The sequence below is a fragment of the Fictibacillus iocasae genome, from assembly GCF_042665465.1.
GTDB lineage: Bacteria > Bacillota > Bacilli > Bacillales > Fictibacillaceae > Fictibacillus > Fictibacillus iocasae.
The window spans coordinates 228,144-317,614 of record NZ_JBHTCP010000002.1; the positions used below are offsets into that span (position 1 = coordinate 228,144).

91 protein-coding genes and 3 riboswitches (1 of these 94 only partly in view) are annotated in these 89,471 nt (G+C 43.7%); of the genes, 65 read left to right on the forward strand and 26 right to left on the reverse strand.

Annotated features, from left to right (window positions below; translation table 11 throughout):
• The 10 genes from ACFQPF_RS01055 to ACFQPF_RS01100 form a co-directional block, all read left to right on the forward strand.
• On the forward strand, positions 1 to 356 hold the 3' portion of the coding sequence (locus ACFQPF_RS01055; protein WP_379745199.1) for a GNAT family N-acetyltransferase. It extends 220 nt beyond the left edge of the window; the window shows 356 of its 576 coding nt (coding positions 221-576); the start codon falls outside the window, past its left edge; its stop codon occupies positions 354 to 356.
• A 50-nt stretch (positions 357 to 406) separates the two neighbouring features.
• Complete coding sequence (locus tag ACFQPF_RS01060; RefSeq protein WP_379745202.1) at positions 407 to 1,336, forward strand: manganese-dependent inorganic pyrophosphatase; 930 nt, start codon at positions 407 to 409, stop codon at positions 1,334 to 1,336.
• 136 nt (positions 1,337 to 1,472) lie between these two features.
• Positions 1,473 to 2,942, forward strand: a complete 1,470-nt coding sequence (locus ACFQPF_RS01065; RefSeq protein WP_379745205.1) for an aldehyde dehydrogenase family protein — start codon at positions 1,473 to 1,475, stop codon at positions 2,940 to 2,942.
• A 283-nt stretch (positions 2,943 to 3,225) separates the two neighbouring features.
• Positions 3,226 to 4,254 carry an ArsR/SmtB family transcription factor gene (locus ACFQPF_RS01070; protein ID WP_379745208.1) on the forward strand — a complete coding sequence of 343 codons (1,029 nt, stop codon included), beginning with the start codon at positions 3,226 to 3,228 and terminating at the stop codon, positions 4,252 to 4,254.
• Positions 4,254 to 5,063: an ABC transporter permease gene (locus ACFQPF_RS01075; RefSeq protein WP_379745211.1), complete on the forward strand. Its 810-nt coding sequence runs from the start codon at positions 4,254 to 4,256 to the stop codon at positions 5,061 to 5,063. Before ACFQPF_RS01070 ends, ACFQPF_RS01075 begins: the two co-directional genes overlap by 1 nt.
• 12 nt (positions 5,064 to 5,075) lie before the next feature.
• On the forward strand, positions 5,076 to 6,059 hold the full coding sequence (locus tag ACFQPF_RS01080; protein ID WP_379745215.1) for an ABC transporter ATP-binding protein: 984 nt from the start codon (positions 5,076 to 5,078) through the stop codon (positions 6,057 to 6,059).
• On the forward strand, positions 6,056 to 6,868 hold the full coding sequence (locus ACFQPF_RS01085; RefSeq protein WP_379745218.1) for an ABC transporter permease: 813 nt from the start codon (positions 6,056 to 6,058) through the stop codon (positions 6,866 to 6,868). Before ACFQPF_RS01080 ends, ACFQPF_RS01085 begins: the two co-directional genes overlap by 4 nt.
• Before the next feature lie 183 nt (positions 6,869 to 7,051).
• On the forward strand, positions 7,052 to 7,456 hold the full coding sequence (locus ACFQPF_RS01090) for a VOC family protein (RefSeq protein WP_379745221.1): 405 nt from the start codon (positions 7,052 to 7,054) through the stop codon (positions 7,454 to 7,456).
• 41 nt (positions 7,457 to 7,497) lie between these two features.
• Positions 7,498 to 7,800, forward strand: a complete 303-nt coding sequence (locus tag ACFQPF_RS01095) for a hypothetical protein (RefSeq protein WP_379745224.1) — start codon at positions 7,498 to 7,500, stop codon at positions 7,798 to 7,800.
• Between the two features lie 45 nt (positions 7,801 to 7,845).
• Positions 7,846 to 8,196, forward strand: a complete 351-nt coding sequence (locus tag ACFQPF_RS01100; RefSeq protein ID WP_379745227.1) for a hypothetical protein — start codon at positions 7,846 to 7,848, stop codon at positions 8,194 to 8,196.
• Between the two features lie 14 nt (positions 8,197 to 8,210).
• On the opposite strand, the gene ACFQPF_RS01105 is transcribed toward ACFQPF_RS01100, so the two are convergent.
• The 5 genes from ACFQPF_RS01105 to ACFQPF_RS01125 are packed head-to-tail and all read right to left on the reverse strand — an operon-like array spanning position 8,211 to position 11,800.
• On the reverse strand, positions 8,211 to 9,020 hold the full coding sequence (locus ACFQPF_RS01105) for a TatD family hydrolase (protein WP_379745230.1): 810 nt from the start codon (positions 9,018 to 9,020) through the stop codon (positions 8,211 to 8,213).
• Positions 9,017 to 9,766: an ABC transporter ATP-binding protein gene (locus ACFQPF_RS01110; RefSeq protein ID WP_379745233.1), complete on the reverse strand. Its 750-nt coding sequence runs from the start codon at positions 9,764 to 9,766 to the stop codon at positions 9,017 to 9,019. Before ACFQPF_RS01110 ends, ACFQPF_RS01105 begins: the two co-directional genes overlap by 4 nt.
• On the reverse strand, positions 9,766 to 10,515 hold the full coding sequence (locus tag ACFQPF_RS01115) for an ABC transporter permease (protein ID WP_379745236.1): 750 nt from the start codon (positions 10,513 to 10,515) through the stop codon (positions 9,766 to 9,768). Before ACFQPF_RS01115 ends, ACFQPF_RS01110 begins: the two co-directional genes overlap by 1 nt.
• A complete protein-coding gene (locus ACFQPF_RS01120; protein WP_379745239.1) occupies positions 10,512 to 10,802 on the reverse strand; it encodes an MTH1187 family thiamine-binding protein in 291 nt (96 codons plus the stop codon). The genes ACFQPF_RS01115 and ACFQPF_RS01120 overlap by 4 nt, the downstream gene beginning before the upstream one ends.
• 14 nt (positions 10,803 to 10,816) lie before the next feature.
• The gene (locus tag ACFQPF_RS01125) at positions 10,817 to 11,800 is read right to left on the reverse strand and encodes an ABC transporter substrate-binding protein (protein ID WP_379745242.1); all 984 of its coding nucleotides are present in this window, start codon (positions 11,798 to 11,800) and stop codon (positions 10,817 to 10,819) included.
• A gap of 83 nt (positions 11,801 to 11,883) precedes the next feature.
• Positions 11,884 to 11,994: riboswitch (TPP riboswitch) on the reverse strand.
• Positions 11,995 to 12,245: 251 nt separating this feature from the next.
• Between ACFQPF_RS01125 and ACFQPF_RS01130 the strand changes: the two genes are divergently transcribed.
• The 11 genes from ACFQPF_RS01130 to helD all read left to right on the forward strand — a co-directional run bounded on the left by ACFQPF_RS01130 (position 12,246) and on the right by helD (position 24,900).
• Positions 12,246 to 12,932 carry a DNA alkylation repair protein gene (locus ACFQPF_RS01130; protein ID WP_379745245.1) on the forward strand — a complete coding sequence of 229 codons (687 nt, stop codon included), beginning with the start codon at positions 12,246 to 12,248 and terminating at the stop codon, positions 12,930 to 12,932.
• Between the two features lie 275 nt (positions 12,933 to 13,207).
• Positions 13,208 to 15,658, forward strand: coding sequence for a DUF6359 domain-containing protein (locus tag ACFQPF_RS01135; protein ID WP_379745248.1), 2,451 nt, complete (start codon positions 13,208 to 13,210; stop codon positions 15,656 to 15,658).
• 185 nt (positions 15,659 to 15,843) lie between these two features.
• Positions 15,844 to 15,959: riboswitch (SAM riboswitch) on the forward strand.
• Positions 15,960 to 16,036: 77 nt separating this feature from the next.
• Complete coding sequence (locus ACFQPF_RS01140; RefSeq protein WP_379745251.1) at positions 16,037 to 16,846, forward strand: alpha/beta hydrolase; 810 nt, start codon at positions 16,037 to 16,039, stop codon at positions 16,844 to 16,846.
• Between the two features lie 60 nt (positions 16,847 to 16,906).
• Positions 16,907 to 17,022, forward strand: a riboswitch (SAM riboswitch).
• A gap of 202 nt (positions 17,023 to 17,224) precedes the next feature.
• Complete coding sequence (locus ACFQPF_RS01145) at positions 17,225 to 18,046, forward strand: MetQ/NlpA family ABC transporter substrate-binding protein (protein ID WP_379745254.1); 822 nt, start codon at positions 17,225 to 17,227, stop codon at positions 18,044 to 18,046.
• 12 nt (positions 18,047 to 18,058) lie between these two features.
• Complete coding sequence (locus ACFQPF_RS01150; protein ID WP_379745257.1) at positions 18,059 to 18,217, forward strand: hypothetical protein; 159 nt, start codon at positions 18,059 to 18,061, stop codon at positions 18,215 to 18,217.
• A 205-nt stretch (positions 18,218 to 18,422) separates the two neighbouring features.
• On the forward strand, positions 18,423 to 19,280 hold the full coding sequence (locus tag ACFQPF_RS01155) for a hypothetical protein (protein ID WP_379745260.1): 858 nt from the start codon (positions 18,423 to 18,425) through the stop codon (positions 19,278 to 19,280).
• A gap of 78 nt (positions 19,281 to 19,358) precedes the next feature.
• Complete coding sequence (locus ACFQPF_RS01160; RefSeq protein WP_379745263.1) at positions 19,359 to 20,045, forward strand: response regulator transcription factor; 687 nt, start codon at positions 19,359 to 19,361, stop codon at positions 20,043 to 20,045.
• The gene (locus tag ACFQPF_RS01165; protein WP_379745266.1) at positions 20,032 to 21,444 is read left to right on the forward strand and encodes a sensor histidine kinase; all 1,413 of its coding nucleotides are present in this window, start codon (positions 20,032 to 20,034) and stop codon (positions 21,442 to 21,444) included. Before ACFQPF_RS01160 ends, ACFQPF_RS01165 begins: the two co-directional genes overlap by 14 nt.
• Positions 21,445 to 21,525: 81 nt before the next feature.
• Positions 21,526 to 21,672 carry a hypothetical protein gene (locus tag ACFQPF_RS01170; protein WP_379745269.1) on the forward strand — a complete coding sequence of 49 codons (147 nt, stop codon included), beginning with the start codon at positions 21,526 to 21,528 and terminating at the stop codon, positions 21,670 to 21,672.
• 120 nt (positions 21,673 to 21,792) lie between these two features.
• Positions 21,793 to 22,278 carry an NUDIX hydrolase gene (locus ACFQPF_RS01175; protein WP_379745272.1) on the forward strand — a complete coding sequence of 162 codons (486 nt, stop codon included), beginning with the start codon at positions 21,793 to 21,795 and terminating at the stop codon, positions 22,276 to 22,278.
• Positions 22,279 to 22,569: 291 nt separating this feature from the next.
• Positions 22,570 to 24,900, forward strand: coding sequence for an RNA polymerase recycling motor HelD (gene helD, locus ACFQPF_RS01180; RefSeq protein ID WP_379745275.1), 2,331 nt, complete (start codon positions 22,570 to 22,572; stop codon positions 24,898 to 24,900).
• A gap of 64 nt (positions 24,901 to 24,964) precedes the next feature.
• Here the strand turns inward: helD and ACFQPF_RS01185 are convergent, their stop codons facing one another.
• Entirely contained in the window at positions 24,965 to 25,456 is a 492-nt protein-coding gene (locus ACFQPF_RS01185; protein ID WP_379745278.1) for a cupin domain-containing protein, read from the reverse strand.
• A gap of 679 nt (positions 25,457 to 26,135) precedes the next feature.
• Here ACFQPF_RS01185 and ACFQPF_RS01190 point away from each other — a divergent pair.
• Complete coding sequence (locus ACFQPF_RS01190) at positions 26,136 to 26,984, forward strand: STAS domain-containing protein (protein WP_379745281.1); 849 nt, start codon at positions 26,136 to 26,138, stop codon at positions 26,982 to 26,984.
• Positions 26,985 to 27,048: 64 nt separating this feature from the next.
• On the opposite strand, the gene ACFQPF_RS01195 is transcribed toward ACFQPF_RS01190, so the two are convergent.
• Entirely contained in the window at positions 27,049 to 28,317 is a 1,269-nt protein-coding gene (locus ACFQPF_RS01195) for a dicarboxylate/amino acid:cation symporter (protein WP_379745284.1), read from the reverse strand.
• 179 nt (positions 28,318 to 28,496) lie between these two features.
• Here ACFQPF_RS01195 and ACFQPF_RS01200 point away from each other — a divergent pair, with 179 nt between their 5' ends.
• The 5 genes from ACFQPF_RS01200 to ACFQPF_RS01220 all read left to right on the forward strand — a co-directional run bounded on the left by ACFQPF_RS01200 (position 28,497) and on the right by ACFQPF_RS01220 (position 32,262).
• A complete protein-coding gene (locus ACFQPF_RS01200) occupies positions 28,497 to 28,961 on the forward strand; it encodes a GNAT family N-acetyltransferase (RefSeq protein ID WP_379745287.1) in 465 nt (154 codons plus the stop codon).
• A complete protein-coding gene (locus ACFQPF_RS01205) occupies positions 28,962 to 29,768 on the forward strand; it encodes a phosphotransferase (protein WP_379745290.1) in 807 nt (268 codons plus the stop codon).
• Positions 29,769 to 29,770: 2 nt separating this feature from the next.
• The gene (locus ACFQPF_RS01210; RefSeq protein WP_379745293.1) at positions 29,771 to 30,553 is read left to right on the forward strand and encodes a Nif3-like dinuclear metal center hexameric protein; all 783 of its coding nucleotides are present in this window, start codon (positions 29,771 to 29,773) and stop codon (positions 30,551 to 30,553) included.
• Between the two features lie 129 nt (positions 30,554 to 30,682).
• Positions 30,683 to 31,579 (forward strand): hypothetical protein, encoded by an 897-nt coding sequence (locus ACFQPF_RS01215; protein ID WP_379745296.1) that lies wholly within the window; start codon positions 30,683 to 30,685, stop codon positions 31,577 to 31,579.
• 149 nt (positions 31,580 to 31,728) lie between these two features.
• Positions 31,729 to 32,262 carry a hypothetical protein gene (locus tag ACFQPF_RS01220; protein WP_379745299.1) on the forward strand — a complete coding sequence of 178 codons (534 nt, stop codon included), beginning with the start codon at positions 31,729 to 31,731 and terminating at the stop codon, positions 32,260 to 32,262.
• 252 nt (positions 32,263 to 32,514) lie between these two features.
• On the opposite strand, the gene ACFQPF_RS01225 is transcribed toward ACFQPF_RS01220, so the two are convergent.
• Positions 32,515 to 32,715 (reverse strand): cold-shock protein, encoded by a 201-nt coding sequence (locus ACFQPF_RS01225; RefSeq protein ID WP_094251418.1) that lies wholly within the window; start codon positions 32,713 to 32,715, stop codon positions 32,515 to 32,517.
• A 183-nt stretch (positions 32,716 to 32,898) separates the two neighbouring features.
• Positions 32,899 to 33,927: a DctP family TRAP transporter solute-binding subunit gene (locus ACFQPF_RS01230; RefSeq protein ID WP_379745302.1), complete on the reverse strand. Its 1,029-nt coding sequence runs from the start codon at positions 33,925 to 33,927 to the stop codon at positions 32,899 to 32,901.
• A gap of 89 nt (positions 33,928 to 34,016) precedes the next feature.
• Between ACFQPF_RS01230 and ACFQPF_RS01235 the strand changes: the two genes are divergently transcribed.
• From ACFQPF_RS01235 to ACFQPF_RS01250, 4 genes are all read left to right on the forward strand, one after another.
• Complete coding sequence (locus ACFQPF_RS01235; RefSeq protein WP_379745305.1) at positions 34,017 to 35,606, forward strand: ATP-binding protein; 1,590 nt, start codon at positions 34,017 to 34,019, stop codon at positions 35,604 to 35,606.
• A gap of 2 nt (positions 35,607 to 35,608) precedes the next feature.
• Positions 35,609 to 36,322 (forward strand): response regulator, encoded by a 714-nt coding sequence (locus ACFQPF_RS01240; protein ID WP_379745497.1) that lies wholly within the window; start codon positions 35,609 to 35,611, stop codon positions 36,320 to 36,322.
• An 89-nt stretch (positions 36,323 to 36,411) separates the two neighbouring features.
• The gene (locus tag ACFQPF_RS01245) at positions 36,412 to 36,882 is read left to right on the forward strand and encodes a DinB family protein (RefSeq protein WP_379745500.1); all 471 of its coding nucleotides are present in this window, start codon (positions 36,412 to 36,414) and stop codon (positions 36,880 to 36,882) included.
• Positions 36,883 to 37,077: 195 nt separating this feature from the next.
• A complete protein-coding gene (locus ACFQPF_RS01250) occupies positions 37,078 to 37,302 on the forward strand; it encodes a hypothetical protein (protein ID WP_379745308.1) in 225 nt (74 codons plus the stop codon).
• Between the two features lie 127 nt (positions 37,303 to 37,429).
• On the opposite strand, the gene cphA is transcribed toward ACFQPF_RS01250, so the two are convergent.
• Entirely contained in the window at positions 37,430 to 40,048 is a 2,619-nt protein-coding gene (cphA, locus tag ACFQPF_RS01255) for a cyanophycin synthetase (protein ID WP_379745311.1), read from the reverse strand.
• A gap of 16 nt (positions 40,049 to 40,064) precedes the next feature.
• Entirely contained in the window at positions 40,065 to 40,862 is a 798-nt protein-coding gene (locus ACFQPF_RS01260) for a cyanophycinase (protein ID WP_379745314.1), read from the reverse strand.
• A gap of 236 nt (positions 40,863 to 41,098) precedes the next feature.
• Between ACFQPF_RS01260 and ACFQPF_RS01265 the strand changes: the two genes are divergently transcribed.
• Positions 41,099 to 41,335, forward strand: coding sequence for a hypothetical protein (locus tag ACFQPF_RS01265; protein WP_379745317.1), 237 nt, complete (start codon positions 41,099 to 41,101; stop codon positions 41,333 to 41,335).
• A 102-nt stretch (positions 41,336 to 41,437) separates the two neighbouring features.
• Here ACFQPF_RS01265 and ACFQPF_RS01270 read toward each other — a convergent pair whose 3' ends face one another.
• Entirely contained in the window at positions 41,438 to 42,316 is an 879-nt protein-coding gene (locus ACFQPF_RS01270) for a phosphatidylinositol-specific phospholipase C/glycerophosphodiester phosphodiesterase family protein (protein ID WP_379745320.1), read from the reverse strand.
• Between the two features lie 303 nt (positions 42,317 to 42,619).
• On the opposite strand from ACFQPF_RS01270, the gene ACFQPF_RS01275 reads away from it, so the two are divergent.
• Together ACFQPF_RS01275 and ACFQPF_RS01280 are read left to right on the forward strand one after the other, a co-directional pair.
• Positions 42,620 to 44,149 (forward strand): FAD-dependent oxidoreductase, encoded by a 1,530-nt coding sequence (locus ACFQPF_RS01275; RefSeq protein ID WP_379745323.1) that lies wholly within the window; start codon positions 42,620 to 42,622, stop codon positions 44,147 to 44,149.
• A 170-nt stretch (positions 44,150 to 44,319) separates the two neighbouring features.
• Positions 44,320 to 44,805 (forward strand): STAS domain-containing protein, encoded by a 486-nt coding sequence (locus ACFQPF_RS01280; RefSeq protein WP_379745326.1) that lies wholly within the window; start codon positions 44,320 to 44,322, stop codon positions 44,803 to 44,805.
• A 43-nt stretch (positions 44,806 to 44,848) separates the two neighbouring features.
• Here ACFQPF_RS01280 and ACFQPF_RS01285 read toward each other — a convergent pair whose 3' ends face one another.
• The gene (locus tag ACFQPF_RS01285) at positions 44,849 to 45,082 is read right to left on the reverse strand and encodes a hypothetical protein (RefSeq protein ID WP_379745329.1); all 234 of its coding nucleotides are present in this window, start codon (positions 45,080 to 45,082) and stop codon (positions 44,849 to 44,851) included.
• Positions 45,083 to 45,444: 362 nt separating this feature from the next.
• Between ACFQPF_RS01285 and aceB the strand changes: the two genes are divergently transcribed.
• The 3 genes from aceB to ybaK all read left to right on the forward strand — a co-directional run bounded on the left by aceB (position 45,445) and on the right by ybaK (position 49,120).
• On the forward strand, positions 45,445 to 47,022 hold the full coding sequence (gene aceB / locus ACFQPF_RS01290; protein WP_379745332.1) for a malate synthase A: 1,578 nt from the start codon (positions 45,445 to 45,447) through the stop codon (positions 47,020 to 47,022).
• A 2-nt stretch (positions 47,023 to 47,024) separates the two neighbouring features.
• Positions 47,025 to 48,308: an isocitrate lyase gene (gene aceA, locus ACFQPF_RS01295; RefSeq protein ID WP_379745335.1), complete on the forward strand. Its 1,284-nt coding sequence runs from the start codon at positions 47,025 to 47,027 to the stop codon at positions 48,306 to 48,308.
• A gap of 329 nt (positions 48,309 to 48,637) precedes the next feature.
• Positions 48,638 to 49,120: a Cys-tRNA(Pro) deacylase gene (gene ybaK / locus ACFQPF_RS01300; protein WP_379745338.1), complete on the forward strand. Its 483-nt coding sequence runs from the start codon at positions 48,638 to 48,640 to the stop codon at positions 49,118 to 49,120.
• A gap of 791 nt (positions 49,121 to 49,911) precedes the next feature.
• Here the strand turns inward: ybaK and ACFQPF_RS01305 are convergent.
• Both ACFQPF_RS01305 and ACFQPF_RS01310 read right to left on the reverse strand, forming a co-directional pair.
• Positions 49,912 to 50,229: a hypothetical protein gene (locus ACFQPF_RS01305; RefSeq protein WP_379745341.1), complete on the reverse strand. Its 318-nt coding sequence runs from the start codon at positions 50,227 to 50,229 to the stop codon at positions 49,912 to 49,914.
• Positions 50,230 to 50,325: 96 nt separating this feature from the next.
• Positions 50,326 to 51,207 carry a GNAT family N-acetyltransferase gene (locus ACFQPF_RS01310; RefSeq protein ID WP_379745344.1) on the reverse strand — a complete coding sequence of 294 codons (882 nt, stop codon included), beginning with the start codon at positions 51,205 to 51,207 and terminating at the stop codon, positions 50,326 to 50,328.
• 199 nt (positions 51,208 to 51,406) lie between these two features.
• Between ACFQPF_RS01310 and ACFQPF_RS01315 the strand changes: the two genes are divergently transcribed.
• The 3 genes from ACFQPF_RS01315 to ACFQPF_RS01325 all read left to right on the forward strand — a co-directional run bounded on the left by ACFQPF_RS01315 (position 51,407) and on the right by ACFQPF_RS01325 (position 54,925).
• Positions 51,407 to 52,465, forward strand: a complete 1,059-nt coding sequence (locus ACFQPF_RS01315; RefSeq protein ID WP_379745347.1) for a bifunctional transcriptional activator/DNA repair enzyme AdaA — start codon at positions 51,407 to 51,409, stop codon at positions 52,463 to 52,465.
• Positions 52,466 to 52,749: 284 nt separating this feature from the next.
• On the forward strand, positions 52,750 to 54,279 hold the full coding sequence (locus ACFQPF_RS01320; RefSeq protein WP_379745350.1) for a serine hydrolase domain-containing protein: 1,530 nt from the start codon (positions 52,750 to 52,752) through the stop codon (positions 54,277 to 54,279).
• 112 nt (positions 54,280 to 54,391) lie between these two features.
• Positions 54,392 to 54,925 carry an SRPBCC family protein gene (locus ACFQPF_RS01325; protein WP_379745353.1) on the forward strand — a complete coding sequence of 178 codons (534 nt, stop codon included), beginning with the start codon at positions 54,392 to 54,394 and terminating at the stop codon, positions 54,923 to 54,925.
• Positions 54,926 to 54,965: 40 nt separating this feature from the next.
• Here ACFQPF_RS01325 and cyoE read toward each other — a convergent pair whose 3' ends face one another.
• A complete protein-coding gene (cyoE, locus tag ACFQPF_RS01330; protein WP_379745356.1) occupies positions 54,966 to 55,874 on the reverse strand; it encodes a heme o synthase in 909 nt (302 codons plus the stop codon).
• A 239-nt stretch (positions 55,875 to 56,113) separates the two neighbouring features.
• On the opposite strand from cyoE, the gene ACFQPF_RS01335 reads away from it, so the two are divergent.
• The 3 genes from ACFQPF_RS01335 to ACFQPF_RS01345 all read left to right on the forward strand — a co-directional run bounded on the left by ACFQPF_RS01335 (position 56,114) and on the right by ACFQPF_RS01345 (position 59,320).
• Complete coding sequence (locus ACFQPF_RS01335) at positions 56,114 to 57,010, forward strand: aminoglycoside 6-adenylyltransferase (RefSeq protein ID WP_379745359.1); 897 nt, start codon at positions 56,114 to 56,116, stop codon at positions 57,008 to 57,010.
• Between the two features lie 76 nt (positions 57,011 to 57,086).
• On the forward strand, positions 57,087 to 57,989 hold the full coding sequence (locus tag ACFQPF_RS01340; protein ID WP_379745362.1) for a DMT family transporter: 903 nt from the start codon (positions 57,087 to 57,089) through the stop codon (positions 57,987 to 57,989).
• Positions 57,990 to 58,060: 71 nt separating this feature from the next.
• Positions 58,061 to 59,320 (forward strand): aminopeptidase P family protein, encoded by a 1,260-nt coding sequence (locus ACFQPF_RS01345; RefSeq protein WP_379745365.1) that lies wholly within the window; start codon positions 58,061 to 58,063, stop codon positions 59,318 to 59,320.
• 45 nt (positions 59,321 to 59,365) lie between these two features.
• Here ACFQPF_RS01345 and ACFQPF_RS01350 read toward each other — a convergent pair whose 3' ends face one another.
• Positions 59,366 to 59,524, reverse strand: a complete 159-nt coding sequence (locus ACFQPF_RS01350; RefSeq protein WP_379745368.1) for a hypothetical protein — start codon at positions 59,522 to 59,524, stop codon at positions 59,366 to 59,368.
• Between the two features lie 278 nt (positions 59,525 to 59,802).
• Here ACFQPF_RS01350 and ACFQPF_RS01355 point away from each other — a divergent pair, with 278 nt between their 5' ends.
• The 3 genes from ACFQPF_RS01355 to tatC all read left to right on the forward strand — a co-directional run bounded on the left by ACFQPF_RS01355 (position 59,803) and on the right by tatC (position 62,440).
• Positions 59,803 to 61,440, forward strand: a complete 1,638-nt coding sequence (locus ACFQPF_RS01355; RefSeq protein WP_379745371.1) for a PhoX family protein — start codon at positions 59,803 to 59,805, stop codon at positions 61,438 to 61,440.
• Between the two features lie 11 nt (positions 61,441 to 61,451).
• Positions 61,452 to 61,616 carry a twin-arginine translocase TatA/TatE family subunit gene (locus tag ACFQPF_RS01360; RefSeq protein WP_379745374.1) on the forward strand — a complete coding sequence of 55 codons (165 nt, stop codon included), beginning with the start codon at positions 61,452 to 61,454 and terminating at the stop codon, positions 61,614 to 61,616.
• 77 nt (positions 61,617 to 61,693) lie between these two features.
• On the forward strand, positions 61,694 to 62,440 hold the full coding sequence (tatC, locus tag ACFQPF_RS01365) for a twin-arginine translocase subunit TatC (RefSeq protein WP_379745377.1): 747 nt from the start codon (positions 61,694 to 61,696) through the stop codon (positions 62,438 to 62,440).
• 25 nt (positions 62,441 to 62,465) lie between these two features.
• On the opposite strand, the gene ACFQPF_RS01370 is transcribed toward tatC, so the two are convergent.
• Together ACFQPF_RS01370 and ACFQPF_RS01375 are read right to left on the reverse strand one after the other, a co-directional pair.
• Complete coding sequence (locus ACFQPF_RS01370; protein ID WP_379745380.1) at positions 62,466 to 63,422, reverse strand: TIGR03943 family putative permease subunit; 957 nt, start codon at positions 63,420 to 63,422, stop codon at positions 62,466 to 62,468.
• Positions 63,423 to 63,438: 16 nt separating this feature from the next.
• Positions 63,439 to 64,470, reverse strand: a complete 1,032-nt coding sequence (locus ACFQPF_RS01375) for a permease (protein ID WP_379745383.1) — start codon at positions 64,468 to 64,470, stop codon at positions 63,439 to 63,441.
• 105 nt (positions 64,471 to 64,575) lie between these two features.
• Between ACFQPF_RS01375 and ACFQPF_RS01380 the strand changes: the two genes are divergently transcribed.
• On the forward strand, positions 64,576 to 65,508 hold the full coding sequence (locus ACFQPF_RS01380) for a CobW family GTP-binding protein (protein ID WP_379745386.1): 933 nt from the start codon (positions 64,576 to 64,578) through the stop codon (positions 65,506 to 65,508).
• Between the two features lie 191 nt (positions 65,509 to 65,699).
• Here the strand turns inward: ACFQPF_RS01380 and ACFQPF_RS01385 are convergent, their stop codons facing one another.
• Entirely contained in the window at positions 65,700 to 65,882 is a 183-nt protein-coding gene (locus ACFQPF_RS01385) for an alpha/beta-type small acid-soluble spore protein (RefSeq protein ID WP_379745389.1), read from the reverse strand.
• A gap of 155 nt (positions 65,883 to 66,037) precedes the next feature.
• Between ACFQPF_RS01385 and ACFQPF_RS01390 the strand changes: the two genes are divergently transcribed.
• Entirely contained in the window at positions 66,038 to 68,185 is a 2,148-nt protein-coding gene (locus tag ACFQPF_RS01390; protein ID WP_379745392.1) for a type IA DNA topoisomerase, read from the forward strand.
• A 34-nt stretch (positions 68,186 to 68,219) separates the two neighbouring features.
• Here ACFQPF_RS01390 and ACFQPF_RS01395 read toward each other — a convergent pair whose 3' ends face one another.
• Positions 68,220 to 69,800: an ATP-binding protein gene (locus ACFQPF_RS01395; protein ID WP_379745395.1), complete on the reverse strand. Its 1,581-nt coding sequence runs from the start codon at positions 69,798 to 69,800 to the stop codon at positions 68,220 to 68,222.
• A gap of 210 nt (positions 69,801 to 70,010) precedes the next feature.
• On the opposite strand from ACFQPF_RS01395, the gene ACFQPF_RS01400 reads away from it, so the two are divergent.
• Positions 70,011 to 70,568, forward strand: a complete 558-nt coding sequence (locus ACFQPF_RS01400; RefSeq protein WP_379745398.1) for a GNAT family N-acetyltransferase — start codon at positions 70,011 to 70,013, stop codon at positions 70,566 to 70,568.
• A 73-nt stretch (positions 70,569 to 70,641) separates the two neighbouring features.
• Here ACFQPF_RS01400 and ACFQPF_RS01405 read toward each other — a convergent pair whose 3' ends face one another.
• A complete protein-coding gene (locus ACFQPF_RS01405; RefSeq protein WP_379745503.1) occupies positions 70,642 to 71,034 on the reverse strand; it encodes a hypothetical protein in 393 nt (130 codons plus the stop codon).
• A 206-nt stretch (positions 71,035 to 71,240) separates the two neighbouring features.
• On the opposite strand from ACFQPF_RS01405, the gene ACFQPF_RS01410 reads away from it, so the two are divergent.
• From ACFQPF_RS01410 to ACFQPF_RS01425, 4 genes are all read left to right on the forward strand, one after another.
• On the forward strand, positions 71,241 to 72,053 hold the full coding sequence (locus ACFQPF_RS01410; RefSeq protein ID WP_379745401.1) for an ABC transporter ATP-binding protein: 813 nt from the start codon (positions 71,241 to 71,243) through the stop codon (positions 72,051 to 72,053).
• A gap of 68 nt (positions 72,054 to 72,121) precedes the next feature.
• Positions 72,122 to 73,063, forward strand: coding sequence for an iron-hydroxamate ABC transporter substrate-binding protein (locus ACFQPF_RS01415; RefSeq protein WP_379745404.1), 942 nt, complete (start codon positions 72,122 to 72,124; stop codon positions 73,061 to 73,063).
• Between the two features lie 30 nt (positions 73,064 to 73,093).
• On the forward strand, positions 73,094 to 74,137 hold the full coding sequence (locus ACFQPF_RS01420; RefSeq protein WP_379745407.1) for a FecCD family ABC transporter permease: 1,044 nt from the start codon (positions 73,094 to 73,096) through the stop codon (positions 74,135 to 74,137).
• Positions 74,134 to 75,141 carry a FecCD family ABC transporter permease gene (locus ACFQPF_RS01425; protein ID WP_379745410.1) on the forward strand — a complete coding sequence of 336 codons (1,008 nt, stop codon included), beginning with the start codon at positions 74,134 to 74,136 and terminating at the stop codon, positions 75,139 to 75,141. The genes ACFQPF_RS01420 and ACFQPF_RS01425 overlap by 4 nt, the downstream gene beginning before the upstream one ends.
• 53 nt (positions 75,142 to 75,194) lie before the next feature.
• Here the strand turns inward: ACFQPF_RS01425 and ACFQPF_RS01430 are convergent, their stop codons facing one another.
• Positions 75,195 to 76,244, reverse strand: a complete 1,050-nt coding sequence (locus tag ACFQPF_RS01430) for an NAD(P)/FAD-dependent oxidoreductase (RefSeq protein WP_379745413.1) — start codon at positions 76,242 to 76,244, stop codon at positions 75,195 to 75,197.
• Between the two features lie 275 nt (positions 76,245 to 76,519).
• Here ACFQPF_RS01430 and ACFQPF_RS01435 point away from each other — a divergent pair, with 275 nt between their 5' ends.
• From ACFQPF_RS01435 to ACFQPF_RS01445, 3 genes are all read left to right on the forward strand, one after another.
• Complete coding sequence (locus ACFQPF_RS01435) at positions 76,520 to 77,203, forward strand: HAD family hydrolase (protein WP_379745416.1); 684 nt, start codon at positions 76,520 to 76,522, stop codon at positions 77,201 to 77,203.
• A 37-nt stretch (positions 77,204 to 77,240) separates the two neighbouring features.
• On the forward strand, positions 77,241 to 77,900 hold the full coding sequence (locus ACFQPF_RS01440; RefSeq protein ID WP_379745419.1) for an NUDIX hydrolase: 660 nt from the start codon (positions 77,241 to 77,243) through the stop codon (positions 77,898 to 77,900).
• Between the two features lie 112 nt (positions 77,901 to 78,012).
• Positions 78,013 to 78,642 (forward strand): hypothetical protein, encoded by a 630-nt coding sequence (locus ACFQPF_RS01445; RefSeq protein WP_379745421.1) that lies wholly within the window; start codon positions 78,013 to 78,015, stop codon positions 78,640 to 78,642.
• A 75-nt stretch (positions 78,643 to 78,717) separates the two neighbouring features.
• On the opposite strand, the gene ACFQPF_RS01450 is transcribed toward ACFQPF_RS01445, so the two are convergent.
• Complete coding sequence (locus tag ACFQPF_RS01450) at positions 78,718 to 79,341, reverse strand: TetR/AcrR family transcriptional regulator (protein WP_379745424.1); 624 nt, start codon at positions 79,339 to 79,341, stop codon at positions 78,718 to 78,720.
• Between the two features lie 157 nt (positions 79,342 to 79,498).
• On the opposite strand from ACFQPF_RS01450, the gene ACFQPF_RS01455 reads away from it, so the two are divergent.
• Both ACFQPF_RS01455 and ACFQPF_RS01460 read left to right on the forward strand, forming a co-directional pair.
• On the forward strand, positions 79,499 to 80,689 hold the full coding sequence (locus ACFQPF_RS01455; protein WP_379745427.1) for an ABC transporter permease: 1,191 nt from the start codon (positions 79,499 to 79,501) through the stop codon (positions 80,687 to 80,689).
• Positions 80,690 to 80,844: 155 nt separating this feature from the next.
• Positions 80,845 to 81,786, forward strand: coding sequence for an FkbM family methyltransferase (locus tag ACFQPF_RS01460; RefSeq protein ID WP_379745430.1), 942 nt, complete (start codon positions 80,845 to 80,847; stop codon positions 81,784 to 81,786).
• 49 nt (positions 81,787 to 81,835) lie between these two features.
• Here the strand turns inward: ACFQPF_RS01460 and ACFQPF_RS01465 are convergent, their stop codons facing one another.
• On the reverse strand, positions 81,836 to 82,819 hold the full coding sequence (locus ACFQPF_RS01465; protein ID WP_379745432.1) for a Gfo/Idh/MocA family protein: 984 nt from the start codon (positions 82,817 to 82,819) through the stop codon (positions 81,836 to 81,838).
• Between the two features lie 146 nt (positions 82,820 to 82,965).
• On the opposite strand from ACFQPF_RS01465, the gene ACFQPF_RS01470 reads away from it, so the two are divergent.
• The 4 genes from ACFQPF_RS01470 (at position 82,966) to ACFQPF_RS01485 (ending at position 84,965) form a co-directional block, all read left to right on the forward strand.
• On the forward strand, positions 82,966 to 83,289 hold the full coding sequence (locus ACFQPF_RS01470) for a pyrophosphohydrolase domain-containing protein (RefSeq protein WP_379745434.1): 324 nt from the start codon (positions 82,966 to 82,968) through the stop codon (positions 83,287 to 83,289).
• 186 nt (positions 83,290 to 83,475) lie between these two features.
• Positions 83,476 to 83,985, forward strand: coding sequence for a competence protein ComK (locus ACFQPF_RS01475; protein WP_379745437.1), 510 nt, complete (start codon positions 83,476 to 83,478; stop codon positions 83,983 to 83,985).
• An 85-nt stretch (positions 83,986 to 84,070) separates the two neighbouring features.
• Entirely contained in the window at positions 84,071 to 84,565 is a 495-nt protein-coding gene (locus ACFQPF_RS01480; RefSeq protein ID WP_379745440.1) for a competence protein ComK, read from the forward strand.
• Between the two features lie 109 nt (positions 84,566 to 84,674).
• Positions 84,675 to 84,965, forward strand: a complete 291-nt coding sequence (locus ACFQPF_RS01485; RefSeq protein ID WP_379745443.1) for a hypothetical protein — start codon at positions 84,675 to 84,677, stop codon at positions 84,963 to 84,965.
• Positions 84,966 to 85,379: 414 nt separating this feature from the next.
• On the opposite strand, the gene ACFQPF_RS01490 is transcribed toward ACFQPF_RS01485, so the two are convergent.
• Positions 85,380 to 86,084, reverse strand: a complete 705-nt coding sequence (locus tag ACFQPF_RS01490) for an LbetaH domain-containing protein (protein ID WP_379745446.1) — start codon at positions 86,082 to 86,084, stop codon at positions 85,380 to 85,382.
• 510 nt (positions 86,085 to 86,594) lie between these two features.
• Here ACFQPF_RS01490 and ACFQPF_RS01495 point away from each other — a divergent pair.
• The 3 genes from ACFQPF_RS01495 to ACFQPF_RS01505 all read left to right on the forward strand — a co-directional run bounded on the left by ACFQPF_RS01495 (position 86,595) and on the right by ACFQPF_RS01505 (position 89,312).
• A complete protein-coding gene (locus tag ACFQPF_RS01495; RefSeq protein WP_379745449.1) occupies positions 86,595 to 87,299 on the forward strand; it encodes a class I SAM-dependent methyltransferase in 705 nt (234 codons plus the stop codon).
• 162 nt (positions 87,300 to 87,461) lie between these two features.
• Entirely contained in the window at positions 87,462 to 87,818 is a 357-nt protein-coding gene (locus ACFQPF_RS01500) for a YciI family protein (RefSeq protein ID WP_379745452.1), read from the forward strand.
• A gap of 147 nt (positions 87,819 to 87,965) precedes the next feature.
• Positions 87,966 to 89,312, forward strand: coding sequence for an FAD-binding oxidoreductase (locus ACFQPF_RS01505; protein WP_379745455.1), 1,347 nt, complete (start codon positions 87,966 to 87,968; stop codon positions 89,310 to 89,312).
• The last annotated feature ends 159 nt before the right edge of the window (positions 89,313 to 89,471 follow it).

Genomic DNA, 89,471 nt, shown 5'->3' on the forward strand with positions numbered 1-89,471 from the left:
AAGGCAAGATCGCAGGAGTGGCCGGATTTCAAAATATTTCATGGCTGAACCATACTGTATCGATCGGTTATTGGCTTGGAGAAGGCTTCCAGGGCAAGGGGCTCGTAACAAAAGCAGTCGAAGCACTCGTCACCCACGCGTTTAACGGCATGAAGCTGAACAGAGTGGAGATACGAGCAGCTGTTGAAAATGCAAAAAGCCGAGCCGTCCCCGAACGCTTAGGATTTACAGAAGAAGGGCGCATCCGCCAGTCTGAGTTTTTATACGATCATTATGTGGATCACATCGTGTACGGAATGCTCGCAGATGAGTGGCAAAAGCGGCGTGAAAACCTCGCCGCAGTTGTGGTAGAATAGATGATGGAAAATTGGCGTGAGAGCCAAATTTATACTCAAGGAGTCGAGTTATGGAAAAAGTATTGATTTTCGGACATAAAAACCCTGATACAGATACAATCTGCTCTGCCATCGCGTATGCAGATCTTAAAAGAGAACTAGGCATCGATGCTGAGCCTGTGCGCCTTGGTGAAGTGAGCGGCGAGACACAGTTCGCGCTGGATACATTTAAGACAGACAAGCCGCGTCTTGTTGAGACAGTTTCGAATGAAGTGAGTCACGTCATTCTTGTCGACCATAACGAGCGCCAGCAAAGCGCGAGCGACATCGACAAGGTGCGCGTGCTTGAAGTCATCGACCACCACCGCATCGCAAACTTTGAGACGAGCGATCCGTTGTACTACCGTGCAGAGCCGGTTGGCTGCACAGCAACGATCTTGCTGAAGATCTATAAAGAAAAAGGGATTCAAGTGAAAAAGGAAATCGCCGGTCTTATGCTGTCAGCGATCATCTCTGACTCTCTTCTTTTTAAATCGCCGACGTGTACGGACGAAGATGTACAAGCAGCCCGCGAACTTGCTGAAATCGCTGGTGTTGACGCAGAAAGCTATGGCCTTGAAATGCTGAAAGCTGGAGCGGACTTGAGCGGCAAGTCAGTAGAAGAACTGATCTCGCTTGACGCAAAAGAGTTTAACGTTGGCAGCACAAAGGTAGAAATTGCACAAGTGAACGCAGTGGACGTGAACGACATCCTCTCGCGCCAGAGCGACTTGGAAAGCAGCATTAATAAAGTGGTAGAAGAAAAGGGATTAGATTTGTTCCTTTTTGTTGTCACAGACATCCTGAACAGTGATTCTGTCGGCCTTGCACTTGGTGCAAAAGCAGACGCTGTAGAAAAAGCATACGATGTAAAGCTTGAAAACAACACAGCACTTCTAAAAGGCGTTGTGTCCCGCAAAAAGCAGATCGTGCCTGTATTGACAGATGTTCTAATTAAATGATGTTGAGAAAACCGCCTTTGGGCGGTTTTTTCTTATTTATAGCTGATTCTCATAATCCTGAGCACATTCGTTTACAATAGGTACGGACATGCAGTAAGGTCGTCAGTAATCTTTCTTGTTAAGGAGTGAGAAGCAAATGAACACGGATTTTTCAAACATCTATATTAACGGTGAATGGAAAAAGGGAAGCAGCGACCGGCAAATGGTCAATACAAACCCTTTCTCTGGAGAAGAGCTTGTCAAAACACAAGCTGGATCGAAAGAAGATTTGGATGAAGCGTATCGTGCAGCGAAAGCAGCTCAGACGGAGTGGGCGAAGGAACTTCCGCAAAATAAACGTGCTGTGATTGAAAAAGCGATTGCTGTCATCCAAGATAATGAGAAATTAATACTGGATTGGATCATACAAGAATCAGGCAGCACATACATGAAGGCTGTTTCGGAACTGCGTGCTTCACTTAACATTATGAAAGAGGCGGCCTCGTTTCCATATCGTATGGAAGGGAAGATTATGCCGTCGCAAACAGCCGGAAAAGAAAACCGGGTCTATCGCAATCCGCTCGGTGTGATCGGCATCGTCAGTCCGTGGAACTTTCCTTTCCACTTGACCGTCCGTTCCATCGCGCCGGCTCTGGCTACAGGAAATGCCGTCGTAATCAAGCCGGCAACTGATACACCGGTGACAGGGGGACTTTTGTTCGCGAGTATTTTTGAAGCAGCAGGTCTGCCAAAAGGCTTGCTGAACGTGGTTGTTGGCAAAGGATCTGAAATCGGCGATGAGATGGTTTCACATCCGATTCCCCGCCTCATATCATTTACAGGATCAACCGAAGTGGGCCGCCATATCGGGGAGATCGCCGGCAAGGGATTGAAGAAAACCGCACTCGAGCTTGGCGGGAACAATGTCTTTATCGCGTTAAAAGATGCGAACGTCGAACAAGCCGTAGACTCTGCGCTTTTCGGAAAGTATTATCATCAAGGTCAAATTTGCATGGCCATCAACCGTATTTTCGTTCATCAAGACAAATACGATGAGTTCGTGGAGTTGTTTGTGAAACGTACTGAACAATTGAAATACGGCAATCCGGCAGAAAAAGATACACACGTAGGACCGCTCATTAATAAAGATCAAGTGAACCGCATTTTAAAAGATATTGAAGAAAGTGTGGGACACGGAGCAACTGTCCGTATGGGTGGAAAAGCAGAAGGAAACGTACTTCAGCCAACGGTTCTGACAGGTGTGACAAATGAAATGCCGCTTGCCAAGAACGAAATCTTCGGGCCTGTGGCGATACTTATTCCGTTTAGCACTGATGAAGAAGTGATCGAGCTTGCGAACGCTTATCCGTTCGGTCTAAGCGGTGCTGTTCATTCGAGCGATATTCAGCATGCAACGGCAGTAGCGCAGGAAATCCATACGGGTATGATACACGTCAACGATCAATCCGTGAACGAAGAACCACACATGCCGTTTGGCGGAGAAAAAGAATCCGGGCTCGGGCGCTTTAACGGTGAGTGGGTGCTAGAAGAGTTCACCACATTAAAGTGGCTGTCCGTTCAGCATACACCAAGAAACTACGGACCATTTATCAACGATTTAAAATAGATAGAAATAGAAAAAGACGCCCCTCGGGGCGTCTTTTGTGCGTTTGCGGCGAGAGACAGCACTCCACATAGTGCCTTGCCTAAAAAGGCGCGTCAATCTCGTCTTATGCAATTAGCTCATCGCTAGAACAGTATATCACTGTTTATGTCAAAAGTGAAGCGAACAAGTACTGCCTGTCATACTTATAGTTGTTGACTTTCATGTTGTCGCTCTTTATAATACTGAATAATTTTGCCAAATGGTATAATTGATTCGTTAAAAAGCGAATCAAAGGGTGGTTATTGTGAATTTAAATAAATGGCTCCAAAAATCAGTAAAAGTGACCTACTCACCATTTCGTGAACTTATTTGCAGTCTGCATGTCTTAAGCTATCCCGATCACCACACAGCACGTCTAGATTGGAGCAGGAATATGCTGCAAGCCATGTCACCACGGTTAAAAGAACAATTGCAGCGATGGGGGGAAAATTCAAATCAATGGTTTTATCTATTAGATTATGTAGATGTCGTTCAGCTTGAAGAAAGCTTTGTTGAAGAAGCGATCGACCAGCTAAGGTATGTAAACACTGATGATTTCAGAAATTGTATGCTTGGTGCCAAGATTGAAGATCCGCTTGAAACGCTCACTGATTTGGAACAATCGATTATGACGGATGCGGAACGGCTGCAGAAAGAGCTCTCAGATTTGCTGTTTGAATACCATCAACACCATTTCTCGAGAGAACTCTACCGAATTGAACCATGGCTTATTAAAGCAAAGCACGAGCTCCTGGCGGATATGGAAGCAGGTTCATTATCTGCACTCCAAAGCATCCATCCCCGTTTTGAGCTGAACGAGAAAGAACTGGTCTTTTATAAATCGCAAACGTGGAGATTTCCGTACAGTGAACTAAATTCGATCACGATTTACCCGTCAACATTTATTGCACCGCACCTTTTAGTAGGAATTGATTCGCCGGATATAGCGGTCTATCAGCATGTCGATATACCAGGGATTGTCGAGCAAACATTAGGTGTGCCGGAGGACTTATTGCGGATGACGAAAGCGCTGGCAGATAAGAACCGGCTGCAGCTGCTGCAAATGCTGCTTTACCATCCATACTGCACACAGCAGCTAGAGGATATCACCGGGCTCGCGAAAGCAACGATTTCAAAGCATCTCAAGATCCTAAGTGAAGCACGCTTCGTTTACACCGAAAGAAGAGGGCATTATGTGTTTTATCACATCAACAAACATCAGATCGAAATGATCAAGGTAGATCTCGACCAATTCTTTGATCAGCCGATGATGGTAAAAAAGGGGGATTACTAATGTGGCTGCCTTTTAGTGCTACATTTCAACGCAACTTTATCGTTATGAAGAGAGCTTATCCGTGGTCGTTTTTCATCGGGCACATCTTAAGCGGTGCTTATATCGTCTTTTTTGCGTATTTAAGCTATACCTTCGTGTTTAAGAAAGACATGGATTCACGTTTTACAGCGTATGCCGGAACAAATGATTATTTATCTTATGTGATCCTTGGGGGCATCTTTTTTTCCTTTGCGGTTTCAATGCTCATGATTGTAAGCCGGTCCATCATTTCAGAACTCCGAGAAGGAACGTTGGAGGCGCTGCTCTTAACACCTTCATCGCGAAAGGGCTATTTTCTAGGAACGATGTCACAAGGGCTGACGCGGGCGGGTATCGAGCTGCTGTCCATCTTGGTGATTGGATTCTTTTTTGGGTTGCAGATGGCGATTCAGGATCCTATCGCCGTTATACTATTATTCATCATTCTTCTGTTCTCATTGTTCAGCCAGGCGCTCGTTCTTGGAGCCTTTATGCTTTATTTCCGCGATACATATATTACGCAAAATACTTTGTTTGTCATTATGGGACTTGTATGCGGAATAACCTTTCCGGCCGCGTACCTTCCCAATTCAGTGGAATGGCTGTCCTATTGCATGCCACTAACCTTTGGCATCGACGCTTTCCGGATGGTGTTGATTGAAGGAGAAACGCTAGCCAGCGTTCAGTCACAGCTATTGTACATGACGGCCGAGGGCATTCTTTATTTGGTGATGGGATCATTCGCCATTAAACGAATGGAATCCGTTGTACTTGAAAAACATTTTGGTTAAGGGGGAGTTACGATGATTGAGGCATTCAATGTATCCAAGCACTATACGTTAAAAGAAAAGAAAAGCTGGTTTCGTTATGAAACGAAGACATTAGAAGCAGTCAAAGAACTGAATCTTAGGATAGATAAAGGGGAAATTATCGGTCTTTTAGGGCTGAATGGCGCGGGAAAAACGACTACGATAAAAATGCTGTCCACCTTGCTCAAACCAACATCAGGAATGATCATTGTCGATGGTGTGGATATTGAAAGCAATCCGATGGAGGTCAAAAAGAAAGTCAACATGATCGCAGGGGGCGAGCGCATGCTGTATTGGAGATTAACGGGATTTGAGAATTTGATGTACTTCGGAAAGCTGTATGGCTTGACTGGGGTTATGCTAAAGAATCGTTGTGAAAATTTGCTAGAAAACATGGGGCTTGCCGATGCGGCTCACATTCCTGTCGAGCGCTATTCAAAAGGGATGAAGCAGCGCCTGCAGATCGCGAGAGGATTGATTAACGATCCCTCTTACTTGTTCCTAGATGAACCCACATTGGGACTTGATGCTCCGGTTGCAAAACATTTGCGAAAATCGGTTAAAGAATTGGCGCATCAACAAGGAAAAGGAATCCTCCTGACCTCACACTATCTAGAAGAAGTCGAAGAACTCTGCGACAAAGTGTACATCATTGACCAAGGCCGCTTGGTGCTTGAGGATACGCCTAGGAAAATCGTTGAGACGTTTGTAAAAGAATTTCGGGTAACAGTGGAAGTCCAGAATGCCAGCATCGCACAAATGGAGTTTGTCCAGCGGCGAATGCAAGACAAAGGAGCATCGTTCGTGAGTACAGAAGCTGCCGGAGGGTATGTATTTGAGGTCATTTCACCATTTGATGCTACTCCGCTTGCTGCATCTGCCTGCTTTGAAATGGGTCTTGAAGTACAACGATTAGAAACAAAGAAACCGAGGCTGGAGGATGCGATCATTCAAATGTCAGAGGGACTGTCGGCATGAAGATAGCAGGAATTATCTTGGCTGAAATCGGTAAAAGCCACCGTCACAATTTTCATAATCGAATGGTGTATTTTTCACTTTTAATCTGGCCGGCGCTGCTGTTTGTGACAGCTTATTATTCGTTTAAACCGTTTAACCTCGGATCATCAAGCCCTGTTTTTGACCATATTCAAACGGACAGCTTAATCTTATTTCTTTTAACAGGCTATCTAGGGTACATCTTTTTTTGGAGTCTTGTACAGTCGGCATGGCAAATGGCATACGAACGGCAGTCAGGTACGCTTGAAATTGTATTTTTGAGTCCTGTTTCAAGATACACGTTAATGTTCGGTCGTGCAGCAGGAAACCTCATCGAAGCGGTCTGGATGTTTACCGCATTCGCGGTTATAGCCATGGCCAGTGTTGCTGGAATTGAATCAGTCGCATGGTGGAACGTTCCGTTAGCCTTTTTCATTCTCGCTTTTTCGGCTATGATCTGGGGAGGCTTTTTAAACATCGTCTTTCTGTTCTCAAGAGATGCGGGAATTCTTTTTACTGTACTCGAAGAACCGATGCAATTCTTTTCAGGTGTAAGAATTCCTATCCTTGCCCTGCCATTATGGGGAAAAACGATCGCCTATCTGTTTCCACTGACGTATGTGCTCGAGATCATGAGAGCATTATTGTTAGAAGGAGCAAGTATGGCAGACCTGGGTACATCGCTCGGGCTTTTAGGAGCGGTCCTATTGGTGCTGTGTTCAGCGTCGTTCTTCATTTTGAGAAAAGCGGAGCAGCACGCTAGAACGACGGGAAATATGGTGTTGTTTTAATAGATTGCAAGACACTTTTCTTGATGTGGGAAAGTGTTTTTCTTTTTTATGAAAAAAGGAATTTCATAAGGATTAAGGAATTGTAATATAGTGGAAATTAAAAAGGTAGAGGTATGTTGATGGAATGAACGAAGGTTTGCCGGTTCTAGCTTAACATTTCATTAAAGTAAAGGTGGTAGAGAAATGATTTACGAGGTTACGTTTCAAGTGTGTGTTTCGGATTTTAATAAGGGCGTAGACTGGTATAAAGCATTGCTTCAACGAGAACCTGATTTCAAGGCGCATGAGGGGTTTGTGGAGTGGGAACTGCTGCTGGGAGCATGGCTGCAGGTTGCAGAAGGGACACCGGTTAAAGGGAACGGTCCTTTCCGTTTAGGCGTTTCGAGCATTGAAGAGGAACGGTACCGTATCTGCCGCGACCTTAATGTGGCAGAGTTTGATATTTTTTCTCGTGATGAGGTACCGGTCATGTGGGCAACTTTCACCGATCCGTGGGGCAACCGCATCGGTCTGTTCGAGTATCTCGACAAGAAAGAGATGCAGAAAAAGATTGGCCAAGTCAGCAGCGATTCTAGAAGTTTTGTTTAATGTTCATCTCCGTCACAAGACTACACTTGGAAGGAAAAAGAATGCTGCCGCTGTTCGTTTTTCATACCATCCGATCCATTATACAAGCGAAAAAAGCGAAAGGGATTCTGCATTCCTCTTATATTAGCGAAGGTTGGATTACTTACTGGACACTGACCGTTTGGGAAAGCGAGCAGCATATGAAGGAGTATCGGAACAAAGGGAGTCATCGCTCTGCGATGAAAAATTCGCGTAGGATTGCGGATGAGTTAGAGAAAGTGAACTATGTTGGATTGGACTTTCCGAGCTGGGAGACAGCGAAAAAAATAGTAAATGAGAGATATGGAAGGCAAGACGTCAACTAAGCGAGTGTTCTGAGTTCGTGCGTTCGAGGATGAGGGGGAGATTTATTGTTATTTTTAGTGATCAGTATACTTATATTATTTGGAGTAGGGTTGATTTTTAAAAGAGCAGGTATAGTAAGGCCCTATTCAAAAACATTGTTCATAGCTATTGCTATTGCTTTCCTGTCCGTGCTTGCTCTGTCACAAAATTACACCCAAAGCCTTATTCCAGAAGCCAATGATGGAATAGGAATTTCAAATTTTTTGGCATATTGGATTATTGGTGAGGCAAAATGGACACACGTTTTGTTTAAAACTTTCTACGACCAGTCCACCTATGTCGCTTTCTTCTTGGTCATTCTATACCCTATCGTTCTTGTGACGGAAACCAAATCAAAAAAGAAGATGCTTCATTAGAAAAAGGACCTGCTCTATAGGTCCTTTTTCTGTTGCTCATAGCAACTCTCAGAAACGCTGTAAAATCTCAAAGAGTTTTTATAGATTAATGAGTAGACGGATTCAATTGTGAGTTGCTTCACTTCAGCAATCGCTGATAGTGATTGATGAATCATGATTGAATGTGTCATTTGACCGGTAAACGGTCCCTCAAACGGCCATGGGCCATCTGTTTCTACCATCAGCTGCTGTATGGGATAAGATGCTGCTAGTTTTTGAATCTCCCTTTCATACAGGACATCTGGTGTGATGGAAACGTAATAGCCATTTCGAGCCATGCGTTCTGTTGTTACCGGGTCTCCTTTAAACCAGTGAAAATGAGCACGCGATATATTGTGTTTTTCGAGCAAATCACACACGAATGGAGCATCATCGTATACGGCATGCAGTACGATGGGCTTGTCCCACAACACCGCCGCTTTAATAAATTCCTCAAGAATCTCTGCATAGTGATCCCGATTCAGCTGTGGATTCTTTTGCCTAAGATAATAAGGAAGACCGACCTCGCCGACTGCCGTCATATCATCAAGGTGTCGGTGCATCCAATTTAGCAAATCCGCCATTTCCGAATCGGATGGCAGCGTCTGCTCGGGATGATAACCGAATGCACATTTCACAAGCGGAGAATACTTATGAGAAAGCTCCAGATTTCTTTTACACGAAGCAAGATTAAAGGACACCGAGATCATACCTTTCAGAGTAACTAAATCACGGCTGAAAAATTGGTGCAGTTCTTCATCGCTATATTGATCCAGATGAATGTGTGCATCAAAAATTGGAATCATGATTGTACCGCCAATCCCTGCTTCAGTGTGTAATAGATATCCTTTTTCACTTCTAAGAACTCTCGCGTGAGCAATATGTCTTCATTCCGAGGGCGAGGGAATGGGACGGTAAACTCTTTCACAATATGCGCAGGTTTTTGTGACAACACCACAATCCGGTCTGACAAAAACAGTGCCTCATCGATGTTATGAGTCACGAACAGAATGGTCTTTTGATGCTCCTGCCAGATGGAAAGGAGCCATTTTTGCATGTCTAAACGAGTCAGTTCATCGAGTGCTGAAAACGGTTCGTCAAGACAGATAACAGATTGCGGGCTGAGTAATGCGCGGATAAACGCGGCACGCTGCTTCATTCCGCCCGAAAGCTCGTGCGGATACGCTTTTTCATAATCACCGAGACCCGCTTTTTGCAGCATCATTCTGGCATACTCTGAATCTGCTATACCTGATAATTCTTGACCAAGCAGCACGTTGTCCAGAATGGTCCTCCACGGGAGAAGAGAAGGTGACTGGGGCATATAGCTAATATGACCTCGTTCACCAGTAATCTCATGGTTATTAAGCGAAATGTGTCCGTTATCCGGATGCAGCAGACCGCCGATTAAATGGAACAAAGTACTCTTGCCGCTGCCGGAAGGTCCGAGTATGGTGACAAACTCCCCATTGCTAACCTGCAGATCCACAGAATGAAGAATCTGCTTTTTACCGAACGAAACGGACACATTCCGAATTTTAAGCTGTGCCATTATCCCAGCTCCTTTCTCTGATGTGCAACCATTCTGCGTTCCAAGAGGACGATGATAAAAAAGAACAGCAAGCTAAGCATCATGATAGAAAATATCGCAACAAAGACGCGGTCGGTACGGAACGATGAGGAAGCGAGTGTCATGTACACACCGATTCCTCGCTCTGAGCCTAGCCATTCTGAAATCACGGCACCCATCACACTGTAGGTTGCCGCGATCTTTAATCCGGAGAAAATGGAAGGCAGGGAATGCGGCATTTCCAGCTTCCAAAACATCTGGCTTTTGGACGCACCACACATCGTAAAATAGTGCACCAGTTCTCTATCTGTCTGCTTGAATCCGTCTAGTGCTGCAATGGTTACGGGAAAAAAGCATACAAGTGTGATAACGATAATCTTAGGCAGCAGTCCGAATCCGAACCATATGACCAGCAGGGGGGCGAGCACAATGACGGGCACGTTCTGCGATAAGATGATGAAAGGATAAAGCGGCTGCCTTAAGGCGGGAACACGGTGAAGCAGGATGGCAGCGAGAAGTCCTGCCGTCGTACCTGTCAGAAATCCGACAAATGACAGTGAGGCTGTGGACAGCACGTGTACATAAAATCTGCTCCAATCTTCCAGTCCAGCTGAGAAAATTTTGAGCGGAGAGGGCAGGAGCCACGCAGGCACCTGAGTCCAGCGGCCAACAGCATCCCATACTATCAGAATGAAAAAGAGGAGCCAAAGTGCGCTCCATCTTTTTTTCATCGGTACTTCTCCGTAAGCACATCCATCGTGATGCCTTCTGGCTGATACAGCACCTTGATCTGTGAGATAACGTTCGGGCTACCGATCTCAATCATGCGCTCGTTCATTTTCTGAATGACCGCAAAAAGCTCTGTCAGGTCGCCTTCCATTGTCGTTTCAAGCGGATGAACCTCATATTTCACGCCGCTTTCATCAATGATTTTGATTGCTTCATCCACATAAGGGATGACATTTTCGCCATTCTTTGTTTTCGGGATGATCTGAATGCTGACTAATGAATTGCTCATCACAAGTGTCCTCCTTATTCCGGCAAATAGTCGTTCGTGAACGCTTTTTTCGCATCCAGCTTCTTTTCTAACAGCTTATGGTCGTACATCCAGTCGCTGTAGTTTTTCCAGACAGACAGCTTCTGCTCGCCCCAACGGTCGGCATCATCCTTGTATTTCGGAGAAAGCCACTGCTGAGATTTTTTCACCAGCTTCGAATTAAGGTCTGGCACTTCTTTTATTAAAATGTCAGCTGCTGCATCAGGCTTCTCAATCGCAAACTCATACCCTTTTGCCGCACCTTTCAAAAATGCTTTTACGGTTTCCGGATCTTTCGCGATCATCTTTTCATTGGTCGCGAGCACAGGTGTGTAATAGTCTAGCTTTTTGCTGTAGTCGGTGAGGTACTGCATGTTCAGCTTTTCACCGCGAAGCTCGGCTTCAATTCCAGTCCAGCCGTAAAAAATCCACGCGAAGTCAATGTCACGCTTCACAGCCGTGAAGAAATCGCTGTCTCCCATGTTTACGATTTTCAGCTTCTCTACATCAGCGTTTTCTTTATCCATTAGCGAAGAGAGTATCTGTTTCTCTACCGGAGAGCCCCAGCCGCCGTATGTTTTTCCTTCATAATCTTTTGGTGACGAGATGTTCTTGGCAACAGGCGAGGCGAAGCCGGACGTGTTATGCTGAATAACCGCTGCTATTGAGACAATCGGAACGTCCTGAATACGAGCCTGTGTGATTCCCTCCTGATAGCTCACGCCAAAATCAGCTTTTCCGGACGCAACAAGCTGATCGGCCCCGGCATCACCAGGCATGATAATGTCGACATCAAGTCCTTGTTCTTTAAAATAGCCTTTTTCCTTTGCCACATAAAGGCCTGTGTGGTTCGTGTTTGGCGTCCAATCTAAGACAACCTTCACTTTTTTCAGTTTGTCAGCTGTTTTCTCGCCGTCAGACGATGTGCCGCAGCCGGCGAGCAAAACGACGACGCTTAAAGCAGCGAGCCATTTCTTCATGTTGTTTCCCCCTTCAATTTACAAGACAACAAAAAAAGCACCCAGAGTTGATACCTCGGGTGCATACGGTTATATCGTAAGTTTACTAGTTTTCGTATGTTCCCTCCGCTGGTATCAACCAGATCAGGTTCAAAGGGTCAACGCTTCTACGAGCGAAATCTCAACCGGCAACACCGGTCCCCCCACATGCCTTGCTATTCATTTTTTTTGATAACGCGTTCATTATAGCACACCAGCCGGGGTACGGTACTACTTTTTACTGGTTGATCTTCTTTTAATAACAGTATTCGGGTCGATAGTGGAGGTATTCAGGTCAAAATCAGGATAATCGGGTCGTTCAGCAGATTTTACGGGTCTAAAATTTGCGGGTCTCACCTCACGAATTACTAAAAGGCATTTTAACAAAAGCATAGAATAGTAAGGTGAGAAGGAGTGAAGTGGCACAATGCTTGATTATACAAAGAAATTAAGAGACGAATTTTATAAGCATAAAGACGAAGAAAACGCAGCGCCTATGGAAGCTTATATGCGAAATCAGTTTCCTTTCGTCGGCATGAAGTCGCCTGTCAGGAAGGATGTATTTAAACAGTTCGTTAAGAAACACGGATATCCGGAGAAAGAACAGCTGCAAGAAGCCGTTAAAGAGCTATGGCGGATGCCGGAGCGAGAGCTGCATTATGCCGCTCTGGGACTGGTGGATGGCTTCTTAAAAAAGCTGGAAGAAAAAGATTACGAGTTGCTAGAATACATGATTGTGAACAAATCGTGGTGGGACACGATTGACCACATTGCCGCAAACCATGCGGGCAAGCTGTTCCGTCTTTATCCACACCTGTTAGAGACAGTCGGTATGAACTGGAGGCAATCGGACAACTTTTGGCTGAGGCGCACAATGATTTTGTATCAGCTCAAATACAAAGGTGATACTAATGTAGAGCTGTTAAAGGATATTGTTGAAGAGAACCTAGGTTCAAAAGAGTTTTTCATTAACAAAGCGATCGGATGGGCATTGCGTGAATATGCCAAGTCCGATCCAGAATGGGTCTTGAACGTGACAACGCAGCTGGCTCTTTCACCACTATCAAAGCGTGAAGCGTTAAAAAACGTATCGTCTAAAACGATTAAAGCTTAATAGGGATAAGAGAAGAGTGTTCCATTATAGGAGCACTCTTTATTGAGTTCACTTTAGATAAATCCCACCCGTTTATTCATTCATCTGATTAATATGTTTTAGAGGTCTTTTATCCTATTTTAAGATTGAATGTTAGGTTTTTGATACTATTAATGTAAATTTTATGTAAGTCTTTGGAAGTATTTTAACAAAAACCGAACAATAATACGTGTCGATATGTGTTATATTCTAGTTAAATTGACTTGTTTTACATTAAAAGTATAGGAGTGGTAAATGTGGCGTTAAACCATTTTCGTCATTTATCTAAACTGGTTCTCATCGTAACGATGGTAATCAGCTTGTTCGCACCAATCTCACAGCAGAAAGCGAATGCAGAAGGTGTTCTTAAAGTTACTGAGGCGATTGCGAACAATACAGGAACTGCTACTGTTGAGGGTTATATTGTTGGAACAGTTAAAGGTGGAACCGGATCGTCCATTTCATATCAGTTTGAAGGTCCCTTTACTCAAGATACAAACCTTGCTTTAGCTGATTCACCAAATGAAACAGATAAAACTAAAATCCTTGCAGTCCAGTTACCAGGTGGAGCGGTAAGAGAAGCCTTAAATCTCAAAGCACATTCTGAGAATTTAAAGAAAAAAATTCAAATAACAGGAGATTTACTTGTTTATTTTGGTGTTCCAGGTCACAAAAATGCAAAATCATTCTCATTTGTATCTGGGATCCCAGCAGAACCTCAAGCTGAAGTTGTAACCGCTTCAATTCCTCAAGGTGTTATTTCTAAAGGAACAACTGTAACACTTGAAACGAAAACTGAAGGTGCTGCAATTTATTACACACTTGATGGGACAGTACCGACGAAAGAGAGCAAAATGTATTCCGATCCTATTACAATTAACGAAGATACAACAATTAAGGCAATCGCAATAAAAGATAAAATGAAAGACAGTAGAGTATCAGAGTTTGTTTATAATGTTGCTATTTCAGGACTTCGCATCCATGACATTCAAGGTGAAAGTCATAATTCACCAGTGGACAAAAAGTATGTAGAAGGAGTAACAGGTATCGTGACATATGTCGCAGATGCTGACAATTTCTATCTTCAAGACACACAACCAGATGAAAATGAAAAAACTTCTGAAGGAATTCTTGTATATAAGAAAGGTCACGGCGTAGCAAAAGGTGACATCGTCACAGTGGCCGGTCAAGTAAAAGAATGGGTACTTGAAGGTTACAGCGACAAAATGAAAACAGATCTTGCTGTTACAGAAATCAACGCAACAAATACACTTATTAAACTTAATTCTTCAGGCAATGCTCTTCCTGAAGCGGTAACAATCGGCGAAGGCGGACGTCAGCAGCCGACTGAAATCATCGACAATGATAACTTTGGTCTTTTCGATCCGCAGCAAGACGGCATTGATTTTTACGAAAGCTTAGAAGGCATGTTAGTGAAAGTGGACAACCCTTCTGTCATCGCGCCGCAAAAAAATGGCGAGATCGTCGTGGTGCCTGATATTCATAAAAATAAAGAAATCAACGAAGCTGGCGGACTGAATATTACGGCTAACGACTTTAATCCAGAGCGACTATTTATTGATATGAATGATTATTCTTTTGTTGCTAAAACAGGAGACTATTTTGTAGGCTCTATTACTGGGGTCGTAAGCTACGGATATGGAAACTTTAAAGTACTGACAAATCGTGATGACCTTCCGCAATTTGTTGAGGGAACAACGGAACGTGAAACATCTGATTTCCATGAAAAACATAAAGAACTGACGATCGCGAGCTTTAATGTAGAGAACTTCTCTGCAGATGAAAATGGGACGAGTGATGAAAAAGTAACACGCATCGCAGGATCGATTGTTACAAACTTAAAATCTCCTGATATCGTTGGACTGGTAGAAATGCAGGACGGAAACGGTGCATTAAATAATGGAAACACTGATGCAAAAGAAAGTGCGGATCGCTTGATCGCTGAAATAGCAGCACAAGGCGGACCAAACTATGTTTACACAGATGTTGCTCCAGAAAACAATAAAGACGGCGGACAGCCAGGCGGGAACATCCGTGTCGGTTACATCTACAATCCAGAGCGTGTGAAGCTTGCAGAAGGTGTGAAAGGGACGGCGACTCAGGCTGTAACATTCAAGAATGGCAAGCTGACAGCAAACCCAGGACGTATTGATCCGACTAATGCTGCATTTGCAAGCAGCCGTAAGCCGCTTGCGGCACAGTTCGAGTTTAACGGCGAGACTGTCGTTGTTGTAGCAAACCACTTTAACTCAAAAGGCGGAGATCAGCCGCTGTTCGGAAAGAACCAGCCTCCATACCTAAAAAGTGAAGAACAGCGCCATCAAATTGCCGGTATCGTCAATAACTTTGTAAAAGAAGTAAAAGCGGACGATCCAAACGCGAAAGTTGTTCTGCTTGGAGACTTTAACGACTTCGAATTTTCAAAAACATTTGATATTCTCAAAGGCAGCGAGTTAACAAACATGATTGACGAAGTGCCATTTAAAGAACGCTTCACGTATTCTTATCAAGGAAACGCGCAAGTGCTTGACCACATCCTTGTGACAAACAACATGGCGAAAAAGACGAAAGTGGATATCGTCCACATTAACTCTCAATTCATGGAAGAGCACGGACGTGCGAGTGACCATGATCCAGTCATCGTTCAAATCAAGCTTGATAAAGTAAAAGACGTAAAAGTGAAGTAAACAGCTAGCAGCCGCTCGAGGATATTCCGAGCGGCTTTATTAGTAGGGTCCGGTACGTTTCTTTAAGCTGCAGCGCAGCAAATACGCCGCAGCTTAAAGAAACGTACCGGACCCCTTCACTGCATTGGACACTTGACACACCAACTTCAATTCATTACCATATACTTAATTTAATTGAACACAATCTCTTATTAAGAGCAGGCGGAGGGAATTAGCCCAATGAAGCCCGGCAACCATTCATGCTGAATGACCAGCGTGGAAACGGTGCTAAATCTAACAGCGAAAAGCTGAAAGATGAGAGGAACTCGGACGATCTACCAGATGCCCGCTTTCTCTCATGAGAGCGGGCATTTTTTTAATGAAAAAGGAGAATGAGTGATGGATATCGCAAAGTGTATACATTGGCGTGGACTGAAACTGAGAGCATCATTGCATTTCCCGGCCGCGTACAACACACATCCAAAGGGGATATTTCCTTTAATTATTATTTGTCACGGATTTACGAGCAGCCGTATTGGTGTAGACCGATTATTTGTTAAATCAGCTGTGCAGCTTGAGAGAGAAGGTAACATTGTTGTGCGATTTGATTATGCAGGTTGTGGTGAGAGCGAGGGTCAGTATGGCGAGAACTCATTTGATGACCTAATTGAACAAACTCAAACGGTAATCACCTTTGGAACGGAACTGCCGGGTGTAGACCGTAATCAAGTCACTTTGATTGGACACAGCCTGGGTGGTGCGGTAGCTGCTATTACTGCAGCAAAAGATCATAGAGTAAAGAATCTGGTTTTATGGTCTGCAGTAGGAAGACCGTATGATGACATTTCAGCTATCGTTGGACCGGCAGAATGTGACGAAATCGAAAAAAGCCGCTGTATTGATCATTTAGGTTACACTCTGACACCGAAATTTTTAGAGTCGCTGAAGCGTTTTAACCCTATCGAAAAAATAGCGAGATTTAACGGCCATGCACTGATTATTCACGGAACAGGGGACAAGGTAATTACATCAGAGTATGCCAAGCATTACGTTTATTCTTTAAAAGAAAAAGCCGAAAAGACGCTGATTCAAGGTGCGTGCCATACTTTTTCAACAGGACCTCATTTTGATCAGCTAATCAATAGAACGAAAAAGTGGATGCGATACAGAACAAGTAGCGAAGAACGCATGGCTAAAAAAACTTCATAAATAATGATTGACATTATTAACAGTATCATCCATAATACAAAGTAATTTGATAGGAATACACTCTTATTAAGAGCAGGCGGAGGGAATTAGCCCTATGAAGCCCGGCAACCATTCATGCTGAATAGCCAGCCATGAAAACGGTGCTAAATCTAACAGCAAAAGCTGAGAGATGAGAGGATAATCGGATGTCTACTGAAACCCTCTGTCTCTTAATGTAAAGACAGAGGGTTTTTGTCATGTTTTCCGCCTCTTAAAGAGTAATTGTCAAAAGTACAGGAGGGTGCAAAATTCCGGAGTGAAAAAGGTTCAGCCCGAAGTCACTTCAGAGCTAAAGGTTTGTCAGAAAAACCATTAAAGAGAATTTAGGGGGCAATAAAAATGAAAAAGATATTAAAAGGTTTGGCAATAGGGGCACTTGCACTAGGATTGACAGCTTGTTCTGATGCAACAAGTGGATCAGAAAAAACAACCAAACTTACTGTAGGAGCATCCAACGTACCGCATGCAGAAATTTTAGAAGAAGCAAAACCATTGCTAAAGGATAAGGGCATTGATTTGAAAATTGTTACTTTCCAAGACTACATCCTACCGAACAAGGCGCTTCACGAAAAAGAAATTGACGCCAACTATTTTCAGCATATTCCTTATTTAAATCAGCAGTTAAAGGAAAATGAAGAATATGACTTTGTAGATGCTGGCCCTGTACATATTGAACCAATGGGTGTGTACTCCCACAAATATAAGTCATTGAAGGAGCTTCCGGATGGAGCGCTGGTTATTCTTAGCAACTCAGTAGCGGAACATGGGCGCATCCTATCTATCTTCGAAAAAGAAGGGGGAATCAAACTAAAAGAAGGCAAAGGATATGAAGCGCAGCTTAGCGACATCACAGATAACCCAAAGAACCTGAAATTCAAAGCAGACATCGAACCAGGCCTTCTTACAAAAGCATTTGAATACAAAGAAGGCGACGCGGTCGTCATTAACACGAACTATGCTATTGACGCTGGTCTAAATCCAAAGAAAGATTCTATTGCTTTAGAAGGACCGGATTCACCGTTCGCAAACATCATCACAGTCAACAAAGGAGATGAGAAGAAGGAGGGAATCAAAACACTTGTAAAAGTGCTGCAGTCTGAAGATATTGCCGAATTCATCAACAAAGAATACAAAGGGTCCGTCTTGCCAGTCAGCAAATAAGGAGATAGAACATTGGATAAAGATCACCTTTCTTGGCAAAGAAAAGTTATGACAGAGGACGTTGAACTGAGTCCTTATTTAAAGAAGGTCATGGCAGATGCCGCTTCACAAGCTGCTAACCACAAAACCAAACGCAAACTCTATCAAAAAAGAGTGAGCAAGCGAATCTAACAAGAATTATTTCGGGGTCCGGTACCATCACAAAGAAAAGGGGCAATCACGCCGATTTTCTTCATTGGTACCGGACCCCGATTTTTTTGTTTTTAATATACTTAATTTTTCTTCTGACATCGACCTGACATATTGGTGGGATACATTATTAATGCGGGACGAACTATTGCCTGTAAAATTCACCATATAACAGGAGGAATGAAAGATGTTTAAATCAAAAAAATCAACATATGTCGCAGCGGGCATGCTTTCACTCGGTTTAATTGGAGCGGTGCCGGTACTTGCGGCAACGGACCATGATAATTCAAAAAAAGACATTAGAGAAAATGCAGCTGAACACTTCAATAAAAAACGGCATCACCATAGCGGGCATGGTTATAAATTGGATCCAGCCATCATTAAAGCAAAAGCAAAGATGCTAGGTATCAGTACTTCAGGTAAAGAAACAGAAGAAATTTCTCGAGAGGTTCGAGAAACGGAACTGAAGAAGCGGGCAAAAGAAAATAACGTCACGATTGATGGAAAAAGCTTCCGAGAAATATCGAGAGAAATTATACAAGCCGAATTGAAAAAGGAAGCTCAAAAGCTTGGTGTGAGCATTGATGACAAAAATTTCCGCCAATTAGCGGAAGATGTAAGGACTGCCACAATGAAAAGTGAAGCCAAGAAGCTGAACATTAAAACAGAAGGAAAAGAAATAAGAGTGCTTGCTAAAGAGGTCCGCGAAGCAAAGATCTCAAAAAAAGCAAAGGAACTCGGCATCTCTTCATCGAATAAAGAAACGCACGAAATTGTTCAAGAAATTCGCCGAAAGCAGATCCTTAGTTTAGCTGATAAACTGGATATAACAGCCAAAAACAAAACATTAGAAGAGATTGTGCGTGAAATGGCTGTCAAACACCCAGATGAACTGGAAAAGCTTGACCTTTTTCAAGAGAAGAATCGGAATTTCTTTCATATGAAAGGGTTTGAAAAGTACGGAAACAATGATCATAAACTCAGAGGCGGGCCTGCTGGCGAAACCCTCAGTGACGAAGGAGCATTTTCAGAAGCTGGAATCTAATTAAACGTGCAAAACGATGAACCCCGGTATCGATATCGGGGTTTTTATTTTACAATGAACGGTAAGGAGTGAGCTCGGATGAAAACCATATTGGTTGCAGAAGACGAAGTATCAATCAGTGCTGTACTAAAAGCTTATTTGCAAAATGCAGGTTATCGGGTGGTACAAGCGTTTGACGGGCAAAGCGCGATTAGCTGTTTTCACCAGTCAGAACCCTCCCTCGCAATTCTTGATGTGATGATGCCCGAGCTAGACGGATGGCGAGTGCTCAAAAGAATTAGAGAACACAGCACATGCCCAGTTATCATGCTCACTGCACTCAGTGATGTGTCTTCCAGGCTCGCAGGTTTGAACGGAGGTGCGGACGACTACATCGCCAAACCATTCATCGGTGAAGAAGTAGTGGCAAGAGTTCATGCAGTGCTGCGGCGCACAGAGCAGTCAAGACGGATGGAAGAGGAGAAGGCAAAATTCGGCAGGCTGCTGATTGACTGGCGTTCACATGAAGTTTACCTCAACGGCATCTCGATTGAAATGACCCCACGGGATCTGTCATTACTTCTCTATTTGGCAAAGCATCCGAACCGTACGTTTACACGCGACGTTTTAATACAGCAAGTGTGGGGTCTCGATTACTTTGGAAGTGACCGGGCGGTGGATCTATCCATTAAACGCATTCGAAAATTGCTGGAGAATTGGCCGGCAGAAGATGGTGAGATTAAAACATTCCGGGGAGTGGGGTATCAATTCCATGTTAAGAAATAACAGCCGAACGACACTCTTAAGGTTCTGGACTACTCGCTATTTTGCCATCCTTTGCATCGGTCTTATTGTTATTGGGACGATTGCTGCATTATGGATTCGCCATGCTGCCATTGAGAACCGGCTGGAGCTGTTTAAATTTATGGCTGAGGATATTGCCTTATCTGCCGTGAGCCAACAGGAAGGCCGCTATGAGCGGCGCGGGGGATTGCCCGGTCTTATAAAAGACCGCGAGAGGTTTCTAGGTGAGCTAGATAAACCACCTGCCATTTTCGTCGTGAATAATGAGGGAGAGGTCCTCTTTTCCAATAAGCGTAGGCACGAGTTTAAGCGGCAAGGAAGGCTTCCATCTTATATCTTGAAAAATAAAGAGTCGGTGCAGGAGATAAAGTCTGATGATGCAGACGTGTTCATGGTGAAAACACCAATTGTTACAGATCTAGGCAACAAAATAGGATATGTTCTAATCACACAGTCTAAAGAAGAACTAACGAGGGTTAACCAAGAATTTCGTCTTCTGGCAGTCATGCTATGTTCACTGGCATTATTAGGATGGATTGCCATCTATTATTTTTCACGCAAGATCTCTCTGCCAATACAGAAGGTCGCTAACGCGGCTTCACGTATTCGTGATGGAAACTACAGCTTTTCTCTTCCGGAAGATGTGAAAGAGAGAGAAGTGTATGAACTCGTTCAAGGATTCCGAGACATGGCGGAAAAGCTGCAGCAGCTCGAATCATTGCGTGCTGAGCTTCTTGCAGGAGTCACCCACGAGCTGAAGACGCCTGTCACCGCTGTCAGCGGCCTGCTGCAGGCCATAAGGGACGGCGTCGTGGAAGGAAAAGAGATGGACGAATTTATAGCCGCTTCCTTAGCAGAGACAGAAAAAATGGAAAAGATGGTCGAGGATCTTCTGGACTTTAATTCTTTCACAGCCAACGCTGTACCTGTCAAGCTAGAGCAGCATAATGTATTACACCTGCTGAAAGAAATTGTTCACCAATGGGAGCTTGTTCACCGCGTAAAAATCTCACTAGTCTCAGAGATCAATGCTTCTGCTAGTATAAGAACCGATTCACTCCGCTTGCAGCAGATTATCGTCAATCTCCTAAACAATGCTAAGCATGCGAGTGATCAGAACACCGATATCACGGTGAGGCTTGCTGTAATTGATAAACAGTTTACCATAGAAGTTACTGATTATGGCTGCGGCATTCCAGAAGAAGAACAGGACATGATTTTTGAGCGTTTTTACCGAGGGAATGAAAAGAAATACAAGGTGCGAGGACTTGGTCTTGGGCTTCCCTTCAGCAAACTGCTCGCTTCAGCAATAGGCGGACAATTAGTTCTGCACAGCAGCGTGCAAGGGAAAACGGTATTTCGACTACGATTACCAAGGTGATGAAAACTTTTTTAAAATAATAAGTTTCGCGCTAACAGGACCAGGGTATAGTCACTATAAAACTGGTAAGGAGGGATGGTTATGCATACGAGCATTCATAATGAGCCTCTATCGAAAAAGCCAGAAGTCGTCTTGCCGATTCAGACTGCCGCAATGATCGCGAAACCGCCAATAAAGGATGAGGCGAAGAAACCGGAATACACTACTACATTTTTAAACCCAAATTAACCTGAAAACCTGGCAAACGCCAGGTTTTTTTCATTGCTGTCCAAATAGAATATTTCCAAAAAAAACCTTTCCGTATATAATGAGAGAGATGGAAACCGCCGATACGGGAGTGTGAATTTATTGACAACGGCCTTTGTGAATTGGGGAGAATCAAGAGTGAAATTGACTTGGGAAGAAACGAGTCTTCTCCCTGCCAATGATTTCATAACAAGTGCCCATGGCTTTTGTGTTAAAGAGAATAAGCTTTTATTAGTGAATTTATGTGATAGAGGCTGGGATTTTCCTGGCGGACATATGGAACCTGGAGAGCGTCCAGTTGATTGCTTTAAACGGGAGGCTTTAGAAGAAGGCTATGTAGCAGGTGATTGTGAATTATTGGGATACATAACGGTTGATCATAGTGAAAACCCAGCTTGGACAGAAAACAGCCGATATCCTAAAATAGGCTATCAAGTGTTCTATAAAATGGATATCAAAGAATGGCTTCCATTTGAGGGTAAACACGAATCTGTTCAGCGCAAATTAATCGACCCTACAGAAGTTTCCCTATATTATCGAAACTGGCACGTTGTTTATCAAGGAATATTAGACTGTGCGCTGCGGTAAAATGAAGAGAGTTCATTGACTGATGAAAAAGGAAAGCACTCGACTATCGTCAATACGTTACGACAGGAGAGACTTCTATAGAATCTCTTTTTTGTCACTTTATCTGTGATGATTTATAACCTAGTCAAACAGTATAAGAATAAAGTATAAAGTCAACTTAGGCTGACTTACAGACTTGGCTTCAGCCAAGTTTCTTTATTTATCCAGAGTATTTTGTTTTGAAAGTGGAGGTAAATACCTTACAATGATTCTTCATACTTGGAACGTTAAGAATGGGGGATGAGAGCGAATATGGATACATGGGAAAAGGAATGGCTGGACGAACAGCAGCGAGTCGATCATCTTTCCTCTAAAATTAATAAAAAAATGAACACCATCGATCAATTGCTTGGAGGCAAGAAGGGAGAGGTCGTTGAGATACGGAAAAATTTTTGGGAAGACGTAACGGTTAACTTTGAGGATGCTGCGGAAGCGGCTGAGACGGCAGCAAGCATCCGTCAGCAGGCGGAGCTATTATCCGAGATTGAGCGAAGTCATCAGGGTGCCTCACAGCAAATGAAAACGTACGAAAAACTCAAAAATTCTCCTTACTTCGGTAGAATTGATTTTAAAGAAGAAAACGAAACAGCTGCTGACAACATCTACTTAGGCATCGCTTCTTTTTATGATGAAGAAACAAATGACTTTCTAATCTATGATTGGCGCGCGCCGATCTCGAGCCTGTATTACGACCACGGTCTTGGGACGGCATCGTATACGGCACCTGGCGGAGAAGTAGAAGGCGAGATGAAGCTGAAGCGGCAGTATATTATTCGCGGCGGAAAAATTAAAAGCATGTTTGATACAGGGGTGACGATCGGAGACGAACTGCTGCAGGAGGTCCTCGGAAACGAAGCGAACGCCCAGATGAAAAGCATCGTCGCGACCATTCAGAAGGAACAGAACGAAATTATCCGCAAAACAAGCGGTGAATTAATGATTGTACAAGGAGCTGCCGGCTGCGGCAAGACATCAGCCGCACTGCAGCGAGTGGCGTATTTGCTGTATAAATACCGTGAATCCTTGAATGCGAGTGAAATCCTTCTTTTTTCGCCAAATGCGATGTTTAATACGTACGTGGCAAATGTGCTGCCAGAGCTTGGTGAAGAGAACATGGCACAGACAACGTTTCAAGCCTATATCGAGCACCATTTGGGCAGCGACTTTGACATTGAAACGCCGCTTCAGCAGATGGAGCATATGCTCTCCACTCAAAACAACGATGGATATGAAAACGAACTAGCCGGGGTCCGGTACAAGGCGTCTCTTTCTTTTTTAGAGAGCATCGAACAGTACTTAGAATCGTTAAAGAAAAGCGACATGGTGTTTCGCGGCATTCACTTCCGAGGGCGGCCTATCGTATCTGCAGAAGAAATCACTCATTACTTTTATTCGTTTGATGAGAACATGTCCATACCAAACCGCCTGAAGCTGGTTACCGAATGGATACAAAAAGCAGTCCGGGAGTTTGAGAAAAAAGAACGGAAAGAAGAATGGGTGAAAGAACAGCTTCATTATTTGGATGAAAGCGTGTATACGAAGCTGTATCATAAACTGCGCAAGAAGAAACAGTATTCCAAAGACACGTTCAACGATTTGAATCGTGAGGAAGAAGAGCTTTCCGCCGTAATCGTCCGAAAAGCGATTAAGCCGCTGAGAAATAAAATTCAGCAGCTTCGTTATGTGAACGTGAAAGCATTATATCGCAATCTGCTGGAGAAAGTGCCGCACGAAATGGGCGATGAATGGCATAACATCGCACATCATTCAAAAGCGGATCTCGCAGAAAACAAGCTGTCTTATGCGGATGCGACGCCTTTTTTATTCTTAAAAGAACGAATAGAAGGCTTTCAGACGAACACAATGGTGAAGCATGTGTTCATCGATGAGGCGCAGGACTATTCACCGTTTCAGTTCGCATTCATTAAGCGGATTTTTCCGCGCGCGAGATGGACGGTGCTTGGTGACTTAAACCAATCCATCTATGTTCATTCGCCCGAGAACGCGTTTGATCATTTGAGCCAGCTATTTGATTCTCGTAAGATTGAACGGGTAAGGTTATCGAGAAGCTATCGTTCAACCAAGCCAATTGTAGAGTTCACCAAACATCTTCTAAAAGATGGTGAGGGAATCATACCTTTTAATCGGGATGGCACACTGCCTTGTGTAACACGTGTCTACAGCAAGGATCAACTTCATGAGGATATCATCGGAAAAGCAGGTGTTTATGAGCGTAATGGGTATCAAAATATTGCCATCATCTGTAAAACGGTCAGTGAAAGCCAGCAAGTCTATGAGGAGCTAAAGGGGAAGCTTAGAGTAAAGCTGATGGCGGATGAAGAGGTAGCGTATGAAAAAGGCATCGTTGTGATACCTTCTTATTTAGCCAAAGGAATTGAATTCGATGCGGTCATCCTTTATGACGCATCAATTCAGAGTTATGGCGCAGAATCGGATCGCAAGCTGTTTTATACCGTATGCACACGCGCTATGCATGATTTACAGCTGTATGTTCTAGGCGAGATCAACCCTTTTATAGGTAGCGTCCCTGAGGGTTGTTATTTAAAAGAAGAAAGAGGCTAACCAGCCGGAATTAGCCGTGGTCCGGTACCTTATGGTGAACAAGGTACCGGACCACGGCTTTTGTTTATTTCCAATAATTAAACAGTGGTCCTGAGATACCAAATACCGGATCAGATGCCGGAATTTTCGTTTGCTTAATGTTTTCCATCACTTCTGGCCGTTCGCCAATTTCACCCGTTCTTGTATCATAATCTGAACCGCCTGGATAGGCGCCGACAACTTTAAAATCGGATGATGAGGCTATTTTCTTATGTCCAGTACCGGCTGGAAGGATGATAACATCTCCGGTTTTCACCAAGAACACTTTCCCTTCTTCTCCGCCAAGCTGCAACTGTGCTGATCCAGAGATTACTCCAAGCACTTCATGAGTATTGCTGTGATAATGATGGTAATCAAAGACTCCGTTTTGCCAGCTGTTCAGCCAGCCGTTCTCGTTAAACACCTTCTCCGTTTCCTGTTCATTGCCGTTTAAAGCACCTTCATAAATCAACGTTTGAAAAAAAGGACTGTTCGGAATAGATCCATCATCTTCAAAGTATTGTGCCACGATATTCATGAAAATCCCCCTTTCTTTTTATAAGGCTGTTTTCGTAAACATTGTTTCTTTTAGAATTCGAAAAGAGGTTGATCTCCGTTACAGGTGCACGCTTATCCAGAGGGGGTATGGGGAAAAGCACGGGTGGGCTCGTTTAGCCCCGACCAGCAGAAGGTGAAGGGGCAAGATTTCAGCATTTTAATGCTTCTCATCGTCGTTCAGTCATTAGCGACAATCTCTACGAAAAGAGCTATTAATAAATAACCTACCCCACTCTTCTAATGTACAAAACCGACAATCTTCGACAATAAGAACATCGTGATGTAGAAAGAACACGAACGAATTTTCGGGTTTAAATGTTTGTAAACCGGTTTACGGTGGTAAAGTTAAAGTACCTAAATTTAACCATAAATTGCTGTACCAATAAAACCTTTAAACAAAGGAGGAAGCCTGCATGGTTTACAAAGTGAAGGACTGGCTGCGCTTGACTCATAAAGAAAGGTACTTGCTTTTGGTTGCCATCTCTAAATTGCAAAAAGAACAGCGGACTCAACTATAAACAACCCATTCATAAAGACCTTCTACTTTTTTCGGTGGAAGGTTTTTCTTCTGCTCAAAAACTTGTCCTGCCAAAAAACTGTCAGTATAATTAAGGATATGATTTTTGTTCATAGAATGTATAAGAAAAGAAGGGGACAACATGACTTCATTTAATGATCAGCTTATAGATTTTTTAGAGCAAAAGGCGTGTGATATTACTGAAAAATGGCTTCAGTCAAGAATTCCAAGAGGCAACTCTATTTATTCAAGCACACAGAACGAAAAAGTAAACGAACTATTGAGAGAGCAGAATGGTTTAACGATCAAGACTGTTATTAGCATTTTGTTTGAAGATAAGTCGATCTATAAGGAGAACAGCGAACGCTGGGCCAAAATGGTCGCCAAAAGCCGTGCGGAATCAGACACGCCTATCTTTGAAGTTCTCGATTCTGTCTGCGAGTTCAGAGAAATTTTTGTGGATTACATGGAAGAATTTTTTGATAGCCAGCCAGATATCACGAAAGAGCAAATCGTGAAATCAACGGGCATCATTAATAGAGCGTTTGACCATTTGAGTGTAAAGTTTGCTGAATATTACTATCAATACACGATGGCAAAGCTGGAGGCTCAGCAAGAGCTTATTCAGGAACTTAGTGCTCCGATCATACCAATAACGGACTCGATAGCGGTTCTTCCACTTGTTGGGGATATTGATACAAAACGGGCAAAAACCATTATCGAGGTGATTCCGGCTCAATGCATGAAGCAGCAGATCACTCATCTTTCTATTGATCTTTCTGGTGTGCCGGTCGTTGACACGATGGTTGCCAATCAGCTGTTTCATCTCATTCAAACGCTGGAGCTGTTAGGTGTTACGTCGATGATCTCAGGCATTAATCCAGCATTCGCCATTGCATCGGTTCAGCTGGGGATTAATTTCGATAACGTAGAAACACATGCGACATTGAAAAATGCGCTGGAGAAAATGGGCATTAATACAAGACAATAATGGCAACTATTCATTTGACCAAAAAAAGGGCGATAAGCAGGATGCTGCTTATCGCCCTTCTTATTTACTTTGCTATCGGATAACGCTGATTCTCAACAAGCATCGAATACTCGTTCGGATGAAATTCATTTTCACTTTTGGAAACAACAACCGTTGCTACGCCGTTCCCAATTAGATTTGTAATTGCACGAGCCTCAGACATGAAACGGTCCACACCGATCAATAATGCCATTCCTTCAACAGGTATCATCGGAAATGCGGCTAATGTAGCGGCAAGGGTGATGAAGCCAGAACCGGTGATTCCAGCCGCCCCTTTACTTGTCAGCATCAAGATACCGAGCAATGTGAGCTGCTGCCAGATCGTTAAGTCGATGCCGTAAGCCTGCGCAATGAACATGGCTGCCATGGACAAGTAGATGGATGTTCCGTCAAGGTTAAACGAATAGCCCGTTGGCACAACTAGACCGACAACTGACTTCGAACAGCCGTACTTCTCCAGCTTTTCCATCATTTTTGGAAGCGCAGATTCTGATGAAGACGTACCTAGAACAAGCAGCACTTCTTCTTTAATATAAGCGATAAATTTAAAGATGCTGAACCCGTAATATTTGGCCACTCCTCCAAGAACGAGAACAATAAAGAGAAACATGGTGATATAAACAGAAGCCATCAATTGGCCTAATGATAAGAGTGATCCGACACCGAATTTACCAATCGTGAACGCCATCGCGCCGAACGCAGCGATCGGTGACACCTTCATGATCATGTTGACAACTTTAAAGAAAATCTCTGTCAAGTTCTCAAACATGGCAATCGTTGGCTTTGCCTTCTCCCCGAGAGCGGCGGCAGCAAGACCGAACAGCACCGCAAAGAACAGAATAGGCAGCAGCTGACCTGACGCAAGGGCTCCGATAACGTTTTCCGGAACGATGCTTACAAGGAAATCAACGACACCATGGCTGGTTTCTGCCGCTTGCTTCGTGAACTCTGATACATCGCCGCCTTTTGCTGCAGTCGTATCGAAGCCCTTTCCTGGCTGAACAAGGTTAACGACAAGCAGACCGATAGCGAGCGCGAAAGTGGTGATAATCTCGAAATATAGGAGGGCCTTCCCGCCGATCCTCCCCACTTTTTTCATATCCCCCATGCTTCCAATGCCGATAACTACGGTAAAGAAGATGATAGGAGCGATAACCATTTTAATAAGCTTGATGAATACATCCGCTAAAACTTTCAGCTCTGTCCCGAACGCCGGAAACGCGAAGCCGACAGCGATTCCAAGCAAAATGCCGATTATGACCTGTACAGTCAAGTTTCTGAAATTGATTCTCATAATCCTACCCCTTTCTATTATGACAGCGCTTACAATAATAGCTTCATATTATCTGACATTTCCGAAAACAACTAGATTATGGTGATACTGTTCTTTTTGGTCTTTTTGGTCTGAAAATAAAAAAGGAAAAATCATACCAAGAACCGTATATGTAAAAAAGATACAAGGGGGAAAGTTACATGATTATTAAAGAGACAAAGGACGCGGCACTGATTGCGTCATTGAACAAGCATGTCCAAGACGTACACAGCGAAATGAATCCCGTTCACTTTAAGCCGTTTAAAGAGAATGAGATTCGTACCTTTTTTGAAAGTCTGATTGAAAAGCCAGCTCATAAAATGATTGTGATAGAAGTTGGAGAAGAGCCAGTAGGCTATGCATGGATAGAGTTCCGTCATTTTCCAGAGAACGCGTTTAAATATGCGTACGATAAGCTGATGATTCATCAGATCAGCATCAACAGTGAAAAAAGAAGCAGGGGGTACGGTACTCAGCTGCTGGATTACATTGACGACCTTGCCAAAGAGCGCGGCATCACGACTGTCGAGCTCGATTATTGGAGTGATAACCTTAAAGCGAAACGATTTTATGAAAAAAGCGGCTTCATCATTCAACGGGAGTTTGTGTATAGGGAAGTGAACTGATTGAAGTTTGATAGAGGACGGCTCATTGGGTCTGGCAACACAGCCAAGGTGTACATGTATGGTAACAAAGCGGTCAAGGTGTTTCATGAGCGGATTCACCCTTCTTATATTAAAAAGGAATTTAACACGAGCCAAGTGGTCAGCAACAGCGGGTTGTGTGTTCCGGCAGTTTATGAGTTGTGTGACATCGAGGGAAGAATGGCTATTGTCCTTGAGAGAATAGAAGGTATTTCATTAAACTATTTGTTCATCAAAAAGCCAATAAACATGTTGAGCATCATGAAGCTGATGGCCAAGCTTCATAGAGAAATGCACGATGTGTCGAACCTTCCACTTCCGTCACAGAAGAATCACCTAGAACAGCTTATTCACAACGCTGGGGTGCTTACGCATGTGGAGAAGGAAAGAATTCTCTTGTATCTGGAACAGCTTCCGGAAAGTTGTCAGCTATGCCACGGTGATTTTCATCCAGATAACATACTTATTAGTGAGGATCGGCCAACTATTATTGATTGGATGGATGCAACCTGCGGACATCCAGCAGCCGATGCGGCACGAACGTATATCCTTTTAAAATATGGAGGGTTATCCGAGCAATCCGGCATAATTCAGCGGTTGATTCGCCGTTTTATCAGTACTATTTATCTGCATGATTATTGCAGTAAAAGTCTTATATCAAAAGAAATGATAAAAAAATGGATACTGCCTGTCGCGGCGGCAAGGCTATGTGAAGATTTGGAAGGGTTTGAAAAAAGGCAGCTACATAAACTTGTTCAAAAGTTGATGACAAAGATAGAGGAGCTATGAAAATGAACAGCAACGAATTCAACAGGATCATTAACAATCTGTTTAAGGATGAGCTGCCATTATTTGACGACGATGAGTACGGATTCACTTATTGTGCTCAAGAGAAATGGAAGAAGCTCGCTTATGCAACCAATCTATCATTCGAAACCATTGAGAAAGCAGCTGAATCAAACGCAGATTTTCTTCTCACACATCATGATGCCTGGGACTTTATCTATGGAATGAAAGAGGCTTGTATAACCAGACTGAAGAAACTCGGCATAAGCCATTATTACATCCACTCTCCGCTGGATTATGTGAAGTTTGGAACGTGTACATCGCTCATGCATGCGCTTGGTGTGGACGACAGGATTACTTTATCGTATTACAATAATGGCGGTATACCAGGAACAGGAGAATATCAAGTACCATTAGAACTTCATCAGCTAGTAGAACGCATGTCAGGTGTATTAGGTGAACAGGTTAGATGGTGGAAAAACAGCACCCGTCCTGTTAAAAAAATCGGCATGATGACAGGTGCGGGACACTCTACTGACTATATGAAAATAGCGATAGAGCACGGCTGCGACACGTATATCACGGGGGAAGCGACATTGTATTCCATTCAATACGCAGAGTTTACAGGAATGAACCTTATTGCTGGAAGCCATACACACACTGAAATTTTCGGAGTAGAGTCATTAGCTCGTAAAATTCAAACAGAAGTTCATGAATTGGAAATTTGTAAAATTATTGAATCGCACTTTGAACTTGGAAAACAGGTTAATACAATGGAATTATCTTAAAGAAGCAGCCGGACCGCTGCGCTTGTACAAGCGAAAAGAATGATTCACGAGTAAAGCACTGGAACCCAGCCGTGCTTTCTTACGTGTGGATTTCCTTTTTGTGGTATATTTTAGCATGGGGGGAACGTTATGCTGACATGGAAACCGCTTCATTTTTATATAACAATCATGGCAGCTGTAGGCATTTGGGCTGGTAATTATGCATACTTTGAAGCGGCTCAAATGAACGAACCAGTCTTTCTGGATCATTATTATGAAACGTATAGTGGTGAAAGAGAATATTTAACATTCTATTATTTAGCAAATAAACAGGATACATCAACGATTAATTATGTCGAATTTGATGGGATCGCTCTGTCCGGACCAGAGGACCCAGAAGTTATTGCTCAAAATGAGGTAGTAGATGAATTTCAGCATCAATACATTAGATCAATCACGCTGAGAATTCCAGACCCTCCGAGAGAAAAAGTGAAAAATGGCGTATGGCAATTCAATACGATGACCGTATATTTCAGTGACGGAAGAACACAAATAGCAGAAATTGGTTTGGTTAAAGTAAGTCCATTTCCAAAAAAGTCACCGTTCGAGTTCCCGGTAGGAGGCGGTTCCAATCAAAACCGAGAAGGGCAGGAAATGCTCGCAACGGAAAACCTGCAGATTGATGATATAACCAGTACGTTTCCAATTTTAGATAACCTGCTGCAAGTTAAATTTCATAATGGGAAGCGATCAGAGGACAATTCTTATGAGGACTTTTCAAAAACACTGAACGCGGACTGGAGCAAGATTCCAGGAACCTTGACACCAGAGCTGACATACCCAGTGTTGATAAAAAGGAATGACACAATCAGTATGTTCGTCCGGCCTGAAAAAAAGCTCAACGTGTATGTGCAATGTGCGATTCATTTGAAGGGAACCGATGAACGCGGGGAGACTGTGCACGGGCAGTTCCGCATACAAATGACCCCCGAGCTTCATGCAAAAGACATTCAAAACATCATGGCAGAAAAAAGCAGCATAAAATAATCGCTTGGAGATTAAAGCCGCAGGTATGCACTCGGCTTGTAGAAAAGTCCAGATTCAATTAGTCCGCAACAAGAAAGATTGCCGAGCGAATAGGATGAGGTGAAAAAATGAGTGCAGGCTTTCATAAGCTTTTTTGGGGATTCTTCATAGTGTTTGTAAAAATACATATCGTGGGTGTCGATATCCTTCCTGATCCACTTGGTTATTTATTGATTTATAAAGGTATAGGGTTATTGATGAAAGAAAAAAATCACATGGACTACAGGCGGGCGAGAGTGCTCTCAGGCGCTCTAATGCTCCTCTCCATTCCGTCTGTGTTTGTTTGGAATAAGACAGAAGGCATTTCATTCACAACGGCTGAAGGGAGCTGGCTTCTTTATGGAACAGCTCTCAGCCTGCTAAAGCTGGTTCTTGTGTTCCATGTTTTCAGAATAATCGTCTCTATCATTAAAATTTATGGACAGAAGAATCTACTAAATAAAGTGAGTTCAACATTCACCGCCTATATATCAGTATTGCTTACAGTTACAATCGCCCAGTCATTCCTAATGAATCTGGCGGGTGATTGGCTTGTCGGCTTTTCTATCATTTTGATCATTGCTGCGGTTGTGATGGAAATGGTCTTCTTAATGTTGCTTAGATCATTAAGAAAACACTCATGGGAGATTGTCGAGGAGGTATAATATGTACACCTTGAACAATCGAAATGGTTAAGTTATAGCTCCTGATTGGCATTGATTTGTGAGATTTTTAATTGTGAATCTCGAGAGTTTACTTGTGAAACTGCTTCATTTACTTCCAGATATAAAAAATTGTTTGCAGGAGGAGGTGTTGAGGGGTACGGTACCACAGTACCGTACCCCTCAACACCTCCTCTTCATGAACACAAAAAAACCAGGCATCCCAAAGGATGCCTGGTCTCTTTAAAGGTTAAATTAAACCTTTTGTACGTTAGTAGCTTGAGGTCCGCGTTGACCTTGTTCTACTTCGAAAGTAACTTCTTGACCTTCGTCTAAAGACTTGAAGCCTTCAGATTGGATAGCTGAGAAGTGTACGAATACATCGTCTCCACCTTCAACTTCGATAAAACCGAAACCTTTTTCTGCGTTGAACCACTTAACTTTTCCGTGTTCCATGTGTATTGCCTCCTATTTTGTGCGAAATCGCACGTTATAATACTATTCTTGCTCATCGCAATAGAAAGCATTAAAGCTATTCATCACTTGTATTATTGTTACATACCCGAACAAAAATAATTCTTCTTTATACTAACACCAATATTTAGAATAAGCAAGTTAACTTTGAATATTGTGCAGGTACTACTTTCCAGCATTCCTTATTTCTTTGATTATTTCCGATCCGTAATCCTGCTCAGCCTTGCTGTAGACACCTTTAAGCGCCTTTCTCCATTTTTCTTTCTCTGCTCCAGAAAGTTCATAAAAAGTGACCTCACCAGACGTCTTCAACTTCTCTAGCTGAATTTCGTTCATTTTTTTTGCCTGCTCAATGTTCCATTTTGTCGTCTCTTCCATTGCCGCTAATAAAATGGCTTGATCATCGGAGCTTAATTTTTCCCAAAATGCCATATTCATCAATACAGCATAGCCTAAAATGCCATGGTTGGAAATGGTCATAAATTTTTGCAGCTTATAAAAGCGTTTTGAATAAAAATTGGACACTGTGTTTTCCTGGCCATCAATCTGTTGAGACTCAAGGGACTGATACACATCGTTAAACGAGAGGGGAACAGGCTTTGCACCCAGTAATTCATACTGCTGTTCAATAAGACTGCTTGGCTGGATGCGCATTCGTTCGTTCTTAAAATCATTGGGCGCAACAAGATGTTTCTCGCGATGAGTGACTTGCTTGAACCCGTTGCTCCAAAGAGCCAGTGGCTTTAAATCCTGTGATTGTACCCGATTGAGCAAATTTTTTCCGGCAGGGCCTGTGAATACAGAGCGCAAATGATCATCATCGCGAAACAAAAATGGAAGGTCCAGCAGTTCAAGCTGTCCAAGCTTAGAGAATGACGGGGCAATCATCTGTACTTCTCCGGCTTGAACCGCGTTAAGCTCTTCACTATCACTGAAAAGAACGCTGTTCGGGTAAACCAGCACTTTAATTCGCCCTTCTGTTTTCTGTTCCACGATGTCAGCAAATTTTTGAGCGGCTAACCCTTTAGGTGTATTCTCTGCTACAACATGACTGAAGTGGATCACAAGCTGGTTTTTCAATCCTGCCTGCTCATCATCAAATGGAATCTCATTCTTTGCCACATCAGACTGAAACAGCAGCAGTGCGAGAAGGCCGAAAACAGTTGCTGCACTTGCAGCGATAAAGTATCTCATGTGTCATCACACTCAACTTTTTATATTTGGTTAGTGTTAGTGTACGATGGAGCTAGGACTTTTTACAATGAAAAGAGGGAGCGCTTTCAATGAACTCTTTTTCAATCCACACAAAAATTTCAGCACTGATTTTTTTTATTATCGGGTTTTCACTCTTGCTTGGCGGCATGGTCTTGTTTGGCAATATGATGAACACGAAAGAAGAGGACCTCAAAGAGAAAGCCAGGCTGACGTCAAGAACCGTAGCCGAGCTTCCTGAATTTCGTCAGAAAATGATAGGCAGTGAAGCAGACAGGGAAAGCATTAATGGGATGGTTGAGCGGATTCGGATCGTAAATAATGCGGATTATATTGTGGTTCTGGATATGGACAGGGTGAGGCTATCGCATCCTGTCAAAAAGCAAATCGGCTCCATTTCAGAAGGTCGTGATGAAGGAGCGGCATTCGCGGAACATTCCTATACTACCGCGGCGAAGGGGGAAATCGGGACGATCATACGAGCGTTCGAACCGGTCATGGATGGTTCCCACGAGCAAATAGGGGTTGTCATCACGGGATTTCGTCTGCCAACCTTAGGGGAGATGTTGGCGGATGTGAAAATGGAAATATGGCTGACTGGCGCGCTGTCGCTTTTCTTTGGGGGCTGGGGTGCATGGCTGCTCGCCCGTCATGTAAGACGACAGATGTTTTCTTTAGAACCGCACGAAATTGCACAGCTTTTTGTAGAAAGGACCGAAACGTTTAACGCGATGCATGAAGGAGTGATTGCTATCGATACGAACGAACGGATTACCATTTTTAATAAGAAAGCGAAGCAAATGATTGGAGTGACTGGTGATGTGGTAGGAAAACCGATTCGGGAGGTTATACCTGACACGTACTTGCCGGAAATTTTAAAAATTAACCGTCCTGTTTACAATAAGGAACTGCAGCTGGGGAGCTTGGCGATCATGAGCAACCGCGTGCCAATTCAAGTTGACGGACAAACAGTTGGAGCGGTCGCTATCTTTCAGGACCGGACTGAAGTGAAAAAAATGGCAGAAGAGCTGACTGGGGTTAAGGCATTCGTCAGTGCGCTTAGGGTGCAGAATCATGAGCATATGAATAAGCTTCACACGATTGCTGGACTGATCCAGCTTGGCAGCAACGATCAAGCTCTTGATTATGTCTTCGCGGTAACTGAAGAACAAGAGGAACTAACGCGTTTTCTCACAGCAAATATAAGAAATGACAGTATCGCTGGACTTCTATTAAGCAAGGTTAGCCGAGGAAAGGAACTCGGGATTTCGGTTCACATTGACCATAACAGCAAATTAGTGGCGCTTCCGCCATTTCTTGATCACCATGATATGGTAATCGTTCTTGGAAACTTGATAGAAAATGCTTTCGAATCCTTTAGCGGGGAGGATGTGAACGATAAAGAAGTATACGTGAGCATCGTTCAAACAAACAAAGAATTCAGCATTTTGGTAGAAGATAACGGAGCTGGAATGGATTCCGAGGAGGTAACAGCTATTTTCATTCAAGGCTATTCTACGAAAGCTGCGGAAGGTCGTGGCATAGGCCTGTATTTAATTAAAGAAATCGTTTCAAAAGGAAACGGTGTTATCGAAGTGGACACGAAGCGGGGAAGTGGATCGGTATTTGCCTTAAGCTTTCCTTCAGGAGGCAGGGGATGACCATGATAAACGTTGTCTTGATCGAGGATGATTTGATGGTACAGGAGGTGAACCGAAAATTTGTTGAGAAAATAGATGGTTTCTCAGTTGCGGGAATCGCTTCAAACGGAATGGAAGGAATGCGTGTAATACGTGACATACAGCCTGATCTTGTCATTATGGACATGTACATGCCTGAGCAGGATGGACTTAAAACTTTGCGCCAAATCAGAAGCGAAGGGATGGACATTGATCTGATAGCCGTTACTGCTGCAAGTGATATGGATACGGTGCGCGGTTTTTTGCAAAACGGAGCGTTCGATTATATCATGAAGCCTTTCAAGTTCGAACGAATTGAACAAGCGCTTCTAAAATATAAAACATACCACCAGAAAAAAGAGAAAAGTGTGCGCTTGAATCAAGCGGAACTAGACCAGTTTCTTCATCAGCATCATTTTGACAGTTCGGATATAACGGCTCTGAAGACCTCAGATGAAGTTCCTAAAGGGCTGAACACGGTCACACTGGGAAAGATTATTTCATTTCTCGATGAACAGAGCGAAGCGGTATCAGCAGAAGATGTGGCAGAGGGAATCGGTCTTGCGCGGGTAACAGCACGGCGTTATTTAGATCATTTAGAGAAGATCGGGAAAATTACGATTCACATCACATATGGCGGTGTCGGCAGGCCGGTGAATCGGTATAAACTGAAAGTCAGGAACCTTGCACCTGAGTAATAACCACTTCGTTCATTTTTGTCAGCAGCCTTGTGTGTCATGTAAACTAATGAGGGTACTGTATTCTCATTTTGAGGAGGATGTTAATGATGAACGACTTTACATTGAAAAATTTTGAAATGACTCGCCGTTTCTTCCTGCGAGTGGTGGAAGATCTAGATGAGGCTATCATTGATGTTCAGCCTTTAGGATTCAATAATACCATTCATTGGCAAATCGGGCATGTGCTGACAGTCACCGAGCAATTTATGTTCGGTTTCCCAAAGAAATCGAGCAACCTGCCTGAAAACTATTTAGAGCTGTTTGGGAATGGAACAAAGCCTTCTGACTGGAATGAAGGAGTTCCAGCACTGCACGAATTGGTGTCACGATTAAAGGAACAAGGGACACGGCTTCAATCATTGTCGCCAGAAGCCTTCCATCAGCCGCTTAAGAAGCCTTTCATGGGATTTGAGACGTTTGGAGAATTGGCAAACATGGCTCTCTATCATGAAGCAAACCACCTTGGTCAAATACAAAGTATGAATAAACTCGTAAGTACTGCTATTCTAAACAAATAATTTACAATCGCCGCAGTTCGCCGAAAAGGCGTTAACTCCGGCTTTTTTTAATTGCTTAATAGATGAATGTCTTACAATATTTTCTATATCACCCTATCTTTTTGAGCCTATGTTTGTTATGGTAAGAATAGCGATAACCATATTATCTGGGTTCTTTGTACGTTGAAGCCCCCCTATAATGGAAAGGGGTACAATATGAACCAGCAACGAATTGTCATCATCTTGGCAGCGCTGCAAACCAGTCCTTATGTCAGATCAATGGTGACGCATACGTTTTGCCATAATAATCAGCAGCTTTTCTCGCTGAGCTACTCAGAACCTCTCCAAGCGTTTCACATTAATTGCTTGGAAACAAACCAACAACAAGAATACACAAAACTACAAGACGCTACAGAAGCGATTAAAGCACTTTTAAAGTGATAGATGAAAAAGCCGCAAATTTGCGGCTTTTTTTATTTTGAGGAAACTATGGCTGACGAGAACGCAGAGTGTCAACCAATATTCCCTATAAAATCCTTGATTAAGCAATAAGCCTAGCAGACTAGGCTTAACTTGTGACGCCGATCTTAATCCGCTGTTTAAGCATGTCCACTGTTTGCTGTGCCAGTGTAAAATCGTCGAAGAAAAGGAGAAGGATGTCTCCTGGTTCAGACAGATGAGCGGCCAGTGTGAAGGCTTCTTTTTCCGACAGAGCCGTATGAATGTCAAGGCTGCGTCCGGCCAACAATGCACCTTCTTGTAGGAGGCGCACAGATTCACCGGATTTTCTACCTCTTAAATTGCGGTCCTCTTTTGCGATAAAGATGTCTGCGGATTGGCCGATGATCCGCCCCATTGTACGGATGGTCTCATCCGGCCTGTCACCAGCAGCAGACGACGCGACAATCACTCTATTTTTCTCTAATGCGGCGACAGTACTGAGGACTGCGGCCATTCCTGCCGGATTATGGGCATAGTCAATGATAACCGTCCTGCCGTTCGCTTCCATAACATTGAAACGGCCGCGGCTCTGTTCTGGCGATGGCATGAAGGTGATGATCTTGCTGCGTAATTCGGCTAATCCTCTCCCAAGAGCATGTGCTGCCGCTAATGCGGCAAGGGAATTGGCTATATTATGCCGTGCAGCACCTTGAATGGTAATCGGAATGTGAGAAACAGGAAGGAATGTTTCTACTTTTCCATTACTGCTGACCATCACCCAATTATCCTGCACAAACCACACGGTATCTCCATTTTTTATGCCAGCTAATACAAGCGGGTTATCATCAAATAATGAAAAATAGACCACTTTTCCATCTGTATAGCCTGCCATAGCAGCGCAGCCAAGGTCATCCGCGTTTAAAATGCAATGTCCTCCCGGCAGCACCACTTCTGGAACGGTACGTTTCACTTTTTGTAAGTCTTCAATGGTTTCAATTCCGTTCATTCCTAGGTGATCCTCCGAAACGTTCGTGACAACAGCCACGTCACAGTGGCGGAAAGCTAGTCCTTCACGCAATATACCGCCTCGTGCTGTTTCTAGTACAGCAATGTCAGTTTCAGGATGGGAAAGCACCTTGCGAGCCGACCTTGGACCACTGCAATCTCCAGAATCGATTTGCATCTCGTTAAGCCAGATGCCGTCGGAATTGGTCATCCCTACTGTGATGCCATCATCTTGCAGGAGGTGAGCCGTAAGTCTTGTAACCGTTGTTTTGCCATTCGTTCCAGTTACTGAAACAATAGGAATTGCCGCTTCCTCTCTAGATGAGAACAAATAATCAACGATCGCACCGCCTGCATCCTGCGGTTCGCCTGAAGAGGGATAAAGGTGCATGCGAATTCCAGGCGCTGCATTCACTTCCAATACAGCAGAGCTGCCAGGCGCAAAGGGTACAGATACATCATTGGCAATTAGATCTATTCCTGCTATATCCAGGCCGATTGCTTTGGCTGCATTCGTGACAATACGTCGGTACGAAGAGTGCACACTTTCAGTTACATCAATGGCGGACCCTCCCGTTGACAAGTTAGCGTTGCCTAGAACTTCAATCCGCTGCCCATGCATGAGCACCGTGTTGAGAGAGAGTCCAGAAAGCTCTAGGTGTACGGCTGTTCTCTCATCGATGGGAATCTTGGTCATCGCCTTTTCGTGGCCGTCCCCGCGTAATTCATTTTTATTTTCTTCCTCAATTAATTCAGCGATTGTATGAACACCGTCACCGATCACCATCGGTGGAAGGCGAAGGCTTGCTGCGGTTAATTTGCCGTTAACGACTAAGAAACGGTAATCGTTCCCATCGTAATAGCGTTCTACAATATAGCGGACTCCATCACTGTATACGCATCTAAATGCGTTCAGCAGTTCCTCTTCATTTTGAATGTTCGTGACGATGTTTTTACCCTGGCGGCCATTCAAAGGCTTAATAACGAGTGGATAACCGAGCTGGGAAGCAGCTTTCATGAGCTCATCTTCTGTTCGGATCACCTCGCCTGCAGGCACAGGTATACCCGCAGCCGCTAAAAGCTTCTTCGTCATATCCTTGTCACACGCGTTTTCAACAGCCAAGTAAGACGTCTGGCTAGAGATGGTAGCCTGTACTGATTTTTGCTTGGATCCGGTTCCTATTCGAAGAAAGCTGTCAGCACCTACACGCTCTACCGGTATTTTGCGGGCGACAGCTGCATTGTAGATCGACTCTGTACTAGGTCCGAGCTTATGATCATGATACAGACTGGATGTTTTTTGGATATATGGGCCGGCTTCTGCAGGCTTTCCGTTCAATATGCTGGTAACGATCTCCATTGCGGACTCAAATGCATAAAAGCCAGAAGTGGGTTCACAGTAATCATAGGTTACATAATAGATTCCTTTTTTCTTCCCAGTAATGGTTTTCCCCCGTTTTACGGAAATGCCGGCAAGATGCTGAATCTCTAGAGCGATGTGTTCAAGAATATGGCCCATCCACGTACCTTCCCTAAGCCGTTCAACAAATCCGCCGCTGTAGCCTCGCGAGCATGTATGCGTTTGCAGGGTTGGGATGATAGATAGGAGAGTGTCGGTGAAGCCTGGGATTTTGCTAGACGGCAGCTCTTCCAGTTCTTCAATATCGAGCTCAATCCAAATGGTAGGTTTAAAGCTGTGCAGATTGGGTCCGGATAAATAATTGACACGATTGATTTTCATGTACGTTTTTCGCTCCTTAGGGCAGTTTAAGTTCACGTTTTTGCAAGTCGAAAATAGCTCCGTCACCAAGCGTATGAAAGCGGATATCAGAAATCGTCATGTTCTTGTTCGATTTCTCTGCAATATCCACATATGTAGATTTCTTACCGTCAAAAATACTGACGTTATATTCTCCTATCACTTCAAAGAATTCACCGTTATTCTGCACCCATATCGCCGTGTTCTCATCAATTCCTACACCGATAATTTGAGGGTTTAAAGCAATCGCGCGCATAAGACGGGAAAAACGGTCGCGCTGCGAAAAATGCTGATCAATGATAACATCTTCTAAAAAACCGAACCCAGAGCCCATTTCTAAAATAGATGCTTCAGCATTCTTGATCGTCTTAGAAGAGATGATCATTAGCCTGCTCATAACAGCCGCCCCTGCACTTGTTCCACCTACCATCATGCCGTTATGCCAGTTACGTATCAGATGTTTATAAAAAGTAGTTCCGCCAAGCAGGCTCGTCAGGCGAAGCTGATCACCGCCTGTCATAAATAAACCGGAAAGCTCGGAAAGTCTTTCAGGAATATCCACTTGTTCTGCCTTTTCCCTTGTATCAAGGTGGAATAAAATCGGTTCTTCTCCATGCAGCTGAGAGAAAATCTGCTTGTATTCATTTCCGACTTCTTCTGGAAATCCGGATGCAGTTGTCAGAATACCAATTGGACCCGTCCGATTCTTGCAGAGAGAGGAGAATTTTTCGAGAATCAATAACTCTCCATTTTTGTCCTCATTTCCTCCTATGATAAGTAAATCGCCTTTTTTCATTTTTTCATCACCTTTAATTATGTAAATGGAGTGCAAAGAATAAATACCCTTTATCTTTTATGATCAAACCAAATTCAGGAAAAAAATTAGTAAATTTCCAATGGTTCGATAAAATATGACAAAAAGAACGGTTGTTTTTTGTCAGAAAATTTCGTAAAATAATACTAACACAATTGAATAATTCCATATGCCTTTGTTAGCTATGCAAATCCCGTAAAGGGAAGGGGAGACAAGTTATGGACGTTTTACGCGTTAAACTGATCCTCTTAGAGCTGCAAAGCAAACAATACATCCAGTCGGAGATCACCCATACATTCTTTTCGAAAGGTGAACCAGTCTTTTCCATCGGCTTCTCTAAGCCGCTGAATGCTTTCTTGGTATATCACTTTTCTGATGATGAGACGAGGATGTACGACAAATTAGATGATGCAGCCTACGCCATCGACCATTTTATTAATGTTAAAAACCGCTAGATAGCGGTTTTTTGTTTGCACGTGTATAACCCTCGCTCGGCACCCTGAAATGTGGAAAAAGTCCCCGGAAACTAAGCTTTCGGGGACTTTTTTATGTGGGACTTACCAGTTGATATGCTGTTTTTCTGGTTGAGGATCGTTTTGGCGCAGATAGTCTTCTAATGCAGGAAGGTCGTCTGTATTAATCAGGTCCACATCTGCTTTCAACAATTCATTCCAAACCCTTTCACGATTAGGAAGAGCGAGGTCAGGTGTGGCCCAAAAGCGAATCATCTGCCCGTTTTGGTGGGCGGTATTCACGATGGTACGGAGCTTGTTCCTTTCCTCAGCCGGCATCTCGCCAATACCCTGCCAAGAGAAGTGTTTCGTCCAATTGTCGCTGATTACGGGCATAAACTCATTATGCGTTCCTGTTCCGAGGTCGCTCATTCGTCCGTCGTATGTGGCATAGCGGACGGACTGATCAAGCATCAAGTCTCGCGGCCGGTTGCCGGAAATGATGACCGTCACCGCACCTTGTTTCACACCAGTACGGGAGATTTTCGTTAACATTCTTTGATATTGCTCTAACTGGTTATGAATTTCTTTATACGTAGCGGCATCTTCTGATTTTATATCAATCCATAAAAGAAAATCTTGAGGATTGTCTTTGTATACAGAGCCATGATTCTGCTTGACCTTTTGCTGCAGCGGCTCAAGATAAAGTGATTTCAATGTTCTGTCAGCCTCAACATCCAATTTATTATGTGCGACGAGCAGTTCGCCGTCTTCAAGCCATACATCAGCTTCTACACTGGTGAAGCCGTGATCCAGCGCGTCATAGAGAGGCCTGTCGTGCTCATAATCGTTGTGAGCATGCGCTTTGGCGAGTGGAGTGACGATGCCTTCCTTAAGTTCAGGCTGTGCAAAAACTGTTGATTGGCTGATCGGCATTACAAGTGCGGCAGCAGTAAGTGACATGGATAACCACCATTTCCTCATGAATTTCCCCTCCAGTTGTTTGTTTCCTACTCATCCTAACGCACATTATCCTTAAATCGTTTAAATCAACACAACCTTAACAAAACCGAAAAGTTGTTTACATAGGGTACAGAGGGGGTCCGGTACACTGTACTGCACCGTGTACTGGAAATCAGCATTGCCGCAGCAAAGCGGCATGAAAAATACTGTGGATGTACCGTACCCCCATTCATGATTTCGGGTATACATCAATTAAGCGTTTAGAAGCGAGAGAGTTGTGGCAAGAATAGTATGGTAGATTTTGTCTGAAGGAGGCACGTGAGTATGACACATCAAAAACAGCCGGGTGAAATGCCAAAATACCCGGAATCATTTTGGCGGACTGGGGTAGAGTTCCCTGCCTTTACGAAGCTTCAAGAAGATATTTCTGTGGACGTTGCAGTAGTAGGAGGCGGCATTACCGGAATCACTACTGCCTATTTGCTTGCTAAGGAAGGGAAGAAGGTTGTGTTACTGGAATCCGGTAAGCTTGTAAATGGAACGACCGGCCACACAACGGCTAAAATTACTGCACAGCATGATCTGATTTATGATGAGTTTATTTCAAAGATGGGTGAAGAGAAGGCAAAGCTGTATTATGAGTCTCAGGCTGAAGCGCTCAACATGATGAGAAGCCATATTCAAGATCACAGCATTGATTGTGATTTCAGTGACCAGGACGCGACCATTTATGCAGAAAAAGAGCAGGACGCAGCAAAGGTTAAAAAGGAATATGAGGCCTATCAAAAGCTCGGCATTCCTTCTGAGTATACGGAAACCATTGAATTAGGATTGCCGGTAAAGGCTGCTGTAACCATGAAAAACCAAGCGCAGTTTCATCCGATAAAGTATTTGCGCCATTTAATTGAACACATAACGAATAGCGGATCCATGATTTATGAAAACACCACAGTGAAAGAAATGGATGGCGGCTCAAGCATCCTGACAAGCGATGGATACCGGGTAACGGCAGAGCATATTATCGCTAGCTCTCATTTTCCGTTTCATGACGGCATGGGCTTCTATTTTACAAGAATGTATGCTGACCGGTCGTATGTCGTTGCGGTGAAAACGGAAAAGGAGTATCCGGGCGGAATGTATTATGGCGAGAGCAGTCCTTCTAGGTCATTAAGAGATACACCGGATGTAAACGGAGGGAAGATCGTCCTGATCAGCGGTGAAAGCCACAAAACTGGACAAGGTGTTTCTACGATCAAGCATTATGAAGCACTGGAGCAATATACGCGCGATACGTTCGGAATTCAGGAATTTTCGTTTCGCTGGTCGGCACAGGATTTGACGACATTGGATAAAGTGCCGTACATTGGTTTTCATTCTGACAATTATTTGATCGCGACAGGTTTCCGAAAATGGGGGATGACCAACAGCGGAGTAGCGGCTAAGCTTCTCACAGACCTCATTATGAAACGTGAAAACAAATATAAAGAACTGTACGATCCATCCCGTTTCCGCGCTGATCCGAGCGTGAAGAAATTTATTCAAGAAAATGCCGACGTGGCGAAGCATCTGATTTCCGGTAAGATCGAACGTCCTCATAAGCACCCTGAAGACTTGAACAAGGACGAAGGATCTCTCGTGCGAGTGAACGGTAAGCGCTGCGGCGGCTACCGAGACGCAGACGGCCGGCTGCATGTGGTCGATACGACGTGTACACACTTAGGCTGCGAGACCGAATGGAACTCTGGCGACCGAACATGGGACTGCCCTTGTCATGGCTCTCGGTTCTCCTTTGACGGAAAGGTCGTAGAAGGTCCGGCAAAAGAACCGTTAGGAAAAGTAGACTACCACAATTAAAGGTTGATGAAAAGAATCCTGTTTTTGGGATTCTTTTTCAATGTATAAACGTCCACGTAGAATGCAGAAGTACCGTACCCCTATTGTTTATTTTAGCCGCCTATCATTAGTCAGGAATTTTATGTAATGTTACACTAGAGTTACGATTCATAAAGAGCAGGAGGTATTGTATGGCTTTGAGTTCGAATGAAACAGCCCTTCTTCAAGCCGAGATTGAAGAGTTAAAAAACAACCTGAAAGCCAGTGAACGGCTCATTGCAGAAATTTCTGTTCCTGTCATTCATTCCATTCTTCCTGAAACAGCGCTCGTCCCAATCACGGGAATGCTTTATCCAGAGCGTTATGAGATGATTACATCAAAAATAGTGAAGCTATCATCAGCAGAAAACATTTCGACCATTATTATTGATTTCAGCGGAATTGGTTCAGAGGAGATTGGCGATATAGCCCATTTTGGAAATGGAATTAAGACATTGACTGACAGCCTGTCTTTAATGGGGGTGCAAGCCATATTTACTGGTTTCAGCGCTGCAGTATCCATCCAGTTGATCTCATCAGGACTTTCTGAAATTCAGCATATCCGCACGTTCTCCTCGTTTCGAAACGCGTTAAAAGAACTGATGAAAGAAAAAAAGATGCAATTTCAAAGCCATTGATAGAAGAAAGCTGTGCCATTTATAGTGGCGCAGCTTTTTGTCTTTAATAACTCCTCTCAAACGTCATCACACTCGTCGTATTGCAGATCAGCTTAAAGCCATTATTCAGCATGCAATGGCCGGCCGCATTCACATCGCTTCCCGACTTCAAATGACAAGGCGGAGCATTCCCGATCACACACGCGCTGATGATCTGAAGCTGCTGGGTGAAAGGGTTTCGCTCATAGACAATGGTTACAGCATCAGGCGGACGTGGAATACGTTCATTTTTACTCAATCTCATCAGCTCCTCTAATCTTTTCACTTCAGGTATATGCATAAAATCCTAGAGTCATGTACGATGAAAAAACATCTGTAATATAACAGAAGGCCTAATTTTTAAAAAAAATCGAGAAAACTGTTGCATAACAGTTTATGTTGTTATATATTACTTAACAAGTAAACTAAACTGTATCACTACAGAGGAGGAGAAATGATGGATTGCACAAAATGTGATGGTCACGGGGAAATGAACTGTACGCATTGCAAAGGAACTGGTCACCATCAAGAGGGCTCTTGCAAAGAATGCAACGGACATGGTGATGTTTGCTGCCACCGCTGCAACGGTAACGGACTTGTAGATTAAGAGGAGGGATAAAGTTGGAAAACGTTTTGTCACCACTGCAAGCCGCTATATCAATTAAAAAAGAGTACGAACACATACTGACCGATGATGCATTGCAATTCCTCGGTAAGCTTCATGAAAAATTTGAATCAGAGCGGCAGGCATTGCTGCTTGAGCGTTCTCGAAAACAGGATGAAATTGATCAAGGCAAGCTGCCGCAGTTTCTAAGTGAAACAGAATGGATTCGCAACTCCAATTGGGAAGTGGCAGATGTTCCGAAAGACCTTCAAGACCGCCGAGTGGAGATAACCGGTCCTGCTGGTGACCCGAAAATGGTGATCAACGCTTTAAACTCGGGGGCAAAAGCGTTCATGGCGGACTTGGAGGATGCAAACTCGCCGACATGGGAGAACTCCATTGGCGGCCAGGTGAACTTGTATGCTGCTGTAAGGAGAACGCTTACTTTCTCAGCTGCAAACGGTAAAGACTACCGTTTAAATGATCAGACGGCCACGCTCATTGTAAGGCCTCGGGGCTGGCACTTGGAAGAGAAGCATCTGACGTATAACAGCCGTCCGGCTTCAGCTAGTCTAGTAGATTTCGGATTGTATTTTTTTCATAACGCAAAGACGTTAGTACAGAATGGAAGCGGCCCTTACTTTTACTTGCCGAAGCTTGAAAGTCATCTTGAGGCGCGCCTCTGGAATAACGTCTTTGTGTTCGCGCAGCAAGAACTTGGGATTCCTGTTGGTACCATTAAAGCGACCGTTTTGATCGAAACTGTGCTTGCATCATTTGAAGCGGATGAAATTTTGTATGAACTTAAAGAACATAGCGCCGGACTAAACTGCGGCCGGTGGGACTATATTTTCAGCTTTATCAAAAAACTGCGCAAGCACGAGCAATACTGTCTGCCAGATCGTGCGGATGTGACGATGACTGTTCCATTCATGAGAGCGTACACCCAATATGTGGTGAAAACGTGTCATCGACGCAATGCCCATGCAATCGGCGGGATGGCTGCACAAATTCCGATCAAAAATGATGACGCTGCCAATCAGCAGGCACTGCTGAAAGTAAAGTCAGATAAAGAGCGGGAAGCCAATGACGGACATGATGGCAGCTGGGTCGCACACCCTGGACTCGTTCCTGTCGTGCTCGATGTATTCAACGAAATCATGCCATCACCGAACCAGCGTTTCCGCCAGCGTAACGATGTGCAAGTAACTGCATCAGATTTGCTGCAGCCGCTTAGCGGAAATATCACTGAAAACGGATTGCGCACAAACATTTCAGTCGGCATCCAATACATCGGTGCCTGGCTTGATGGAAAAGGCGCTGTTCCGATCTTTCACTTGATGGAAGACGCGGCCACAGCTGAGATCTCGCGCGCTCAAGTGTGGCAGTGGATCCGCCATAATGAAGGAGTTCTCGAAGATGGCACAAAGATTACCCTTGAACTTGTCCAAAAAATAGTGGATGAAGAATCCATTAAACTTGGAGAAAGCTATGACCGTGCAAAAGACTTATTTTTGCTGCTTGTAACAGATGACAACTTTTGTGAGTTTCTAACATTGCCTGGCTATCAAAAATTGACTGAGGGAGAGAAATAATCATGGAAAAAGAGATTCAGAACTTGCAGGAAAGCTGGAAAAATGAAGAGCGTTGGAAAGGAATCGAGCGTCCGTATTCTGCTGCTGAAGTAGTGAAATTGCGCGGTTCTATCCAGATTGAACATACATTGGCTCAAAAAGGTGCAGAACGCCTATGGAAACTCATCCATGAAGAAGATTACGTTCATGCGCTGGGCGCTCTTACAGGCAACCAGGCGGTTCAGCAAGTAAAAGCGGGTTTGAAGGCAATCTACTTAAGCGGCTGGCAAGTAGCGGCGGATGCAAACCTGTCAGGACATATGTATCCTGACCAAAGCTTGTATCCGGCAAACAGTGTCCCTCAAGTCGTGAAACGTATCAACCAGGCATTACAGCGTGCCGACCAGATCGAGTACAGCGAAGGAAAGAGCGACACGCACTGGTTCGCACCGATTGTTGCTGACGCAGAAGCCGGATTTGGCGGAGCGCTAAACGTATTCGAATTAATGAAGTCTATGATCGAAGCGGGCGCGGCTGGTGTTCACTTTGAAGATCAGCTGTCTTCTGAGAAGAAGTGCGGCCATCTAGGCGGTAAAGTATTGCTCCCAACACAGCAGGCAGTACGCCACCTCGTGTCAGCACGTCTTGCGGCGGATGTTCTCGGTGTGCCAACGATTCTTATCGCACGTACAGATGCAAACGCAGCTAACTTGATCACAAGCGACGTTGATCCATACGATCACAAATTCTTGACTGGCGAACGCACGGCAGAAGGCTTCTACCGCACGAACGATGGTCTTGAGCAGGCAATTTCACGCGGCTTAGCTTACGCGCCTTATGCAGACCTTATCTGGTGTGAGACAAGTGAGCCGAATTTAGAAGAAGCACAGCGTTTTGCTGACGCGATTCACGAGCGATTCCCAGGAAAATTGCTTGCGTACAATTGCTCGCCGTCATTCAACTGGAAAAAGAAGCTGGATGATGCAACGATCGCAAGCTTCCAGCGTGAGCTTGGCAAGATGGGCTACAAGTTCCAGTTCGTTACACTCGCAGGGTTCCATGCGCTTAACCATAGTATGTTTGAACTGGCGCGCGGCTATAAAGATCGCGGCATGGCGGCTTATTCTGAACTTCAGCAATCTGAATTTGCAAGCGAAGTGAACGGCTATACAGCTACACGCCACCAGCGCGAAGTCGGCACAGGTTACTTTGATGAAGTGGCACAAGTCATCTCGGGCGGAACGTCGAGCACAACTGCGCTGAAAGGCTCTACGGAAGAAGAGCAGTTTGAAACAGCAACTAAATAAGCAGTAATTTTGAAGGCTGTTCTCTTAGATGAGAGCAGTCTTTTTCTGGTGTTGATAGATAGATTGATAGATTACGTGGAGGTGCAAACAAGAGGCTGTGGCAGCAAATAAAAGGGGATGTAAGCAAATAAAATAGCATATGGCGAGGGGCCTGCAAATAAATTTTCTGAACAGCAAATAAAGTCTTAAGATTCACAAATAAAATGCTAGAAGCTACAAATAAATTCCTAGAATTCGTAAACAAACTGTTTCAGGCACCTCGTCCTTCCTCGTAAACTCCCTATCGCATCATGTATGATAATAAAAATAGGTACATAAGGAGCGGCTATATGAAAAAAACGAACGCGATGCGCATTTTAGATCAAAGAAAAGTTCACTATTCGATGATTACCTACTCATCTACAGACGGGAAAATCGATGGAGTGTCGGTGGCGGAAAAGATTGGCAGGAAAAAAGAGGAAGTTTACAAGACTCTTATCGGGCAATCATCAGCTTCTACATACTTTGTGTTTATTATTCCGGTTGAAGAAGAGCTGGACCTGAAAAAGGCGGCAAGAGCAGCAGGTGTGAAAAAAATAGAGATGATGCCAGTCAAGGATATCACCAAAGTAACGGGCTATATTCGCGGCGGCTGCTCGCCAATCGGCATGAAAAAGTCATTTCCGACGTTCATCCACGAAAACGCACAAACACTGGATAGTATTATCGTGAGCAGCGGACAGATCGGGACACAGATCGAACTAAGCACAGAAGCCCTCGTACAAGCAGCGAATGCAGAGCTAGCTGATCTTACAAAAGGGCTCTTTTCGTAGAAATTGTTGGTTTTGAAAAGTCCGTTCGTGCAAACTTATTTCTGCTGAATTCCCTCGTGTAGTTCATCCATCTTTTTTTCTACACGTTATCTTACAAGGTCTTTTATCTTAATCAACTTTGAATTCATCATTTTAGAAGTTGAGCGCAGTGAAAGGCGCCGACTCCTCGTAATGAAAATCACATTTTCTTGCGTTTGATGTCTTGCTGCGTAGCTTTCCTTATCCTGCGAGTGGGAGTGGGCAGGTGAGACCTTTTAAAGGCGCGTAGCGACAAAAGGGCTTACCTGTCCAGCTGCGGCGGCTAGCCCCTCGAGTCAGAAGGATGAATGGTCCAGTAAGGCAAAGAGCGCCTTACTTGCCCCTTCACCTTCTGCTGGTCGGGGCTGGACGAGCCGCCTCCGCTTTTCGGTTTGTCCAGCTGCGGCGGCTAGCCCCTTGAGTCAAAAGGATGAATGGTCCAGTAAGGCAAAGAGCGCCTTACTTGCCCCTTCACCTTCTGCTGGTCGGGGCTGGACGAGCCGCCTCCGCTTTTCGGTTTGTCCAGCTGCGGCGGCTAGCCCCTCGAGGTCAAATGAGCCCGTGCCCAATAAGTCAAAGAGCGATCTTCTCGGTCTCTTTCTCATTTGCTGGTCGGGGCTGGACGAGCTGTTTTTGCTTTTATGCTCACCCCTCTGGATAAGCGTGCGCCTGTAACGGAGATCAACCACATCTTAGAATTCTAATAGCAACAATGTTTGTGAAAACAGCCTACAAAATAAAGGCAAGCCCCTGTGAAAATGGCTTGCCTCTAATTAAGCTAGATCAGCTTCACTTGCTTTTTCTATTTTTTCCACAAACATCTGATACACTCTTCTTTTTTCTTCGATATCCTTGATGCTCTGTTTGAGCTCATTAAATTTCTCTTCAAACGGGATCTGGTACGTTGTTTTAATATTTTTGACGATTTTATCGTTTGAAGTGGATTGTATGACCTGTTTGGTGATGCCAAACTTATAGGAGTACAGCTGGAGTTCGCTCTTCAGTCTCTCAAACTCGTCATCTAGCTCTTTCTTTTGCGTTGTCATCTCTTCTTTCCATTCCAGCAAAGAATTCTTCACATAAGTATCCATTTCATACCCCTCCTAAAGGTGCTCATCCTAAACTATTACAGCAATGTGTTTCGTTTATGGGGGTGAGTCAGCCTATCTAAGGAGAATCTTAGCTGCCTAAAAGTGCTTTCCCTGTTTCATCTCGTAATAATCAATTTTATTTTGTTCTTTGAAGCCACAGGAAACATAAAGTCCGAGTGCGGTGCTGTTTGCCGCTGCCACTTCTAAAGACTGGTTCATTTTCCCCATCATAGTTTGAGAATAAGCGATGCTGTGAAGAAGCATTATTCTGCCGTATCCTTTTCCGCGGTGTTTAGCAGCCACTGCGAAGCCGTATAAAAAGGCATGGCTTTCTTTTTCACGAATGTTCAGTTTACCGATGATTTCACCGTTCCAATCTGCAACGAGAGTATTGCCCTTTTCCAGGCTGAACTCAGCAAACTGATCGGCAGCCTCCGCACTCATGTCAAACGCTTCTTGATTTAAAAGAGAAAGTGATGCTGCATCACTGGTGTAAGCCTTTCGAATGACAAAATCCTGAATGTTTGGAGCATCTACAAGACAATCGCCGTTTCGTTCCATATAATATTCTGAAAAGGAATACACACTGTTATTTTGTTCACAAAAAGCATGCCCGCTAGCCGAATGTCCAGGGCAGATAAAGATCAGCTTGCTGATGTTTCGTTTGATGCATTCCTCTTGAGCGGTTTTAACAAGCTCTGTATAAATGCCTCTTCTCCGTTGCTCGGGATGCACCATACCGCTTGCTTCCATTTCATCTCGCCCGAAATAATAGAGTGCGAGAAATCCTGCCAGTTTTCCCTCTGCATAGTACAGAAAAGATTCATCGTGTTCATCAGCGCGGTCACGCAGCATGCTCCAGTTTAATTTTAAGGATATTGTGTCATGTGTTTCACAAACTTCCTGAAGTGCTTTAATTTCCTCTAGTTCTTGTTTCGTCAGCTGATTTCGCCGCACAATACCATGAGTTAAGTTCATGGGGGACATGCCTCCTTTCCATTCTTTTTTCTATTCTGTCGGTGTTTGTGATGAACGGCTTGTAAACAGAACTGTATGTTCCGTTCATTTTGGAATCAGCTCTTATTATCTCTTGGTTGGAATAAAATAACAATGCCTCATTTTCGTCGGCATTGCAGTGAATTGTTGGTTAAACTATAGATAAAAAGGGGGCAGAGTGATGAGGGATAAGGAATTATACAAAGCACTGGTAGAGAAAGATTCAGCGTATGAAGGTGTTTTTTTTGTCGGAGTGAAATCAACCGGCATCTTTTGCCGGCCGACTTGCCCTGCAAGGAAGCCGAAATATGAGAATTGTGAGTTCTTTACTTCAGCCAAAGAAGCATTGCTCGCTTCTTTCCGGCCATGCAAAAGGTGCCGTCCTTTGTCTCATCCGAACCAAGTGTCAGAGGTCGTACAGAAGCTGGTTGAAGCGGTCGAAGAAAATCCGGAAAAAAGGTGGTGTGATGCTGATTTTCGAGCACTGTCAGTAGATGCTTCAACCGCACGGAGGCAATTCAAAAAACGGTTTGGCATGACGTTTGTCGAATATGCACGTGCAAGAAGGATGGGCCTTGCGATGAAGGAAATACGTTCTGGAGGTGCTGTATTAGACGCCCAGCTAGCAGCAGGCTATGAGTCAGGCAGCGGGTTTCGTGATGCCTTCTCCCGCATTATGGGGGCAGCGCCATCACGTGCAGACAAGCGCGTGGTATGGAAAGCAAGCTGGATCGATACAGAGCTCGGGCCGATGGTAGCAATCAGTGATGAAGAGGCACTGTATTTGCTCGAATTTGTCGACCGGCGAGGACTTGAACGTGAGGTAGAGAGGCTGAGAATGAAAAATAAAGCGGCGATCGTGCCGGGGGAAACAGGTCCGATTGACTCGATCCGGCGTGAGCTCCAGCTTTACTTTAAAGGGGAGCTAAGTGCTTTTGAAACCCCTGTTAAGATGATCGGAACAGATTTTCAAAAAAGTGTGTGGTGTGAGCTGATGAAGATACCGGCTGGCACAACGGTTTCTTACGCTGATCTTGCCGCTGTTCTCGGTCGTCCTTCGGCATATCGAGCTGTCGCACGTGCAAATGGCACGAATCAGCTGGCAATTGTTATCCCGTGTCACCGGGTCATTAACTCAAACGGAGAATTGTGCGGATATGCCGGGGGACTTGCACGGAAGGAATGGCTCATCAATCATGAGAAAAAGATGCCGAAGAAAAGTTTGTTGCAGAAGGCCTGATTTGCGGGCCTTTTTTCTGTCTCTGAGCAAAAGGCAAATCATAATAAGAGTTGTCCTGAACAAGATAACACTACAAGGCTTCCCGTGTATGGCGCACAAATGGCATTTGTGGCGCGAATGCTTAATGTTGGCTAAACCACTATCCTAAGCCTCTGCTGCTCCTGTATCAGTGAAATGATCGAGAAATTAAGTTTGTTAAATAACTGTAAAGGTTAAAAAGCAGGAGAATGGGGGTAAATAAGCTAATTATGACAAGAGGAAATACGATACCGGGGGATAAACACTTGGATATAAACCTATTAAAACAAAAGATAAATAAGACTTTTCAATCAGCCGGAGTGCCTGGGGCGGCCGTTGCGGTCGTTGGTAAAAACGGTGTTATCTATGAAACTGGATACGGACTGCTCGGAACGTGGGAAGGAGCGGGGCAGACAACCTCTCGATCACCGTTCTATCTCGGTTCGCTCACAAAGCCGGTGACTGGCGCACTTATTCTAAGACTGATGGAAGAGGGCGTGCTTGATCTTGATACACCGATCAGGACCTATATACCATGGTTTCAGCTGCAGGATGAAGAGGCAGCAAAAATGGTGACATTGCGCATGCTGCTCAGCCATACGTCTGGGCTGCCGCATGTATTTGATGCGTTTGGCAGTACAAAGAAAGATCAGCTTGAGAAGCTTGTCCGAGGTTTGCCGCAATATGCGCTGTCTTTCTTTCCGGGACAAACATGGTGCTATAGTGATTTAGGGATTGATACAGCGGGCTTTGTCGCTGAGGCGGTAACAGGAAAGTACTATGCTGACCTTGTGCAGGAGTATGTGTTCGAGCCGCTTGGAATGAAAGGCTCAACCTTTGATCCTTCGCGAAGGAACGAATTAATGAATGTTGCCGGACTGCCAGGAAACGGAGCGCATCTTCCATCGAGTTTTGCGATATCGTCTGCTTCTGACATGGCAAAATTCGCTCAGATGCTGTTGAATGAAGACGATCCATTTCTATCAAGAACGTCCCGAGAACAGATGAGCCGCGTTCATGGCGATTATTATTTGCCGGATAACAGCGGCTACGGAATAGCGATTGAACTCGATCATTATCAAGGTGAGAAAAGACTATGGCATGACGGTGCAATTCAAAATTATGGCGCATGGATGTATGCTGTGCCGAAAAGGGATATTGCCGTTATCATGCTGACGAACGGCCGCCATGAATTGTGGAATACAGCACTTGAAACGATTGAAGTGATTTTAAGCGAGTATATGTCTGAAAAGGCAAACGTCCGCCCCATATCATATGATGGACCAGTCATGGACCTAAGCTTATGCGAAGGAACCTACACGGGTGCATGGAAGGGTTATGCGTCTGTTAAAAATGATGGGGGAGTATTGCATTTAACGCTTGATGGTGAAGAAACCATTTTGTCTCCGTTTGGACGAGACCGCTTTACAGGCACCATAGCTGATATGACGATATCTGCCGGTTTTCAAGAAAACAAAGACGGACAAGTAGTATTCATGATGCTAGATGGTGTGCCGTGCGAGAAAGTATCTCCTTTCCCTGATTTTGAATATACGCCACCTCATCTGCTTGACTTTATCGGCATTTATAAGAAAAACAACGACCTCCTGCAATTTCATGTGAAGGACAATATTCTACATTGCTATGATCAATACGATGATGCTTCTCATAAATGCAAAATAATGGATTATGATACAGTTGTTGCTGGCAACGTACTCATAACATTTGAGCGAAAAGAATGCGGGGAACCGACTGCTATCTTGGTGAACAAAAGTGTTCTTATGCCGCGTTCATAACCAATGCGTTGTTATCATAAATTAACAAATCATCTTTTGTGTCTATGATAAACTGAGTATGAGCAGAAGTGCATAGTCATCCAAGAAAATAAAAGAACTTGGAGGAATGAACATGGCAGCTAATCAATCGGCAAGCAGCGTAGAAACTCGCACAGAAGGCAAGACTCTCGTCATTGAAACGGTCGTTAACGCACCGAAAGACGTGGTATATCAATGTTATGCGGAGAGTGAGCAGCTGGAGAAGTGGTGGGGGCCTCAAGGTTGGGAAACAAAGAACTATATGTTTGAATTCAAACAAGGCGGAAAGTGGCACTATTGCATGACTTGCACAGACAAAAACCAGGGAGATTTCTTTGGGATGGAGTCGTGCGGGCTCGCGGTTTTTGAACAAATTGACGCCCCAAACACGATTGTGTACAACGATTCATTCGCGGACAAAGAAGGTAACGTAACCAACAACATGCCGAGCATGACAATTAGCATCGAGTTTGTGGAGCATGAAGGAAAGACGAAACTTATTTCTAGCACAGAGTTCGCAACAGAAGAGGCGCTTCAGCAAGTAGTGGAGATGGGTGCGGTTGAAGGATTTACCTCACAGCTCGAGAAGCTGGATATCCTAGTTAATCGGCTGCAGAAAAACGAATAAAAAGAAGGCGCCTTCGCAACGCGAGGACGCCTTCTTTTTATTACCTTAAAATAAATATCCCAACAAGAGAGTAGATAATGACGGTCGTGAACAATATCGTCATGTGAAACAGTGAATAGATAAAGAGCAGCTTCGCCCATTTTTCTGGATCCTTCTTTTGGCGGTAGCCGTAAATGCTGAGCACGAGCCAGCCGGCATTGATCAGCAGGGCGACGAGTGTCAGCCCTAAGCTTAACGGCAGGAAAAGAAAGCTGGTTAAACAAAGCAGGACGAGATAGACATTTGTCTGAATGTACGTTCTCTTGATTCCTTTTTCAACCGGAAGCATGGGGATCCTTGCTGCTTGATATTCATTATGGCGGCGGATGGCAATCGCATAGAAATGAGGCATCTGCCAGATGACTTGAATAATAAAAAGCGCAAAAATAGCCGGATGTGCCAGTGTTCCTGTCATGGCAGCCCATCCGATAAGAGGGGGCATTGCACCCGAGATGCTGCCGATTTCTGTGTTGTATATTGTCCTTCTCTTGCTCCACATCGTATACGGCACCACATAAAAGAACAATCCTAGAAATCCAAGTAGAGCAGCTAGTGGTGTGGTAAAGGCGAGAGCGGTCATGCCAGCCGCTGCCATGACCATAGCAAGCAGAAGGGCAGTCTTAATGGGCATATCACCCGTTACGGTCGGCCTGTTTTTCGTTCGTTCCATTATGGCATCAATATCTCGGTCGTAAATGTTATTGAACGTGCCTGCTGAACCGATGACGAGAATGCTTCCGATTAATGCAAACAGCACCTCTGATAGTTTATCGGCCGGATCCAGATCATACGTGTATAATGCGAGTGTTAATCCCGCAAACATAGGGACTAGGTTTGATTTAATAATTCCTGTTTTTATTGTCTGTGAAAGAACCGCAGACGTTTTTTGTTTTCTTACAACTCTATCCATACACACCATCTTCACTATAATTCTTTTGCTGATCTTTTCAGTATTTCCTTAAAGTGGTTATCATAAAGTTAGATCGCTGACTTTATTTTATATAATATTCTAGTGAAAACCTACAAAATGTTTTGTGAACCTTTTAATTTGTTATCTTTGTCCAAATAAGCAACTCTCACCAAAGTATAAAGGAAGTCAGCATTTCTTAGCGAACTTACTTACGAAATGAACAAACAGGAGGGGTGAAGATGCGAAGCGAAAGAGAAATGATGAGGCTGATCATTGAAACGGCAAAGCAGGATGACCGTATCCGTGCTATATACATGAATGGTTCAAGAACCAACCCTAACGCACCATTAGATTTGTTTCAAGATTATGACATTGTCTATGTGGTAAACGAAACCCATTCATTTATTGCCGATCCGGATTGGATTCTTATATATGGCGACCTGATTATGATTCAAGAGCCGGAAAAACTCGGAATGATGATGGGCAGGGAAGAAACAATCTCCCAAACCTACGCCTACCTCATGCTGTTTAGTGACGGCAACCGCATGGATTTGACGTTGAAATCCGTGGAACGGGCACTCGCTGAATATTCGAGTGACAGTTTGACTATTCCGTTTGTGGACAAAGACGGCATCTTGACAGACATTCCAGTTGCAAATGACTCCGATTATCATGTGAACCGGCCTTCAGAAGAACGATACCATTGTTACTGCAATGAGTTCTGGTGGGTTTCTCAGAACGTGGCGAAAGGATTGTGGCGTGACGAACTGCCATATGCAAAGGGAATGTTTGAGCGGTATGTGCGTACACAACTGGATGAAATGGTGTCATGGTATATTGGCATGCACCATGATTTTGCTGTATCGACAGGTAAACTTGGTAAGTATTTTAAGAAGTTCCTGTCCGAAGAGCATTGGAGTCTATATGAAAAAACATATGCTGACGCTAGCTTGAAAGACAGCTGGAACGCCCTTTTCGCATCTATAGAGCTGTTTCGCCCTTTAGCCCAAGACGTTGCGTCACATCTGCAGTTTACGTATTGCACAGAGGCTGACGATAGGATGACGCGCTATTTAAAGGCTGTCAGGAACCTGCCGCGAGAGGCTGATCAATTTGGTGAGATCATCGTTAAATGACAATAATGCCGTTGCACAATTGTGAAAATATTCTTTAGAAAAAGGAAACCTATCTCCGGGGGAGAGAACAAACATCATGACAACCTTTTTGTACCTATTCTGCCTCATCGTCTGGGGACTTAATTTCATTGCGGTCAAAATACAAGGGACACCGGTGAGCCTTGAACTGTCTTTGACATACAGGCTAGCGGCGACCGCCCTATTGTTCTTTTTATTGTTGCTTTTCATGAAGCCAGCATCAAGGAAAGTGAAGAGGATAGACCTCCCATACATTCTCATATTTGGCCTTTGCAACTTCGCTTTAAGTTATCTTTGTCTGTATTATGCGACCGTCATGAGTTCAGCGGCGATTGTGACGCTTATTTTCTCTTTAAAAGTGATTCTCACACCGGTCGCCCTTCGGATCTTTTTAAAAGAACCGCTTCATATCCGCTTGCTTGCTGGCGGCATGTTGGGAGTGGCCGGTGTTGGCCTGGTGATTTATCCGAGTCTATCAAGCTTGAACAACTCTGATGTGTACGGCATTCTGATGGCACTGCTCGGGACCATCATCACAGCAATAGGTGATGCCGTTTCTGCCCGCAACGCGAGGGCAAAGGTAAACCCCGTGCACGCCAATACGATTGGATTTACAGCAGCGAGTCTTCTGATGGCTACTTTTTTCCTTTTTAAGAGCGAACCGGTTTCCCTTCCAACCTCTCCTTCATATATAGGCGCTCTTATTTACTTGACTGTGATCGCGTCTTTTCTTGCTTGGCTTTTTTATTTGGAGCTTGTTGAGAAGTTGGGAGGCGCTAAAGCGGGCTACATGGTCGCTCTTTTTCCGGCAGTTGGTGGGATTGCCTCTGTTTTGATAGGCGAATCGGAACTGTCTGTATTTCTTGTGTCAGGCTGTGTATCCAGCTGTGCGGGTGCTGCGATGGCCTTAGGTATGAGGCTTCCGCTATTCTTTTCACAACAAAAAGCTGTTCATAAATAATAAAGAAATTTATACTATAAACATATAAATAAACTAGTTAGTCGTTTTAAAAACGTTAAGGGGGAAATAACATGAACAAAGAATTTTATATTCAAAACCGCAGCCGATTGACCGATGTGCTGCCGCCAAACTCTGTGACGATCCTGTTTGCAGGCGATGCGCCGTTTAAGACAGCCGACGAACAGTACAAATTCACGCCAAACCGCAACTTTTACTATCTTACCGGAATAAACGAGCCGAACGTGACTCTAGTGATCAAGAAGAGTGGAGAAGATGTCAGTGAAACGCTCTTTATTGCAAAAGCTGATCCAGTAATGGAGAAATGGGTGGGGAAGACAGTATCAGAGGAAGAAGCCAAAGCGATATCCGGCATCGAGAGTGTGGCTTACCATGAAAGCTTTGAAGGGATGCTGACCCGCACGTTCTTCACTGAAAACAGCGAGCTTATCTGTCTGGATCTTGAGCGAAGAGAGTGGGCAGGTTCACAGACGAAAACACTACAGTTCGCCAACCATATTAAAGACAACTACCCCCATGTTGCGATTCAAAACGTATATCCTGCCATTTGCGAACTGCGTGTGATTAAAACAGATGAAGAGATTCAAAAAATAAAAGAGGCCATTGCCATTACAAAAGAAGGCATCTACAACGTGCTTAAACATGCCAAACCGGGCATGATGGAGTTTGAGCTTGAAGCACACTTTGACTACACGCTGAAATCGAAAGGTGTCAGGGATTTTGCGTTTGGCACGATTACAGCGAGCGGCAAGAACGCGACAGTGCTTCATTATGAGCAGAATAACGCGAAAACAAATTCAGGAGATCTCGTATTGCTTGATCTTGGCGCACAAAAGGACTATTACAACGCAGACATCAGCTTTACGTTCCCTGTTGACGGCACATTTACACCGCGACAAAAAGAGATTTATAACATCGTGCACAAAGCACTGAAAGAAACGACAGAGCTAGTGAAGCCTGGCTTAATGTATAGTGAGTTGGATGCCCATGCACGCAAAGTGCTGGGTGAAGAATTAAAGAGAATCGGTCTTATTCAAGATATCACAGAGCTATCAAATTATTATTATCATGGTGTCGGGCATTTCCTTGGCCTTGACACACATGACGTTGGCACGTACAAAGACCGCGTGCTGCAGCCGGGAATGGTGCTGACGATCGAGCCGGGGCTGTATATAGCAGAAGAGTCGATTGGCATCCGCCTCGAAGACGACATTCTCGTCACAGCAGATGGATATGAGAATCTTTCAAGAGACATCATTCGTTCAACAGAAGAGATTGAAACCTTTATGGCAGAAAATAAACAGCTTGTATAAACATGGAAAAGCCCGATTCTCATCCGAGGTCGGGCTTTTCTACGTTTATTCCACTTTAAACTCAGTAGAAGCCACAGCGTCATATCCGCTGTTGTAGAAATAGACGAGCTTGAACGTGGTGCCCGTTTTGTAACGTGCGGTATGTGTGTTGTTCTTTGGATCATACGTGAAGGAGCACGTCGTATCTGTAACCAGCGTATACATCCACCAGATCAAAAAGGCCTTGTCAGATGACGTACAAGCAGTCCTGAGGATAAAGTGTAGAAAAAATATTGGATGAACTACACAGAGGGAATTCAACAGCAATAAGTTTGCCAATCTCAGACTTTTAAAAAGCAACAATCTCTACGAAAAGAGCCTATTTTTTACAAAACCGTAATGAATTCTTACATAACGTTTGTATTCTCGTTATAAAGAGTTAACAATTCAGCGATATAGTTACGTTGATATAACGTTTACTACTTTTATTGGAGGTCATTCAATTGGAAAATAAACCGCTCAATAGACGGACGTTTTTAACCTATTTAGGAACTGGAGCTACCGCTTTAGCCGCTGCTACTTCAGGCCTAGGTGTTTTAAGTGAAACTGCTAACGCTCAAACCGACAGTTTAATGCGGATGAAGCCAAGGAAATCAGGGTTCAAGTTCCAGCCAATTGAACCATCGAATAAAGATGAGCTTGTGCTTCCAAAGGGTTATACGTATGATGTCGTGGCTTCGTATGGAGATGTGATCAATCCATCAAACGATACATTCGGATACAACAACGACTATACACTTTACTTTCCAATGGTGAATGAAGAAAACCGCGGTTTACTTTGGGTGAATCATGAATATACGAACCCGCTTTACGTAGAGGGCGAGAAGATAAACGGCAAGTACACACCAGCTCAAATTGAAAAGCACCTTTACAATCAAGGCGGGTCCATTATTGAGGTGTATCAGGACAACAAGGATAGAAAGTGGAAGCTTGACAAGAACTCCAGGTACGCTCGCCGTGTCACAGGTCTCACACCATTCGCTTTGACGGGACCTGCTAAAGGATCATCAGCTGTGAAGGGTGCAACTGAAGTACAAGGCACATTTGCCAACTGTTCAGGTGGACTGACACTATGGAACACGGTGTTGTCGTGTGAAGAAAACTTCGAAACGACTTCCAAAGAAGCGGGCTTAGATCCAACTCATTACGGCTGGGTCATTGAGGTTGATCCATTTGATCCGACGTTTAAGGTTCGCAAACATACAGCGCTCGGCCGTTTCAATCACGAAAATGCGTCGATGGGAATTGCGAAAGATGGGCGTGTTGTCGTATACATGGGCGATGACAAGAAGGATGCTTGCGTCTACAAATTTGTGAGTAAAGGCAAATACAACAAAGCTGCGGGCAAGAAAAACTCTGAACTGCTTGAAGAAGGTACACTGTATGTGGCTGATCTGAAGAAAGGCCAATGGACAGCATTAACGATTGAAGCAGTACGCGCGGCAGCGGCTGGAAAAGCGGATCTTCTTGAAAAGTTCAAAACTCAGGGTGACGTCGTAACAAACTGTCACGATGCGGCCATTCTATTAGGCGGAACACCGACTGATCGACCAGAAGATGTTGAGATCTCGCCGTTCGACCAAACCGTTTTCGTGGCGCATACGAACAACGATAAGCACGGCAACATGCACGGCCATATTACAAGGTTCTTTGAAAAAGACGGAGATTTAGGGTCTATAGAGTTTGACTTTGAAATCTTTGCTGCAGGCGGACGCCAGAGCGGTTTCAGTGCGCCTGACAACCTGACATTCGACAGCAACGCCAACCTTTGGACAGTTACAGATATTTCTTCGGACAAGCTGAACACGGCTGTATGGAAGAGCTTCAAGAACAATGGAATGTTCATGATTCCGACAATCGGTCCAGACAAAGGGATCGCGTACCAATTTGCGTCTGCTCCTGTGCAGGCAGAGCTTACGGGACCTTGTTTTACCCCAGACGAGAGAACATTGTTCCTATCGGTGCAGCATCCTGGTGAAGAAACAACAGATAAAGCCAATCCTACGAGCACGTGGCCGCAGGTCAGAGGCGGAAACATGCCAAGACCGTCTGTGGTCGCCATTCGCGGGTTTAAATTTTAAGGAGGTACGATATGTTTCAAAATATTGGAGTACCCGGTTTAATTCTTATACTTGTTATCGCGCTGATCATTTTTGGGCCATCCAAACTGCCTGAGATTGGACGAGCATTCGGAAGCACGCTGCGAGAATTCAAGAATTCAGCAAAAGACTTGATGTCTTCTGATGAAAAAGAATAGAAAACACCAACGAAATAATTGAGGCAGGGTGCAGGGGAATCCCTGCACTCTTTATTCTTGAATAAGGAGGGAACGCCGTGAATGACAACGAAATGATGTTGACTGAGCATTTAGGTGAGTTAAGAAAACGAATTTTAATTACTCTAGGTGCATTTCTTGTCTTTTTCTCTTTCGCATTCTATTTTGTGGAAGACATTTATAACTGGCTCATTAGAGATCTAGACCAAAAGCTTGCCATACTTGGTCCGAGTGATATTTTATGGGTATATTTTATGATCAGCGGTGTTGCAGCTATTGCTCTTACGATTCCGATTGCGGCCTATCAAACGTGGCTGTTCGTGAAGCCCGCACTGGGCAAGAAAGAGCAGCGTATCACACTATCGTATATTCCAGCATTGTTTTTGCTGTTTATTAGCGGACTTTCATTTGGCTATTTTGTCGTTTATCCTATGGTGCTGCAATTTTTAATGAAGCTTTCAGCAGGACATTTTGAAGTGTTTTTTACCTCGGAGAAATACTTCTCTTTTGTTGTGAACTTGACCCTGCCATTTGGCTTCTTATTTGAAATTCCTTTAATTGTGATGTTTTTGACATCGATCGGCATTCTTAATCCTGTTATGCTTGCGAAATCGAGGAAGATTGCTTACTTTGGGCTGATTCTCGTTTCCATTACCATCACACCTCCAGATTTTGTATCCGATTTTCTCGTGACCATCCCGCTATTATTTTTATATGAGGTGTCTATTACTATTTCTAAGATTATGTATAAGAAAAAGCAAAAGCTGATGCAAGCTGAGGCAGCTGAATTTGAAAGAGCATCATAAAAAAAACCCCTTTCAGGGTTTTTTTTTAATTCAATCCAAGGCTTCCGGCACTTGGATAGACATACGGATCTTTAGGTTCTTTCACTTTTTTGTAGTCTTTGACTACAAGGAGGGGCAGCTTTTGGTTGTTAAAGGTCGTTTTATCCAGTGTGCCAGAGATCTCGTACCAAGTATCTTTCTCCCATTTGTGAACGTTTCGCCCTGTAATAATTGTTCCGTATACAGCAGAATCAGCAGAACAGCAGTTCATGGCGAATCGGGCAATTACGATTTGATCTTTAGGCATGTTGTCCTCGCGGTAAACGAATCCCAATGTTTTCATCTCTTTCCCAATAAAACGGTCCAAATAAAGCTCCAGAACACTCATCACGTCAAGAAAGTTTTCTGAAGTCACGGTTACTTTGTCCTTATTGTCCAATATAGAAGCAAATTCTTTATAATAATCATGAACGTCGACATATTGTATAGGATTTTCTTCTGCGATATTTTCTTCTATTTTAGCAATGTAGCCCTCTGGATCTTTTAAATATTCTTCCACATCCACTTTTTGTGTAGGAACCGTTTTGCCGTCTTCTGTTACAGTTGTTGGTTTGGTATATAATCCTGTTCCGTATTGTATCCCTCGCTTTTCCGCGACAGAACTGTCCATAGCTTTTTCAGGCAATATGAAACCTGTTAGGATAGGGATGACAAAAAGAAGATAGACAAAAAAGTGCTTGAAGGAGGATCCGCTCGGCCTGTGATCGATACCGCAATCGCATGCCATTTCTTCTTCTTGCCCTTTTTTTGTACTTCTAAAAAACTGTGAAATGCCTAAAAGACCTAAAACGATTACAGCGAAATAGGCGAACGGCTTCATTTTTGGTGCGATAAAAAGGCCAAGCTTACCGTTGGCGATGAGCCCGACCAGCAAAAGCATAAATCCGATCAAGATAATGCCTCTTATATACGTGTGGAAGCCCCAATCTTGTTCTTCTTTCATAAGAATCAACTCCTTTCTATCCATTCAGTACAGTTTGGTTAAGAAGCATTGAACCGGCTAATACCAGCATTGTGACAATTACCATATAACTCACAATAAACCTTGGTTTAAAGTAAGCCAGCAGCATAATCGTGTTCTTTACATCAAGCATCGGCCCGTATACAAGGAAGGCAACGATTGAACCTGCAGTAAAGGTAGTACCGAAAGATGCCGCAATAAACGCATCAGCCTCCGAACAGATGGAAAGCACGTATGCTAGTGCCATCATGACACTGGTTGAGCGAAAATCATCTGTTGCTACAGAAAGGAGGTCTTTACGGTCCATTAAGACTTGGAACAAGCTCGCAATAAACGCACCGCCAATTAAGTATTTTCCTGTATCAAAAAATTCATCAGATGCATGAAAAAAAGTTTGTTTCCAACGATTTAATTTATTTTGTAAAGGTTTAACGATTCCCGGCCCAACCAGTTCTTCTTTTGTCCATTTTAATTGGCTGCTGCTGTTGCGGAAGATGAGATAGACGGACAGCCCTAGCAAAATGGCTGCTGCAAAAGCAAGTCCCATACGTGCATATACAATATCCATATTGGTGCGGAAAGCGTAAAACGTGGATAAGAAAACAACTGGGTTCAAGATTGGTATCGCAGCCAGCATGACGGCTCCGATATGAAGCGGCATGCCTTTCTTAATAAGACGGCGTACGACAGGAATAATTGCACATTCGCAAATCGGGAAGATTAGTCCTGAAAATGCCGCTGCAACAACTCCGGTAAGCGGATTTCTTGGAATCAGCCGTTGGACCATCTCTTCTGTAACAAATGTTTGAATAAGAGCAGATACAAAGACACCAAGTAAAATAAATGGAAATGCTTCTATTAATATACTAAGAAAAACCGTGTTAACATGAACTAGAGAATTTGGAATTTGTTCAAGCAAAGGCTCAGATTTAAGTTTGTCCATATTTAAAAAACAGGTAAGAAATAAGCCTAACAGCAATATACCGATTAGTTCTTTCCTAAGTGAGTGATTAGTGAATAATACTTTCAATGATTTTCCTCCCTATAACCCATGCGAAATGTGTTACAATCTAAATCATAACCATTACGATTTGTGATGTGCAAGTAGTTTCTTTTGAAAAAAGGTGGAATGTTTATGGTTAATGAAAAATTACCTGTATTTATTTTAACAGGCTTTCTCGGAAGCGGTAAAACCACCGTTCTATTACATCTCTTACAAAAGTGTAAAGAAGAGGGATTGCGCCCAGGTATAGTATTGAATGAGCTTGGTTCCGTAAATGTAGAAACTCATTTTTTTGAGAACGAAAGGTTAGTAGAAGTGTTGGATGGATGTATCTGCTGCAGTGTGAAAGAAGAACTAAAGAATGAAATCCGCTTTTTCTTGAAAGAGGAGAATCGTGTAGATATCCTCTTTATTGAGGGAACAGGAGTTGCCGATCCTAAAGAGATTCTTGATGCATTCGTTTCACCCGAACTTATCAAATTCTTTGACGTGCACTCAATAATCAGTGTGATTGACGCAAGCAGGTATTTAGAATATAACAGTCTCTTTTCCAGTTCAAGGGAAATTAAACAGATGCTCCACAGTCAGATCACAAACAGTACCCTGCTTTTGTTAAATAAAACGGATGCCGTGTCATCGGTCATAAAAGAGAAAGTTCTGAAGAAGTTAGAAAAGCAAACAGAAGGAAAAATAGAAATTATTGAAACTCAATTTGGGGTAGCTGATTTAAAAAGGGTTTTAAGTCAAAGGATGATTGATGGCCGGGAAGAAAATGATGGTACTGATAGCCCCACGCACAAAAATCATCTCTTCCGCTCAGTGAAAATTACTGATTTTTCTTATGAAATGGACAAGAAATCGTTAGAAGATAAGCTTTCACTTATTTCCGGCCATGTTATCCGGGCAAAAGGTATTATCACGGCCAAAAAGGAAAGATGGCATTTCCAATATGCTTCGAGGTCATTATCTTTTCAGCCTTACACAGGCACTGCGGAAGACTGCATTGTTTTAATCGGGACTAAATTGCCAGTCACCACAATAAAAGAAATCTTTAATGTTAGATAAAGCATAAGTGTCTGTTTTATCAATGTGTACATGTCATACTTACCTCAGTCGCCTTCGGAAATCTGATAACATTCACTAAAAGAGTTTCTTTCATATTTTATGAACGTATAATCGTTTACATGTAAGAAAGGTATAAAACGAGAACAAGAGCACAGGATGAATCCTGTGCTCTTGTTCCGTATGATCAATATTTACCCTCTATATCCAGACAATGCTTGTGCAACTAGGCGCTTTGTGATTTCTCCGCCAACTGAACCGTTTTGGCGCGCTGTTGTATCTGGCCCTAGGTTTACCCCATACTCGCTTGCGATTTCGTACTTCATTGCATCAAGTGCTGCCCAAGTTCCTGACATGTGCTGTTGATTTTTCGCCATTTGGCATTCTCCTTTTAGAGATGTATTTTTGTTGCTTATGTGTAGTTTGCATCTCCTTATGAAAATTATACGCATATTTTCATAAATACTTTTTAAAAGACGGCGAGTATGCAAAACTAATAAGGTGAGATAAAAATAGAAATGGGGAAAACACAATGAAATTAATCATTGCCGAAAAATTGTCTCAGGCTCAGGCACTTGTGGCTCCCTTTAAAAATGTAAAAAAACACAAAGGTTTCTTTGAAATCCCTTCCAATGAATTTTTTCCTAAAGGCGCGTATTTAACGTATTGTGTCGGCCATCTATTAGAGCTTGTTAAGCCTGGAGACTATAAAAAAGAGTGGGAAAAATGGAAGCTGCAGGATTTGCCGATGATTCCAGAGCGGTTCAAGTTCAAAGTATCTCCATCTAAATATGAGCAGTTCAACATTATTAAAAAGCTCGCGTTCGACCGCCAAGTGACCGAGATCATTGGTGCGACAGATGCAGGGCGTGAAGGGGAGCTGATCTACCGGTCACTGCTCATCACGATTCAATGCAAGAAGCCGGTCAAACGATTATGGATTTCCTCGTTGACTCAAAATGCCGTACTAGAAGGATTTCGAAATTTAAAAGACGGCAAAGACACCATGCCTGTGTTCTTGGAGTCTTATTCAAGAGCCTGCGCAGATTGGCTCGTAGGGTTGAACACGACAAGAGCGTTCACCCTTCTCATGAAAAAGAAGGGCGTAAAAGAAGTATTCGCGACAGGGAGGGTCATGACGCCAACGATCGCCATGATCGTTCAGCGTGAACATGAGATCGAGCAGTTCAAGCCGGAAACGTTCCATGAAATACTTGCTGACTTTGATCTAGACGGAAAAGTGTATTCCGGCAAGTGGCAAAAAGGGGATCAGTCCCGCTTTAAGCAAAAAGAGGAAGCAGAAGAAATTCTGCAGCAGATCAAGAATCAACCTTGCGAAGTGTTCTCTGTCAAAACAGACCGTAAAGAGTACCAGCCGCCATTGCTGTTTAACTTATCCGCGCTGCAGGCGAAGGCGAACCAAATTTACAAGTATTCACCCGAAAAGACGTTGAACATCACAAGCGGCTTATATTTAAAGAAGATTGTGAGCTACCCTCGTTCGGACAGTGCCTATATTACTGAGGAAGAAGCGCGCGGAATTCCGCATATCTTAAATAAGTTAAGTTTGTTTGAGGCGTACGAGCACATTCTACCTGCGCCAAAGCGCTCGATATCCGGCAACAAGCGGTTTGTCGACGCGTCAAAGGTCAGCGACCATTATGCCATCATTCCGACCGAGAACGTCGTGAACCCAATAAAGCTAAGTGGCGAAGAGCGAAATATTTATGACCTGATCGTCAGAAGTGTCATCGCGGCGCACTATGATAAAGCAATCATTGATACAACGACTATCCACACAGCTGTGAACAGCCATCAGTTTGTCAGCAAAGGGAACGTGATCGTGCAGGAGGGCTGGAGAAAAGTTCTCTATGATAAGAGCGACAAAAACGATGAAGATAAAGTGCTGCTGCCGAAAGTGGAAAGCGGCGATAAAGGCGCCGTAAAAAACGTGAAGGTGAAGGATGGCAAGACTCAGCCGCCGAAACGGTACACGCTCGGTAACTTGATTACACTGATGAAAACAGCAGGGAAGACGATTGAAAACGAAGAACTGAGCAAGGTGCTGAACGAGGCAAAGGGACTTGGAACAGAAGCGACAAGAAGCGGCATCATCAAGAAAATTGAAGCCCTGCATTATATTAAAACACAGAAAAATCAGGTGTTTGCAACCGAGAAAGCGAAAACATTGATCGCTGCCATCGGGAAAGAGTCGATTCTGACATCGCCTGAGACAACAGCCGTATGGGAGCAGCGGCTCGCTGAGATCGGAAAAGGTAAGGCCGATGCCAAAGCGTTTATGGATCTGACCAAATCAATGACTGAAAAGGTGATAATTGATGCAGTAGAAGGATCAAAGGAATGGGTCGTCTCCCCGTCTGCCGCTTCCTCTACTGCTAAGAAAACCTACGAAACTGTCGGCAGCTGCCCGTTCTGCGGCAAGGAGATGTTCTTTAGCAAGAAAAGCCAGTTCTATGGCTGTACAGGCTATAAAGAAGGGTGCAAGTTTACCATTTCCAAGAAGATTGCCAGAAAAACACTGACCGACGCACAAGTGAAAAGACTTCTCGAAAAAGGGGAGACCGGCCTGCTGAAAGGCTTTAAGAAAGCGGATGGCAGTCCGTTCAGCGCAGCACTGATGCTGAATAAAGAAGAGCGGAAAATTACGTTTAAAAAATAACAAGGCGCAGCCGTATTAGGGCAGCGCCTTGTTTTTAGTGTATTGAGGGAGTTGGTGAAGCAACATTCTCAGATGTGTTTTCCGGATAACCTGCAACAGATGGCCGCATCGGCAATGTGATCGTAAATGTTGTTCCGTTGCCAAGCTCGCTTTCAACGTTTATGGTGCCTTTATGGTTTTGAATGATTTTAAAGCAGATCATTAACCCAAGCCCTGTGCCGTTGCTTTTGGTTGTATAAAATGGTTCTCCGAGCTTCTTTACTTGTTCTTCCGTCATGCCGACTCCGTTGTCCTGTATCGAGAGCAGCACATTTGTTTCGGACGTTTTAACAGATAATCTGATCTCCCCGCCAGATGGAATGGCTTCGATCGCATTTTTTAAAAGGTTGATCATGACCTGTGTGAGCTGATTCTTTTCACCGTAAACCTCAATGATGTCAGCATCCGTTTCAAACGTGATAGCGACGTTTCGTAAATTCACTTCAGGCTGCAGGAGTTCCATCACATTCTTTGTGTTTTCCACAAGATTAAACCAGCTGAAATAGACAGCATGAGGCTTGGCAAGGACCATCAGTTCACTGACAATAAAATTAATGCGGTTGATTTCTGTTAAAATAATATCTTTAAAGAATTCATTTTTCTGTGGATTCATTTCGTCAAACAGCTGAACGAGACCGCCGATAGACGTGAGCGGATTGCGGATTTCATGTGCGATGCCGGCAGCTAATTCTCCAATTAGTGAAACCTTTTCAGACTTTAAGAGAATTTCTTCCGTTCTCTTTTTCTCCGTCACATCATATTGAATCGAGATATGCTGATACATCACGCCATCCTGGTCGAGGAACGGAACGATGGTTGTATCGACCCAATAGAGCGATTCGTCTTTTGCTTTGTTGCAAAGTTCGCCTTTCCAGACACGCCCAGACTGAATTTCGTGTTTGATGTTCTGAACGAATTCTTCTGAATGGACACCAGAATACAGAAGCTCGCCATGAGACTGGCCGATCAGCTCGCTGCGGTCATATTTTGTGATGTTGCAGAAATGGTCATTTACTCGAAGAATCCGGTCAAATTTATCCGTTACGGTAAAGATAGTCCCTTCGTATAGGGCATTTTTCAGGTTGTTTAAATTGGCAATCGAGATATCCAAGTATTTATTCGTATGCTGAAGTGCATTTTTTGTATCCGTATTTGCTTTAGTGTAATGAGATACCACGGTGTTTGCCGCCAACTCGGTCAGAATCGTAATGACTCTAAGACTTTTTACAGCCTCTGTTGCAGAAGGGGAGTAAGATTCGGATTCTTTCTCAATACAATCATAAAGTAGATTCCTGGTGTGCAAGATAAAGTGAAGGGAGTGGTGAAGCGGAATGTTGGAACCGGATGCACGGCTTCCAAAAGCATCCGCCCATTTTTTAATCTTTGTTTCAAGTGCCATGCTTTCATCAGATAGCGCTTCTCCAATATGATAAACAAAGGTTTCCATCCAGTCCGATACTTTGACCGCATAGTATTTATATTCCTCTTCCAAATTTTCGATTGGCGGAATCGTGCTGACAAACAGGGCGTGGTCTTTTAAGATCTTCATGCCGACGGCTCTACGAAAATCCTCCATAATGGCCCTCCTAATAGATGTTCATCCATCATTTTTAGTATAGGTTACGTATTCTCAAATTCTACCATTGTATGAACACAGATGGTAGAAGGAATTGCTACGTACATAATGTAAATGCTGAAAAATTGCTGATTTTAAAAGGAAATACGGTCCCTTTTACGAATGTAATAAGTGGCGATTATATAAATATTAAGAAAAAGAGGAATGTTCATGGAGATTACGGCATCTGAAATGAAAGGCACAGCCATCCACATCCGCTTATTGACCGAAAGTGATGCGGAGGCGATGCTTCAGCTTCAACTGGAAAACAAAGCATTTTTTGAATCAACCTCTGCACAGAGAAGCAGTGAGTACTATACGCTTGGAGGCACGAAGGAAAGAATCCGTTCTTATACCGAAGCAGCTGAAAAGGATTATGATTATTATTTTGGCATATTCAAGAATGACGGCAACGGTCTAATCGGCACCATCAATCTATTTGCGGTCATGCGCGGCTCGATTCAAAGTGCGTACGTCGGGTATGCCCTTGATGAGAAGCATAATGGCCAAGGCTATACGACAGAAGCGGTGAAGCTAGTAGTGGACTATTCGTTTAATGAACTGAAGCTGCATCGTCTCGAAGCTGGAGTGATGCCTCATAATCTTGGTTCGCTCCGTGTACTCGAGAAAGCTGGATTCGAAAGAGAAGGGCTGGCAAGGAAGAACGTGAAAATCAACGGAAAGTGGGAGGACCATGTTCAGCTCGCGATTGTAAATCCCAATGATTAAGGAAAATCCATTAGACATTAAAATAAAAGCTGCAAAGAGGTTCATGGAGAACCTTCTTTGCAGCTTTTCTTACTTAAAAGCACATAAAGTTGCGGATCTGATTGTAGTTGTAGCGGACTCTTTGAGAGCGGTTGCCGCGCCAGATGTAGCCGGAAACAGAGTTAACGCGGATTTCAGTTGGATAGAACCAGAAATCCCTGCCAAAGGGTCCTTGAGACCGCAGTCCTAAAAGTCCCCATCTGCCCAAACAGCGGCACATCATCGAGCGGATTTGCTGCGGCGAGGAAGGCGGTGATGAGAAAAACGATTGAGGCACTTGAGACTGAGAAAGCTGCTGAGGTGGTGCATACGTTGGTGAATCATCTTCAGGCGGACCGAACGAGGGTCCACCGAACTGAGCAGACTGATCGTACTGACCATATTGCCCGCCGTACTGATCACCATATTGACCATACGGGTTAAACATTTGCCGATCATTCATAAACCATGTCCTCCTTTTGTGCAAAGCTATGGTATGTTATGCGGACACGGCCTGTTATGAAGCTTGTATACTATTATAAACAATAATTTCATGTTGACACTTTTCAGAGGATTTATTACACTATAAACGATATTGATAATCATTTTCATTTGAGGCTTTAAACAATAACTTTACATAAAGGTGGGGGAGGCATGTCCAGGCTATATGCTGAGAAATTAACGATATCTTACGGTGAACGAGACATTGTTCAGAATCTTGATCTGTCCATTCCGGACGGTAAGATTACGACCATCATTGGACCGAACGGGTGTGGAAAGTCGACGGTGTTGAAAACATTATCTCGTATTCTAAATCCAAAGTCTGGTACTGTTTACCTAGATGGCAAGGCGATCAGCAAAGAGAAGACGAAGGTTATTGCTCAAAAGCTGGCCATTTTGCCGCAGTCTCCTGATGCGCCAGAGGGACTCACGGTCGGAGAACTTGTCTCCTATGGAAGGTTTCCTTTTCAAAACGGATTCGGAAAACTGACTAAACGGGATCTTGAAGTGATTGACTGGGCGCTCGAGGTTACAGGCATTCTGGAATATAAACATAAGTTAGTAGATTCCCTTTCAGGAGGACAGCGGCAGCGCGTTTGGATTTCCATGGCGCTAGCACAGGAGACGGATATCATTTTGCTTGATGAACCGACAACCTACTTGGATCTTTCGCATCAGTTGGAGGTGCTTGAGCTGCTGCAGAAATTGAACAGAGATGAAAAGCGCACTATTGTCATGGTCATTCATGATCTGAACCATGCGGCAAGATTTGCGCACCATATGGTAGCCATGAAATCCGGATGTATTGTAAAAGAAGGAACCACCGAAGACGTGATGACGAAGCAAGTGCTTCGCAATGTTTTTCACATTGATGCTGAAATTGGAACGGACCCTAGAACCAAAAAGCCTGTATGTATAACATATGATTTAATCAAAAATGTTCAGTTAGTCGAAAACCTGGCGTAAACAGACGCCTTTCTATTTTACATTCAATTGAGAATGATAACCATTACCAATCATTGGGGGATATAAAAATGAAAAAAACAAAACAACTACTGCTTAGCTTCATGGTTATGCTGCTTGTGTTCGCACTGGCTGCATGCGGCAGTTCAGAAAAAGAGACAAGTTCGGATATTAACGATCCTAAGAACGAAACAAGAATATATAAAGGTGAGAACGGTAAAGAAGTTGAGGTGCCTGCTGAACCGAAGCGTGTGGCGATGATGGCGGCTACATATGCTGGGAACTTGCTGGAATTAGGCATCACGCCGATAGCGGTGAACGAGTTTCCGAAAAAGAACAAATTTTACGGAAACAAATTGGACAAAGCAGAGGTCGTTACAGCTGATTCTTATGAAAAGCTGCTTGAACTTGAACCAGATTTAATCATCACTTATTCAGATGATAAGAACATTAAGAAATACGAAGAGATCGCGCCGACGGTCACGATGACGTATGACAAATATGATTACATGGAGCAGCACGTCAAAATCGGTAAGATGGTAGGCAAAGAGAAACAAGCGAAGGCATGGGTGAAAGAGTGGAAAAAGAAAGCGGCTAACGCACGCGAGAAGGTAAAAGCGGCGATAGGCGAAGATAAAACGTTCATGGTCATGGAAGCATACGGAAAAGACATGTATGTGTACGGTAACAACTGGGGCCGCGGGACAGAAGTCATCTATCAAGCTCTCGAGCTGAAAGCACCTAAAAAGCTGGAAGAAGATGTGTTCGGCCCTGGCTGGAAAGCTATTTCTACTGAAGTGATTCCGACTTATGCGGGAGATTATATTTTTGTGGGAACAGGTGCCGGCAACCCGGATAACTCGTTCATGGAATCAGATGTTTGGAAAGAGCTTCCGGCTGTAAAGAATGGGAACGCAATTAAGTTTGATTCTGAATCATTTTATTTCAATGACCCGATTTCTTTGGAAAAAGAGCTGGACATTATTGTCGAGGAATTGACGAAAAAAAAGTAATGCAAAAATAGACTAAAAGGATTAGAGTCGATGTTCAAAACAAAGACACAACGTATTGATGAGCATAACGTGTATTCGCGGGCTGGCGCAGGTACAGCCATCCTGATTGCTGGTTTTCTGCTGCTGCTGGCAAGTGTCGCGTTCGCGATCTCTGTAGGAGCCGCTAAGATTCATTTTCTTACAGTCTGGAACGCTGTTTTGAACTATGATCCATCTCGGGAGGCTGACCGTATTATTGTCAGCCTGCGTTTGCCGCGTGAAATTGGGGCGGCAGTGGTCGGGGCAGCGTTTGCCGTAAGCGGAGCAATCATGCAGGGCATGACAAGAAACCCTCTTGCTGATCCTGGGCTGCTCGGACTGAACGCGGGCGCCAGCTTCGCGCTTGCCTGTGTTTTCGCTTTTTACGCAGACGCCAATTATTCCACTGTAATGCTTGTTTCTTTTATTGGAGCAGCAATCGGTGCACTTATGGTATTTGGCTTAGGCTCGATGAGCAGAGGCGGCCTTTCACCGATCCGCATTACTTTGGCTGGTGCCGCTGTCACAGCATTGCTCTCATCGCTTGGCGAAGGCATAGCACTATACTTTCAACTGTCGCAGGATCTTGCTTTCTGGACAGCAGGCGGTGTTTCAGGAACAACCTGGGCACAGCTCAAGATTATTCTGCCCGTCGCTGCGGCTGGAATTTGTATCGCCATATTGTTTTCTAAACAGCTGACGATCCTGAGCTTTGGAGAAGAAGTAGCAAAAGGACTCGGACAACGTACGCTGCTGACAAAGTCGGTTCTTATGTTGGTTGTGCTTGTCTTGGCGGGTGCGGCTGTCTCGCTTGTTGGAGGTATCGCTTTTGTCGGTCTCATGGTGCCGCATATCGTCCGTTTTCTCGTCGGGACAGATTACCGCTGGATCATTCCGTGCTCGGCCATTTTCGGCAGTGTGCTCATGGTGCTCGCGGATACGTTCGCCCGCACCATCAACGCACCATATGAAACGCCAGTCGGAGCTGTCGTTGCTATGATCGGCGTTCCTTTTTTCCTTTACCTTGCTAGAAAGGGAGGAAGAAAGCTGTCATGATTTCTGCAAAACAAGTGAAAAAAGTAAGAACGATGACTTCTGCAGCGGCTGTGACGCTGCTTGCCGTCTTTGTGGTCAGTGTCGCCACAGGATTAGCCTCACTGACACCGGAACAGCTTTTTAGGACAATAATCGGACAGGGAACAGCAAGAGAAAACCTGATTTTGTTTGATTTCAGACTTCCTAGAATGATTGTTTCCATACTTGCCGGGATGGGACTCGCGATTTCAGGCGCTATTTTGCAAAGTGTTACAAAAAACCCGCTGTCTGATCCAGGCATTCTCGGCATTACTTCCGGATCGAGCCTGATGGTCGTCTTATATATGATGTTTTTCAGCTCAGAAACATCTCACTTTTTATATGTTCTTCCGTTGTTTGCCTTAGCTGGCGGACTGGCAACAGGGACTGTCATTTACGTTATGTCGTATAGAAAAGGCGAAGGTGTGGAGCCGACACGTCTTGTCCTTGTTGGTGTTGGACTTGCTGCGGCGCTTTATGGAGCGACCTTAACGCTGTCGACCAGGATGGAGCGCGAAGATTATTCGTTTGTGGCCAACTGGCTCGCAGGAAGAATATGGGGTGACGACTGGACGTTCGTTCTTAGCTTGCTTCCATGGATTCTTTTTCTCATACCGGTCACAATCATGAAATCAAACGTACTGAACACACTGAACGTTCATGAGAATGTTTCCATTGGTGTGGGAGTGAACGTAGGAAAAGAGCGGATCTTGCTAATCGTTATAGCAATTGCGCTTGCTTCGGCTTCTGTGGCAGTGAGCGGCGGAATTGCCTTTATCGGATTGCTCGCCCCCCATATTGCCAGAACCCTCGTTGGCCCGAGGCATCAGTCATTGCTTCCGCTCGCTGCCCTTACAGGGGCTATACTGCTGCTCGGTGCGGACACGATTGGCAGGGTGATGCTTGATCCAAGCGGCATTCCGGCAGGTATTATCGTCTCCATTCTAGGAGCACCTTATTTTATGTATCTATTAACAAAAAGATAGACAACAAAAGCCATCTGCTCCCCTTTAAGAAGCGATGGCTTTTTTGTTTGGCATTATTGCATCATCTGTTTTACAAGTTCACGGTTGCGCGCTTTAAACACGTCATTATGTGAAGATACCATAGCAGCAGACTGTGCGTCGGGCTCGATGAACTGCTTGGCTTTGTTCACCGCGTTTGCCGCATCTTGAAAACAGCCTGTAATCAAGTTAAGTTTTCCGTCATGTTTCAGGATGTCTCCGGCCGCATACAGGCCAGGGACTGACGATTCACTGTTAGCATTTCCTCTAATATAGAAGTGATCAGCAAGCTCGATATTTAATTCGCTGTTCCCAATCAGAGAAGTATCTTGTTCATAACCATGATTGATGATGACCTCATCGATTGGTAGATAGGAGATTTCACCTGTCACATGATTCGTTAACTCGATCTGTTCGATGACTTCATGATTCGGACATGCGAACAGCTTAGAAATAGACGTGTTGAAAATACAGTCTGCACAGCTGTTCATCAGCTGTGTAACCTGAGCTTCATGTCCTGATAGTGTACCTTTTCGGTAGGTCAGGTACACTTTTTTCGCGATCGGCACGAGCTCGTTCGCCCAGTCAATCGCTGTATTTCCCCCGCCGGAAATAATGACCGTTTTATTTTTAAAATGCTGAAGCGATTTTACCGTGTAATTTAAGTTCGAGATTTCAAACCGTGCTGCTCCTTCTATATCAAGCCGCTGCGGATTTAGAATGCCGCTGCCAACAGCCACGATAACGGTCCTGGAATAATGCAGTGTGCCGCTTGCGCCTCTCAAGATAAAGTTTCCATCCTCAGCACGCGAGAACGACTCTACTTTTTCATTAAGAATGACTTCCGGATCAAAGGTAAGTCCTTGTTCTACTAGTTTCTCAATAAGCCTTGCTCCTGGAAGGGGAGTCTGTCCTCCAACATCCCAGATCATTTTCTCAGGGTAAACATGAATCTTGCCGCCTAAATGTGGCTGGTATTCGATTATTTTTGTTTTCATTTCTCTGAGTCCGCTATAAAAGGCAGAATAAAGTCCTGCTGGTCCACCGCCAATAATGGTTACATCATATATGTCTGTATGTTTCATAATATGCTCCTCCTTTATGAAACAATTAGTATTGATTATCATTCTCATTTAAAATATATAATGAAATCTCTTTATTTACAATATATTTTGTTATTCATGCAATCAGAAATCGCACAAATTCCATTATTGGAATAAATGGAAAAATGGTAAAATAGTTTGGAAAAGTTTGTTCTGTACAAGTTCAATAGAAGGACTACTAGAGGCTAAGGTAGCGTGCTTATTAACTAAAAAGGGTATATACCTTATAGATTGCATGAATAGGAGTGTGCTGATTTTTGATTAAAGCGATTTTGTTTGATTTGGACGGAACACTGCTGGACCGTGATACATCGGTAAAAAGATTCATAGAGGATCAGCATTCACGGCTGAATGACGTGCTGTCACATATCCCGAAAAAACTTTTTGCAGACCGGTTTATCGAGCTTGAGCAGAATGGCTATGTATGGAAGGATAAGGTTTATCAAAAGTTGGCGGAAGAGCTGGCGGTCCGAAGAATACCCCCAGGCGACCTGCTCGAAGACTATTTAACTCAGTTCAAGCATCATTGCACACCATTTCCTAACCTTCACGAGACATTGGAGGATTTGAAAAAGAAAGGATTTTATTTAGGGCTGGTGACGAATGGATATGGTGTATTTCAATATGATACGATCAGCGCATTGGGTGTTAAACATTACTTTGATACGATTCTCATTTCAGAGATGGAGGGTCTTCGAAAGCCGGATCCTCGCATTTTTGAGAATGCAGCTCAGAGGTTGAATGTGAAGACGTCAGAGTGCCTGTTTGTCGGTGATCATCCTAAGAATGACATTGAGGCTGCAAGAAATACAGGCATGACAGCGGTATGGAAAACAAGCCGGCATTGGGATACAGCCGAAGCGGCCCATTACACCATATCTGGCTTGGACGAGCTGAATGTCATCCTAGAAAAGATGGAGAAGGCTGTACAGTCTTATTAATGTAAACTTCATTTTTAAAAGAGAGGAAGAATGCAGCATGACATCAATACGGACAGCTTATGCTATGAAAGCAGACCAAGAACGATTACGTATTTTCGACTCCAATCGCATCCCTGTTGGCACAGCATCCCGCTCAGAGGTTCATGAAAAGGGCTATTATCATGAAGCGTTTCACTGCTGGTTTGTGAGTAAGGAAGATAATGAGCACCACATCTATCTGCAATTACGCAGCAAAGAAAAGAAGGATCATCCTGGATTGTTTGATATCACTGCTGCAGGCCATCTAACGGCAGAGGAAACAGTCGCTGACGGTGTTCGTGAAATAAAGGAAGAACTAGGGGTTGACGTGCCATTCGACAATCTCCAGCCTCTCGGTATGATTCCGTATCATTATAGCAACGGAGGGTTCATTGACAACGAACTCGCACATGTATTCCTTTATCAACACCGATTTGGCTTCCATGATTTCCAACTTCAAACAGAAGAAACTGAGGGGATCGTGAAAACCCTGCTTCACGATTTTTCTGATCTTTGGAATGGACATACGAAGTCAATTTCCTTAACGGGAGTAAGGCTGTTGACGGACGGCAGCGTTGTCCCCCTTCAACTGCGTGCTGACAGTAGCTTATTCGTCCCTCATGAAATTTCGTATTATCGAGCAGTACTCGCTGCGATTCAAGAAAAATTAGCAACATGAAAAAGGGGGAAGCTTTCTGTATTTAAGAGAGATAGACTTAGATCTGCCTTATAAAGAAAATAAGGATTTCATTCATGCTTTACATGCAAAACAAAAGAAGAGTAAAGATGAAATGATTCGAATAGATTATGAACGAAATTGGAAAGCGAAACGAATGAAGTTTCGGGATGAAATTCGATGTATGGCAGACCTGTATTTACAGCAAATTGGGAAATTCCAAACACAAGAAACAAAAAAGATTATCGTAAATTGTGTAGAGAGCGATAATGATGAAGTAGGAAACCTTGATGGCTTCACTGAAGTAGAAGCAGAATTCGACTATGAACATTATGCCGCATGCTGCAAGGATGAAAAAAAGAAAATAATCGTAGAAACGCTTCATAATGGGCTGTTAAAGGCAGGGAAGTTCTATAAATGGGATCTAACCATTCTCATGCAGGCTTACCGGTCTGTTGTTGAAAAAAAACATAAAAATGAATATGTTTGGAAACAAAAGAGCTCTCCTTCTAGAGCTTACAGAGCAGAAGTATTCTGCCGGCATGATCTAGATACCTACACAATCACAATCAATGTGTTGGACAGAAAAACCGAGGAATGGGTGAAAAGTGAAAAGCTGATCTCTGAAATTCCGAATGAGTTTGCTTTTGCTCAACATCTCGGCAGCTTGAAATGGTTATCCAACACGGAGGTATGCTTGGTAAATCAGAATAAAACAAAACAATGGATAGTCAGTGTGAGGTAATTTTTTCACGTTCGCAGAATGACTGGACATTAGTAAAAGGGCTAGCCGCATTAATGTGCTAAGCCCTTTTATTGGTTATCTTTTATTTGTATCGGAAACTGAATGAAACAGTCCTGCCGCATGTACAGGTCCGAAATAAAGCAAGTTGGTGATGAAAATCGCAATCTCCTCATCACGAAGACTCATTTCAGTGTCAATCCAGTGTGAGAGCAGACCTAGCTGTGCAGAACTCATGAACGCAAACAGGTAATCTTGCGGGATGTTATCCTGCTTAGTCATATGCTGCACCGCGTTTTGATAGATATGCTGCTTCATGAACTCTTTAAACTGGCCGGGAAATGACGCATCGCCGTTCGGCCCGAACATCACTCGGAAGAAATCAAAATGCTTAGCCAAATAGCGAAGCACAGTCAAAACAGGTGGAAACGCTTGGCCGTTTTCTGCATACGTTTTAACCTCTGTTATTTGTACTGTCCCTATTTCCCTTGCAAGCCCTTCAAGAATTTCAATCTGTATTTTCTCAACAAAATCAAAGACATCACGGTAATGCAAATAAAATGTTCCTCTGTTAATATCCGCCCGCTCACTCAGATCACTAACTGTTACTTTCTCCATTCCTTTTTCTTCAATCAATTGCAGAAGTGCCTTTCTAAGCTCTTGCTTCGTCTTTTTCTTTCTCCGGTCCATCGCTTCACCCACACTGTTTCACTCCTTTATCAACACTTTTTCTTTCACTGTTCATTATTCAACAGTTCTCGTTGTATTAACGATTGAATGTAAGCCCACACTGCATATACTTAACAGTGTAATCATTAATCAACAATCTGTTCAATAAAAAAGAAAAGGAGAAAACAACATGAAGGATATCATGCGCTTCTTTCAACAAAAAATGACGTGGCTTGGTCTCATTATCGTCATCGCCGCTATCTCGGTTATCGGTCTTGCGCAGATCGGTTCAACGTCTAATCCAGTGCCGAAAAATATGCCTGTCGCCTTCATTCAAAACGACCAGCCTTTTAGTTTGCCGAATGGCCAGAAACTTTCGATAGGCAATCAGATTGCCGAGAAGATAATAAGTCAACGAGGAGAAAAAAAACCTATCCAGTGGACCTTACTAAAGGATAAAGAGACAGCAATGGATGAACTGAATCAAATGAAGTATTACGCTGTACTGTTCATTCCGGATCAGCTGAGCCAAGATGTAGCCTCATCACTAAGTCCGAAGCCACAGAAAGCCGAAGTGACCATATATATCAACCAAGGAAAAAATACGACAGGTGCCAATCTCGTCAGACAAGGAATGGAAGGCTTGACGGATACTATGAACGCAGCACTTCGCGCGCAGCTGTTATCTGCGATTAAAGTGCAAGGCGATCAACTGAACACCGCTCAAGCTGCCGCACTGTCTGAACCGATCACGTTTAAACTAGAAAACGTGAATGCTGTTCCTCCTAAAAGCATGAACGGCAACGCACCTGTCGCTTTTACCATTCTGGCTTGGTTCGGTGCGATCGTTGCATCAGTGTCTCTTTACACGGCATCAAAAAAAGCCACTTCTGCAGCGAAAAGGAGTAGTAGCGGTATCATTGCTGCTCAATCGGTAACTGGCGTGATTTATGCGATGACAGCTGCCCTCATCACGCTGCTTCTCGCAAAGTGGCTTGATCTGGCTTTGCCTGATGCATTAACGTTTATCACTTATTTCTTTATCATCAGTTATTGCTTCTATTGCATCCAGTCTGCGTTGCTGAACGTCCTTGGACTGTCGGCTATGCCACTGTTAATCTTGGTTTTCTTTTTCGGCTCACCAATCCTATCATTACCCGAAGAGATGCTGCCCCCCTTTACGCAAGACTGGTTATACTCATGGATACCGCTCCGATTCGGAGCAGACGTCTTCCGCGACATTCTCTATTTCGGAAATGACATGAACCTTGAAACACCTTTAACAATCCTTATTACCGCCGCTGCCATATCACTTGGAGTAAGCCTGTTATCTGCCATCATTCCATCAAATAGAAGACAAACGAAAACTGAAAAAATCTAGCAGCACCAACCCATTTCATGCAAATGGGTTTTTTTATGTATGTTTGTAACCTTTTTATGAAAATGTAAAGGTTTCGTGTGAATACTTCCAAGGTGAGAGGACTTTTCTTCATTCGCAAGAAACAATGAGGGATAAACGTGTTAGGAGGACCTGCTATGATAGGGAAAACACTAGTACGCAAGCCGTACGTGACAACTATGTGGGAAAAAAACCCGATGCTTTGGAAATGGTTAATTGATTGTGGCATTTTACTCAAATATAAGACGTTAAATGTTGATAAGCTACCAAATAAAATTGTGTTAGAATCTTCACTAATCCTTTATGTGGATCCAGATGAGAATCGCGGGAGAGCGCTGCTGATTTGCAATGGCGTAACGCAAAAGCGATTAAATAGTTTCTGGAGCATGGCGGTTGAATGGGTCAATCCTGATGTGGTCATTGATGTTGGTGTGAATTACGGAGAATGCCTGTTTTCTGTCTCTTATCCTGCTCATGCAAAAATTTACGGTATAGAAGCGAACCACCGTCTTCTGCCATATATTGAACAATCAAGAAACACTCACCCAAATCAAACTCAAATCACCATTGTTAACGCCTTCGCCTCAGAACAGAATAATGTGCTGAAGGAATTCTTTGTAGACAAGCATTGGTCAGGGACGTCTTCCGCATCTTACATGCCATCTCATAATATGATTGAAAAGGTTTCCGTCCCTTCCATAACCATTGACTCTTTAGTAAGGGAAGTGCCGATCCACGAAAAAGTCCTCTTCAAAGTAGATGTGGAAGGATACGAAGCCTTCGTCCTAAAAGGAATGAAAAAGCTCTTGAGCTCTTGTGATACGGCACTAGGTTTTGTCGAATTCAACAGTGAGTACATTACGAAAGCCGGAATATCGGCAAATGAATTTCTTGACGACTTACAAACACACTTCACGATCTGCTTTTATAATGCAGATGATGTGCTAGTAAAAGGACACCAGCTGAATTTAGAAGGATTACAGTCCGTGTTTGGTACATCTAGTGTTCATACGGATCTCGTACTGGTCAAGAATCAGGTCTTGATGGATGCACTTGAATTCCAGATGACGATCCAATAATTGAGACAAAAAGGCGCAGCCTTATGAAATATAGGGCAGCGCCTTCTTTTTATTTCAGATCAGCTGGATACACTAGCCCAATCTGTCTGCGGCTTTCGTCCATGACTTCCATCACAATTTTTGAATGAGCATGTGAATTAATACGCGATTCTCGTTCTCCAGCCCGAACTAATTCCATGAATTCCTTCGCCTCGTAAAACATGCTTGGTTGGTCCTGTGTGACGGAGATATCCTCCCTACTGCCATCTTTATAGCGAATCTCCACCTTATCCATTTCCAGCATGCTGTGAATCAGGATGCTGCCGTTTTCTCCCTGAATTTCACTGGGCATATAAGAGTTTGAGATCTTGGAATACATTACAACCGCCTCTTTGTCAGCATAGCGCATCACGATGCTGCCTTCGCCGTCCACTCCGGATTCTAGCATGTACGCGTTTGCCTTCACACCATCCGGTTTGCCGAACAGCACGACCATCGGGTATAAGCAATAGATGCCAATATCCATAAGTGATCCGTTGGAGAATTCTGGCTTGAACGCGTTCAGCACCGATCCTTCCTTATATGCGTCATAGCGCGAAGAATATTGACACGCATTTCCAACAAACCGTCTAACAGGCCCGATTTTTTCTAAGCTGTCCCTTATCCTTTGAAAGTTTGGCACAATCGTCGATCGCATGGCTTCCATTAATAATACACCGTTCTCACGCGCCGCAAGCGCCATCGCTTCCCATTCTGCGCGGTTAGACGCTGCCGGCTTTTCCACTAGCACATGCTTATTATGCTTCATCATGATAATTGCCTGTTCCGCATGAAGTGAATTCGGGCTCGCGATATATACCGCATCAAATACATCGCTTGTGGCCATCTTTTCCAAATTGGTGAAGATAAATTCTGCGCCGTGTTTGTCAGCAAATTCCTTCGCCTTTTCATGTGTTCTGGAATAAACCGCAGTCAGCTTAAATTCCTCATTGCGTTTTGCAGAATCAATGAAACGTTCAGTGATCCAGTTGGTGCCTATAATAGCAAAGTTCATGTTTAGTATCCTTTCATACTCGATCATTCTTAATAGTGTTACACTATTAGCTAGACTTTCCATACTAAACATACCACAGGAAAAAAACATACTGCCAGAACGATACTTTGATATGATACTAAAAAATCACCAGGAGGATTAAATACATGCCAACATACCATAAACTAGTACGTGACCGCATCCCCGAGATCATCGGAAAAACAGGAAAAATTTTTCATACAGCTATATTAGGTGAAGTAGAATATAAGGATGCTTTAAAGAAAAAATGCTATGAGGAATTGGCCGAGTATGAGGCTGCCAAATCAAATGAAGAAGCAATTGAAGAACTGGCAGATCTACTAGAGTTATTGCATGCTTTAGCCAACGTTCATGGTGTGGGTATCGATGATGTTGAAGAATTGCGTCAGCAAAAGGCTGAAGAACGAGGAGAATTTCAAAAAAGAATTTTTCTTTTAGAGGTGGAACAATAACATAAAAACATTTGTCGAAAATAGTCGTCAAAAATAGGAGAAAATTGTAAATTTAACGGTAGACAGTTTTCTGAAAATTTTGTAATATATTCCTTGAAAGGAGGTATTTGGTCATATAGTTAAGGTGTTTAATAGGTAATTGGTAATATCTTTTTTTGAGAAACCATTTTAATTGGAGGCCAGTCTATGGAAGAGTTGCAGTTTGTGTCGGAGTATGAGATTTCTAAGGCCACAATAATGATTTTGCCCTATCTAAATAAGTATGGATTTCTGTATTCAGAAGTACGTGAGCTAGGCCGGACGGTATTTGTTGAAATGTCACCAATGGCTATTATTAAGGACAACTGCCTTCATTATGGCTCTACATATCAAGGGCGAATAGATGCTGTCCGCCAGCAAATCGGCAACCGGTCTCTTACTCCTGTGTTAATAAGCGAAATTTACGGTTTATGTTTCTTCCCTCTAGAATCACCATCTTCCATTCATTGCATCTGGGTATCTCAGCCTCATGTTAAAGCAGTGAAAGCCATTAATACAAAAAAATCCACCATGATCTTTCGCAATAAAACTTCCATCATTGTCCCGCAGTCTCGTCCTGCATTGTTATCTAAAATTCAAAAGACCGCTCAAATTCGCTGTGAACTTATGCTTCGTTTTAAAGAACTGGAAATTGATTTATCATGGCGTACATTTTGATGATTTAAATAAGAATTCCTTTAAGAGTTTGTGCAAGCTTAGTTGGTAAGCTTTATCCTAGGGGACACCGAATGGGGGGACAACTATGGAAGTGACAAGTATATTAAAGTCATACGAAATTCACTCCAGCACGATGGCTTTGCTGCCTTTTCAATCAGAAGGCGGAAAGACGATGACAGAGGTAATGGAGGAAGAGCGGACATTGTTTGTGGAAATGAGTCCTATTCGCATAATAATTGAAAGCTGTTTGTTCTTCGGTTCCACGTACGAAGGACAGCGCGACGCGGTCCGTCAGTCGATGGGCTATAGCAGCTTAGCGCCAATCATGATCAATGGACAGCTCGGCATTTTCTTCTTTCCGGTCGAGTCTCCGAAAAACATGACCTGCATCTGGCTGTCTCAGTCACATGTTCAGCGGATTGAGGCGAAGGAAACAGAGCTGAGCCGGGTGGTATTCCGCAACGGCGCACACATCCTCATTCCGCAATCCAGGTATTCTCTTGAAATGAAGCTGTTTAGGACCGCACAGTACCGCTTTATTTTAAGCGAGCGTGTCAGTGAGCGGATGATAAAATATTAGTATACAAGGCACCTGAATGTTGGTTTCAGGTGCCTTTTGGCCTTTTTATGCATGACGATTCACGAAAGGTAATACATATGAAACAAACCAAAAAAGGAGGAATATGTGAATGGTATCTTCTTGGATTACTCCGCTTGCCCTCTTCTTGCTGAATATGGGAGCCGCATATCTAATCATGAAGCCGACACTGTCATGGCGCACGCTCTTGTTCTATGCTGGTGTACTGGCGGTATCCATCCTGTATCCACTGGCGCTGTACGATGACCATGTGAACCCGGTTATCGGTGCGAACATCGGCCTTGGTCTCGCGTTCATGTTTGCCGCAGGCTGTTCCATTACGCTCATTATCCTTGCGCTTGTGCTGTATCTGCAAAGAAGCAAGGAAACAAGTGAAGAGTGAACGGTACAATCTTTTTAAGATTGACATGAAAGACAGCTAAAAGGTATGTAGCAAAATTTTAAGTGAATAAAGAGGAGGCATGCTGAATCAATCAGCATGCCTTTGATTATGCCTTTCTCTCGCTTTCTCATCGAGCTGCCGGACGAATGAATCTTTTCCGTTTATGTACGAGTCGGTAGTTTCTCATCTTTTTCAACTCCTGCATCTTTTCTTATCGTGTAAATAAAAAGGCAGACCATTTTTACGATGAAACCAAAAGAAGCCTGCAAAAGATCAGCAGGCTTCTTTGCACTATACGATGGTATAACTTTTTTGCAAGATGATTACTTGACGTGAAAAAAAGTTAACGTACATAGTGTAAGCGCAACTAAGGCTGACTTAAAGGTTTGGCGTCAGCCAAATTTTTTTAGGTTTTTAGGATGATTCTGATTCCGATTCAGAGTGTTCCTTTTGTCTGCTGTTATAAGCAACGCCGCAGGAACAACGGCTGTTTCCGCATAGTAAATGATATGCCGCAGGAAATTCCTGGTTGACAACCTGCACGGCTCGTGCGAAGGCCGCTGCATCTTCAGGCACAAAAGGCAGGGCATCAGCTTTTCTTTGTGAATCAATATTTGCGCCAGGCGGAACGAAACGGTTTCTTGGAATGCGTACGCCGTTCGTGACGACCGCGTTGTAAGCAATGAACACACCGTTTTCCACAATAGCATCATAAACAATGGAGTTAAAGCCGACAAACACCTTCTTACCAATAAAGCATGGTCCGTGTATGAGTGCGCCGTGTGTGATAGAAGCCTCGCTGCTGACAAAAATGGAATAGTTTCTGCCCTCTACCGTGATAAATCGATTCGTTAGACCGTGTAATATGGCACCATCCTGTATGTTTGTGTTCGGTCCGATGTGAAATGGCGTTCCTTCATCTGCCCGAATACTGACAAGAGGCGAAACGAAGACGTTTTTTCGGATGATCACATCACCGATTACACAGCTAAGAGGACTGATGAATGCCGTTTTATCAATGCTTGGATAAATAGCAACCGGGTTGAATGTCGTGATGGGATTCGGGCTGATAAACGGTTTAAAGCAATCAACTGAAGCATTCTGATCCAAATTATCCACCTACTATCCATTTTTCTACCTATGTTATGCCCCTTTATTAAATATGGAATCTTGGCCGCAATGGAAATGACGTATGCATAGGTATGAGTCGAATAGTAAATTTAATCGCACAAATTCAATGTGGATGAGTGTTTGGTGATGTTTTGCAAATCATTTCTAAAATAGGAGAAGCTTTTTGGAATTCCGTCAATTTTAGAAACAGCACTCTTCTCTCAAATTACATCTGTAATATTTTTGTAATAATTGTAACATTAAAGAGAGGCTTTATTTGGTGAGCATCACGTTAAAGGGTATTCACATGCTTATTCTTTGATTTTTTTTGATGGTGAACCCTTCCTATTCAGTTTTCTTTCAATTCGTATATTAACGAAATATGGAGTGCAGATACGAGATTTAACTGTCAGCAACTTGCTGTGAATTGTAACGAAATCATGCAATTGTAAATAACCGGTAACGTATAGAATGGATACTTACAGTAAAATAAAGGTAACGCATGAAAGGGGCAACAATATGCCTGAAACGATTACAAGTTACAATGATGTAATGGAAATGCTTGATTCCTTTTTAAGAGAGCCGATTGCATTTTGGGACGAGTTTTACCGTGACAGGGAAAAGCCAGTCCCCATATTCGCGAATGTTCCGGATGAAAATCTGGCAGCTTATGTTCAGGAGGGGAGGCTGTCACCTGGAAAGGTGTTAGATCTTGGCTGTGGAGCAGGGCGCAATGCTCTCTATCTTGCGGCTCAAGGCTTTGAGGTGGATGCTGTGGATCTGTCGGGTACATCACTGGAATGGGCGAGAGAGCGGGCAGAGAAATGTAACCTGTCTATCAATTTTTTACATGCCAATATCTTTAACATGGAGCTGAAAGATGCGGCATACGATGTAATCTATGATTCTGGCTGCTTTCATCACATTGCGCCGCATCGAAGAATTTCTTATAAGGAGTTACTAGACAAAGGACTGAAAACCGGCGGGCATTTTGGCATCACCTGCTTTGCTGCAGGAGGTAAGTGGGGAGGAGCAGAGCTATCAGACTGGGAAGTGTACAGAACAGGTTCTTTAATGGGAGGGTTAGGATTTACAGAAGAACGGTTAATCACTCTTTTCAGCACGTTAGAGCCTGTTGAAGTGCGAAGGATGAAGGACGTGAAAGAATCAGAAGAGCTGTTTGGCGCATCAGATTTGCTGGCAGGATTATTTAAAAGACGATAAAGATAAAACAAGAATGAGGGTGATGCCTTGAAAAAGATGATGATGCTGTTGATTCTTTTCGCAGTCCTTTACTTGATAGTCATTATTGTGCCTAGATGGCTTTTCCATGGCAACGGATTTTAGTGCATTTTTAAGTGATAGGAACTTCAAGGAGGAGTTCAAATGATCTATCTTTGTCTCGGTTATTTTCTTCCTGAAAAAGTAAAGGTTCTGCCAAAGAAAAAGGTGGACGATCTTATCCAGCAATGTCAGCCGCTGCTGAAGAGTCTATTTAAAACAGGTCATGTTGTTGCAGAAGATAGTATTGATTTGAAATATCAGAACTTTCCTTCATTTCGTGAGGAGGAGGGGTTGGTAAAAGAATATTGGATGGGAAGGGCATTCCTTATTGAAGCAGACACCATGGAGAATGCCATACGCTTGGCGTCCTTGCATCCAGCCACAGAAGTGCGCGAACGAAAACCATTAAACTATCACCTTGAAATACGACCGGTTCATCACTTTTTAACAAAAGAGTAAGCAACAAAGAGCGTCCAAAAGTATTGGGGACGCTCTTTGTTGTTTATGCGTTCTTCCTTTGATTGATGCACGTAGTGATAATAAAAAACAGCGCTTCCGCATACACATTTATTTGTGTGCAAATATGTTACAGCGGGAGTTGAACGTATGCCATCAAATAACCAAACGCGCTTAACAGGAAGAGTGATCTTTAAAGGCGATCCTGGATATGAAGAGGCACGACGAAACTGGAATCCTTACGTGAACACCTACCCTCTAGTTTTTGTATTCGCAAAAAATGCATTGGATGTGAGCCATGCCATAAAATGGAGCCGCGAGAATAATGTTCCGTTACGGATACGGAGTGGCCGCCATGCGCTCGATAAGTGCTTTAATAGTGTAAATGGCGGACTCGTTATTGATACATCCGATATGAATCAAGTAACCTTGGATAAGAAAAGAGGAATTGCCACAGTAGGGCCGGGGAACCGTGTGGGGCCGTTAGTGAAAAATTTGGCGCGTCAAGGATTTATGTCTGTTTTTGGAGACAGTCCAACAGTTGGAATTGGCGGAATAACGCCAGGAGGTGGGTTCGGCGTGCTGTCGCGATCCATAGGGCTAATCAGTGATAACTTGTTGGAAGTCAAAACAGTCGATGCGAACGGAAGGCTTCTTACGGCCAATGCGACAAAGAATGAAGATCTATACTGGGCGACAAGAGGAGGGGGAGGCGGAACGTTCGGCTATAACGTGGAATACACACTAAAAGTACATCGTGCCCCTGAGACCGCGACCGTCTTTGACATCGTATGGCCGTGGGAACAGCTAGAGGAAGCGTTTAAAGCATGGCAAAATGTGATGCCTTTTGCAGACGAACGACTTGGAAGCTATATTGAGCTTTTCAGTAAAGTGAACGGATTGGTTCATGCGACCGGGCTGTTTTTAGGTTCAAGCGCCGAGCTGCGAAAAATACTGCAGCCGCTCATTGATACCGGAACACCAACTAAAGTAGACATCCAAACGCTGTTTTATCCAGCGGTCATCGATTACCTCGATCCGCCTGAGTCACCTTTTGCCGATCAAAATTTTAAATTTTCGTCATCTTGGTCGAACTATCTATGGCCGGATGAGCCCATCGCGGTAATGAGGGAATTTTTAGAAGAATCACCAGGGACAGAGTCAAATTTTTATTTCACCAATTGGGGCGGTGCGATTGGCAGGGTGCCGAGCACCGCAACGGCTTTCTACTGGCGTTCTCCGCTGTTTTATACCGAATGGAACGCAACGTGGATGGAAAAGTCAGAAGAAGCGGCCGCTCTGGCATCTGTTGAACGTGTGCGCCAGCAGCTGAAGCCATATACGATCGGCTCTTATGTCAACGTACCTGACATCAACATCGAAAACTTTGGCGAAGCGTATTGGGGCGCTAACTTTGCAAGACTAAAAGGAATTAAAGCCAAGTACGACCCCAATAACGTATTTTGTCACCCGCAAAGCGTCCCGCCAGGTAATTAAACATGATATAGCTCCAAAGAAGGGGGGCCGGTACTGAGGTACCGGATCCCCTTCTTTGGTGTGCCCGGCATGGGTACAGGCTATAGGGTGTGAGTCCCGAACTGTGAAGGCAGTAGTAACAGTAGCTTAAGACAAGGTGGTGCGGGGCGACCCGCATAG

Excerpts from the sequence above, each read along its gene's own strand:
- ACFQPF_RS01385 (WP_379745389.1), bottom strand. The coding sequence starts at position 65,882 with ATGGCGAAAAATCAACAGCACATGTCAGGAACTTGGGCAGCACTTGAT.
- cphA (WP_379745311.1), bottom strand. The coding sequence starts at position 40,048 with ATGAAAATCAATCGTGTCAATTATTTATCCGGACCCAATCTGCACAGC.
- ACFQPF_RS01160 (WP_379745263.1), top strand. The coding sequence starts at position 19,359 with ATGAAAACCATATTGGTTGCAGAAGACGAAGTATCAATCAGTGCTGTA.
- ACFQPF_RS01410 (WP_379745401.1), top strand. The coding sequence starts at position 71,241 with ATGTCCAGGCTATATGCTGAGAAATTAACGATATCTTACGGTGAACGA.
- ACFQPF_RS01195 (WP_379745284.1), bottom strand. The coding sequence starts at position 28,317 with ATGAGAATCAATTTCAGAAACTTGACTGTACAGGTCATAATCGGCATT.
- ACFQPF_RS01350 (WP_379745368.1), bottom strand. The coding sequence starts at position 59,524 with ATGTATACGCTGGTTACAGATACGACGTGCTCCTTCACGTATGATCCA.
- ACFQPF_RS01370 (WP_379745380.1), bottom strand. The coding sequence starts at position 63,422 with ATGAAAGAAGAACAAGATTGGGGCTTCCACACGTATATAAGAGGCATT.
- ACFQPF_RS01440 (WP_379745419.1), top strand. The coding sequence starts at position 77,241 with ATGACATCAATACGGACAGCTTATGCTATGAAAGCAGACCAAGAACGA.
- ACFQPF_RS01480 (WP_379745440.1), top strand. The coding sequence starts at position 84,071 with ATGGAAGTGACAAGTATATTAAAGTCATACGAAATTCACTCCAGCACG.
- ACFQPF_RS01425 (WP_379745410.1), top strand. The coding sequence starts at position 74,134 with ATGATTTCTGCAAAACAAGTGAAAAAAGTAAGAACGATGACTTCTGCA.
- ACFQPF_RS01405 (WP_379745503.1), bottom strand. The coding sequence starts at position 71,034 with ATGTTTAACCCGTATGGTCAATATGGTGATCAGTACGGCGGGCAATAT.
- ACFQPF_RS01230 (WP_379745302.1), bottom strand. The coding sequence starts at position 33,927 with ATGAGATACTTTATCGCTGCAAGTGCAGCAACTGTTTTCGGCCTTCTC.
- ACFQPF_RS01310 (WP_379745344.1), bottom strand. The coding sequence starts at position 51,207 with ATGAACTTAACTCATGGTATTGTGCGGCGAAATCAGCTGACGAAACAA.
- ACFQPF_RS01170 (WP_379745269.1), top strand. The coding sequence starts at position 21,526 with ATGCATACGAGCATTCATAATGAGCCTCTATCGAAAAAGCCAGAAGTC.
- ACFQPF_RS01455 (WP_379745427.1), top strand. The coding sequence starts at position 79,499 with ATGAAGGATATCATGCGCTTCTTTCAACAAAAAATGACGTGGCTTGGT.
- ACFQPF_RS01335 (WP_379745359.1), top strand. The coding sequence starts at position 56,114 with ATGCGAAGCGAAAGAGAAATGATGAGGCTGATCATTGAAACGGCAAAG.
- helD (WP_379745275.1), top strand. The coding sequence starts at position 22,570 with ATGGATACATGGGAAAAGGAATGGCTGGACGAACAGCAGCGAGTCGAT.
- ACFQPF_RS01430 (WP_379745413.1), bottom strand. The coding sequence starts at position 76,244 with ATGAAACATACAGACATATATGATGTAACCATTATTGGCGGTGGACCA.
- ACFQPF_RS01200 (WP_379745287.1), top strand. The coding sequence starts at position 28,497 with ATGATTATTAAAGAGACAAAGGACGCGGCACTGATTGCGTCATTGAAC.
- ACFQPF_RS01130 (WP_379745245.1), top strand. The coding sequence starts at position 12,246 with ATGCTTGATTATACAAAGAAATTAAGAGACGAATTTTATAAGCATAAA.
- ACFQPF_RS01340 (WP_379745362.1), top strand. The coding sequence starts at position 57,087 with ATGACAACCTTTTTGTACCTATTCTGCCTCATCGTCTGGGGACTTAAT.
- ACFQPF_RS01325 (WP_379745353.1), top strand. The coding sequence starts at position 54,392 with ATGGCAGCTAATCAATCGGCAAGCAGCGTAGAAACTCGCACAGAAGGC.
- ACFQPF_RS01265 (WP_379745317.1), top strand. The coding sequence starts at position 41,099 with ATGGACGTTTTACGCGTTAAACTGATCCTCTTAGAGCTGCAAAGCAAA.
- ACFQPF_RS01210 (WP_379745293.1), top strand. The coding sequence starts at position 29,771 with ATGAACAGCAACGAATTCAACAGGATCATTAACAATCTGTTTAAGGAT.
- ACFQPF_RS01125 (WP_379745242.1), bottom strand. The coding sequence starts at position 11,800 with ATGAAGAAATGGCTCGCTGCTTTAAGCGTCGTCGTTTTGCTCGCCGGC.
- ACFQPF_RS01260 (WP_379745314.1), bottom strand. The coding sequence starts at position 40,862 with ATGAAAAAAGGCGATTTACTTATCATAGGAGGAAATGAGGACAAAAAT.
- ACFQPF_RS01465 (WP_379745432.1), bottom strand. The coding sequence starts at position 82,819 with ATGAACTTTGCTATTATAGGCACCAACTGGATCACTGAACGTTTCATT.
- ACFQPF_RS01245 (WP_379745500.1), top strand. The coding sequence starts at position 36,412 with ATGAACGACTTTACATTGAAAAATTTTGAAATGACTCGCCGTTTCTTC.
- ACFQPF_RS01305 (WP_379745341.1), bottom strand. The coding sequence starts at position 50,229 with ATGGATACTTATGTGAAGAATTCTTTGCTGGAATGGAAAGAAGAGATG.
- ACFQPF_RS01400 (WP_379745398.1), top strand. The coding sequence starts at position 70,011 with ATGGAGATTACGGCATCTGAAATGAAAGGCACAGCCATCCACATCCGC.
- ACFQPF_RS01270 (WP_379745320.1), bottom strand. The coding sequence starts at position 42,316 with ATGAGGAAATGGTGGTTATCCATGTCACTTACTGCTGCCGCACTTGTA.
- ACFQPF_RS01095 (WP_379745224.1), top strand. The coding sequence starts at position 7,498 with ATGCTGCCGCTGTTCGTTTTTCATACCATCCGATCCATTATACAAGCG.
- ACFQPF_RS01500 (WP_379745452.1), top strand. The coding sequence starts at position 87,462 with ATGATCTATCTTTGTCTCGGTTATTTTCTTCCTGAAAAAGTAAAGGTT.
- ACFQPF_RS01215 (WP_379745296.1), top strand. The coding sequence starts at position 30,683 with ATGCTGACATGGAAACCGCTTCATTTTTATATAACAATCATGGCAGCT.
- ACFQPF_RS01475 (WP_379745437.1), top strand. The coding sequence starts at position 83,476 with ATGGAAGAGTTGCAGTTTGTGTCGGAGTATGAGATTTCTAAGGCCACA.
- cyoE (WP_379745356.1), bottom strand. The coding sequence starts at position 55,874 with ATGGATAGAGTTGTAAGAAAACAAAAAACGTCTGCGGTTCTTTCACAG.
- ACFQPF_RS01415 (WP_379745404.1), top strand. The coding sequence starts at position 72,122 with ATGAAAAAAACAAAACAACTACTGCTTAGCTTCATGGTTATGCTGCTT.
- ACFQPF_RS01380 (WP_379745386.1), top strand. The coding sequence starts at position 64,576 with ATGGTTAATGAAAAATTACCTGTATTTATTTTAACAGGCTTTCTCGGA.
- ACFQPF_RS01155 (WP_379745260.1), top strand. The coding sequence starts at position 18,423 with ATGTTTAAATCAAAAAAATCAACATATGTCGCAGCGGGCATGCTTTCA.
- ACFQPF_RS01485 (WP_379745443.1), top strand. The coding sequence starts at position 84,675 with ATGGTATCTTCTTGGATTACTCCGCTTGCCCTCTTCTTGCTGAATATG.
- ACFQPF_RS01280 (WP_379745326.1), top strand. The coding sequence starts at position 44,320 with ATGGCTTTGAGTTCGAATGAAACAGCCCTTCTTCAAGCCGAGATTGAA.
- ACFQPF_RS01105 (WP_379745230.1), bottom strand. The coding sequence starts at position 9,020 with ATGATTCCAATTTTTGATGCACACATTCATCTGGATCAATATAGCGAT.
- ACFQPF_RS01080 (WP_379745215.1), top strand. The coding sequence starts at position 5,076 with ATGATTGAGGCATTCAATGTATCCAAGCACTATACGTTAAAAGAAAAG.
- ACFQPF_RS01390 (WP_379745392.1), top strand. The coding sequence starts at position 66,038 with ATGAAATTAATCATTGCCGAAAAATTGTCTCAGGCTCAGGCACTTGTG.
- ACFQPF_RS01065 (WP_379745205.1), top strand. The coding sequence starts at position 1,473 with ATGAACACGGATTTTTCAAACATCTATATTAACGGTGAATGGAAAAAG.
- ACFQPF_RS01420 (WP_379745407.1), top strand. The coding sequence starts at position 73,094 with ATGTTCAAAACAAAGACACAACGTATTGATGAGCATAACGTGTATTCG.
- ACFQPF_RS01460 (WP_379745430.1), top strand. The coding sequence starts at position 80,845 with ATGATAGGGAAAACACTAGTACGCAAGCCGTACGTGACAACTATGTGG.
- ACFQPF_RS01090 (WP_379745221.1), top strand. The coding sequence starts at position 7,052 with ATGATTTACGAGGTTACGTTTCAAGTGTGTGTTTCGGATTTTAATAAG.
- ACFQPF_RS01235 (WP_379745305.1), top strand. The coding sequence starts at position 34,017 with ATGAACTCTTTTTCAATCCACACAAAAATTTCAGCACTGATTTTTTTT.
- ACFQPF_RS01445 (WP_379745421.1), top strand. The coding sequence starts at position 78,013 with ATGATTCGAATAGATTATGAACGAAATTGGAAAGCGAAACGAATGAAG.
- ACFQPF_RS01185 (WP_379745278.1), bottom strand. The coding sequence starts at position 25,456 with ATGAATATCGTGGCACAATACTTTGAAGATGATGGATCTATTCCGAAC.
- ybaK (WP_379745338.1), top strand. The coding sequence starts at position 48,638 with ATGAAAAAAACGAACGCGATGCGCATTTTAGATCAAAGAAAAGTTCAC.
- ACFQPF_RS01395 (WP_379745395.1), bottom strand. The coding sequence starts at position 69,800 with ATGGAGGATTTTCGTAGAGCCGTCGGCATGAAGATCTTAAAAGACCAC.
- ACFQPF_RS01250 (WP_379745308.1), top strand. The coding sequence starts at position 37,078 with ATGAACCAGCAACGAATTGTCATCATCTTGGCAGCGCTGCAAACCAGT.
- aceA (WP_379745335.1), top strand. The coding sequence starts at position 47,025 with ATGGAAAAAGAGATTCAGAACTTGCAGGAAAGCTGGAAAAATGAAGAG.
- ACFQPF_RS01505 (WP_379745455.1), top strand. The coding sequence starts at position 87,966 with ATGCCATCAAATAACCAAACGCGCTTAACAGGAAGAGTGATCTTTAAA.
- ACFQPF_RS01240 (WP_379745497.1), top strand. The coding sequence starts at position 35,609 with ATGATAAACGTTGTCTTGATCGAGGATGATTTGATGGTACAGGAGGTG.
- ACFQPF_RS01225 (WP_094251418.1), bottom strand. The coding sequence starts at position 32,715 with ATGGAACACGGAAAAGTTAAGTGGTTCAACGCAGAAAAAGGTTTCGGT.
- ACFQPF_RS01165 (WP_379745266.1), top strand. The coding sequence starts at position 20,032 with ATGTTAAGAAATAACAGCCGAACGACACTCTTAAGGTTCTGGACTACT.
- ACFQPF_RS01190 (WP_379745281.1), top strand. The coding sequence starts at position 26,136 with ATGACTTCATTTAATGATCAGCTTATAGATTTTTTAGAGCAAAAGGCG.
- ACFQPF_RS01315 (WP_379745347.1), top strand. The coding sequence starts at position 51,407 with ATGAGGGATAAGGAATTATACAAAGCACTGGTAGAGAAAGATTCAGCG.
- ACFQPF_RS01075 (WP_379745211.1), top strand. The coding sequence starts at position 4,254 with ATGTGGCTGCCTTTTAGTGCTACATTTCAACGCAACTTTATCGTTATG.
- ACFQPF_RS01145 (WP_379745254.1), top strand. The coding sequence starts at position 17,225 with ATGAAAAAGATATTAAAAGGTTTGGCAATAGGGGCACTTGCACTAGGA.
- ACFQPF_RS01345 (WP_379745365.1), top strand. The coding sequence starts at position 58,061 with ATGAACAAAGAATTTTATATTCAAAACCGCAGCCGATTGACCGATGTG.
- ACFQPF_RS01470 (WP_379745434.1), top strand. The coding sequence starts at position 82,966 with ATGCCAACATACCATAAACTAGTACGTGACCGCATCCCCGAGATCATC.
- ACFQPF_RS01060 (WP_379745202.1), top strand. The coding sequence starts at position 407 with ATGGAAAAAGTATTGATTTTCGGACATAAAAACCCTGATACAGATACA.
- ACFQPF_RS01140 (WP_379745251.1), top strand. The coding sequence starts at position 16,037 with ATGGATATCGCAAAGTGTATACATTGGCGTGGACTGAAACTGAGAGCA.
- ACFQPF_RS01495 (WP_379745449.1), top strand. The coding sequence starts at position 86,595 with ATGCCTGAAACGATTACAAGTTACAATGATGTAATGGAAATGCTTGAT.
- ACFQPF_RS01110 (WP_379745233.1), bottom strand. The coding sequence starts at position 9,766 with ATGGCACAGCTTAAAATTCGGAATGTGTCCGTTTCGTTCGGTAAAAAG.
- ACFQPF_RS01115 (WP_379745236.1), bottom strand. The coding sequence starts at position 10,515 with ATGAAAAAAAGATGGAGCGCACTTTGGCTCCTCTTTTTCATTCTGATA.
- ACFQPF_RS01275 (WP_379745323.1), top strand. The coding sequence starts at position 42,620 with ATGACACATCAAAAACAGCCGGGTGAAATGCCAAAATACCCGGAATCA.
- ACFQPF_RS01085 (WP_379745218.1), top strand. The coding sequence starts at position 6,056 with ATGAAGATAGCAGGAATTATCTTGGCTGAAATCGGTAAAAGCCACCGT.
- ACFQPF_RS01360 (WP_379745374.1), top strand. The coding sequence starts at position 61,452 with ATGTTTCAAAATATTGGAGTACCCGGTTTAATTCTTATACTTGTTATC.
- ACFQPF_RS01120 (WP_379745239.1), bottom strand. The coding sequence starts at position 10,802 with ATGAGCAATTCATTAGTCAGCATTCAGATCATCCCGAAAACAAAGAAT.